The organism is Virgisporangium aliadipatigenens (assembly GCF_016863615.1).
Lineage (GTDB): Bacteria > Actinomycetota > Actinomycetes > Mycobacteriales > Micromonosporaceae > Virgisporangium > Virgisporangium aliadipatigenens.
Genome location: NZ_BOPF01000002.1, coordinates 170,506 through 283,877 on the forward strand (window position 1 = coordinate 170,506; position 113,372 = coordinate 283,877).

A 113,372-nucleotide genomic window follows, 5' to 3' on the forward strand; every position below is an offset into this window, starting at 1 on the left:
ATCCCGTACACCTTCCGGAACGCCTCCGGATTGTCCACAGTGGACAGCATGTGATGCGCGACGTCGGCACGCCCGATGAACAGGCCGCCGCGCACGTTCCACTCCTCGACCACCCGGTACCGGCCGGTGAGCGGGCGGTCGAGCAGGCGCGGCGGCCGGGACACGGTCCAGTCGAGGTCGCTGTCGCGCAGCAGATCCTCCATGAGCGCGAGATCGGCGTAGTACCGCCGGAAGAAGAGCTTCGCGAGCCGCGCGGCGGTGTGCCGCAGGACGAACCCGTCACCGGGGTTGTGCCTGGGTGGATCCGGCCGCCCGGGCGAGGCGACGGTGCCGACGGAGGCCGCGCTCACCACCACGATGCGTCGCACGCCGGCGACCCGCATGGCGTCCACGACGGCGCGCGTGCCCCGCAGTGCGATACCGGTCTCCTCCACCGAACGGGCACCGAGCCCGGAGAGCACCGCGTCGCAACCCGCGAACGCCCCCGCCAGCGTGGCCGGATCGGCGGCGGAAAGGTCCACTGTAGACACCGGACCGTGCGGGCGCGGCAACCGGCGCGGGTCGCGCACGACGGCCGTCACCTCGTGCCCGGCGGCGACGGCCTGCGCGTAGAGGTGCCGACCGATCCCACCGGTCGCACCGATCACGGCGAGACGCACCGCCTCATGATCGCCGGAACGGTCAAGCCGGGGGACGCGGCGCGCACCCGGGGCTCGTAGGGTGGCCGGATGCGGCAGGCGTTCTGGATCGACGAGCACTTCGACCGTGAACACGCGTCCGGCGAACGCGGCCGCTACGCGTCCGAGGTGCGGCTGCGCCTGGACGAGTTCGCGGCAGCGTACGGCGACATCGCGCCGGTGACCTTCGCGGTCGTCGCCTGGCGCCTGGCCGTCGGCCTCCAGCCGGGCTACGTGCGCCAGCACCCGCGCATCCTGTCGGCGATCTGCTCCCGCAACTCCTGGGACGGCGGCCTGACCTGCGACATCACGCTCGTCTCGCCGTGGCCCGCGCAGCTGTCGCGCGGCCGGCACTGGGACCGCGACCGGGGCTGGCAGGACTGGCCGCAGCTGTTCGGGCAGTACGTCGACCCGTCCGCGCGGGACCTGACGAAGCGGCCGCACGTGCGGGCGTCGCTGCTGGTGCAGGCGCCGGTGCGGCTCGACGACCTGCCCGCCGCGCCGGAGGGGCCCTACCCGGAGGCGGTCGAGCAGGCGGCCCGGCGGGCGGTGGGAGTGCTCGTCCGCGAGCTGAACGACCTCATCGACCCGATCGTCGAGCAGCTGGAGACGGACATTCCGGCCGATTCCTGAGCCGGTTCAGTGGGCGGTGCGGGTGCGTCGGGCGGCGACGTAGCGGCGTAGTGCTCGTCGAGCAGTTCGAGGCGGACATTCCGGCCGATTCCTGAGCGGGTTCAGTGGGCGGTGCGGGTGCGTCGGGCGGCGACGTAGCGGCGCATCTTCGCGGCGGCCCCGCAGTCGTCCATGCTGCACCAGCGGCGGCTGCGGTTCTTGCTCTCGTCGAGGAAGAGGAAGCTGCACCCGGCGCAGCCCTTGATCCGCTCCAGCGGCCCGGTGGTGAGCAGGTGGAGCGCCGCGTGCACCACCGGCCGCAGCGGCCGGCCGGTCGTCCGGTCCTCCCGCCAGCTCCAGACGAACGCGTCGCCGCGTGCGAGCGACGCGTGGCGCAGCGCGTCCACCCCGTCGTCCCGCAGGCGGGCCAGCGTGGCGGCGCTCGGCTCCCGTCCCGCGGCCAGCGCCCGGAACGTCCCGTCGAGGTGGTCACGCGTGCGCAGGGCCCGCGCGAAGGCGGCTGCGGTCCCGGCCCCGCGGTGCAGCGGCGCGGCCTCCGCTTCGGTCAGCGCACCGGCGTGAACGGCCCAGGCGAGCAGCTCCGGATAGCCGGTGAGCGCGTCGTCGTCCGGCGGCCCGTCGGGTGGCCCCACGCGGGTGTTGACGAAGTCGAGGGCGAGGTTGCCGCCCACGAGTCGCATCCGCGTCACGTCCCCGGTTGTTTCCATCAAAACGAACTTTACCAGTTGACGGCGCGCCGCTAGTGTTTCCGGCATAAGGCGATTAGGGGGTAACACCGATGGGGCGGATCCGGGCAATGGGAGCGTTGATCGGGCTGTGCGGCGGGACGTTCCTCTACACGACCGCGGAGGCGCTGCCCGTCGGGCTTCTCCTGCCGATGGCCACCGACCTGGCCGTGTCGCCGGCGCGGGTCGGCGCCCTGGTGACCGCGTACGGCGCGGTGGTGACGGTCGCCTCGGTGCCGCTGGCGGCGCTGGTGCGCGGGGTTCCCCGGCGACGGCTGCTGACGGCGATGCTCGCCGGCTTCGTGGCCAGCAGCGCGGTCACGCTCGTCACCGACACGTTCGCGCTGGTGCTGGCGGCCCGGATCGCGACGGCGGCCACGCACGCGCTGTTCTGGGCGGTGGTGGTGCCGGCGGCGGCGGAGCTGTTCCGGCCCGGGGCGCGCGGGCGGGTCGTGGCGCTCGTCTTCGCCGGCGGCAACGTCGCGCTCTTCCTGGGCGTGCCGCTGGGCACCTGGCTCGGCGAACGCGCCGGCTGGCGGGCGGCGTTCCTGGCGATGGCGGCGGCCGGAGCGGTCGTGCTGATCGTCGTGGCCGCGCTGCTGCCCGCCACGCCGCCGGAGGAGGGGCACGCGGCCCGCGGCGAGGCGCCGGACGGCCGCCGCTTCGGGCTCCTCGTGGCGGTGGCCGCCGTGACGACGACCGGTGCCATCGCCGCCTACACGTATGTCGCGCTGTTCGTCACCGAGGTGAGCGGGTTCGCCCCGGCGGCGGTGGCGGCCGTTCTGGTGGCGCGCGGCGTCGCGAGCCTGCTCGGCGTCGGCGTGGTCGCGGCGGTGGTCGACCGCGGCCCGTGGACCACTATGGTGGGGACCGTCGCGGTGCAGGCGGTGGCGCTGGTGGGCCTCTTCGCCGCCGGCCGGCAGCCGTGGGCGGCGGTCGCGCTGATCGCGGTGGCGGGGCTGGGGTTCGCCGGGTTCACCGCGACGCTCGGCGGTCTCGTGCTGCGGGTGGCGCCCGGGCGTTCGGATCTGGCGGGCGCCACGGTGTCCGCCGCGGTCAACGTCGGTATCGCCGGCGGGGCGTTCGCCGGCGGCCTGGTGCTACCCGGACACGGTCCGCGCGGCGCGGTGCTCGTGGGGGCCGTTCTGGTGGGGATCGCGCTGGCGTTGGCGCTGTGCGAACGCCGCCTCGACCGCGCGCCGGCGCCTCAGGCGACCCGGCCGCGTTCGGCCAGCCATACCAGCCCGTCCGCGATCGCCGCCGGGAACGCGTCCGCCAGCACGTCGCGGTCGAGCACCTCGCGCCGCACCCGTTCCCACGCCTCGTCCGGGACGTAGGGATCGCGCAGCCTCCGTCTCACCGCGACGACGTCGTGGCCCCGATGACGACGACCGGCGACCGCTTCATGCACTACCGCACCGAAGCGGGCCCGCCACCGCGCATCGCGCGATGTGCCAGGGCATCGACCTGGAGCAGGAGATCGCTCGGCGGTAGGGAGAGGTCGAGCGGGTAGTGCATCACGTCGATCTCGGTGTTGCGGATGCGCCGGGGAACGGCGGGTGTCGTGCCCTGGGCGTAGACGAGCCAGCCCTCGTTCAGGCGTAGGGCCGTGCAGTAGGCGAGCATCTGGTAGACATCGGTGCCCGGGTAGCCGGACGAGAGGTGCTCCAACTTGTACTTGGCGTCGAAGACGGCAGCCGGTCGGCCGCCCACGACGTGCACGACATCGGGCCGGATGCGCACGGCGCGACCGGTGTCGAGGTGCGCCTCGTACTGACCGTCGGTCCGACCCGGAAACGTCGCCAGGGCCTCGCGCAAGGCTGTGGTGACGAAGTCCTCGAAGGCCTTGGCCATGTTCACGACGAACGACGCCGTGGTGACCTCGCCGGGTCCCGGTTCGGTGGACTGGTTGCGCAGGACCAACTCGGCCAGCCGTAGTGCGGGAAGGTAGCGGGCATTGAGTCTGCTCGGCCGGTACGCGGGCCGGATCGCGCCGTGCGGAAGCACGCTGACGCCGTCGAGTCGACCGTCCAGATGGGACAGCCGGGCCCGCGTGCCGGCCGGCAGCCGGGGCACCGCGAGCATCCGCCGAAGTGCGGTCCGCAGAATCCGGTTCTCGGCGATGTCCGTGGCGTATTCGTCGAACTGAAGCTCAACGGGCAGTGGCAGCACCGCCCGGCGGGCGAACTGGTCGGCGAACCGGATCCGGCCGCGAACCAGGGGCAGCGCCTCGTCGACGACGACATATCCCTGGAGAACGCCCGGTCCTAGCGCACGTTCGGCCTGCCGGATCAGCCCCTCGGCCAGTGCGGCCCACAGTTCGGGCTCCGGCCGCGCGGCGACGTCCTCCGGCCGAAACCCGGGGTCCGCGGCGTATCCGAGCAGGAAGAGCAGTCGGGCGATCCCGACCTTCGGCCGGACCTCGACGTCGAGCCCGCCGATCCGCACGGCACCGACCCTGCCGGCGGGCATCACCCGCCACCGTCCGCCGCCCTCCGGGCGCAACTCGACCAGGCCGGTCGCGGTCAGCGCCGCGACCTGGGCGTCGTCCAGCCGCCGCAGGGCGCCGACTTGGTCGAGTTCGGCGATGCTCACCGGCGGGTCACCGGTCACGGTTCGTCCCGTGGTGCGCCGACGCGGGACCGGATGGCGGCCAGGCCGAACCGGTCGCGGATCTGAGTTCTGCTGAGCCGGCCGTAGTAGTGCTCCTCCAACAGCGGCATCACGTCGTGCCGCCACACCCGCTCGAGCGCAGCGTCGCCGTCGAGGTTCGGCCTCATCAGGTAGGACGGCCCGATCTTGAAATCGTGGTCCTCCTCGCCGATGGACTCGTTGAGGGCGGCCAGCAGTGCGGCGCGTTCGTCGCCGGGCCTGTCGTTGGCGGCGAGCCAGTTGCGGAGGACGTCGCGGACCGGCTCGTCGTCGGGGTGCAGTTCGACGAACGCGAAGCGGCGCCGGACGGCGGCGTCGACGAGCGCGATCGAGCGGTCCGCCGTGTTCATCGTGCCGATGATGAACACGTTGCGGGGCAGGTGGAACGCCTCCGACGGCGAGTACTGCAGCCGGATCGTGGCGTCTCGGTACTCCAGGAGGAAGTACAACTCGCCGAAGACCTTGGCCAGGTTGGCCCGGTTGATCTCGTCCACGATCAGCACGTAGGGACGCCCGGGATCCTCGCGTGCGGCGGCGGCGATCTCCCGCAGCGGACCGGGTTGCTTGGCGAACGCGACGGTCCCGCTCTCGGCACCCTCGACCGGGCGGAATCCCTCGAAGAAGTCCTCGTACGCGTAGGAGGGGTGGAACTGCACCAGCCGTACCGCGTCACGGGCTGCGACGTGTGCGGCGAGTGCCCGTGCCAGGTATGTCTTTCCGGTACCCGGCGGCCCGAACAGGACGATCTGTGAGCGTTCTCCCCACAGGTCGATGAGGTCCTGGAGCCAGGAACGGGCCATGTGCAACCCGTTCGCCAGTTCCTGCGTCGCGGCGGTCAGCACCGGGACGGCGGCGGTGACGGCGTCGCCAGGCTCGACCCGGCCTTCCGACGTCGGTTCGGTATCGACCAGCGCGGACAGCACCTCCAGCGCGCCCGTCAGATCGACGACCGCGCCGGGCTGGTCCAACGCCGCCGGCAGCGGCTCGGGCAGCATGTCGACGGGCAGCGGCGGGGTCGTCAGCCACGTCGTCGGGCGCCGCAGCCGAGCGCCGCCGTCGGCCATCTCGTATTCCGGTTCGCCGTCGAGCACGCCGAGACGGAGGCCATCCTCGACCAGGGTGGCGACGATGTCCTCGCTCTCCATCTGGGACAGGAAAGCGTGGTACTCGTTGGTCAACGCGACCCGTTGGGCATAGTCGTCGTGTTGATAACCGGTGGCCACCGCGGCACGGATCTGCGCCTTCGACGCTCCCGGTGACACGTTGCCCAGGTGGTGCGCGGCCAGCGACACGAACGATCCTGCACTCCATCGGCCGGCCAGGTCGGGCGAGCCCGGACGGGACCGCACAAGCCAGGCACGGCGTTCACCGGGCACCCGATCGGTCTGTGTGCTCCACTGCCCGACGAACGGCGCCTGGTAGTAGTCCACCGGCTGGGACGCTTCTTGTTGCAAGTGGACGGTGATCTCGAACAGGTCCCTGTTGAGGTCGCCGGTCAGCGGCAGCGACGCCTCGCCGAACGCGTTTCGGATGGCCTTCTTGTGCGCCATGTTCAGGATGGGCAGGAAGTGCGTCGGGAAGCCGAGATAAAGCAGTTCCTCCCGGAGCGAGGGCATGACCCGGTATCGGTATATCGTCTCTTGCCAGTCCCACGGGCCGGTGAAGGCCCGTTCGCGCTGTTCGGCGGGCAGTGTCCACCAGTCGCCCAGCAGCTCTACAGCGTCGATGAGCCACTTCCACAGCATGGTGTGGGCGCCTGCGCCGCCGCCCCAGGTGCCCTGGTCGAAGGCGGCCACGACGTGCGCGGGGATCGCGACCGGCCGGCCCATCCAGCCCAGCACCGTCCGGACCCGGTCATGGAACGTCGCGGCTTTCAGGTTGAGCAGCGGCAAGCCCTGCAACGTCAACAACTCGGCCGCCAACTGGACGGCGTCGTCCGACGCGTCGGAGAGCTGGCGCTCGAGCTTGACCATGAACGGGTCCGCGCCGGTGTCGAGTCGGCCGTTGTAGCACCGGTGCAGATCCTGCGTGGTCGCCGCGGTCCACACCGCGCGCTCGGGCGTGAACAGCGACTGCCCGCGCCGCATGCCCTGGTCGATCAGCTCTCGGCCCACTTCGCGGACCAGGTTGTCGTGACGCGACGGGATGATGACGGCACTGTCGCTCATACGCCTGGATGTTAGGGCCTGGCGGTCGCGGCGCACGGCCGTTCGGTGCCGCAGGGGTGAACCGGCGGGAACGCGGCCCCGGCGCCGATCGCCGGCCGATAGCCTCGCGCCACCTGACACCCGCCCGTGGGGAGCGCCGAGATGACGATCGCCCGACGCCTGGCCGCCGTTCTGGTCGCCACGGCGGTGCTCGCCGTGGCCGCCCCGGCACCCGCGCACGCCGCCGACGAACGGGTCCCCTTCGAGGGTTCGTCGCTCGGCCGCTCGTACGCCGCCGGCACCTATGCGCGTGAGGACGCGTTCGAACTCGGCGTCAACACCCTGTTCAAGTACCACCAGACGATCACCCGGTGCGGTGCGAGCGTCGCCATGCTGTTCGCCCCGGCGGGTCCGGTCGGGCTGCTCATCCGGCAGGGGCGGGCCATCCGGGCGGCCGGCTCCGGCGCGCGGGCCGCCGAGGCGGCCAACACCGCGCGGGTGACGAAGCTGGTCGAGATCACCGACACGGTGTACGGCGCGCTGGAGACGTTCGGCAGCGGGACGTCGTGCTCGGCGACGGTCGGCATCGTCCGGGCGCTGGCCAACGTGGCGGTGGCGGTCGGGGTGAGCGAGGTGCGCTCGTCGTCGTTCTACTTCCGGGACGGCAGCTCGGTGCTGGTGCGCTCGTGGGCCCCGAACGAGTGCACGGTGCGGCTGTGGACCGGGCGGACGAAGGCGGCGGCGCGGTCGTTCGGCGACACCTACCGGTGGCTGTGCGACCGGCACGGCTGAACGGGAGTCACGGCGCGGCCAGCTCCGCGCGGATCCCGTCGGCCTCGGCCATCCCGAGCGCCGCGTACCCGGCGAGCGCACTGGCCAGGTGCCGGCGCGCCGATTCGGCGTCCCCGAGCGCCCGACAGGCCCGGGCCAGGCCGGCGTCGGCGCGGGCCTGCTGGTGGCGTTCCCCCGTGTCACGGGAGACGAGCCGGGCGGTGCGGTGCTGCTCGACCGCGGCGGCGGCGTCCCCTGCGGCGGTGAGCGCCTCGCCGAGTCCGTTGAGCGCCCACACCTCGCCGGACCGGTCCCCGGTCTGACGGGCGAGCGTCAACGCCTCGCGCAGCAACGGTATCGCCTCGGCCGGGCGTCCCTCGCGGACGAGCGAGACGCCGAGTCCGTTGAGCGCCCAGGCCTCGCCGGCCGGGTGCCCGATGCGTCGGAACAGCTCCAGCGCCGCGCGCTGATTCGCCGACGCGGCCGACAGCAGCCCGGCCCGCAGCTGCGCCTCGGCCAGATTGGCGAGCGCGGTCGCCTCGCCGACCCGATCGTCGAACTCCCGGAACCGCTCCAGCGCCGCCTCGTGCCGGGCGAACGACGAGGGGAAGTCCCCGAGCCAGCCCTCGACCAGCCCGAGCGAGGTCAGCGCCCGCGCCTCGGCGTGGCGGTCGCCGGCCCGCCGGATGCCCTCCAGCGCCTGGAGCTGGTGCGTGTGCGCCGTCGCGTACCGGCCGAGCAGCGCCTCGACGAGGCCGAGCGTGCCGGCCGCGCGGGCGGCGCCCGGGGCGTCGTCGACCCGACCGAAGAGTTCGACCGCGCGGGCCAGCTTGTCGGCGGCCGGTTCGAGGCGGCCGACCTGCAGGTGGGTGGTGCCGAGGTGGTACGAGGTGACGGCCTCGCCGGCCACGTCGCCGGCGCGGCGGGCCGCCTCGATCGCGTGCGCGTGGATCGTCAGGGCCCGCAGGTAGCGGCCGCGGTCCAGGTAGCGGAAGAGGGTGCCGGAGAGCCGGATCGCGTGGCGCGCGCCGTCCCGGTGGGCGGCCATCGCGGTGAGGTTCGGCAGCTCACCGTCCAACCAGGACAGTGCACCGTCCGGTGTGGACAGATCCGGGACCGCGGTGGCGGGCGCGTCGACCGGCGGGCGGTGGTGGCGTTCGGCGGGGTGCAGCACATCCACCGCGGCGGCGGCCGTCCCGAGGTAGTGGTCGAAGAGCCGCGTCAACGCGGGGCCGCCATCACCGTCCACAGTGGACGCGGCGTAGACGCGCAGCAGGTCGTGCATGCCGTAGCGGCGGGCGCCGACCGCGTGCACCAGGTGGGCGCGCACCAGCAGCGCCAGGTTCTCCCGGGTGGCGCGCAGGTCTTCACCGGCCAGCGCGGCCGCGGCGTACTCGTCCAGATCGAGGCCCGGGTGCAGCCCGAGCAGCGCGAACAGCCGCACCGCCGCCGGCCGCAGGTGCCGCAGCGACCAGGAGAAGACCGCCGTGACCGCGCCGCGCGGGTCGCCGCCGGCGTCCAGGCGGTCGAGCCGTTCGCGCTGGTCGGCCAGCTCGGTCACGAGCTCCGACAGGGTCGCCGGGTGGCGGGCGGCCGCCAGTTCGGCGGCGAGGCGCAACGCCAGGGGGAGGCGGGCGCACTGGTCGGCGAGCACCGCCGCGGCCGCCGGTTCGTCGTCCACGCGGGTGCCGATCAGCCGGCGCAGCAGCGCCACCGACCGGTCGCGGGGGAGCAGGCCGAGGTCGACGCGCCGCGCGCCGTGCAGGGCGACGAGGCCGGCGAGGCTGTCCCGGCTGGTGACCAGGACCGCGCACGTGCCGGTGCCGGGCAGCAGCGGCCGGGTCTGTTCGACGGTGGCGGCGTTGTCCAACAGGATCAGGATCCGGCGTCCGGACGTCTCGGTCCGGTACCGTGCCGCGCGCTCGTCGAGCCGCAGCGGTATCTCCATCGGGGGAACGCCCAGTGCCAGCAGAAAACCCGCCAGCACGTCGGCCGGGTCGGCGGGCCGTTCGGGGTCGTAGCCGCGCAGGTCGGCGTAGAGCTGCCCGTCCGGGAACCGGTCCCGCGCCCGGTGCGCCCAGCACACGGCGAGCGCGGTCTTGCCGACCCCGGCGGTGCCCGACACGACGGCGACCGGCACGGCCGTCGACCCCGGTTCGGCCAGAACGGCGTCCAGCGCCGCCAACTCCTCGTCCCGGCCGGTGAACGCGGCCACCTCGCCCGGCAGCTGCGCCGGCACGGCGGTGGCGGACGGGGAGACGGCGGGGGCCGCCTCGGGACCCAGTTCGCCGCGCAGGATCGCCCGGTGCGCCTCGCGCAGCGCCGGCCCGGGGTCGACGCCCAGCTCCTCGACCAGCCGCTGCCGGGTGACGGTGTACCGGTCGAGTGCTTCCGCCTGGCGCCCGGCCAGTGCCAACGCCCGCATGAGCGTCGCCGCGAGCGTCTCGGCGAGCGGCTCCTCCTCGACCAGTTCGGTCAGCGGCGCGAGAACCGCCGACGGGTTGCCGGCCGACAGTTCGGCCGACGCCCAGGCGGCCACGGTGTCGAGGCGTTCGCGCTGCCAGGTCCGGCGCATCCGGTCGGCCCAGTGCCCGGTGATCCCCGCGAGGGGCTCGCCCCGCCACAACTCCAGCGCGGCGCGCAGCGACTCCCGTTCGCCACGCGCCGCGAGGTCGCGGAAGCGGTGCAGGTCGACCCGCTCGGGCGGCAGGTCCACGGTGTACCCGGCCGAACGGTGCACCAACGGCACGTTCCCCGTCCCGGCCTCGCGGAGCGCGCGCCGCAGCCGCGCCACGTAGGCGTGCAGCGAACGCCGCACCCCGTCCGGCGGCTCACCGCCCCAGACGCGGTCGACGATCAGTTCGGGGGTGACGACCCGGCCGACGTCGACGAGCAGCGCGGCGAGGACCGCCCGCTGGCGCGGTGCGCCGAGGTCGACGCGGTGCGGGGAGCCGATCAGTTCCACCGGACCCAGCAGTTGGAACTCCACGGTTGGTAACCATAGATATCCCCTCAGACGGGTGCGCCGAGGGTGACGAGGGCGGTGAGCCGCGCCTCGGACTCCGGCACCGGCGTCAGGATCACGACCTTCAGCTCCGCGTCGCCGTCGGTCAGCACGTCGCAGTCGACCTCGATCGGGCCGGCGCCCGGATGTTCGATGACCTTGTGGTCGGCGCGGTGGGTGCCGACCGCGCCGGCCGACCACAGCCGCGCGAAGCGGTCGTTGCCGGCGACGAGCGTCGCGATCAGGCCGCTCAGGCGGGGGTCGTGCGGGAAGCGGCCGGTGGCGCGGCGCAGGTCGGACGCGGCGGCCGCCTCGAGCTCCGCGCGGGCGTGGGAGACCACCGGCCAGTGGGACATCCGCGGGCCGTCGCCCGCCAGCGGGAACGTCTCCCGCGCGAAGTTGCGCATCGCGGGCGGCACCGCGGCCGGGTCGCCGACCAGCGCCGCCCAGGCGGGGTTCCACCGCAGCAGGTGCCAGTCGGCCGCGAAGACCGCCACCGCCGTGCTCTCCCCGAGCCGGTCCACCACCCGCCGCAGCCCGGGCGGCACGCGGTCGCCGAGCCGCCCGTCGGCCGGTGGCGCCTGCCCGGCCAGCCGGTAGAGGTGGTCACGTTCGGCGGTGCTCAGCCGCAGGGCGCGGGCCAGCGCGGCGAGCACCTGCGCCGAGGGCGTGCCGAAGCGTCCCTGTTCGAGGCGGACGACGTAGTCGACGGAGATCCGGGCGAGGTCGGCCAGCTCCTCGCGACGCAGCCCCTTGGCCCGCCGCGCGGGCCCCTGGGGAAGGCCGGCGTCCGCGGGGGAGAGGCGGTCGCGCCACGCGCGGAGGGTCGCGCCGAGTTCGGACATGTCGACGATTGTCCCGCGCGTTCCGGCCCGGAGGGTGGTAAGGATCTTCCCTGGCGAACGTCATGGGCCCGGCCCACGCTGGCCCCATGACGATCACCTTCATCACGGGGGCCAACAAGGGCCTCGGCCACGAGACCGCGCGCCGCCTCGTCGCCCTGGGACACACCGTCCTGCTCGGTGCGCGCGACGTGCGGGCCGGCCGGGCCGCCGCGCGGGAACTGGGCGCCCGCCACGTTCCACTCGATGTGACCGACGAGGAATCGGTGGCCGCCGCGGCCGCGGACGTCGAGCGGCACGAGGGCCGGGTCGACGTGTTGGTCAACAACGCCGGGATCCACGGCCCCTTCGGTGACCCGAGCGGGCTGACCGGCGCGGACGTCGGCGCGGTGCTCGACGTGAACGTCGTCGGGGTGGTGCGCGTGACGACGGCCTTCCTGCCGCTGCTGCGCCGCTCCGCCGACCCGGTGATCATCAACGTCAGCAGCGCGATGGGCTCCCTGGCCGCCACGCACGACCCGCGGCGGCCCGAGTCGACGGCGATCGCCCCGGCCTACACGGCGTCCAAGGCGGCGCTGACCATGCTGACCACGCAGTACGCCAAGGCGCTCCCGGGCCTGCGGATCAACGCGGCCGACCCCGGCTACACCGCCACCGACCTGAACGGCCACAGCGGCCACCAGACCGTCACGGAGGGTACCGACGTGATCGTCCGCCTCGCCACCGAGGGGCCGGGGCACGGCACCGGCCGTTTCGTCGACCGGGCGGGTGACATCGCCTGGTGACCCGGTAGGGTTCGGCCTCGTGCCGGAACTGTCGGTGATCAACCCGCCGGCACAGTGACGTATCCTGATCACGATGGTGAACGGGGGAGCAGACGTGCCGAGCCTTGACGAGGTGGAGACCCTCCTCGACGATCTCCGCCCGCACCCGGTGGTCCGCCGGTTCGCGCTGGAGGTGGCCGACAGCGAGACCGTGTGGAGCGAGCGCACCGGCGGGTCGGTGAGCCTGCGGGCGACGGCCGAGGAGAGCCCCGCCGCGATCCTCGTCTACAAGGAACGCGTCGAGGTCTGCCTGGCCCCGGAACGCGCGCGCGAGTACGGCAACGCGATCACCGGCAGCCGCCTCTTCACGCCCAACGCCACCACCAGCCACTGGGTCATCCCGGCGGCGCTGCTGGTCGCCGACGACGCGATGCGCGCCGCGCTGGAGGCCGTCGCGTGGCGGCGCCACGAGGCCCTGGTCCGGCCGGCGCCGGTCACGCCGACGCGCACCCGTGCGAGCCGTTCGACGACGGCGCGCTCCAGCACCCCGCGGGCGCCCCGCACGCCTAAGGCCGTCGTCCCGGAACGTCCTCCGGCGGCCGACCCGCAGTGCCCGATCCACTTCATCCCGCGCCGCATCTGCGAGTGCAACGAGGGCTAGGCAGGTGGGTAAGCGGGAGCCCGGTAGGCAGGTCATTGCGACCAACCGGAAGGCCCGGCACGACTACACCATCCTGAAGACCTACGAGGCCGGCATCGTGCTCGCCGGCACCGAGGTCAAGTCCCTGCGCGACGGCCACGCCTCCCTGGTGGACGCGTTCGCCCAGGAACGCGACGGCGAGATCGTCCTGTACAACCTGCACATCGCCGAGTACGGCTTCGGCAGCTGGACCAACCACCAGCCGCGCCGCACCCGCAAGCTGCTGCTGCACCGCGTGGAGATCGACCGGATCCTGGAGAAGCTGCGCGAGGGCGGCATGACGTTGGTGCCGCTGTCGATGTACTTCGCCGGCGGCTGGGCGAAGGTGGAACTCGGCCTCGCCCGGGGCAATCGCACGTTCGACAAGCGGCAGGTGCTCGCCCGTCGCGACGCCGACCGCGAGATCGCCCGGGAGCTGGGCCGCCGCCTGAAGGGCCGACCGCGCTAGTTCGCGAGCGCGCGGGCGACCTTGACGACGCGTTCGGCCAGATGGTCCAGCGCGGCGTACTCCACCTCGGTCAGCGGGGCGTCGTTGTTGCCGCCGGAGACGTGCGAGACGCCGTACGGGTTGCCGTCGGCGAACTTCAACGGATCCGTGTAGCCCGGCGGCACGATGATCCCGCCGAAGTGGTGGATCGTGTTGTAGAGCGCCAGCAGCGTCGACTCCTGCCCGCCGTGTGCGGTCTGCGACGCCGTGAACCCCGCGTACACCTTGTCGGCCAGCAGCCCCTGGGCCCACTGCGGCCCCAGCGTGTCGAGGAACTGCTTGAGCTGGCTGGCGATGTTGCCGTAGCGGGTGGGCGAACCGAACAGGACCGCGTCGGCCCAGACCATGTCGTCCGCCGAGGCCGTGGGCTCGTCCTTGATCCGCTCGGCGTGCTGGCTCCAGGCCGGGTTCGAGGCGATGGCCTCCTTCGGTGCCAGTTCCTGGACGTGGCGCAGCCGTACCTCCGCGCCCGCCTTCTCACCGGCCTCGGCGAGCCGGCGCGCCATGGCGTCCACGGTGCCGGTCGAGGAGTAGTAGATGACGGCGAGCTTGGTGTCGGGCATGACGAACGGCCTCCCTGTCGGTGTTCACTCTCAGGGGGCTACTGCCCATTTTGAATCGCCTGTACCGGTTCCGGGCCCGGTTTCGCGAGAATGAGCCGGGCCCGGCGCGCGGCTAGCCGTTCTCCACGGCGGCTATCTGTTCCGGTGTCCAGTTGCCCAGGTAGACGTTCCCGCCCTCGGCCGGCTGCTCCTCGCGCAGCACGGCCGCCTCGCGCAGGATCCGTTCCATGAACGCCACGGGCAGCCGCGGATTGCGTGCCGCCTGCCCCGCGACGGCGGGATCCTCGAACAGTTCGCAGACCCGCGCGGCGGGCAGGCGGCGGTCCCCGGCGGCCCAGGCGCGCACCAGGGGGTGCGGGTCCCGGCTGAGCCGTTCGATCAGCTCCGGGCCGGCGCCGGGGTCGAGCGTGGCCAGCGCCCGGATCCGCGGGTCCGGCGAGTCGGCGCGGCGGGCGAGGCCGTCGCGCGGGAAGTTCGGGTGCTGCAAGAGGCGGCCGATCGTGACGACCCGCGCCTCCAGGTAGGTGGCGAGCACCACCTCCCCGGGGGCCTGCGGGTTGCGCTCGCACAGCAGCAGGCGCACCGCGGGGTCCGGGTCGGCGGCGAGCAGCGCGACGAGTTCGGGGGCGATGCGGGTGTTGAGCGCGATGCTGCGCCGCAGACCGATGTGGGCCGAACGGGCACAGCGCCGGTGCACCCGCGGGTCGTCGCTGCGCAACACCCAGAGCAGTGGCTGGAGCCGGTCGTCCGGCCCCACGTGGTAGTCGATCGCGGCGCGCTGTTCCTCGGTCAGTTCCGGCCGCATCGACACGGCGAGCCGGACGTGCGGCGACGGGTCGACGGCGAGCGCGGCGACGACGTCGGCGGGCAGGTCGGGGTGTGCGGCGGTCTCGGTGCGGACCCATTCGCTCTCGTCGCGGGCGCGTTCGCGCAGCTCCTCGGGGCTCGGCGGAACGGGCGGCGCCGGCGGCGGTTCCTCGGGCGGCAGGAGGGCCCGGATACGGGGCGGCAGGACGTCGCGATGGCGTGGCCAGGCCAGGGTCTTGATCGCTTCCGGCCGGCGTTCGAGCAGGCGGTCGTAGCCCGCGTCGGTCAGCAGCGGCACGGGTTCGCTCGACCAGCGGGTGAACAGGTCCGGCCCCTCGGCGAGGAGGTCGAGGACCAGCGGGTCGGGATCCTCGACCAGTGTGGTGCGCTGCTCGGGGGTGAGGCCGGGGGCTTGCGTGAGCGTGATGCGGATCGCGCGGTGCGGATGCTGCGCGAGGGCCGCGACCTGTTCGTCGGTCCACTCCTCGCGGTACTCCACGCTGGTCAGGGTGTCGGTGTCGTACTCGTCGACGAGCCGGCGCAGCAGCGCGCCGGGAACCGCCGGATTGGCGGCCAGGCCGCGCAGGCGGGCCCGTTCGGGGCGGTGGTAGCGGTCGAGATAGGCGTCGTTCGCGTACAGCGGGAACCTCCCGTGCCGTCCTCGCGCCGTCCGGGCGGGCGGCGCGAAGGGCAACTCTAGGAAGGGATTCCGGCGATCGACAGGTCTGAACGCCCGAGTGACCCGGTGCTCCGGCCGGCGTTAGGCTGGAGCCACACACCTCCGCCGGTCCAGGCGCCGTTCCCCCGGAAAGCGGGGAACCAAGGGATTTCCCGGAAGCGGTCCGCGTGGCGCGGGACGAGACTTCCTCGTGAAGTTCATGGGGAGGAAACGTGCTGACCGTGCAGGTGGAGCTGGAGCTGGACGCGCCCGCGAGGGTCCTGCGCCTGGCATTGACGACCGTCACCGAGTCGGTGGCCGAGCAGCACGCACGGGTGGTGGTGCACCGCGTCGCGCAGATCCACCGGCCCGGCCGCGCGACCCCGGTGGTGCGGATCGACGGCGACAACCTGATGGACGAACGCGTGCCGACGGTGCGGATCGGGGGCGCACGCGTGCCGATCGTCGAGGCGACGGAGTCGCTGGTGCTGGCGGGGCCGTTCGCGCGGCAGCTCGGCGGCATCCTCGAGGTCGAGACCGACACGGGCGGGCTGGTGCGGTATCCGCTGTCGCCGGCGTCGTGACGGCCCGCGCCGTCACGACGCCGCGGCGTCCCGTTCGGCCAGCGCGGGGAAGCGGTGCGCCAGTTCCGTCCGGGTCCGCACGCCGAGCTTGCGGTAGACGTTGCTCAGGTGGAACTCGACCGTCTTGACGCTCAGGAACAGCCGGGCGGCCACCTCGCGGTTGGTCGCACCGGCGGCGGCCGCCCGCGCGGCCTGCAACTCCTGCGGCGTCAGCGCCCCGGACGGATCGTCGGCCGGGGATCCGGCGGCGCCGGGGCCGCCGCAGGCGAGCAGTTCCTCGTGCGCGCGGGTCACCCACGCCCGCGCGCCGACGGTCGTGAAGATCTCGTGGGCGGCCAGGAGCGTGGTCCGCGCCCGGATCCGCCGACCGGCCCGGCGCAGCCGCTCGCCGTACGCGAGGAGGGTCCGGCCGAGGTCGAACGGCGAGTCGACCCCGCGGTGCAGCACCAGCGCCGCCTCGAAGTGCCGGGCGAACTCGCCCTCCGGCGCGACGAGTCCGAGCAGGCGCCGCGCGAGGGCGGCCTGGGCCGGCAACGCGCCGCCGTCGAGCGTTCGCGCGGTGACGGCGGCCGGGATCCGGGTGTCCGGGCGGCCGGCCCGGATGCGCGCCTCCAGCAGCTCCGCCGTGCGGGTGAAGCCGGGCAGGGCCGAGCGCCACGCGACCACGGCCTCGTCGTACCGGCCGGCGCCGGCCTCCAGCACCCCGATGGCGTCGTTGGCCGCGTCGCCGGCCGCGCGCACCGCGTGGCGCCGGCACGCGGCCTCGTCGCCGCGCACCGCGTGCACCTGGGCGAGCAGCCCGTGCAGCCGCTGCGACCAGAACCCGTCGGTGACCCGGTCGGCCAGCGCGACGCCCTCGTCGGCGAGGGCGGTGGCCGCACGCAGCCGCCCGGCCCGGAGCGCGGCCCGCGCGCTCGCGAACAGCGCCAGCGGCAGCACGCCGATGATCCCGGCGGCGCGGGCGCCGTCCAGGACCGGGGTGAGCAGGCCGTCGGCGGCCCCCGGCGCGCCCACCTGGGACAGGCCCAGCGCGGCCAGGATCACGTACTCGGGCGCGGTGTGGCCACGGGCCAGGTCGGCGACGCGGCGGCGCAGCAGGGCGGCCCCGTCGGACGGCCGCTCGCCGTGCAGGAGGACGATCGCGCGCACCACGTCGGTCTCGATCGTCTCCACCCGCGCGGCGGCCAGCAGGTCGGCGGCGCGGTCGGGATCCCCGGAAAGAAGAGCGGCCACCGCGGCCAGCGTGACCGGCCCGGCGAGCGCGCAGGCCGTCGCGGGATCGCCCGTGAACAGCTCCGCCCGCGCGAGGTGAAGGGCGAGCCCCGGCCCGAGGTCTGCGGAATGCCGGCCCGCCGGCAACAGCGACCGCGCCCGGTCCCGCTGCCCGGCGAGGCGCGCGTCCGCCGCCGCGTACCGCAGCCGCTCGTCCCGGAGCACGGGATCGTCGGTCAGCGAGGCGGCCAGTTCGACAGCCGCCGCCGCGGTGGCGTGCCGCCCGCGGGCGCGTTCGTTCGCGGCCATCCGGTCGAGCACGTCGGCGAGCGCGGGGTCGCGGTTGTCTCGCACGGTGGTGTCCCTCCTGCCGTACTCCGACTGAAAGACGACAGTGCGCCCCGCGCCTGATCACCACGTAGGGAGAACTCCCGGTATGCCGCGCCGGGCACCCTTACCCCGGACCTCAATCCGGCCTCAAGACATGGTCGTCGGACACAGACGGCATGCATTCATCCTGATTTCATGGGTGCTGCGCGAATCAAGCGGATCAATGCGAAAAGCCGATCGACAGACCGGCTGTTCGGGACCAGGCTGGCGGACAGGTCTACCGGATGGGCGACGGATGACTTCTCGGGCGTATCGCAGCGCGTTCGTCGGTCGGGTCGAGGAGCTGGCGCGACTGGACCGGGCCCTGGCCGAGGCCGCCGGCGGCAGCCCCGCGGTCGTGGTGGTCTGCGGCGAGGCCGGCATCGGCAAGACGCGCCTGCTGACGGAGTTCGCGCGCGGCGCGGCCGACTCCGGCGCCCGGGTGCTCGTCGGCGGCTGCGTGGCGGTCAGCGGCGGCGGCCTGCCCTACGGCCCGGTCGTGGAGGCGCTGCGCGGGCTGAGCGGCGAGTTCTCCGAGCGGGCCGGCGCCGAGCTGGGCTGGCTGCCGCGGGCCGACCGGGCGCCGGGGCAGGCGCACTCCGAGATCTCCGACGGCATCGGTCAGCTGCGGCTGTTCGAGTGGCTGCTGCGCTTCGTGCAGGAGACGTGCGCGGCGGCGCCGCTGGTGCTGGTGATCGAGGACCTGCACTGGGCCAACCAGTCGACCCGCGACCTGTTGACGTTCGTGACGAGAAACCTGCGCGACGAGCGGTTCCTGCTCGTGACGACCTACCGCGACGACGAGTGCGCCGATCCGCAGCAGCGCGCCTTCCTCGCCGAGCTGACCCGCGGCGCCCGGACCGACCGCATCGACCTGGGCCGGTTCCGGCGGGCCGAGATCGCGTCGCTGCTCGCCGGTGTGCTCCCGGAGGCGCCGAGCGACGCGCTCGTCGGCCGGATCCACGCCCAGTCCGGCGGCAACGCCTACTTCGCGGAGGAGCTGGTCGCGGCCGGCCTCGACGACTGCGAGGTGCCGCCGAAGCTGCGCGACATCCTGATGAGCCGGGTCGAGCTCCTCTCCCGGCCGGCGCAGGAGACCCTGGCGGCGATGTCGGTCTGCGGCCGGCGGGTGCGGCACGCGCTGCTCGCGCGGGTCTCCGACCTCGACAGCCGGGAGCTGACCGCCGCCCTGCGCGAGGCGCAGCGCCACCGGATCATCACCATCGAGGCCGCGGACTCGTACGTCTTCCGGCACGCCCTCGCCCAGGAGGCCGTCTACCAGGACCTTCTTCCGGGGGAACGGCTCGCGCTGCACGGCCGGGTCGCCGCCGCCCTCGACGCCGAGCGGCCCGCCGCCGGTGACGCCGCGGCGGTGGCGGCCGAGATCGCGCACCACTGGTTCGAGGCCAACGAGTACCGCATGGCGCTCACCGCCACCATCACGTCGGCGCGCCTCATGGCGGGCATGTACGCGTTCACCGAGGCGGACCGGCTCTACGAACGGGCGCTGGACCTCTGGACGAGAATCCCCGCCGACGCGCGCCCACCCGGGCTGAGCCTGCTGGAGCTGCTGCGGCGTTCGGCCGAGGCGGCGCGCTGGGTCGGCGACATCGGCCGGGCGGTCGCGCTGATCGAGCACGCCGTCGGGATGGTCGACGAGGACGCCGAACCGGCCCGCGCGGCCATGCTGCACGACCGGCTCGGCCTGTACCTGTGGGAGGCCGGCGAGGGGCGGCGTTCGATCGAGGAGTACGGGACGGCCGAGAAGCTGCTCGACGGCACGCCGGCGACCCCCGTTCGGGCCTGGGTGCTGGCCGATCAGGCGCGCATGCTGATGCTCAGCTCCCGCTACCGGGAGGCGCGGCTGCGCTGCGTCGAGGCGCTGGAGATCGCCCGCGGCTCCGCCGCACCGGCCGCCGAGACGCATCTGCTGGACACGCTCGGGTTCTCGATGGTGATGTTGGGCGAACACGACGCCGGCATCGACCGGCTGCAGCACGCGCGCACGGCCGCCGCCGCGCAGGAGGACGTCGAGGGCAGTTGTCGGGCGCTCACCAACCTGGTGACCGTCCTGCTGCTGACCGGGCGCTACCGCGAGGCGCTGAGCGTCGCCGACGACGGCATCGCGATGATGCGCCACCTCGGGGTCGAACTGGCAGCCGGCGGCGTGCTGCTCAGCATCACGGCCGGCGTGCTGTTCCGCCTCGGCGACTGGCGCCGCGCGGAGGAGCTGACGCAGGAGGTGCTGGCCCGTTCGGCGCCGCCCGGTCTGGCGTTCTTCGCCCACGTGACCCGGATCGAACTGGCCACCGCGCGGGGCCGGCTCGACGAGGCCCGGGACAGCCGTCGGCGCGCGGAGGCGTGCGGCGTGGGCACCACCGATCCGATGGCGCTGGCCGGCCTGTTCGCTGCGGTGGCGGAGCTGTCGATCTGGTCCGAGGAGCTGGACGCGGCGCGGGAGGCGGTCGAACGCGGGCTCGACCTCCTGGAGGAGACCGAGGAGGAGCACCTCGTGGTCCGGCTGTGCGCACTGGGCCTGCGGGTGGCCGCCGACACCGCCGAACGCGCCCAGATGCGCGGTGGGCGTTCCGCGCACGACGCGGTGCTGGCGACCGGGGACGCCTTTCTCGCGCGGATGCACGCGGCGGCCGCGCGTCCCGGGGCGGCGTTCGCGGAGGCGGATGCCAACCGGCTGACGGGCGAGGCGGAGCACGGCCGGCTGCGGCAGCGTTCGGAGCCGGCGAAGTGGTCCGCGGCGGCGGCCCGCTGGGAGGAGCTGGGCGTCGCCTACGCCGCCTGTTACGCGCGCACGCGGGAGGCCGAGGCGACGCTCGCCGCACGCCACGCGCCCAGTGCGAGCGGCGCGCTGTCGGCGGCACACCGGCATCTGCAGGCCCTCGGCGAGGAGCCGATCCTGCTCGCCCGCACCGTCACGACCCTCGCCCGGCGCGCCCGCGTCGACCTCGCGGCGCCACCCGTAGACCGGGCGGATCCGCCGGCCGGCAACCCGTTCCACCTGACCCGCCGCGAACGGGAGGTGCTCGGCCTGCTCGTGGAGGGCTGCACCAACCGGCAGATCGCCCGCACGCTGTACGTGACGGAGAAGACGGCGAGCGTGCACGTCTCGAACATCATGGCCAAGCTCCAGGTCGACAGCCGGGGCCGGGCCGCCGCGATGGCGCACCGGCTCGGCCTCCTGGCGAGTTGAGCCGGCGGGTCAGAGCTTTCCCTCGGCGAGGCCGCGCAGCCCCTCGGTGGAGGGCGCGAACAGGTACTCGCCGCCGGTCGGCACCACGAACGCCTCGGCCGTCGAGACGGTCACCTGCCGGCCGTCCGGCCCGTGCAGGTACGCGGCCCGCATCCCGCCCCGGCACTGGCCGATCAGCAGATCCATGCCGCCGCCCCGGGGAGCCGACGGCGAGTTGCTCCAGATCCGGGTGAGGAACTCGAACTGTTCGACGATCGAGGTCTGGAAGCAGAGGAAGTGCAGCCCGCGGTCCTTGCCGTCACCGGCACGGTGCGGCGGCCCGTACGGCATGCCGCGCCGCAGGATCCGGCGGGTCAGCGTGTCCTCCGGGCCGCCCTGGTCTGTGTGGCCGGTGCGCGGGTTGACCTTTCTGATGTGCGCGCCGCCGGGACAGGCCAGTCCCAACGGGTCCGGCGGGTCGGTGAAGTCGAAATCGTTGTCGGGCCGGCCGTTCGCCGTTCCCCGGATGACCGGGGCGCCGCTCTTCCAGCGCCCGACCAGGAAGGCGCCGAGCGACTCGGCCGCGGCGCGCGGCGCCCAGCCCATCGCCTCGGCGACCCGTTCGCCCTCCCGCGCCAGGAACTCCTCGAAGCGGTCCACGTCCTGGCGAAGCCGGCGGAAGACGAGGTACGACCCGTCGTCCGTCCACTGTGGACCGGCCGACGCCGGCGTCCACGGCCGCACCGGATGGCTGGGATGCTGCCGCGGGTAGCCGAAGACGAACGCCCCGGCGTGGATCAGCGGCGCGCCCGGCGACGCGTACTGCGGCCCGTCCGGGGCGACCCTGAACGGCTCGCTCCCGCCGGGCAGGCCGCGCACCGCCGGCTCCGAGACGCCGTCGCGGAACCCGAAGTGCTCGCGGGCCGCACCGCGTTCGCCCAGCCGGGTGCCGGTCTCCGACCAGACCTGCACCAGACCGCTCTCGGCGGCGCGCAGCAGCACCTGCCGGGCCTTGCGGGACACGGCCTGCGGCGAGCCGGCGACGATGACGAGAACGTGCACCGGCCGCGACGGGGAGCCGACCACCCAGTCCTCCGGGTGGCCGTCGTCGCCCAGCAGCGCCGAGCGCGCCGCGAGCCCTTCGGTGAACGCCTCGTCGGTCAGCCCCGGCTCGGTGCCGAGGAGCGCGGTGAGGCCGGCGTGCGACAGGGCGACGTTCAGCCACGGCCCCGCGAACGACTTCTCCGCCCGGCAGGCGTAGACCTGCGCACCGGTGGTGACGTCCGGCACGAGCGCCGCGAGCCAGCTGCGCGCCGCGGCCGGGTCGACGATCCGCAGCGCCAGCAGGGCCTGCGCGTCGGCGACGAACCCGGGCACCACGTTGCCCTGCACACGGTCGAGCCGCAGGGGAGTGTCATTCATGAGTTCGGCTCCGTTCCGTCGGGCCACATGGTGCGCCAGTCCCGCGGGCCGGTGATGCCCGCCCGCGCGCCGAGTTCGAGCAGCCGCTTCGCGCGCCGGTCCTTGGAGCGCGACACCTCCGGGAACGCGTCGTGCTCGCCGTCGTTCGCCGCCGGCGCCACCTCGGGGTAGTTCACGAAGTCGGCCCGCAGGATCTCGCGCCGGTCGTCGGTGAAGTAGCGGCTGCCCGGCTGCGCACCCACGGCCCGCGGCGGTTCCTCGGCCATCGGCCACGCGACGAGGGTCAACGTCATGCGCACCGCGTCGGCGACCTGGCCGGCGTCGGCGAGCGGCCGGCCGCCGATCCGGATGTCGGAGAGCGTCATCGGGCGTTCGCTGCCGTCGTCGGCCCGCACCCGGCACGTCTCGCCGGCCGGCACCTCGTACACCGCGCGGAGGGTGCGCGCCGAACCGGGCATCCCGGGAACGCCCGCGCCGACCCGCAGCACCCGCCAGTACTCCGGCGGGACCGGGCTGCCGTCGGGTTTCGTCCAGCCGCCGTCCTCCACGTGCGAGATGTAGACGCCGACCGGATCCGCCATCGTGACGTGGTAGCCGGCGCGCGCGAGTTCGTTGGCGGCGGCGCCGATCGCGGGATCGCTGCTGCGGTTGACGGTCCCGAACGCCCCGGCCGCCAGCAGGCTCCGCGCACCCTGCAACGGCTTGCCGTCGGCGTCCGCCCGGATCACGCTGCCGTCGCCGACGACCTGCGCCGCCTGGCCGACCGTGTTCGCCGGGTGGGACAGGTGCATGATGCCGTCGGTGATGTTCCACCTGTTCCACGGGTTGTAGTCGCCGGCCCGGAAACGCAGTTCGCCGCCGAGGTGGACGTCGTGCGCGAAGACCAGATCCGCCGCGGTGACGCGCTCGTCGACGAGTTCCTTGTACAGCGCGACGACGCGGTCCAGCGCGCCGGGGTGGGCCTCGCGCGGGCCGCGGGCCGCCGGCAGCGCGAAGTACGGGGCCGGATACCCGTCGGCGTAACAGCTCCACGCGTCCGGCGGTTCGCACACGAAGGTGATCCGGATCAGGCGTCCGTCGGCGTCGGTCTCCGCGCGCCACTCCAGGTACTCGTCCTGTTCCCGGTATTTCAGGGGAACGGGCGAACCGTCGGCCGTCTCGAAGCGCTGCACACCGAGGCGGCGGGCCGACTCGTAGGCGATGCCGTCGGCGCCGGGCCCACCGCCCGTCCGGTCCCGGGCGGCGCTGCGCAGGACCAGCGGGAAGCCGCTCCACGTGGTGCTGTGCGCACGCGCGTGCGCGGGCACACCGTCGGACGGATCGGTGAAGTGCACCGGGAGTCGCGGGTCGTAGGAGTCGAACGGGCGGTACTGCGCGCGCACGTACAGCAGTTCGGCCTGGAACTGGCTGCGCAGGTAGGCCGTCCAGGCCGGCCGCTGCAGCGGAAAGTCGGTCGTCCCGGCCGGCAGGTCGAGCAGGACCGCGGGGGCCGCATCGCCGCGCCGCTCCGGTCGGGTGCGCCGCCGCAGTTCGTACCGGTCCTTCGCGAGGCTGTCGGCGAACGCCGTCTCCCAGGTGCCGTTCGTGGGATCGAGGTAGGTCGCGTAGCCGCCCGGGCGCAGCCCGAACGCCGCCGGCGCGCGCCCCAGGAAGTCGTTGCCGCCGCCCGTTTTCGTGAAGTACGCCGGCGTGAGGAAGTTCGACACCGGGATGCCGTCGATCTCGTACGACTCCGCCTGGACCGCGTCGCAGACCTCGAACCGGTACAGCACGAACGCCTGGGGGTCGTCCGCGTTGCGCGGGTCGGGTCCGGACACGAACCGCTCGACGGCGCGGTTGCTCAGCATTCGCAGGGCCTCGCGCGAGGCGGTGACGCTCCACGGCTCCCCGAGTTCGGCCGCGACGCGGGTGAACACGAAGGCGCACGGCACCCCCGGCGGCTGCGCGGCGTGCAGGCCGAGCACCTCGTCGACCCGGGGCCCCTCGACGTCGTCGAGCAGGTACAGCACGCCGTCGCCGGAACTCCCGCCGAGCCGCAGCCGCCCGCTCAACGACCAGTGGGGCCGGAAGTCCTCCTCGATCTGGCGGTTGACGGCGCGCAGCACGGCCCGGACGAAGCCGTTCTCCTCGGTGGAGTGGTTGGCGACAGCGATCTGCATGAGGACCCCCCTCGCGGTAAACACCTCGCGCAGACATCGCACAGCCCGCGGGGCCCCGACGCATGGGGAAATTTCCTTAGAGAGGCGTCGGCTTTCTGCCCACGTTCCCCCGAAGCAGCCGGCGGGAACGGTAGGCGAGTGCGGCGGTCGCGAGCGCCGCGCCCCACAGCGGCCACAGCACGGCCGGACCCATCGCGGCCCAGTTGGTCGCGGTGGGCTCGGCGGCGAGCACCCGGATGAACATCAGCCCCGCGGACGTCACCGCAAGGGCCACGACCATGGCCGGGACCACCGCGAGCGGGACCGGCACGCGCCGTCCGCGCAGCACCGGCAGCCAGCGGGGGAACGTCTCGCCCCACGGCCGGATCAGCCCGACCGTGAGCACCGAACCGATCAGCGCCATCGAGCCCAGCGCCGCACCGGCCCACCAGATCCCCGGCATCTCCCGGTCGAACGCCCGAAGCTGCGCACCGCTGAACCCGAGCGGGATCCCGAGCGCCCACGCCCACCGGGTAGCCGCGTACACCACCGGAACGCCCACCGCGACCCACGTGGCCGCGACCCCGAGCCGCCTGCCCGGGACGACCCCGCGCCCCGTGCGCAACCGCCGGTGGCGCGCCGCCGCGACGGCGAACAGCACCCCGCCCGCCATGCACAGCAGCTGGTTGACGACCGGCCACGGCACCTGCGACGCGATCGTGGCGCCCGCCGGCCACCCGAACGGCTTCCCCGCGAGCAGCACCGGGATGTGCCCGATCGCCACCAACGGCCGGTAGTCCGGCAGCACCACACCCAGGAACGCCGCGATCACCCACGCCACCCCCTCGACGGCCCGCCCGGCGGCATCCGCCGCGGCCGGGAGCACGGCCAGCAGCGCGCCCACGGCCGCCATCGCGAACGCCACCGCCGCGACGGCCGGCGCCGCCTCCGCCCGCAGCCCACCGAGGATCGACATCCCATCGCGATGGCGGGATCCGGATCGCCCGCACCGTACGGAAACCCGTCCCCGCCACCGGCCCAGTAGAGCGCCAGCACCCCGTACCCGAACGCCCACAGCGCGGCGCCCACCCCGATTCGTCTCATGCCGCCCACGCTTCCGTCCGGGACCGCCCGCCACCATCTGCCGAACGGGGTGCGCGGCACCCCCGCGACGCCCCGGCACCTGCCGTTCGGCGGAGACCGGTGCGGCCGGCGGGCCGCCTAAGGTCCTGTCTCGCGGATCACGCCGGCCAGGCGGCGTCTGAGCCTCGCCTCGGCTCGACGTGATCCACGAGACAGGCCCTAGGCTGGAGCGGTGACGACGGGGACGCAACGCATCGACGGCCGGGCCGAAGCGGCGGTGCACCGGTTTCCGCGCCGCGCTCGTGTCCACAGTGGACAGAGCAGGCACGGGGGCCGGCCCGGGCACGCTCCGCGGCACCGCGCCGGGACGGCCCGCACGCCGTCCCGCGCCCGGCGGATCCCGCGATGACCGGCCTCGGCCCGCTCGCGCTCGGACCGCTGGCCGTGGCCTTCGCCGCCCTGCTCGCGCTGCCGTTCCTCGGGCGGCGCCGCGCGTACTGGCCGGCCGGCCTCGCCGCCGCGGTCTCCCTCCTGGCGACCGCCGCGTCCCTGCGGCTGCGCCCGCACTACGCCGAACTCGCCGGCACGCTCGCCATCGTCGAGTGCGGCGCGCTCACCCTGCTGACCGCCGTCGTCGCCCGCTGGTCCCCGCGCCGCGCGGCCGTGCTCGTCGCCGCGGCCTGCTGGCTCGCCGCCGCCCTGTCCGTGCTGCGCTTCCTGCCCGACGTCTCGGTCATCGAGACCGTCGGCGCGTGCGCCGTGTGGGGCGCGGGACCGGCCGTCGCCGTCGTCGTCGGTGGCTATCCGCGCCGCTCGGAGGAACGCCGGATCGGTGCCGTGGCGGCCGCCCGCCGCGCCGAGCAGGTGGCGCTGGCCCGCGACATCCACGACTTCGTGGCCCACGACGTGAGCGGCATCGTCGTGCAGGCGCAGTCGGCGCGCTTCAGCGGCGATCCGGCCGAGCTGGCGCGCGCACTGGAACGCATCGAGGCCGCCGGGCTGCAGGCCCTCGCGGTGCTCGACCGGACCGTGCACGCGCTGCGCGCCGACGACGCCCCGCTCGGCCTCGCCGACCTGCCGGCCCTGGTCGAACGCTTCGAGGGCACCGCACACCTCGACCTGCCCGAGGTTTCCGACGTGCCGCGCGATGTCGGCGCCACCGCCTATCGGGTGGTGAGCGAGTCGCTGACGAACGTGCGCCGCCACGCGCTGTCGGCCCCGTCCGTGCGCGTGACGGTGCGGCGTTCGGCCGGCCCGGCGCTGAACGTCACGGTCGTCAACGAACGGCCGGGTGCGCGCCGGCCGCTGCTGGCCCGGGCCGGCGGCGGGGGTTCCGGGCTGGCGGCGCTGCGCGAGCGGGTCGGGCTGCTCGGTGGGACGTTCGCGGCCGGGCCGCATCGCGGGGGTTGGCGGGTCGCGGCCGTCCTGCCGTGGGGCCCGGCGTCGTGAGCACCACCCGCATCGTCATCGTCGACGACCAGGAGAACGTCCGCGCCGGGTTCCGGCTGGTGCTCGACAGCCAACCCGACATGAGCGTCGTCGGGGAGGCGGCCGACGGCGCGGCCGCGCTGGAGGTGGTGCGGCGGCTGCGGCCGGACGTCGTTCTGGCCGACGTGCGCATGCCCGGTGTCGACGGGCTCGAACTGACCCGCCGGCTCGCCGGCACCGGGCCGCGCGTGATCGTGGTGACGACGTTCGACCACGACGAGTACGTGACGGGCGCACTGCGCGACGGGGCCTGCGGGTTCCTGCTGAAACGTTCGGGACCGACGCTGCTGATCGAGGCGGTGCGGGCCGCCATGGCGGGGGACACACTGATCAGTCCGCAGGTGACGGTGCGGCTGCTGCGGCGCATGCCGTCGCTGTCGGCCGTTCCGGTCGGGAACGCCCCCTTGACGGCGCGCGAGCTCGAGATCGCCGTGGCGGTCGCCCAGGGCGGCACCAACGCCGGGATAGCCCGGGAACTGGGCCTTTCCGCCGGCACCGTCAAGACCCACGTGGCCCACATCCAGGCCAAGCTCGGCGTGCGTAACCGGGTCGGGATCGCGGCGTGGGCGTGGGCGGCGGGGCGGGTTCCGAAATGACGACGGCCCCGAAGGAGCGATCCCTCCGGGGCCGTCGCGGCAGCGGCCACCTCAGCACTGTTCCCAATCGATGTTGAACAGTGTGTCGACGTCACCCTCGGCGGCGCGCAGCGAGAGGCTGCTGCGGCTCGTCGACGTACCGGCGTCGACACGCAGTTCGGTGTTGACGTTGAGGATGCGCTCGGAACCGCATTCGGAGTAGACGAGCACCGGTGCGACGTCGTGCGACGACCAGAACCCGTTGAACGGGCCGGTGAACTCCTGCTCCGTACTGTCCGACCGGGACGAGCCCTGCCAGTAGTAGGTCGTGCGGTGCAGGCCGGAGGAGCCGGAGTTGAGACGGGCCCGGCCGCGGTAGTTCACGCTCGCGATCGCGAACGTCCAACCGGCGGGCACGGTCACCAGCACGCTCATCTGGCAGTTCTTGCGGCGGTCGGTGACCGCGGCGGAGCCACCGGCCTCGGCGAGGAAGTCGGTGTACCTGATCCGGAAACCGGTCTTGTTCGCGTCGGCGTAAACGCTGGCGGTGCCCGGCGCGCAGCCGGAGCCGTTGTTGGCGACGACCTGGACCGTGATGTTTCCGCTGGGAACGGCGGTAGTCGTGGGGGCCTCCGCGGTCGCTCCCGCAGCGGCGGCGGGTACGGAAAGCGACAGCGCGAGGAATGTGCCCAGCGCGGCGGCGATGGCGCGCCTTTCGCCGGCCTGTCTGACGGTCATGGAATTCCCTCCGGTCGTGCGGACATGAAAAGACGACCACGTATCACGCGCATACGTCGGTCGCCGAATTACCCCTGGGGGAGGCCCCGTCCAAGGTCATTCGTAATTGACCATGGTGCTGGTATTGACCCCCATGACTGACTTAGCAGCGAATGGTACAGACGCCCCCGGGGCCGCACAAGCATCGAATATGATCGACATCCAAGGGTGTGGCGAGGGTGCTCGCGGCGCTGAAAAATAGTTTTCACGGAGCCCGTCTGGAACAGTTCCAAACGCGGACGGAAATCGTTTCATTCGATAAATTCGATCGTTGACACTCATCAATATCCGTGAATAGCCTTGCCCGGCGCGCGCACCCCCCACATCCTCGAAGGGAGTCCCATGCGGAAATTCTTGGCGCGCGGGAGCGTCGTCGTCGCATTCTTGGCGTCGCTCATCGTCGCCGCGCCCGCCAACGCAGGCTCACCCCTGGACAACCCGCCGGATGACGAGATCGTCATCGACCTGGTCGCCATGGCCGGATCGGGTTGTGCACCGGGGACGGCCGATGTCGCCGTCTCGCCGGACAACACCGCGTTCACCGTCATCTACAGCAACTACCTGGCCCAAGCCGGCCCGGGAATCTCTGTCACGGACGGCCGCAAGAACTGTCAACTGAACGTGTTGGTCCACGTGCCGCACGGCTTCACGTTCGCGATCGCGAAGGTGGACTACCGCGGCTACGGATTCCTGCAGCGGGGCGCCACCGCGTCGCAGCGGGCCAACTACTACTTCCAGGGCATGACCCAGGGGACCTATGTGAACCACAACATCGGCGCACCGCTGGATGACAACTGGATCGTCTCCGACGACGTCCCGATCGCCGCACAGGTCTTCCGGCCCTGCGGGGAACTCCGCAACCTCAACATCAACACCGAATTGCGGGTCGCCAAGGGAACGTCCACCGACGTCAGCTACCTGACGATGGACTCGACCGACGGCAGCATCGCCACCATCTACCACTTCGCGTGGAGGCAATGCCCGTAAGACGCTGAACCGAAAATGGCGGAGGGCCGCAAGGAAATCCCCGCGGCCCTCCGTCGGCATGCCTATTCAATTGCGTGGATCCCGATAGGTCACCTCGAACGAGCCCGTGACGGCCTCGGCCTCGACGAGGACGAGTGCGCGACCGCCGGCCGGCACGGAGCAGGTGAGGGTGGCCTCCTTGCCGATATTTCCGTAGCCGCAGTAGCGGGAACCGTCCGCGCCGTAGACCGAGACCGTCATCGTGCTCGCGCCCCGGACCCGCCGCACGGTGATCGTCTGGGCGCCGCTGTGTTGATCCGAGGGAACGACGTAGCAGCCCACGAACCGGTCCGCTCCGGTGGCGAACAGCCCACGCCCGGCCGTGCGGGTGAGCGTCGGGCAGGACGACGGCCCGTCGGTGCGCGCGAACCCGGTGACGAACGAACCGCTCGCGACACCCGCCGGCGGCACGATCACCGCGTAGAACGGCCCGGTGCCGCGCAGTACGCAACCGACCAGGCGCAGTTCCCAGTTGCCGCACAGATAGGTGCCCTGGGCGTCGAAGACCGTCGTGGTGGGGAAGATCGCCGGGTCGAGCGGCACCTGCTGGATGATCGTGGCACCGGCCGGGCTCGGCAGCAGCAGGCACTCCAGCCTGCCGGTGGCGAAGCCGACGGTACGCGTCGCGTCGCGAAGCCCGCTGTCGGAGACCGCCGCGCACCCGGCCGGCCCGTCCCGCACCAGGATCGTGGCGAAGGCGTCGTTCTCGTCCACCACGGAGCGGCCCGTCCCGTCGACGTCGACGAAGAGCAGGTACCGGCCCGGAGCGGGGATCGTGCAGACGACGCCGCAGTCGGACAGGGACGCGCCGTCGAGCCGGTACACGCCCGCCCACCACACGGTGTTGTCCGGCCCGACCGCGTCGATGCGGTACCTGCCCGCCGTCGGGATGTCGAGAAGGCGGCAGCGGGTCGTGCCGAGCGGACCGGCCGGTCCGGCGTTGAACGCGCCGGGCGAAACCACCGGGCAGCCGACCGGACTGTTGAAGCGGCGCAGCTGCGCGGCGTAGTCCGCTGTCGTCGGCGCGCTCGGGGAGTTGCTCACGTACGACACGAACCGGAAGGTGCCCGACGCCGGCACGACACACCTGGTCGCGGTCTCCGGACCGGAGGAGACGCAGAACGGCGTGCCGTCGGCGTTCAGGAACCAGCTCATCACGAAGCCGGACCCGATCGCCTCGGTGTAGCGGCCGACCACGTCGCCGGCGTCGGCGCTGAACGTGTGGCAGGTCGACTGGACGGTGGAGGCCTGGTGGATCCGCAGCGTCGGCGTGTCCCAGGCGGTGCCGGTGGCCGTGCAGCCGGTGCTCCGGTTCAGCGGCACCACGGCGACCCGGTAGTCGATCACCGGATCGACGGGCTCCGCGCCGCCGCCGGTGGTCCACCGCGCCACGACGAGGGAGTAATCGCCGGTGCGCGGCACGGTGCAGACGAAGGACTCCGCCGCCGAGGCCGGGAGGCCGGCGCAGACCTGGAGACCCGCGTCGTCGTACAGGGCATACCTGGCCCGGGAGTTGTGGGAGATGCGGACGCCGACCCGGCCGGCCTCGAGACCGGTGAGCCGGTGGCACCCGAGGTGATCCAGCCGCACGCTTCCCGCTGCCGTCGCGTCGCCGGGATCGCCGAACGGCGCCACCGGCAGCACCGCACACCCGCTCGGCTGCGAGATGCGCGGCAGCCACAGCGCGTACGCATGTTCCCCCGGATTGTACGGACGGAGAAGGATCCGGTACGGGCCCGGCCTGCTGAGCACGCACGGTGCGGAGGACACCACGGCCGACGGCACGTGACAGAGCCTCGTGTCGGTGCCGTCGACGATCTCCCCACGCACCTGACCGCCGGCCGGGTCGGTGACGTGCAGTACCGCGCCGGCCGGCTGGTCGAACGTGTAGCAGACGGCCGCGGTACCGACCGGCATCGTGGCGGGAGAGCCCGGTCCGGGGAACGCGAACGCCTCGGCCGGCAGCGGGGTGCACGCCGACGGGGCGCGCCGCGACTCGACACTCAGCGAGTACGGCCCGGGCTCGCTCGCGGGGTGGAGCGACACCGTCAACGTGTACACGCCCGCCGCGCCGGTCCGGCAGGTGTCGGTGTCCAGGGGGTCGCAGGTGCCGTTGGCGCCGCGAAGCTCGGCCCGCAGCCCGAACTCCCCGATGAACGCGAAGTCCAGCGTGTCGTCGTCCCGGGTGGTGGTGATCGTGTAGAGGTGCTGCTCGGTACCGGAGATGGTCGGGCACAACAGCACCCGGCCGAACGCCACCGGCCCGCCGCACGTGTCGAGCGCCTCGCCCGCCGGACGGACGGCCGGAGCGGCCTCGGGAGCGAGGGGCGCCGTCCGGGCGGGTGCCTCCAGGGAGGCTGGTGCCGTCGAGGAAACCGGCGCGGCCCCGGCGCGTGCGGGTACGCCCACGAGTGAGAGCAGGAGGAGCCCGGCCCCGAACAGCGCCGTGACCCGGCCACGATTGATCATTCCGATGTTCTCCACTGGGTCGTCCCCGTCACGGGTTGCGGGGATCGCGGTAGGTGATCTCGAACGATCCCGTCACGTCGTCGGCCTCCACGATGACCGTGACCGGACCGCTCGGCACCGTGCAGTTGGACGTGTACTCCGCCAGCGCGGGATACGGGAACGTGCAGTACTTCGTCCCGGCCGCGTTGTAGACGGAGACCGTCGCCTTGCTCGCGCCGCGCAGCCGCTTGAACCCGATGGTCTGCATGCCGCTGTGTTGGTCCGCCGGGATCGTGTAGCAGGCGGCGAAGCGATCGGGGCGCGGGCCGAACAGCGCCCGGCCGGCCGCCCGGGTCAGCGTGGGGCAGCCCGAGGCGACGTCGAGGCGGGCGAACCCGATCGAGTACGTGCCGGTGCCGGTACCGGACCGCGGGGCGACCAGGGCGTAGAACGGCGCGGCACCGACCAGTTGGCAGGTGGTCTGGCGCAGTTGGTAGGAGTCGCACACGTAGGAGCCGTTGTTGTCGAACACGGTCACGATCGGCACCTCGCCACCGGTGGCACCGCTCGGCGTCAGCTGCACGAGCTTCGCTCCGGCCGGACCGGGCAGGCGCAGGCAGTCGACCTCACCGGCGACGGTGAAGCCGCCCCGGTGGGTGGTGTCCCGGTGCGCGGTGTCGGTGACCTCCGTGCACCCCGTCGGTGCGGCCTGGGGCAGCAGCACGGTGGCGTACCGGACGTCGTCCGCCACGACCGAGGTGCTCGTGTTGCCCTGGACCACCAGCATGTACCGGCCCGCTGCGGGGAGCGCGCAGGAGATGCTGATCGCGGGATAGCAGTTGAGGGCGCGGCCGGTGCGGTCGTACACCCTGGTCGACGCGAGGCCGTTGTCGTCCGGCCACATCGCGGCGATGTTGTAGCCGCCGGCCGCCGGGACGTCGAGGAAGCGGCAGCGGATGCCGCCGGCCGCACCGGCCGGGGCGGCGCCGTACGCGCCCGGCAGCACGACCGGGCAGCCCGCCGGGTCGGACAGGCGCCGCAACTGCAGGCTGTAATCCTGATCGCCGCTGGACAGCAGCCGATAGGTGCCGGTGGCCGGAACGACACACTCGAGCCCGGTGCCGGCCGCGTCGCAGACCGGTTTGCCGGCGCTGTCGAGTACAGCGGTCGTGGCGTACCCGTCGCCGGCGGAGGAGGAGTAGCGCGCGATGAGGTCGCCGGCGTTCGCCGCGAACGGGTGGCACGTGGTCTGCAGCTCGGAGGCCGGCTGGACGCGCAGGGTCGGGGTGTCCCAGGACGTTCCGGTGGGAGCGGCGCAGCCGGTGTCGCTGTGCGTGGCGACGACCGCCAGCCGGTAGGTGACGGGGGCGTTGCCGACCTCGTGGTTGGACACGATCAGGGTCTGCGCACCGGAACGCGGCACCGTGCAGAACGTGGTGATCGACGCGTAGCCGGTGCAGGTGCTCGTGCCCGCGTCGTCGTACAGCGCCCAGTCGAGATGCTGGCTGTTGGCGAGCCGAACGGCAGCCGCACCCGTCTCGAGTCCGGTGATCCGGTGGCAGGTGACGCGGGGTCGACGCACGGTCGCGGAGGCCGTCGCCGCGCCCGGGTCGCCGAACGGCGCCACGGCCAGGTCGGCGCATCCGGTCGGCTGCGTGATGCGGGGCATCCAGAGCGTGTGGTCGTTGGCGCCGCCGTAGTAGTCGTACAGGAAGAGCCGGTACGGCCCCGGTCGGGACAGGGCGCAGGTGCCGGTGTACCGCACGGTGCACACCGGTTCGTCGTCGGCGCCCCGGATCTGCCCCTGAACGTCGCCCGCGCCGCCCGGGGCGGCCAGGTGCAGCAGCGAGCCGGTCGGCTGGTCGAACCGGTAACAGACGGCCGCGATCCCGGCCGGCAGCGTGGCGGACAGGCCGTTGCCGGAGAAGCTGAACACGTCGGGGGTCAGCTCGGTGCAGGAGGAGGGGGTGCGCAACGACTCGACGCTCAACGAGTAGGCGCCGCCCTGCCAGCCCGGCTGCAGCGACACGACGATCGTGTACGTGCCGGCCGGGCCGAGGCGGCAGGTGGTGGCCCCGCGCAGGTAGCAGAGGTACTGCCCGTCCGGTGCGTACACCCCGGTGCTGATCAGGGTGTCCGTCAGGAACTGGGCGATGAGCGTGTCGCCGTCGAGTGTGGTGGTGAAGGAGTAGGTGTGTTGCTCGGTTGCCGTGGTGGAGCCGCACGTGACGACCGTGCCCAACGTCAGCGGCCCGCCGCACTGCGCCAACTGCACACCGGCGGGCACGAACGCGGCCGCGGGCACGGCGGCGGGAGCCGGCGCGTCGGCGGCGGGCCGGACGGCAGCGGCGGGCGCCGGTGCGGAAACCGTTGCGGCACCCGCGCTTCCGGGCGTGGTGAGCAGCGACAGAAGCAGTATTCCGGCCCCGAACAGGGCCGGGACCCGGAAACGGCGACGAGAGTTCACGCGATGTCCCCCAGATAACCGGCGGAGCACCGCGCGCCGCCCGGGGCACACTATCGCAGGTCGATCGACCGGATCCGATGCAATTTCCCACAACCATGAATGTCCACAGTGGACGGCAGTGTGATGCCGCCCGGATCACCCCGTTTGGCGCCCGCTCCGGCGCCCTGAAGGAAGGCGCCGGAGCGGGACCGGGGGAGGGGAGAGCCTATTTCAGCGGAACGTCCACATAGGACCCACCGGCCACCGTGACGCTGCCGCCCGGGGCGTTCTCGTCGTAGTAGAGCGGGTCGACGGTGTCCACGACGAGCGTGAGCGCGTGCCCGGCCGGAACGTCGTACGCCGTCGCCGAGAGCGCCACGTCCACCGAGGCGGTGGTGCCCAGCCAGGTCACCGGCGCGTGCGTGACGAGCCGGGCCGTCCCGAACAGGTCGAGGTCGTACAGGTACACCACGGCGGTGCCGCGCGCGGCGGCGTCGCGCAGTTCCAGGTGTACCCGTGGCACGCCGCGGATGCGCCGCACGGACAGCGGGCGCTCCCCGGCCCACACGCCGGCCCGCCAACGGTCGACGGTCGGCAGCCAGATCTTCGGCCGTTCACCGGTGAACGCGGCGACGCCGTTGGTCAGCAGCACCACGCCGCCGTTCGCCGTCGTGTCGAGGTCGGTCGGCAGCGCCTTGCTCCACCCGTTCGTGGGCGAACCGCCGAGCGGCCCGGTCCCGTCGAGCGCGCGGATCGCGCCGAGCCCCAGCCGTCGGGGCGTCCCGCCGAACGCGTTCCACGAGGCGTAGGACTCGGCGGCGGCGTTGTGCGGCACGGCCACCACCGGCGGCTCGCCCGCGATCCCCGTGTCCACCCCGGCCAGATACTGGTCGAACCACCGGTACAGCGAGGTCCAGGCGTCGTTCGGCAGCCCGAGGATGCCGGTGAACTCGGCGATCGCGTGGTCGCCCGGGCGCAGTTCCAGCCGCTTGGGCACGGTGAGGCGGTTGTACAGGTCGGCGAGCTGGTTCGGCGGGAAGAACGAGTCACCCCAGGCGTTCGCCACCAGGACGGCCGGCCGGTTGGCGTTCAGGGCGTCCACATAGGACGCTGCCGAACGCACCCGCGCCCACGCCTTGACCTCTTCGATGTTCGTGCCGGCGTTGAAGTCGGCGAGCCTGCCGTTCAGGTCGGGCCCCGGGTTGCCGAGCAGTTGCGCGGCGAGCGAGAGCAGCCCGGCGGACTGGCCGTGCCGGGTGTTGTCGCCGAAGAGCGAGTACACCAGGTCGGTCCAGCCGCTCATCATCGTGACGGCGCGGATGCGCGGGTCGTGCGCCGCGCCGAGCAGGCTGAGTCCGGCGCCGTAGGAGATGCCGGCGGCGCCGATCCGGGCCGGGTCGGTGGCCGTGTTGGCGATCGTCCAGTCGAGCACCTTCGACAGGTCCGCCATGTCCTTCGGGCCGGCCGTGTCGATCTCCCCGCCGCTGAACCACCACCCGCGCGGCGTGTACGACACCACCACGTAGCCGCGCCCGGCGAGCACCCGCGCCTGCGCCAGATACTCGAGGTCGTTGAGGCCCCAGCTCGACGGGAAGACGATCGCGGGGTAGCGACCGGCGGCCGACGGGGCGACGACGTTCGCCTTCAGGGTGACGCCGCTGCCGGCGATGTCGACGAAGCGCGGCCCGGTCGTGGGCAGCGCGGCGGCGGCCGGGGCGGCGGCGACCGGCGTCACGCAGGCCACGAGCACCGCGACGAGCGCTGTCCGAAGCAGTCTGACCATGGCGAACTCCTCGGCCGGGGGTGGCGGCAGCGTAGGAGGCGGTACCGAGAAATTGAAGGCGGTGACATTATCTTTACCGGCAGGTAACGTCGGTCGCTTTCCAGGAGCGTGGCCATGCTGTATGGGGCCCGGCCCGCGCGCCGCCGCGACGCCCAGCGCAACCGCGCCGCGATCGTCGAGGCCGCCGTCAAGGCGATGACCGGCCGCGCGTCCGTCGTGCCGATGCCCGAGATCGCGCGCCGCGCCGGGGTCGGCCAGGCGACGCTCTACCGGCACTTCCCGGACCGTCGCGCCCTCACCGCCGCGGTGGTTCACCATCATATGGAACGGCTCGAGCACCACGCGGCCCTCGTCGCCCCGCCGGCGTTCCGGGACCTGTTGCGGCAGGTGCTGTGCACGCTGGTGGTGATGCGCCCGCTGGTGCTGCTCGCGCAGCGCCTCGACGAGAGCACGCGGGAGCGGTACCAGCAGCGCGTGATCGCCGCGCTCTCCGGGCCGCTGCGCCGCGCCCAGGAGCACGGCCACGCCCGCCCGGGAGCGGTGCCGGCCGACCTGGCGCTGATGTTCCGGATGGTCCTGAGCGTGGCCGACGCGGCGGACGCGGAGCGCGCGATCGACCTCCTGATCGACGGCCTCTTCCCGGGGGGCGACGAGGCGGAGCCCCCATGATCCGATTGGCCGGCACCACGACGCTGACCACCGACGGCCGTACCGCGGTGAGCTACTCCGGCCTGATGAACGGTGAGTCGTTCCAGCAGGACGGCATCACGACCTTCGACGGCCGGCAGTACGCGGCGTTCTGGGACGAGGACGGCTACGTCAACATCTCCCGCCGCCGACTGCCCACCGGCGGGTGGCAGAACGTGCGCCTGACCGACTACCGCACCACGTCGACCGACTCGCACAACGTCGTCTGCTTCGGCATCTCGCCGCTGGACGGCACGATCCACCTGGCGTTCGACATGCACTCGGACATGCTGAAGTACCGGCGCTCCACGACCGGGCTGGCGACGGGCGGCGGGACCTGGGCGGCCGACAGCTTCGGTGCGGTGCGCAACGGCCTCGCCGGCACCGGCATGCCGACGGTGACGTACCCGCGGTTCTTCGCCGCGCCCGACGGCACGCTGCAACTGGCGATCCGCACGGGCGTCAGCGGCAACGGCGACGAGGTGCTCTACGAGTACCGCTCCGGCGCCTGGTCGTTCGTCGGGAGGTTCATCGACGGGACGACGTACGACAACAACGCGTACCTCTTCGGGATCGGGTACGACGCCGAGGGGCTGCTGCACGTCACGTGGACCGTGCGCGAGACGCCGAACGCCAGCACCAACCACGACATGTACTACGCGTACAGCCGCGACAAGGGCCGCACGTGGCGCGACAACGCGGGAACGGTGGTCGCCACGACGGGTTCCGCGCCGCTGGCGTCCGGCTCGACCGGCCTGCGCGTCTGGCCGAACGGCCCCGACCGCGGCCTGACGAACCAGGAGTCCCAGGTGGTCGACTCGTCGGGAGTGGTGCACGTGCTCTCGTCGCACCTGACCCCGGGCACGCCGAGCATCGCCGACTTCGACGTCGCGCGCGACAGCGCCGTTCTCGTGCACTACTGGCGGGACAACGCGTCCACGGTGTGGCACCAGCGCCACCTCGGCTGGACCGAGGGGCTGAGCCGCGGCGACATCGCGGTCGACGCGTTCGACAATCTGTATGTCGTCAGCGGCCACTCCGGCACGAACGTCCTGCAGATCGCGACCGCCTCGAAGGCCTCGGGGTGGAGCGACTGGACGGTCCGCAGCCGCTCGGCGGCGGCCTACATGTCCGACCCGCTCGTCGACCACGCCCGGCTCCGGACCGCGAACGTCCTGAGCATCTTCTGCCCGCGCACCGGCGGCAGCACGATCGAGGTCCAGGACTGGAGCACGACACCATGACGGGTCAGCCCTCCTGGCGGCGCACCATCTCGGTGATCCACGCGGGCGCGTACGGCGACGTGCAGCCCGAGGGAGTCGGGTAGTCCCGGAGCACCTGCAGCCGCTCGCCGATCCGCATCGCCCGGTCGCGATGAACGGCGTGCGCGATGCCGATCTGCGCCAGGCAGTGGTTCATCGCCCACTGGAGGCGTTCCGGCGCGTCCTTCATCTCCGCCTCGATCTGGTCGAGCAGCCCGGCGAGGTCGAGGCCGTCGGGCTTCTTGGCGACCCGTTCGACGGTCAGGGCCCAGCCGGCGCTCGCCACGGCCGGATCGGGATCGTGGAACCACGCCCGCCGCAGCTCCTCGGCGTGCGGGCTCTTCTTCACGACGTAGTTGACGAGCCAGTCCTGCACCTTGGGGGTGCGTGCGCCGCGCAGCATGGCGTCCAGCTCGTCGCGCCCGAACGCCTTCGGCCGGCAGATCAGCAGCGCCAGCAGCCGTGCCGCGCTGTCGTCCGTGCGCCACAGTTCGCGGGCGAGATCGTGCTGGGTCCTCAGCCGCTTGGCGATCGCCCGCAGGCCGCCGAGATTGACGCCGTGATCGTCGCCGTGCTTCGCGTTGACCTCGCGGACCCGCGGGTCCTCGAGCGTGGCGAGTTCGGCCAGCAGCCCGGCCGTCGTCGCTTCGGTCACCTCGGTCTCCTGTTCCTCGTGCCGCCGCCGCCTGCCGCGGGCCAGCTCGGTCGCCAGTGCGTCCAGCCGCTGGCCCCAGAACCGCCGGAGGTGCCGCAGCCCGTGCACCCCTGCACTATGTAAGTGCGAGCTTAATTAAGTCAAGTCTGAGTACTCGGCCGGTGGGCGAGGAAGAACTGGTGACCGCTGTCGTCCTCGGGGATGAACCGTTCGGCGTCGACGCTCAGGCCGGCGCCGGTGATCCAGTCGCGATAGGTGGCCGCGTCGGCGTGGCTCCACCACATGTCGGCGTCGCCGCCGAGCCAGCGTTCCTCGGTGCCGGTCCACGCCCGCGCGCCGGTGGTCGCCAGGAAGAGGCCGCCCGGCCGCAGCCAGCCGGCGACGCGCCGCCGGACGAGTTCGGTGTTGTCCACGGCCTATTGTCGACGCGGTGTCGCTTCCTTTTCCGGCCGACGTGCTGCCCGACGGCTGCGTCGTCACCGAGGTCGTGCCGCGCACCGGCGGTTCGCTGAACACGGTGCACGAGGTGCGCCTCGCCGGCGCCGACCCGCTGATCGTCAAGGTCTACTCCGCGGAGTGGCGCGCGAAGCAGGCCAAGGAGGTGTACGTCTACGGGTTGATGGCCGGCGTCGAGGGCGTGCCGCGGATCGTGCGGGTCGACCGGGAGCGCGCGGCGACGGTGCTCACGCTGCTGCCGGGCCGCCCGATGTGGGAACGCGCGCCGGAGCCCGACGCCGTGCGGGCCGCGTACCGGCGCATCGGGCGGTTCCTGGCGGCCCTGCACCGGATCGGCCTGCCCGCGTACGGCGAACTCACGACCGGGATCCAGGATCCGGTGCCGGACAACCTGACCTACATGCGGCGCCGGTTCGCCGGGCACCTGGACGGGTTCCGCGCGGCGGGGGGCCCGGCCGACCTGCACGACGCCGTCGCGCGGCGGGTGGCCGCCGACGAGCACCACTTCGCCGCCTGCGCCGGTGCGGTGCTGTGCCACAAGGACCTGCACGAGGGCAACGTGCTGGTCGACGACGCCGGCGCCGTCACCGGGTTCATCGACGTGGAGAACGCCGAGGCGGCCGACCCGATGACCGACCTGGCGAAGACGCTCCAGTTCGCCCTCGACGACTCCGGGGAGAAGCGGGCCGCCCTGCTCGACGGCTACGGCCCGCTGCCGCCGCACGGCGCCGAACGGATCGAGCTCTACCGGCTGTTCCACGCGGTCGAGCTGTGGACCTGGTACGCCTCGATCGGCCACACCACCCACCTGGCCGCACAGCTCGACACCCTGCGGGCGCTGACCGCGGGCCGCTGAGCGTGCCGTGCCGCACGTGATCACCGCCGCGGGAACCTAACCGGGGCGCGGCGACGTACCCTCTGTGACAAAGCAGGAGGGTAGGCAATGACGCAGAAAGCGCAGATAGGTGTCACCGGCCTCGCCGTGATGGGCCGCAACCTCGCCCGCAACTTCGCCCGCCACGGCCACACCGTCGCCGTGCACAACCGCAGTTACAGCCGCACCAAGGAACTCGTCGAGGAGTTCGGTCACGAGGGCACGTTCCTTCCCGCCGAGTCCGCCGAGGACTTCGTCGCCAGCCTCGAACGCCCGCGCCGCGTGGTCATCATGGTGAAGGCCGGTGCGCCGACCGACGCCGTCATCGACGAGTTCGCGCCGCTGCTCGAAGAAGGCGACATGCTCATCGACGCCGGCAACGCGCACTACGCCGACACCCGGCGGCGCGAAGCGGCGCTGCGCGAGCGCGGCCTGCACTTCGTCGGCACCGGCGTCTCCGGCGGCGAGGAGGGCGCCCTGCACGGCCCGAGCATCATGCCCGGCGGCTCCAAGGAGTCCTACGAGGCGCTCGGCCCGCTGCTGGAGGACATCTCCGCCAAGGTCGACGGCGTGCCGTGCTGCGTGCACGTCGGGCCGGACGGTGCCGGTCACTTCGTCAAGATGGTGCACAACGGCATCGAGTACGCCGACATGCAGCTCATCGCCGAGGCGTACGACCTGCTGCGCCGGGCCGGCGGGCACGAGCCGGCCGAGATCGCCGAGATCTTCCGCGGCTGGAACGAGGGCCGCCTCGGTTCCTACCTCATCGAGATCACGGCCGAGGTGCTGAGCCACGTCGACGCCGCGACCGGGAAGCCGTTCGTTGACGTCGTCGTGGACGCCGCCGAGCAGAAGGGCACCGGCCGCTGGACCGTGCAGTCGGCGCTCGACCTGGGGGTGCCGGTCAGCGGCATCGCCGAGGCCGTCTTCGCCCGCGCCCTCTCCGGCGGGACGGACGTGCGCAAGGCGGCCGTCGAGGCGGGCCTGCCCGGTCCCAGCCCCACCGGCGGCGAGGCCGACCTCAAGGACGCCGTGGAACAGGCCCTGTTCGCCTCGAAGATCGTCGCGTACGCGCAGGGGTTCCAGCAGATCCAGGCCGCCAGCGCCGAGTACGGGTGGGACATCGACCCGGGCGCCACGGCCCGCATCTGGCGCGCCGGCTGCATCATCCGCGCGAAGTTCCTGAACCACATCACCGAGGCGTACCAGCGCAACCCGCAGCTGCCGACGCTCCTGGTCGACGACTACTTCCTCGCGGCCGTCAGCGGGGCGCAGGACGCCTGGCGGCGGGTCGTGGCGCTGGCCGCGACGCAGGGCATCCCGGCGCCCGGGTTCTCCTCGGCGCTCGCCTACTACGACGGCCTGCGCGCCGAACGCCTCCCCGCCGCCCTGGTGCAGGGCCAGCGGGACTTCTTCGGGGCGCACACGTACGAGCGGGTGGACCGGGACGGCAAGTTCCACACGCTGTGGGCCGCCGAGGGCCGCGCCGAGGTCGCGTCCTGACCGGGGTTTTCTCTGTCGAGCAGGCGCGGGCGGAACTGCTCAGGCTCCGCCCGCTCCTCGACGAGATCGTCGTGGTGCGGGCAGACCTGGCCGAACTGACCGCGGCACTGGCATCCGACAACCCGTTCACGCCGCTCGGCGGCCTGCCCGAACGCAAGGCCGCCGAGGCACGCCTCGGCGAACTGCTGGCCGACGTGCGCGCGGCCGGGGTGCAGTTGAAGGGCGTGGCACCGCTGCTCGTGGACTTCCCGGCCGAGTTCGACGGGGTGCCGGTGCTGCTGTGCTGGCTGGAGGGCGACGCGGAACTGGCCTGGTACCACCGCGCCGACCTGGGCTTCGCCGGCCGCCGCCCGCTGTAGACCCGGCAGCCGGCCGCGCGGGACGGCTGCCGGGCGCGGTCGCTACAGGCAGTTGGTGACGCTGTAGTTGTGCGTGGGCGTGGCCGGGAAGTAGTTCGGCGTGATGGTCCACGTCTTGATCTCGCCGGGCCGGAAGGGGCTGCACGAGCCGACGTAGGTGAACGTGCCGCTGCCGTTGACGGCCTGGGAGTTCGGCGTGATCCAGACGGAGCTGCTCCCGCAGTTGTTGTAGTCGACGTAGATGGTGGTGCCCGCGCCGCCGGGCTGACGGATCGTGGTCCAGCAGTTGGCCCGGTCGGTGCCCGCACGGGACCGGACGGCGGTCGGCGGCGCCTCGCTTTGGTCCGCCGAGCCGGTGTAGGTGCCGGCCCCGGCACGGACGACATCCTGCGCCGGACCGCCGGCGCTGGCGCTGTTCCCGGAGAGCAGAACGGTGGCCGCCAACGCGACGGCGGCGACGGCGCCGAGGAACCGGGTCGGGTGTTTCATGTGCGTCTCCTTCATCGGGCGGCCATCGACGGCTGCGGCGGGTGCCGCACCGGCGTGACCGGCTCCGAGAACTGTGCGAGCGGGCGTTCCCCGGACGTCCTCGGATCTTCATCGGAGATCGACGTATCGAGCGATGTCGCCGTTCCGACACAGGCATTGACGGCTGTCGGTTAACGTCGCGGCAGGATGTCGGCGGTGCGGACGGGGGCGGGATGCACCTCGAATTCGGCGTACTCGGGCCGTTGCGGGTTCGCGCGGGCGGCGATCTGGTGGTCGCCGGTGAACGGCAACGCGTGGTGCTGGCCTTGCTGCTGGTCCGGGCGGACCAGGTGGTGACCTTCGCGGAGTTCGCCGAGGCGATCTGGGATGACGACCCGCCGGAGACGGCACGACGGCAGGTACAGAACGCCGTCTCGCAATTGCGGGCCATGTTGAAGCAACACGGCGTCTCGGCGATGTTGTCCGCAGTGCCGGGCGGCTACCGGCTGTGCCCCGGTTCGGACCGGCTCGACCTGATGCGCTTCGAGTCGCTGGTGTCGGCCGCTCAGGAACGGATGGCGGCGCATCGCCCGGACGAGGCCGCGGCTCTCCTGCGCGATGCCCTGTCGTTGTGGCGGGGACCCGCGTTGACCGGCCTGGACAGTGCGCTGCTGCACCGGCACGCCGTCCGCCTGGAGGAAATGCGACTGGCCGCCGTCGAGGACTGCGTGGAGCAGGAACTGGCCGCCGGTCAGCAGGTCGGACTGTTGCGTCAACTCCCGCTGTTGGTCGCGCAGCACCCGTTCCGGGAACGGTTGGCCGGCGTGCTCATGCTCGCCCTGTGTCGCGACGGTCGGCGGGCGGACGCGTTGGAGCTGTACCGGCAGGTGGCGGCACGGCTCTCCGACGAACTCGGCATCGGCCCCGGGCCGGCCCTGCGTCGCGTCTTGACGCAGGTGCTGCGCGCGGATCCGGTGCTCGACGCCGTTGCGCCGCCGGACCCGCCACCGGCCCGGCCGGTTCCGCCCACCCGTGCCGCCGCCGCGCTCGGCATGCTCGCGCCGCCGTTAAGGCGGCGGCGCGAGTGGGTCGGGGCGGCGATCGTGCGCGCGCAGGTGGTGGCGTTGGTGTTGTTGCTCGGCGGCGATCTGGGCGCGCCGGCGTACGAGCCCATGACCGGGCTGTTCAACATCGTCGTGGCGCCGATAGCGGTCGACGCACCGTCGGCAGCGGTGGCACTCACCGGCCGGCGGCTCGACGCGGCACTCCGGCAGTACCTGCGGGGCCTGGCGGACAGCGGCCCGACGGTCCGGGTGCGCACCGTCCCGGGCACGCGGGCCGTCGTCGACCGGCCGACGTCGCACTCGGTCGCGGTCGCCCGTCGGTACGCCGCCGATGTGGTGATCTCGGGCAGCGTGCAGGTCGACGGCGACGTGGCGGCGGTTCGCCTGCACGTGTACGTCAGCGACCGGACGCTGGCGGAGACCCCCGAACTCGTCGGACTGCACACGACGCGCACCGTCGAGCCGGTCGAGGCAGTGACCGGCAACTGGCAGCTCAACGAGGACCTGGTTGCGGCGCACGTGCACCGGTTGACCGGATTGGTCGCGCTCAGCCGGGGGCTCGGCGCCTACTCGCTGGAGGATTTCCCGGCCGCCGAGGCACAGCTGCGCACCGCCGAGGAGGCGTTCATCGCCGCCGACCGCGCGACCGGCACCCGGACGGCGGGGCGTGAGGCGCTGTATCTCATGCTGGGCAACGTCGTCGGGCGGGCCGACCGGACCAGGCTCGCCACGGCGGAGGAGTACTTCCGTCGTGCACTCGCCGAACGGCCCGACTACGCACGCGGCCGACTCGGCCTGGCCGAGGCGATCCGTGCGGGCGTGCCGTGCCGGCCGGGCGGTGACGGGCAGGAGCGCCTCAGCGAGGCGGCGCGGGCGTACGAGGCGGCGCTCGACGCCGACGGGGGTTCCGACGGCGAGGCACTGACGCGGATGAAACTGCACCTCGGGCTCGGCCTGGCACACCAGTGCGCGAGCATCGTCGGCGGAACGCCGCAATGGGCCTCCGCCCACGAGGAGTTCGCGCGGGCGATCCGGCTGCTCCCGGTGGTGCGGGGCTCCCCGGCGGGTATGCGACACGCGCTTCGACTTGCTGCCGAGGCCTGGGCGGGGCAGGCCCTGATCGCGCTCCAGACCGCGGACCAACCCGGACACACCGGCTTCGGGGGATATCCGGCGGCGGCCACGGGATACCGCGAGGCGATCGCCCTGCTCGACCGCATGCACGTGGACCGCCCCTCCGTTCTTGAACGGAAGCGGATCTTCCTGTGCAATCTGCGCGACGCGTACGCCCGCCTCGGCGACGTGGCGGGGCGCGACACGGTCGACGGCCACCTGACCGCGATGTCCTGCGGCGCCCCGGCCGTAGCGACCACCCCGTCGTGCTGCGGATCGACGCGGTGAACGCCGACGCGCTCCGTGGCCGGTTCCGGCGTGCCTCGGCGATGTTCGCGCTCGCCGTCGTCTCCGGGTGTCTCGCCTTCGCCGCCGGCCGTGCGACGTCGGGACCGGCGGCGACCGCACCCGGCACGCCGATGCCTGCGCCGTTCCCCGCGACGTCCGGTCACCTCCCGACGGCGTCGACACCGGCCGCCGCGTCATCCGAGGGCAGGCCGCCCGTCGGGACGACGGCCACGGGACCGGCGGCCGCCACCGGACCGGCGACGGCCGCGGGACCGACGCCTGGAAGCGGACCGGACCTGTCGAGGACGGCCTCGTCGCCTCCCGACGGCGTTGCCGCCCAGGCCGAGGTCTACCTCGGCGGCGAGGGCTTCTGCCTGGGAAGGATCGAACCGGGCGCGCCGCGCATCGTCGTGATGACGCCGTCCGATCGTTCCGGCGTCGTGGAGATCCCCGGCGTTCTGAACGCCTGCCTGCAGAACTTCGGCGAGGGCGTCGACGTGGAGGTCGAGTTCATTCCGGCCGCCGGTGGCTCCTTCAGCCGACATCTCCCGCCGCCCCGATCCCCGGACAACTACGGCGCATGGGTGCACCTGCCCGTCGGTATGCCCTTGGGCCCGTTGCGGATCGTCGCCCGTCAGGATGCCACCGTGGCCGAACTGTCGGTCACGCTCGCCCTGCCGAGCACACCGAGGTTGCTGCTCGTCAGGCCGCCGTTCCTCCATCTCGGGGCCGACCTCGATCTGTACCTCGGTGGCTTCCCGGCAGGCCGGCCGGCGACCCTGCATCTGTACGGGTCATCAGATCCCGGGCCGCTCCAGCCGTACCGCAGTTCGTTCGCCGTGTCGGTCGACGAACGTGGCCAGGCGCACGTGGTGATCGATACCCGTCCGGACGATCCGCCCGGCTGTTACGGGGTCGTCAGTCCGTCGGTCCGGGAGCCCGTCGGCGGCAATCTTCCGGCCCGTCCGGGATTCTGCCTCCCGGATCAGGCCCCGGCGGCTCCGACCGACCCGCCGAACGGCGGTCACGCCGCCGGCGCGCCCGCGGGAGGAGCGGTGCCCGGCTCGACGGTCAGTGTCCCCGACTCCGCGTCGAGGAACGCCGTCGTGCCCAGCGGCACCGTCAGCTGGCCGCTGCCGTGCCCGATCGGCAGCCCGCCGAGCACCGGCACGCCCAGATCCGCCACCCGGTCCCGGATGGAGGCCGTCGTGTCGGCGATCCAGCTGCGCCGCGCGTCCGGGTTGGCCCACCGGTACGCCCGCCGGGCCCAGTGCCCGCCGCTGAACTCCACCAGATGCCCGATCGCGATCCCGGCCAGCCGGTCCAGGGCACCGATGCGGCGCAGGTGGGTGAGCATGCTGTCGTAGTTGGCGGGCGCCTCGCCGACGTCCTCGAACATGAGGATCGCCCCGTCGAGGTCGGGAAAGTCGGGGGTGCCGATCGCGGCGGTGAGCATGTACAGGTTGCCGCCGACGAGCCGGCCGGTGGCGCGGCCCGGCACCCGGATCTCCGCGCTCGGTTCGGCCGGGTCGCTGTGCAGCACGATCGGCTCGCCGGTCATCAGGCAGCGGCGCAGCGACTCGACGCACTCCGGGCCGAGCCGGCCGTCGCCCCACACCATGACCGGTCCGTAGAACGTCGCCAGCCGGTGCTCCCGCCACAGCCGGTGGTGCAGGGCGGTGATGTCGCTGAATCCCATGAAAACCCTGGGGTCGGCCGCGAGCGCGGACAGGTCCAGCCGGTCCACGATGCGCTGCGTGCCGTAGCCGCCGGCGGCCGCGAAGACGCCGCGGATCCCGGGGTCGCGCAGGGCGGCGTCGAGGTCGGCGAGGCGTTCGTCGTCGGTGCCGGCGAGGTAGCCGTTGTGCTTGTGCACGTGGGCGCCGACCTCGACCTCGAGCCCGAACCCGCGCAGGAGTTCGATGCCGCGGTTGAGGCGTTCGTCCACGGGGCCGGCCGGGGCGACGATGCGCACGCGGTCACCGGGTCGCAACGCCTGGGGACGCAGGACCTGCACGGGTTGCGACGGAGCCAGTCCGGGGCCGTGCACGTGTCGGTCCTCCTACCAGTCGATGACATGCCAAATGCCGAAAAACACTCTCCTATCGCCGGCCGGGCGTCAACTTGTGACGATGCGACAAACGTCATCCTGTTAGACGTTCGACCGAGGGGTCCCGGTGACACGTCCACGGGAGACGACCGCGCGGACGGCGCGCACGGCGGAGATCTCGGTGGTCGGATCGCCCTCGACGATGAGCAGGTCGGCGTCGAGCCCGGCGCGGAGGCGGCCGGTGCGCCCGGCGAGCCCGCAGGCGTCCGCGGCGCGTCCCGTGGCGGAGGCGAGGGCGTCCACTGTGGACACTCCGGCGGCGGCCAGCTCGACGACGGCGCGGGGCAGGTTGCCGTGCGCCTTGACCGGGTTGATGCCGGAGTCCGCGCCGCTGATCAGGGTGACGCCGTGCCGGTGCAGGATGCCGACGTTGGCGATCAGGTTGTCGACGGTGAGGCCGTGGCGGGCGACCGTCTCGGCGACCGCGGGCGGCAGCGGCGGCATGCGGCTCAGGTCGTGCCCGAGCGTGGGACAGACCGCGATGCCGGCGGCGGCGATCGCGTCGGCGACCTCGGGCGGGGCGCCGTGCCCGTGCGCGCCGATGCAGCTGCAGTGCTCGATGCCGTCCACTCCGGCGGCGAGGCACTGCTGCACGGCGGCGAGCGCGTGCGCGTGGGCGGTCACCGGCAGCCCGTGCCGGTGCGCCTCGTCGACCACGGCCCGCACCTCGTCGAGGGTGAACTGGCAGGCCCCCACGTCGGACGACGGCGTCATCATGCCGCCGCTGGTCATGAGCTTGACGAGGTCGGCGCCGCGTTCGGCGCGCTCGCGGACGGCGGCCCGCAGCGCCGCGACGCCGGCGACCGCTCCGCCGAGGTCCGCGCAGTGCCCGCCGAGGCTGGTGATCGGTGGCCCGGACGCGACCACCGTCGGTCCGTCCGGCCGGTCGCGGTGCCGGTCCACGACCGCCCACCGGTAGTCACCGAGGTCGCGGACCGCCGTCACGCCGGCTTCGAGCTGTCGGTCGAACGCCGTGCGCACCGCCGCGTCGATCTCGTCGTCGCCGATGTGCGGCAGCCGGTCGAGCGCGTCCATGGCGTCGTTGCCGCACAGGTGGGTGTGCGCGTCGATGAGCCCCGGCAGGAGGGTGGTGCCCGGGAGGTAGGTCACGGCGCAGTCGTGCGGGGCGGGCGGGTGGCCCTCCTGGACGGCCACGATCCTTCCGTCGTCCACCAGGACCAGGGCGCCCGAGCTCAGCACCCGCTCCCCGTCGAAAGCGCGATCCGCGCGGTATGCGTACACCCCGAAATGCTACTACGCCTGTTGTCTTTCGAACTACGGGTGTAGTCTGCCGGCATGGGACGACGCGAAGACCTGCTCGACGCGGCCATCACCGTGCTCGGCGAGCGGGGCATGCGCGCGCTCACGCACCGGGCCGTCGACGCCGCCGCGGGACTGCCGGCCGGTTCGACATCCAACCTCTTCCGGACCCGGGAGGCGCTGCTCAGCGGCGTCATCGACCGCTTCGCCGCCCGCGAACGCGCCAACTGGGAAGAGACCGCCCTGCGCAGCACGCCCACGACGCCGGCGGAGCTGGCGGCGGCGATGACGGCGTTCGCGCACGAGGCGACCGGGCGGCACCGGACGCTGACCCTGGCGAGGTACGCGATCCTCGTGGAGTCCGGCATCCAGCCGTCCCTGCGGGCACAGCTGCTGGCCACCGGCGCCGGCGTCAACGAGTGGTTCGTCAACTGGCTGCGGGTGGCCGGCTCGACCGATCCGCGGCGGCACGCGCCCCAGCTGATGAACCACTGGACCGGCCTGGTCCTGCACGAACTGGCGATCCCGGACCCGACGTTCGACCCGTCGGCCCAGATCCTGGCGCTCGTCACCAGCGTCCTGAGGGATGGAGTGAGGACATGACCGACCACTGGAGCACCGTCGACCAGCAGCGCACCGCCGTGGCGGACCTGCTCGACGGGCTCTCCGACGCCGAGTGGGCGCACCCGTCGCTCTGTCCGATGTGGACGGTCCGCGACGTGGCCGCCCACCTGACCCTCCAGGAACTGGGCCTGCGTGACCTGCCGGCGCTGCTGCGCTCCGTGCGGGGGAGCCTGGACCGCACCACCGCGCACATGGCCCGCCGCCGCGCCGCGGCCCTGCCGCCCGAACGCCTCGTCGCCGCGATCCGCGCCACCGTCGGCTCGCGCCGGCACAACCTCGGCGTGACCCCGATGGAGACGCTCATCGACATCCTGGTGCACACCCAGGACATCGCGATCCCGTTGGGGCGCCACGTCGACATGCCGCCGGAGGCGTGCGCGGCGGCGGCCGACCGGATGCTGTCGATGCGCTGGCCGCCGCCGCCCCCGTCGGTGCGCCGCATGGCGGGCTTCCGTCTGGTGGCGACGGACTGCTCCTGGACGGCCGGCGTCGGACCGGAGGTGCGCGGGCCGATGGGCGCGCTGCTGCTGGTCTGCGCCGGCCGGTACGCGGCGCTCGACCGGGTCAGCGGCGCCGGTGCGGTCAGCCTCGGCGCAGACCCGGCACCGGCCGCAGATACTCCTCCGCCGGCACCCCCGCAGCACGGAACCACGCCGCGAGGAAGCCGCTGAGGTCGCGGCCCACCACCCGCTGCGCGAACGCCTCGAACATCGGCCAGTCCGCGTAACCGGCGCGGTGTTCGCGGGGCCACTGTGCGAGCAGCCGGCCGAACGCCGCCTCGCCGACGTAGCGGCGCAACGCGTGCAGGGCGAGCGGGCCCTTGCCGTACATGCCGATCCCGGGTGCCGTCCCGGGGCGGTACAGCTCCTGCCAGAAGCCGGCGTCGTCCTTCTTCTCCTCGACCTGCGAACGGTAGCGGGCGTCGAGATCCGCGCCGTCCTTCGCCTCGTTCCACAGCCAGGTGGCGTAGACGGCGAAGCACTCGGCGAGGCACGCGTCCGCCGGCCCGTTCGCCGCGGCCGAGACGCCGTACCACTGGTGTGCCTGTTCGTGGACGACGGCGTCGAGCGTCATGAAGCGCGCGTTGCCGGCGCCGAGGTACACCGGGCGGGTCTGCGGCGCCGTCGCCGGCCCGTCGTCGTTGACGTGCGTGAAGACGTTCCCGGCGGCGCGGAACGGATACCGGCCGAAGCGGCCGGCGAGGAAGTCCAGGATCTCCGGCAGCCGGTGCGCCAGCGGCGCCGTCGCCTCCCGCAGCCCGGGCGCGTAGGCGTCGACCACCGGCGTGCCGTCGGCCAGGGTCGAACGCTCGAACGCGAACCGGTCGACGGAGACGGCGAGGTGCGCCGGGTCGACGTTCGGCTCCGACCAGCGGAAGACGGCCGCCGTCGCCCCCTGCGGGACCGGCTCCTCGCGACCCACCGACACGACGCCCCAGCCGGGCGGGACGGTGGCCGTCAGCCGGAAGTCGGCCCGGTCGTGGGCGTCCTCGTGCGCCGGGAACCACGCACCGGAACTGCCCTGGAACGCGGTCGCCCCGCCGGAGACGGTGGGCAGCCAGCCGGCGCCGGGCGTGCCCTCGTACTCGACCCGCACGCGCAGCGGCGCACCGGGCGCGAGCGGACGGGCCGGCACGATCACGAGTTCCTCCGCACCCTCCCGCGCGAACGTCGCCGGCTTCGCGTTCACCGTGACCGCACGGACCGCCGGCCCGCTCAGATGCAGCGCGAAGCGGTCGAGCCGGGCGATCGCCGTGGCGTCGACGACCGCGACGGCGCGCAGCGTGCCGCTCTCCGGCCGGTACGTCATCGCGATGTCGTACGCGCCCACGTCGAACGCGCCACCGCCGGCCGGCTCGTCGGCGCCGAAACTCGTTCCCACGCCGAACGCCGCAGCGCTCAGCACGGTCGCCGCGACGAACAGCACGCGGCGCCTTCTCCGATGAGATCCCATGACCGGCAAGGCTGCGCCGGCACCGTCCCGGGCGCGCACGCCTGATGTCCCGATCCTGTCGCAGCCCGCCCACGCCCACGGCACACCCCCCGAACATCCGCATACTGGGCGGATGGTGTCGATCCTGCTGATCGAAGACGATCCGCTGCTGCGGCGCGGACTCCACCTCGCCCTGGGCAGGCACGGTCACCAGGTGCGCACCGCCGACACCGGCGAGGAGGGCCTCCGCGAACTCCGCACCGCGGCGCCCGATCTCGTGGTGGTCGACGTGATGCTGCCCGGTATCGACGGGATCGAGGTGTGCCGGCGCGTCCGTTCGGCCGGCGAGGTTCCGGTGATCATGCTGACCGCGCGCGGCGACGACCTCGACATCGTGGCGGGGCTGGAGGCGGGGGCGGACGACTACGTCGTCAAACCGGCCCGGCCGACCGTGCTCGACGCGCGCATCCGCGCCGTGCTGCGCCGCGGCTCCGGCCCACCGGACGGCGTACGGGTGCACGGCGACCTGCGGGTCGACACGGCGGCGCTGACCGTGACGCGGTGCGGCGTGCCGGTGCCGCTGACCGCGACCGAGCTGCGGCTGCTGCTCACCATCTCCCGCGCCCCGGGCCGGGTGTGGAGCCGGCAGCAGCTGCTGGAGGACGTGTGGGAACACGACTATCTCGGCGACTCGCGGCTGGTGGACAACTGCGTGCAGCGGCTGCGGGCCAAGGTGGAGGCCGATCCGGCCGCGCCGCGGTACGTGCAGACGGTGCGCGGGTTCGGCTACCGGTTCGGCCCGCTGTGACGCGAGGGCGGGTATGAGGTGGGGGCTGCGGTTCCGGCTGCTGCTGGCGTTCGTGTCGGTGACGCTGCTGGCCGTCGCCGTCACCGCCTGGTCCAGCGCCCGGTCGGCGAGCGCGGCCCTGGTCGAGGCGACCGAGCGGCAGCTCACCGGCGTCGTGGCCGAACGGATCGGCGCCGTCGCCCCGCAGCTGTCCTACCCGCCGGACCAGGAGAGCCTGGACCGGCTGCGATCGGCGGTCGGACCGGAGACGGTGGTGACCTACGGGCAGCTGTCGTCCGTGGGCGGCGACCGCACCGGCCTCGTCACCGGGGCGCTGCGCGACGCCGTGCGCACCCGCGGGCGGCTGGTCGCGCAGCGGATCGTCGCCGCCGGCCGGCCGTGGCTGCTGGTCGGGACGCCGGTCGTGGTCACCGCGCCGGACGGCGGGCGCAGCCCGTCGGGCATCGAGGTCTACTCGGTGTTCCCGCTGGCCGAGGTCGAACGGCAGGTCGACGGGCTGGGCCGGGTGGCGGTCGGCACCGCCGCGCCGGCCGTGCCGCTGGCCGTTCTTCTTGCGGTGCTGGCGGCGAACAGCGTGCTACGTCCGGTGCGCCGGCTGCGCGACACCGCCCGGCGGCTGGCCGCGGGAGACCTCGACGCCAGGTCCACCCCGCGGGGCGCCGACGAACTGACGGAGCTGACCGTCACGCTCAACCGGATGGCCGGTTCCCTGCAGGCCTCGATGGAGGAACTGCGGCGGATGCAGGCCGACGCGCGCCGGTTCACCGCCGACGTGTCGCACGAACTGCGCACGCCGTTGAGCACGCTGACGGCGGTCGTGGAGGTGCTCGCGTCCGCGGCCGACGGGATGGCACCCGACGCCCGCGAGTCCGCCGAACTGGCGATCACCGAGGTGCACCGGCTCGTGCGGCTCGTGGAGGACCTGATGGAGGTGTCCCGGTTCGACGCCGGGACCGCCCGGCCACGGGTCGAGGAGGTCGACGTCGCCGACGCCGTGCGCGAGTGCCTGCGCGCGCGGGGCTGGTCGGACCGGGTCGAACTCGTCGCGGCGCAGGGCGTTCGGGTGCCGGTGGACCGCCGGCGGCTGGACGTCGTCGTGGCGAACCTGGTCGGCAACGCCCTGCGCCACGGGGCGCCTCCCGTGCGCGTCACCGTGTCGGCGGCGGCACGGCAGGTGCGGGTCGAGGTGACCGACGGCGGGCCGGGTCTGCCCGATGCGGTGCTGCCGCACGTGTTCGACCGCTTCTACAAGCACGACGCCGCCCGGACCCGCACCCCGGGCAGCGGGCTCGGCCTCGCGATCGCCCGGGAGAACGCCCGCCTGCACGGCGGCGACATCACCGCCGCGAACGCCGCCGGTGGCGGTGCCCGGTTCACGCTGCGACTGCCCCGCGACCCGGAGGACGGATGAGACGGATCTGTTGCGCGGTGCTGATGTTCCTGCTCGCCGGCTGCGGCGTGCGGCCCTCCGGCGTCCACGAACGCGGCGAGGCGCCGACCGGCGTGGCACCGGCCGTGACCCTGTACTTCGTCGACGCGCAGAACCGCCTCGCCGCGCAGTCCCGGCGGACCGGCCGACTGGGCACCATCGCCGAGGCGCTCTCCCTGCTGCTGGAGGGGCCCGGCGGCCGCGACGGCCTGTCCACGCGTATCCCGCCCGGGCAGCCGACCCGGGTCGTGGTCGACACCCGGCCCGGCCTGATCGTGCTGCGCGTGCCGCTGGCCGCTTACGAGGTCGCGCCGCTGGGCGTCGACCAGATCGTGTGCACCGCGCTCGGCGTGTGGATCCAGAGCGGCGGCGCGCCGGACGCGCGCGTGCGGGTGTCGTTCACGCTGCCGACGCCGGAGTCGGACGCGTGGCGCACCTGCCCGGTGCTCCCGTGAGGCCCTCCACAGTGGACGGTCAGGCCGGCAGGGCGGACTCCACGGCAGCGCGCAGCCCCTCGTCCTCCGGCTGCACCCGGTGCCCGAACCGCGCCGTGATCTCCCCACCGGGCGCCACGACGAACTTCTCGAAGTTCCACCGGATGTCACCGCTGTGGCCGGTGGCGTCCGCGACCCCGACCAGCCGGTCGTAGAGCGGGTGCCGTCCCTCGCCGTTGACGTCCACCTTCTCCGTCATGGGGAACGTCACCCCGTACGTCGTCGAACAGAACTCGGCGATCTCCTCGCTGCTCCCCGGCTCCTGCCCGCCGAACTGGTTGCACGGCACGCCGAGCACGGTCAGCCCCCGCTCGCCGAACTCCTTCTGCAGCGCCTCCAGGCCGAAGTACTGCGGCGTCTGCCCGCAGCGGGAGGCGACGTTGACGATCAGCAGCGCGCGGTCGCGGAACCCGTCCAGCGCCAGCGGCTTGCCCTGCAGGTCGTGGATCGCCACGTCGTAAATGGTCACCGGATCAATCTAACTCGGCCAGCACCGCTCTCGCGATCTCATCGACGGCCTTCACCTGACGCGGGTCGAGCCGGTCGAAGAAGAGCCGCCGCACGGTTTCCACGTGGCCCGGCGCGGCGTCGGTGATGGCCGCCCGGCCGGCCTCCGTCAACACGACGAACGCCCCCCGGCCGTCGTCGTCGCACGGCTCCCGCCCGATGAGTCCGCGGCGTTCCATCCGGTTGAGATGATGCGACAGCCGGCTCTGCTCCCACATGAGCGCCCGCTGCAACTCGAACGGCCGCAGCCGCCCCGTCGACGCGTCCGTCAGCGCCACGAGGACGTCGTAGTCCGGCAGCGAGAGGCCGGAGTCCTGCTGCAACTGGCGGTGCAGTGCGGCGGTGATGCGGCCCTGCATGCGCAGGTAGGCGCGCCAGGCGCGCTGTTCGTCGTCGGTGAGCCAGTCGGTGCCCATGTGCTCAACCATGACACATCATGCACCTCGCATATTCGCTGGCCGCCCGGCACCCGCGGCCGTTGAATGGGGGCGTGGACTACGCCCACCTGTTGGACGGCTACGCGCACGGCCCCACCGCCGGGCCGGAGGCCACCGCGCGGGCGCTCGAGAAAGCCGCCGGCGCCGCGAGCATCGTGCTCGTCGAGGGGGTCAGCGACCAGATCGCGCTCGAGACCCTCGCCCGGCGCCGCGGGTACGACCTCGCCGCGCGGCAGGTCGTGATCGTCCCGACCGGCGGGGCGCACGGGACGCGGCGGTATCTGGAGCGGTTCGTGCCGAGCGGGGTGCGGCTCAGCGGCCTCTGCGACGTCGGCGAGGAGCCCGTGATCCGGCGCGCGCTCGCCTCGTCGGGCCTCGGTGCGCCCACGTCCCGCGCCGAGCTGGAACGCCTCGGCTTCCACGTGTGCGACGTCGACCTCGAGGACGAGCTGATCCGTGCGGTCGGCGTGCCGGGCGTCGAGGCGCTGCTGGCCGAGCACGGGGAACTGCAGGCGTTCCGGACGATGCGCGGCCAGGCGGCGTGGCGCGGCCGGAGCCTCGACGCCCAGATCCGGCGGTTCCTCGTCATCCGCGCCCGCCGCAAGCTCGCCTACGCGCGGCTCCTCGTCGAGGCCGTCGACCCGTCCCGGGTCCCACGACCGCTCGACGGGGTCCTGGCCGCCGCGTTCAGGTGATGTCCCGGCGCGGGGTGATCAGCAGCGCGGCCGTCACGAGCAGCGCCGTGTAGCCGGCCAGCACGAGCCCGCCCGCGGTCTGCGACAGCCCGCCGCCCGCGGGCAGGTCGCCGAGCGCGGCACCCGCCGAGAACGGCAGCCAGCGCGCCAGGTCCGTGCCGAGCACCTGCCCCACGACACCCTCCACGAGGGCCAGCCAGGCGAGCGCGCCGGTGACCGCCGCCGTCAGGTTGCCCACGAGGGCGCCCACAGCGACGCCGACGGCGGCGAACATGACGTTCCACAGGATCCCGCCGACGAGGGTCTGCCAGAGCGCACGGTCGGACCAGTCCGCGGACGAACCCGAGATCGACACCGCGACAGCGCTGGTGGCGAGCGCCGTGACGGCCCCGATCAGCCCGAACGCGGCACCGGCCCCGACGTGCACCCCGAGCTTCGCGGCGAGGACCCGGCCCCGGCGCGGCTGCCCCAGATACGTGTCGCCGACCGTGCGGTGCCGGTGCTCACCGGCGACCGCCATGATGCCCAGCACCAGCGCGAACAGCGCCGTCAACCCCAGGTGCGCCGCCCCGGAACGCACCGCCTCCGGCCCCCGCGCGTCGCGCAGGAACGGCCCCGTCGCGCCGAGCACGATGACGACCTGGGCGGCGGCCAGCAGGGCCCACGGCGTGCGGACCGTCGACAGCTTGAGAACTTCCGTGCGCACTCTCGTCTCCTCAGATGCTCGTCAACCGCAGGAACGCCGCCTCCAACGACCCGTCCAGCCCACTCAGCGGCCCCTCGTACGCGAGCCGCCCCTCGTGCAGGACCACGAGGTGCTCGACGGTCTGCGCCACCTCCGCCAGAACGTGGCTGGAGTACACGACCGTGCGCCCCTCCGCCGCGAGGCCCCGCAGCAGGCCGCGCAGCCAGGCCGTGCCGGCCGGGTCGAGGCCGTTGGCCGGCTCGTCGAGCACCAGCACCTCCGGGTCGCCGAGCAGCGCCGCCGCCAGGCCCAGCCGCTGCCGCATCCCCAGGGAGTAGCCGCGCACCCGGCGGTCCGCGGCGGCGGTGAGGCCGACCCGTTCGAGCACGTCGTCGACGCGGTGCTCGGCAAACGCCGCCGAACGCGCCACGATCCGCAGGTGGTTGCGCGCGGTGCGGCCCGGGTGGAAGCCGGTCGTCTCCAGCACGGCGCCGACGGTCGTTCGCGGTCGGGGGAGGTCCCGGTACCGGCTGCCGTTGACCAGCGCCTCGCCGGCGCTCGGCCGCACCAGGCCGAGCACCATGCGCAGGGTGGTGGACTTGCCGGCGCCGTTCGGGCCGAGAAACCCGGTGACCCGGCCCGCCGGCACGTCGAACGTCAGCCCGTCGACCGCTGTCACGGCACCGAACCGTTTCGTGAGGCCGCGTACGGCTATCCCGGTTGCACTCATGCCCGCAACGATCTCGGTGGCAGCGGTGCGGTGTCGTCGCGCGGCCGCGTCATCTTTGGCGTACCGCGGCCGCGGTATGTGCCGTACCGCCGCGGCGTGACGTGCCAGGGCGGGACGCGGTCGTACGGTGTGCGCATGCGCCTTCTTCCGCGACCCGTCGTCTGGGTGGACGCCGCCGTCGCGCTCACCGCGGTCGCCGTGACGCTGGTGACGACCGGTGCCGCTCCCGCCGGCGGGCGCCTCGACGCGTACGCCTGGCTCGTCGCCGGCGTCGCGGGCGGGGTGCTGGTGCTGCGCCGGCGGTGCCCGTTCGCGACGCTGCTCATCGCCACCCTCGCCGCCGAGGCCTATCTCCTGCACCAGTGGCAGTGGGGCCAGCGCGGCTCGATGGTGCTGAGCGCGCCGCTGGTCGCGCTGTACACCTACGCCGAGGCGTCCACGCGGCGGTTCGCGCTGCTGGTCGGCGGCGCCGTCGTCCTGGGCATCGGCGTGATGCACGTCTTCGTCAAGCCCGGCATGTGGATCGGCACCGACAACCTGGCCCTCGCCGCGCTCGGCGCACTCGCGGTCGCCGCCGGAACGGCCGCCCGGCACCGCCGCGCCTACCTCGCCGAGGCCCAGGCGCGGGCGATCCAGGCCGAGAACGACCGGGAGGCGGAGGCGCTGCGCCGGGTCACCGACGAACGGCTGCGCATCGCCCGCGACCTGCACGACGCGCTGGGGCACCACCTGGCGCTGATCCACGTGCAGGCCCGGGTGGCCACGCACACGCTCGACAGCGCCGAGAGCCCGGCCGCGCAGGCCCTCGGGCACATCTCCGCGGCGAGCAAGGCCGCGCTGATCGAACTCGGCGACACGATCGGCCTGCTGCGCCAGCCCGGCGACCCGGCCGCCCCGACGGATCCGGTCGGCGGCCTCGACCGCCTCGGCGACCTGACGGACGCGTTCCGTCGCTCCGGTCTGGACGTCTCGGTGGAGGTCGCCGGTGAGGCCCGCCCGGTCTCCGGCCCGACCGACCTCACGGCCTACCGGGTGGTCCAGGAGTCGCTGACGAACGTCTGCAAGCACGCCGGCCCCACCACGGTCACGATCGGCCTGACGTACCGGCCGGAGGCGCTGGAGATCACGGTCGACAACCGCGCCACGGGGCATCCCGGGGTGGCCGGTGCCGGACACGGGCTGACCGGCATGCGCGAACGCGTCACCGCCCTCGGCGGCGCCTTCCAGGCCGGGCCGGCGCCCGGCGGCCGCTACCGCGTGCGGGCCCGTTTGCCGCTGGGAACGGCCGGGGCCGCCGCGTGATCCGGGTCGTGCTCGCCGACGATCAGCCGCTGGTGCGCAGCGGCTTCGCCCTGTTCGTCAACGCCGCCGCGGACATGACGGTCGTCGGCGAGGCGTCGACCGGCCACCAGGCGGTCGAACTGGCCCGCACCGCCCGCGCCGACGTGGTCGTGATGGACATCCGCATGCCCTCGCTGGACGGCATCGCCGCCACCCGGATGCTCGTCGCCGAGTCGCCCTCGGCGCGGGTGCTCGTGCTGACCACGTTCGAGATCGACGAGTACGTCTTCCAGGCGCTGCGGGCCGGGGCGAGCGGGTTCCTCGGCAAGAGCGCCGAGCCGGGCGAACTCCTCGACGCCATCCGGCTGGTGCACCGCGGCGAACAGCTGCTGTCGCCGGCCGCGACCCGGGCGCTGATCGCGCGGTTCCTCCGGACACCCGACGGCGTGCCGACCGGGAGCCTGGACGCGCTCACCGAACGGGAACGCGAGGTCGTCGCGCTGGTCGCCGCGGGACTGTCCAATGAGGACATCGCCCGGCAGCTCGTGGTCAGCCCGCACACCGCGAAGACGCACGTCAACCGCGCGATGGCGAAGACCGGTGCCCGGGACCGGGCGCAGTTGGTGATCGCGGCCTACCGCGCGGGACTGGTTCACCCGCACCCGGGAGCGATCCGGGAGGTCGACAGCGGCGAATACCCTCCATGAGGTTCGACCGGTCTCACGGGGGAGAGATTGCGATGCGGAAGTTCGTTCTGCTGGCGTTCCTGGCCGCCACGCTCGTCACGGCAGCCGGCTGCAACGATGACGACGACTGCAAGTCGGAGTCGGCGCCCGCGTTCGTGATGGCGAAGCCCGGCGGGGGGAGCGGCGGCGGTGGCAGCGGCAGCCGCGGCGGCGGCAAGTCGGGCAAGCGCGGCGGCAGCGGCGGCAGCGGCGTGACCAACCGGACGCAGTGCGACGACGACGACTGAGCCCGGTCAGGACTCCGCCGTGCAGGGCGCGCCGTAGATGGGTGAACGCCGCCGGCACCGGGTCCGCGCCGGTGAAACCGAACGTGGTGAAGATCGGCGCGGCGAAGCCCGAGGCCCGCGTTGCGGCCGGGGGAGCGGTCAGGGCGCCGTCGCGGAGCCGCGCACGTGCGGGGCGGCCGGCCCGGGCGGCCCCGCCGGCGGGAAGCGGAAGCGCTCCACCTCGTCCACCACGAAGCCGGCCGGCACGCTGCACAGCACCAGCGCGCAGACCGCGGCGTCGAACGACGCGTCCGGGAACGGCAGCGCCTCGGCCGTCCCGGCGAGCACCCGAACCGGCACCGGCGCCGCACGGGCGGCAACGACGCCGGCGGCCCGCAGGCGCGGCTCCGGTTCGACGGCGAGCACCTCGGTCACCGACCCCGGATAGTGCGCCGCGGCGGCACCCGCGCGGTCCATCGACACGCTGACGCGCTGGTACACGCGGGCGAACACCGGATGCGACACCGGGGCCATGAGCGCCATCCTCACCGAGCGCCGCCGGCCGCACAACGCACCGCCGCGGCCGATCTTGCAGTTGTGGCGAGGACACCGCGGGGCGAAGTGGGGCACGCCGGGCGCCATAACTGCAAGATCGCCGCAGCGCCGCCGCGCTACAGGGCGGCCAGGACGCGGGCCAGTTCCGCCGGCTTCGAGTACATCGGCCAGTGTCCCGAGTCGATGTCGACGTAGTCGACGTGCTTGGCGCGGGCCAGTTCGGGGACGTCGCCGGCCTCGATCCAGCCGCGCGCGTCCGCCGGCGAGAACTCCGGGCAGACCAGCGTGACGGGCACGTCGAAGCGCCGTTCGTCGGTCAGCCGCACGATCCCGCCGGTGACGCCCGCCGGCACGGGCAGCGCGGCGGCCTCGATGCGGGCCCGCGCCGACGCGTCGAGGTCGGCGGAGTCCGGCCCCTCGAACGGTTCCCAGCCGGGGAAGCGCACCGCCCCGTCGACCGGCTCGAAGTAGTCGAAGTAGGCCTTGCCGTCGCCGTTCGGGAAGCCGCCGATCAGGGCCACCCGGGCGACGCCGTCCGGACGGGCGTCGGCGGCCAGCCACGCGAGCGTGCAGGCGGCGGAGTGGCCCACGACCAGCGGGCGTTCGGGCGACGCGTCGACGGCCGCCACGATCGCGGCCACCTGGTCGTCGAGGGTCGCCGTCGCGGCGCCGTCGCCCTGGCCGGGCAGGGTGAGCGGGACGGGACGGTGGCCGAGCGCCGCCAGTTCGGGCACGACGGCGTCCCACGCCGCGCCGTCGAGCCACATGCCGGCGATCAACAGAATGTCGGTCATGGGCCTCAGGCTATGCGTAGACCCGGACGTTCTGCTTCCGGTTCGTACCGATGATCGCCTAACCTGCCGGTGTGCCCGCCGACCTCAGCCCGACCGCCCGCGCGCTGCGCGCCATGGAGTTCCTCCGGAACCGTCCGGGCGCGACGGCGGGCGAGCTGGCCGCGAGCCTCGGGGTGACCGAACGCGCGGCCCGTCGTTACGTGGGAATCCTGCGCGAGGCGGGGATCCCGGTCGAGTCGGTCCGCGGGCCGTACGGCGGTTACCGGCTCGGGCGGGGCGCCCGGCTGCCCCCGGTCGTCTTCACCGAACCGGAGGCGTTGGGCCTGGTCATGGCCGTCCTCGACGCCGGTGGCCGGGACGAGCTGATCGGCACCGCGCTCGACAAGGTGATCCAGGCCCTGCCGGAACGCATCGCCCGGCAGGCCGCCGCCCTGCGCGCGCACGCGGCCGCGGCACCCGACCGGCGCGCGGCCCGGGTCGAGCCGGAGACGGTCAGCGCCCTGGTGGCGGCGGTCGCCGGCCGGCGCTGCGTCGCGCTGACCTACCGCAGCGAGGCCGGCCGGGAGTGGGAGGCCGAGGTGGAGCCGTGGGCGGTCGTCGTCCGCTTCGGCCGGTGGTACCTGCTGTGCCGATCGCTCCGGGCGCAGGCGGTGCGCACGTACCGCATCGACCGGATCCGCGACGTGCGGCGGGTGGAGCGGGCGTTCGCGCCGCCGGACGGGCTCGAGCCGGTGGCCGCGCTCGAGGAGAACCTCGCCCTGGGCTGGGAGTATCCGACGCGGGTCGTCTTCGACGCGCCGATCGAGCGGGTCGCGCCCTGGGTCTCCGCGCCGATGGGGCGCCTCGAGGCGCTGGACGGGGGCTGCGTGCTCGTCGGCAGCACGAGCAACCCGTCGATGTACGCGCAGGAGTGGCTTCCCGCGGTGCCGTACCCGTTCCGGATCGAGGGCGGCCCCGAGCTACGCGCGGCGATGGCGGATCTGGTCGAACGTCTTACCGCCTCGATCGCGTAGCACTTCGGTGCGCAGCAGCGGCGGGCTCACGAGGATGAGCAGCCCCGCCGCGGCGATGGCCGTTCGCGCGCCGACGGCCTCGGCGAGCAGGCCGCCGAGCGCGCTGAGCAGGGCGACGGCCGCGCCGCTGCCGATCGACCAGGCGGTCAGCGTGCGGGCGACGCGATCCTCGGGGATGTGTTCGAGCCGGTAGGTCGCGAGGACCGGGTTGAACAGGCTCATGCTGACGACGACGGCGAGTTCGACCGCGATCACCGTCGCGAGGCCGAGCGGACCGGGGCGGACCAGCGCGAGGCCGATCAGCCAGACCGCCCGCAGGGTGCCGGCGGCGCGCAGGACCCGGTGGCGGCCGTAGCGGCGCACGGCGCGCGGGGCCAGCCGGGAGCCGAACAGCCCGCCGACGCACGGAACGGCGAACGCGAGGCCGTACTGCCAGGGCGCGAAGCCGAGTTCGCCCAGCAGCAGCACGGCCAGCAGCGGCTCGGTGGCCATGATGAGCCCGGCGACGAGCAGCTGGTTGAGGTAGAGCGCGCGCAGGCCGGGGTGGCCCAGGATGTGCCGCCAGCCGTCGAGGAGTTCGCCGGCCCGCGGCCGGTTCGCGGGCCCGCGCGGCGCCTCCTCCCGCCCGCCGATCGCCGTGATGCCCAGGGCGGAGAGCAGGTAGCTGCACGCGTCGAGCAGCACCGTGGCCACCGGCCCGAACATGCCGACCGCCGCGCCGCCCAGCGGTGGCCCGACCGCGATCGCGCTCCAGTTCGTCGACTCGAACCGGGCGTTGGCCGCCAGCAGGTCGTCCCGGCGCACGATCGAACGGAGGTAGGCGCCGCCGGCCGCGCCGAACGTGATCTTCGCGCCGGCGACCACGGCCGACACGACCAGCAGCTGGGCGAACCCGAGCCGCCCGAGCGCGTACGCGGCGGGGATCGTCAGCAGGACCGCGGCCCTGATCAGGTCCGTCGCGATCAGCACGGGCCGCTTGCGGCGCCGGTCGACCCACGGCCCGAGCGGCAGGGCGATCAACGCGCCGACCGCCGGCCCGACAGCGGCCAGCGCGGACACCTGAACCGGACCGGCGTGCAGCGCCACGACGGCGATCAGCGGCAGCGCGCCGAACCCCAGCCCGGAGCCGTACGCGCTGACCGCGTAAGCCGCCCACAGCCACCTGAACCGACGCCCCACCGGCACACCCCGTTCCGTTGTCGAACGGGATCGAAACAGGCTGTGCCGCAAGGGTTCAAACAACCGGAGCACGGGCGAGTCACAACCGTCGGTTGTCGCGTAGGGTGCGCCGGTGGATCTCGACGCGGTTCGCACCTTCGTCGCCGTCGCGGCGGCCGGGCAGTTCCAGGACGCCGCCGCCGCGCTGTCGATCACGCAGCAGGCGGTGTCCAAGCGCATCGCCGCGCTGGAGCGGGATCTGGAGGTGCGGCTGTTCCACCGCACGGCGCGCGGGGCCCGGCTCACGGTCGACGGGCAGGCGTTCCTGCCGCACGCCCGCGAACTGCTGCGCGTGGCGGCCCGCGCCGACGCCTCGGTGCGCCCCGGCCGGCGCGCGCTGCGGGTCGACGTGCACAGCCGACGCACGGCAGCGGGGGTGCTGCTGCAGGAGTTCCACCGCACGCACCCGCGCATCGAACTGGACGTGGTGACGCTGCTCGACGCCGACGTGCACGCGGCGACGGCCGCCGTCGAGGCGGGCACGATCGACGCCACGTTCCACGCCGTCCCGCTGCCCGAGCGCCGGCTGCCGGCCGGGATCAGAGCCGCCCGGGTGATCGACGAACGCCACGAGATCCTCGTCGGGCCACGCCATCCGCTCGCCGAACGGCGCGCCGTGACGCCGGCGCAGCTGGCCGAGCACCGCATCTGGATGCCCGGCATGGCGGCCGGGACGGAGTGGGCCGACTACTACGACGAACTCGCCGACGCGTTCGGCCTCACCATCGACCTCGTCGGCCCGGTCTTCGGCAACGAGGCGCTGCTGGCCGAGATCGCCGAGTCCGCCGAGCTGGCCACCCTGGTCGGCGAACGCTCCCGGTACCTCTGGCCGGACAGCTACGACCTGCGGCGCATACCGGTGCGCGACCCGGCGCCGGTCTACCCGATGTCACTGATCTGGCGCGCCGACAACCGGCACCCCGGGCTCGGTGCCCTGCGCACCCATCTCAAGGCCGCCCGGGAGGTCACGCCCGCGGCGAAGGTATGGCTGCCGAGGTGGACACACCGGTCGGCGTGAGCCGGCGCAGTTCGTCCCGCCAGCGGCGCAACTCCTCGGCCCCGGCGGCGTCGGGCGCCCCGTCGGCGGCCAGCCGCAGCAGGGCGCGCGTCATCCGGGCGCGGCGCGCGTCGTCCGGCGCGGTGTCCCGCCACCCCCGCGGAAGGGCACCGGCCTCGGCGCGGGTCATCGGCAGCGCGGCCAGGCAGGCGGCGGAGATCTCGCCCGGTGGCACCGTGTCGTCCTGGGCCCGGTGGTAGGTCCACTCCTCGGGCCGGAACACGCCGGCCTCGCGGGCGCGTTCCAGGAACCACGTGTGCAGCGCCGACCACTCGTCCCGGCGGGCCGGCTGGTCCTGCTTGAGCACCCGCAGCGCGTGGAACACCCCGGCGTACCCGTGCGCCGTGAGCCGCCGCTCGGCCAGCCAGTCCGCCCGGGCGTCGGGGCCGGCCCGGCCGAGGGCGCGCATCGCGTTGCGGACGACGCCCCGCCGGTCGGCGTCCGGGCGCGGCACCACCACCGGATGGACGTGAACGGTGTGCAGCCGGCCGGGCGGGACGCGCGGGTGGTCGCCGGTGGTCACCGACGCCGACACGTTCGACGCGGTGACCGTGTACTCGCGCAGGCCCCCGATCTCGTCCGGACCGGGGACGCACCCGTAGCCGTGCCGCTCCAACTCGGCCGCGACGTCCGCCCACACGGGCGGCTCGTCCAGGAGGTGGGCACGGATCACGATGCCGTCGCACGCCCACGGCGCCCGCAGGTGTTCCCGCGACAGCCAGGCGGTGACCAGGTCCCAGTCCCGCGTCATCTGTCGCCCGTGGGCGAAGTAGCGCTGCTCGAAGGGGCGGCCCCCGGAGTCCACCTCGCCGGCCCCGGGGAGGAGGCGGTCCGGGTAGGCGAGGCGGGTCGCCAGATCCTCCGGGTCGGCCTCCATCGGGACGCCGTCGACGCGGCCGGTGGCGAGCGCCTCCAGGCACGCCTCGGTCACCTCGTCGACCGTCCAGGAAACGAACTCCGCCACCCCGTGGACCCTAGAGATTGCCCTGCCGCGAGTCCTCCCAGATATCGATGTCCGGCGTCCCGCCCTCGAGGATCCGGTCGATGGCGGCCAACTCGTCGTCGCCGAACCGGAGGTTGTCGAGCGTGGCGACGTTCTCCTCGAGCTGCTTGACGCTGCTCGCGCCGATCACCAGCGACGTCACCCGCTCGTCGCGCAGCCCCCAGGCGAGGGCCAGTTGCGCGAGGGACTGCCCGCGCCGGCGGGCCACCTCGTTGAGGCCGCGCACCTTCGCCAGCAGCGCGTCGTCGATGGAGTTCGGGTCGAGGGACTTGCCCTGGGTGGCGCGGGAGCCCTCCGGGATGCCGTCCACGTAACGGCTGGTGAGGACTCCCTGGGCCAGCGCACTGAACCCGATGACGCCGGCCCCGACCTCGGCCGTGGCGTCGAGCAGCCCTTCGGTCTCGATCCAGCGGTTGAGCATCGAGTACGAGGGCTGGTGGATCAGCAGCGGGGTGCCGAGCTCCTTCAGCAGCCCGGCCATCGTGCGGGTGCGCGCGGCGTCGTAGGAGGAGATGCCGACGTACAGCGCCCGGCCGGAGCGCACGGCGGTGTCGAGCGCCGACGCCGTCTCCTCCAGCGGGGTGCTCGGGTCGAACCGGTGCGAGTAGAAGATGTCGACGTAGTCGAGACTCATCCGCTTCAGGGACTGGTCGAGGCTGGCGAGCACGTACTTGCGGCTGCCGCCGCCCTGCCCGTAGGGCCCCGGCCACATGTCGTAACCGGCCTTGGTCGAGATGATCAGCTCGTCCCGGTACGGCCGGAGGTCCTCGCGCATCAGCCGCCCGAAGTTGATCTCGGCGGAGCCGTACGGCGGCCCGTAGTTGTTGGCCAGGTCGAGGTGCGTGATCCCGAGGTCGAACGCCCGCCGCGTGATCGCCCGCTGGATGTCGAACGGCCGGTCGTCGCCGAAGTTGTGCCAGTAGCCGAGCGACAGCAGCGGCAGGTCCAGTCCGGAACGGCCGGTCCGGCGGTAGCGCATCCCGCCGTCGTAACGATTCTCCGCGGCAACGTAGGTCATGCCACCACGCTATTACAGGATCTTGCCCCGGGGTCCACGCGAGGAGGGACGCCGGCCCGTACCGCACCGCCGCGACGGTATCCGCTTCACCCCTGGCGCACTGCCACCAGCTCCGCCGACGCCGCCATGAACGCCGCCACCCGCTCGGCGGTCAGGCCCGGCGACGCCAGGATCGCGCGCCCCCGGTTGTCGAACATCGCACCGCTGCGCCCGGTGAGGTCGGGGGAGACCAGCAGCGGCGCCACGCGTCGCGCGTAGGTGCCGGCGCTGATGCTCAGCGGGGAGATCGCCGCCTCCAGCAGCCGGTGCTTGAGACTGCCGTCGCCGAGCAGGTTGCCGCGGATGCCGGTCTTCACCCAGCCCGGGTTGAGCCCGAACGCGTCGACGTGTGGGTAGCGGCGCACCGCGTCCAGCACCAGCGCCTCGTTGGCGGCCACGGTGTTGAGGTGCACGGCCATCGCCTTGTACGAACGCTCGGCGTTGAGGTCGGCGGGGTCGCCGGCCTGGCCGCCGCCCGGGAAGCCCATCACGAAGGCGCGCGGCCGGGGGCTGCCGGCAGGGCGCCCGGTGCCGAGCCGGTCGGCGACGCCGCGCAGGATGACGAAGCGACTCAGGTAGCTGACCGCCAGGTCGCGTTCGAGTCCCTCGGCGGTCTCCTCGCGAACCGGTGCGGCCATGATCCCGCTGGTGAAGATCACCTGGTCGAGCGTCTCGGCGGGCAGTGCGGTGCCGACGCGGGCCGCCTCGCGCAGGAGTTCGAGGTCGGCGCGCAGGAACTCGATACCGGGCACGCCGGCGTCCCGAAACGTCCGCCCGACCACCAGGACGCGCGCGCCCCGGCCGGCGAGGGAGCGGCTGAGCGCCCGGCCGATGCCGCCCGTGCCGCCGACGACCGCCACGTTCAGCCCGGTCAGGTCGGCACGGGAGGCGGGCTGCCAGGTCAGAGTCCTGTCGCGCTTCATAGTTGAGTCACCCCATAGTTGAGTCAGTCACGTATCTGGTGGAGCGTAGGCGGAGATGCGTGAGTGAGTCAACTATTGAGTCGGTGTAGTAATGTGTGATCATGTCGAGCCGGAGCCCGAATCAGGAGGCGCGGTTCGCCGAGGCGAGCCGGCTGTCGCAGCTGCTGGTCGCCGTCGCGGAGGAGGCCCGGGCCGAGTTCACGTCGATCGTCTCCGGATACGGCCTGCCGGCCCATCTGGCCCGCGTGCTCGTCCTGCTCGCCGAGCCGGCACCCATGCGCGACCTCGCCGTTCAGCTGGCGTGCGACCGTTCCTACATCACCAGCCTCGCCGACCAGTTGGAGCGGCGCGGCCTGCTGACCCGGGTGCCCGGGGCGGACCGCCGGGTCAAGCTCCTGGCGCTGACCGACGAGGGCGTCGCGCTGCGCGACAAGATCTCCGGCGCCGTCGCCGAACGCAACCTCGTCATGCGCCGCCTCACCGACGAGGAACGCCGCACCCTCGGCCCGCTGCTCGAACGGCTGCGCGGCGACGGTTCCGCCGCCTGTGACTGCTGATGGACGACCTCGAGGTGCGGGTGACCAACGTCCCGCCCGACCGCACCGTGTGGAATCCGACCACCGAGCGGCTGACCGTGACCCGCACCGGGACCGACGAGTACCGCGTGGAGTGGTACATCGTCTGGAACGACGGCAGCACGATGGCCCACCGCGAGGTCGGGACGATGGACGCCGGGGCGGCGCGGGAGCGGATCGCGCGAGCCCTGCGCGACCCCTACGGCCGTGTGCTGGCACCGGGCGAGGACTGGCCCGGTTAGGGTTCGGCGGTGGGTGTCGATCGCGACCTGGAACGGGTGAGCCGCGCCGCCGCCCGGGACGCGGGCGGAATCGATCACCTGCTGCTGGGCGGGTTTCTTCCGGCGGTGATCGCGGCGACCGCCACCGGCCGGCGACTGCGCCGCACGGAGCTGGACGAGTGCGTGGCCACCGGGCGCCGGGCCGCCGGCCAGGGCATCGCGCTGCGCGCGCTCGTGGATCTGTACCTGTCGGCCGCCTGGCGACTGTGGCGCGACGTGCCGGACGTCGGCAGCGGCGACGCCGACCAGCTGCGGGCCGCCGCGCTGAGCGTGCTGCGGGCCGCCGACGACGGGGTGGCGGCGCTGGTCGAGGGCTACCAGCTGGCGATCGCCGATCTCAACCGACTGCACGAGTCGGCCAAGCGGGAGGTGCTCGACAGCCTGCTCACCGGCGGGCAGCAGGCGGTCGAGGCGGCCGGCCCCGCGGCTGACCTGGGCCTGGTGCTGTCCGGGCCGGTGTCGGTGCTCGTCGCCCGGATGGCGGAGGGTTTCGTGCACGCCAGCCGTGACGCATTGCCGGCGCGGGTCGAGCGAGCCCTCCAGGGCCGTTACGGCGACGCCCAGCCGCTCGTCCAGCTCCGCGGCGACGAGAGCGGCACCGAACTCGTCTGCGTCTTCGCCGCCCCCGACCCCGAGGCGGTCGAGCACGTGCGCACGGCGGTGGCGGCGGAGGTCGACGCCTACGTGGCCGGCAATCCGACCCGCCCGGCCGGCAAGGGCTGGCAGGGCGCCGTCAGCAGCCCGCGCACCGGTGCGGCGGCGGTGCGGGCCAGCTACGAGGAGGCGGACTACGCGCTCGACATCGCCGACCGGCTGCGCCTCGACGACCCCGTGGTCGACGCCGCCGACCTGGCGGTCTACCGCGTGCTGCTGCGGGACCGGCCGGCCGTGCACGACCTGATCAACAGCACCCTGACCCCGTTGCTGAACGCCCGCGGCGGCGCCGTCCAGCTGCTGGACACCCTGCACGCCTACTACGCGTCCGGCTGCGTCGCGACCGAGACCGCGGCCCGCCTGCACCTGTCCGTGCGCGCCGTCACCTACCGGCTCGCCCGCGTCGAGCAGCTCATCGGCCGGGACCCGGCCGATCCCGCGCACCGGTTCGCGCTGCAGGCCGCGGTGACCGCCGCGAAGCTCCTCGACTGGCCGGGGACCCCGCTCGAGGGCTGATGATCTTTGCCGGCCGTCGGCAAGGTTGCCCGGGTGTGCTCGTCCGGCGGCGCACCCGGCCTGACCAGCACTTTCACGGCGACCATGGGTGAGTCCCCTTTGACCCCTTCGTGGAGGTACCCATGCCCGACGTGCCCGCCTGGCTGTGGATCACGTTCGTGGCGAGCGTCGTCGTGATGCTCGCCGTCGACCTGCTCGCCCATCGCAAGGAGCACGTCATCGGCTTCCGCGAGGCGGCCCGATGGAGTGCCGTCTGGGTGGTGCTGTCGCTCATCTTCGCCGGCGTGGTCTGGTACGGCCTCGGCGCGAACGCCGCCGTCGAGTTCACCACGGCGTGGCTGCTGGAGAAGAGCCTGTCGGTCGACAACCTCTTCGTATTCGCGCTGATCTTCGGATACTTCGCCGTCCCGCGGGAGTACCAGCACCGCGCGCTCTTCTACGGCGTCATCGGCGCGCTGGTGTTCCGGGCGATCTTCATCGCGGCCGGCGTGGCGATCGTCAGCACGTTCACGGCGGTGCTGTTCGGCTTCGCGGCGGTGCTGCTGTGGAGCGCGTACAAGCTCATGAAGGACGACGACGACGAGTACGACCCGAGCACCAACGTCGCCGTGCGGCTGGTTCGCAAGATCGTGCCGGTGCAGGACGAGTACGTCGGCGCGAAGTTCCTGGTGAAGCAGGCGGGCAAGTGGGTCGCCACGCCGATGCTCGTGGTCGTGGTCGCCATCGAGGCCGCCGACCTGATCTTCGCGGTCGACAGTGTGCCGGCCGTGCTGGCCGTCAGCGACGACCCGTTCATCGTCTACTCCTCGAACGCCTTCGCCATCCTCGGCCTGCGGGCGCTGTACTTCCTGCTCGCCGGCATGCTGGAGAAGTTCCACTACCTGTCGAAGGGCCTGGCGATCATCCTGGGGTTCATCGGCGTGAAGCTGATCCTGCAGGCGTCGCACAAGGTGATCAGCGAGTCGGTGCCGGAGATCCCGTCGCTGGTCAGCCTCGCGGTGATCGTGGTGGTGCTGGCCGGCTCCGTGATCATGAGCCTGCGCAGGCCGCCCGCCGACAAGGAAGAAGAGCAACCAGCGGTCACCCACTCCTGAAGTTCACTCCACGCCGATCCGGTCACTTGTGGACCGGATCGGCGTGCTTAGTCCCGGTCGTAGGCTTCGAAGAAGTAGATCGTGCCGCTGCGCCCGTCGAGGACCATCGTGCGCGGGCCGAGGTGCTGGATGTCGATTTGCCAACCGTCGCTGCTCAGCCACTGCGGGTCAGGCGGCGCGTGCGCTCCCACGGCGGCGTTCATCAGGATGACCTCGGCGGGTTCCCAGGTGTAGTGGCGTCGGAGGCCCTCGGCGTCGGCCGGGTCGAGGAGGACGAAGCCCTCGGTGCCGAACTCGGTGCACCGTTCGTAGCGGACGTAGTGCAGCTCGCGCACGGTCAGGTCGTCCAGAGCCTCGCGCAGCGAATTCTGCAGCCCCTCGGGGTCGGTGCGGATCGCCGACGCCGAGTACGGCCGGCAGTCGGTCCCGAACCCGCCCGACAGCAGCAGCGGCAGCACGCTCATCAGGCAGACGATGCCGACCAGTCCGACCAGGATCAGCGCCAGGCCGAGGAGCGGCGGGGTGGGTTCGGGCTCGGTCGGGGGCATCGGGCCAGGCTAGATCAGGTGCGGCGGGCCGAGCCGTGCGCCGAACGGACTGTCTACGCTGGCCGGGTGCGGGTGATCGGGACGGCCGTTCGGGCGGGCATCGGGCTCGGGCTGGGCGCGCTCACGGCCGCCGTGACGGTGGTCTGCCTCACGCTCGCCGGCGTCGTGCTCGCGCCCGCGCTGGCGTTCCCCCGGCTGCGGGCGGCGGTGCTGCGGATGTTCGCGCGGGGGGCGACGAACCTGGCCGGGCTGGACCAGGCGCGACTCGGCCGTTTCCTGGACGACCCCGAGGCCGCGGGCTTCCGGGGCTACGGGGCCGAACGCGCCATGGCCTACCTGGGCGTCCGGTGGCCGGTGGGCCTGCTCGGCGGGCTGATCCTGGTGCTGTCCGCGTACGGGGCCGGCAACGTGGCCTACGTCTGCTGGGTCTGGCTCGCCGGCGGCCGGCCGGACGGGATCGAGTTCGGCTGGCTGGTCGCCGCCTACATCGGGACGTTCACCGTGGTGCTGGCGTTCCTGGCGGTGCAGGGCCTGATCGGGACCGTGCGCATCGAGCGGAAGGTGGCGCGGCGGTTCCTCGGGCCGACCGCGGAGGAGGCGCTGCGGCGGCGGATCGAGGAGCTGTCCGTCAGCCGCGCGGAGGTGGTCGCCGCGGTCGACGCGGAGCGCCGCCGCATCGAGCGGGACCTGCACGACGGCGTGCAGCAGCGGCTGGTCGCCCTGGGGATGCTGCTCGGGCAGGCCCGGCGCAGCCCGGCCCGTTCGACCGAGCTCGTCACGAAGGCGCACGACGAGACCCGGCGGATCATCGACGAGTTGCGGGAGGTGGCGTGGCGGGTCTATCCCACGGCGCTGGACAACCTCGGGCTCGCCGACGCGCTCGCCCGGGTCGCGGAAAACTCCGGCGTCCCGGTCGAGGTCAGCTACGCGCTGCCCGACCGGCCGCCGCCGCGCGTCGAGGCCGCGGCCTGGTTCGTCGCGTCCGAGGCGGTCACCAACGCGACCAAACACGCGGCCGCCTCCCGCATCTCCATTTCCGTGGGAACGGAGGACAGCGGCGCGATCCGGGTCAGCGTGACCGATGACGGGCGCGGCGGGGCCGATCCGGACGGCAGCGGCCTGACCGGTCTCGCGCGCCGGGTCGCCGCGCTGGACGGCCGCTTCGACGTGCACAGCCCGGCCGGTGGGCCGACGACGGTGACGGCGGTGCTCCCGTGCGGGTGACGCCGAGTAACGGGGTGATGTCGTGTTCCGCGTGATCCTGGCCGAGGACTCGGCGTTGCTGCGCGACGGGCTGCGGCGGATGCTCACCGACGAGGGCTACGCGGTGGTGGCCGCCGTCGGGGACGGCGACGCGCTGCTGGACGCGGTGGCCGCGCACCCCGTCGACATCGTGATCGTGGACGTGCGGATGCCGCCGACGCACACCGACGAGGGCATCCGCGCCGCGCTGGAGATCCGCCGCCGGTGGCCGGAGACGGGCGTTCTGGTGCTCTCCCAGTACGTCGAACAGCGCTACGCCGTCGACCTGCTCACCGGCGCGAGCGCGCGGGTCGGCTACCTGCTCAAGGACCGGGTCGCCGACGTGGGGGAGTTCCTCGACGCGCTGGAACGGGTCGGTGCCGGCGGGACGGCGTTCGACCCGGAGGTGGTGCGCCAACTGTTGCGCCGCACCACCCACACGGATCCGCTCCGCAGTCTCACCCCGCGCGAACGGGACGTCCTCGCCGAGATGGCCCAGGGGCACAACAACGCGGCGATCGCCGGCCGGCTGCACGTGTCGCAGAGCGCGGTGGAAAAGCACGTCAAGGCGATCTTCGACAAGCTGGAACTGGGCCAGCTCGACGGGATCAGCCGTCGCGTGCTGGCTGTTTTGCGCTACCTCGGATCCTGAAGAGCACGAACGCCGCCACACCCATGCCGACGACCGCCAGCACCACCTTGGAGTAGAGCCCGACGGAGGACTCGACGAGGTGCCAGTTCTCGCCGAGCAGGTAACCCGCCAGGACGAACGTCGTGTTCCAGATCAGGCTGCCGAGCGTGGTGTACAGCAGGAACACGCCGAAGCGCATGCGTTCCACGCCCGCCGGCACGCTGATCAGGCTGCGGAAGATGGGGACCATCCGGCCCAGGAAGACCGCCTTGCCGCCGTGCCGCGCGAACCACGCCTCCGCCCTGTCCACATCGGACAGTTTGAGCAGCGGCATGCGGTCGACGACGGCACGCAGTCGTTCGCGGCCGATCAGCGCGCCGATCCAGTACAGGAGGACCGCGCCGGCGACCGACCCCGCCGTGGTCCAGACGAGCGCACCGGCGAGGCTCAGGTCACCCCGGCTCGCGCTGAACCCGGCCAGCGGCAGGATCACCTCGCTCGGCAGCGGCGGGAAGAGGTTCTCCAGGGCGATGAGCAGTCCCGCACCCGGTGCGCCGAGCGCCTCCATCACCGACACGGCCCACTCCGCCACACCGTTGCTCATGCGTTCAACGCTAGGAACGGATCTTGTGAGCCGGTATGCGGCCGACCGTAGAGAAACCTGTGGTTCACCACAGGGTCGCGGTCGACCGACCGGGATCAGCGGCTGGTGATCTACACCGCTGATCCCGACCGGTCCCTCCGCGGAGGCGCTGCGGCTACCGGCGATGCTCGGGCCGGCGCCCGGTCACGAGGCCGTGCAGGTGGCCGTCACCCCTGTCGCGGTGCCGGTGCCCTGGAAGCCGAACTCGGTGGACTGACCGGCGTTCAGCCGGCCGTTGTAGTTCACGTTGGCGAAGCGGACGGCGCCGGTGGTGCCGGTGTTGGCGGCGTTCCACGTGTTGGACACCGCGGCGCCGGACGGGAGCGTCATGCCGACGGACCAACCCGTTATGGCGCCCGAACCGGCGGTGACGCGGACCGTGGCGACGAAGCCGCCGTTCCACTGGTTGAGACTCACGGTCGCCGTGCAGCCCTGCGGCGCGGGGCTCGACGGGGGCGGCGGGCTCGACGGGGGCGGGCTGGACGGCGGGGCGCTCGACGGCGGTGCGCTGGACACCGGCGGGCTCGACGGCGGGCCGCTGGTCTGGCCCGGCTGGCGGCCGCGGTTCAGCTCCTCCAGCACGGCCGTGTAGGCCGCCTTCTTCTGGTAGTTGCCGTTGCCGCCGGTGAAGAGCAGGCCGCGTTCGGAGGAGCGCCACGACTCGCTGTCGGCGATGCCCCACACCGTGATGCCGGTGCAGCGGGCGACGTTCAGGCAGGCGCGCACCACCTTGCGGTAGTTCTCCGCCTGGCCCTGGCCGATGTCGTTGTTGCTCAGGTCGTCGTCGATGTCCAACTCCGACAGGTGCACCTCGACGCCCAGGTCCGCGAAGCGCTGGATGTTCGCCTGGAGGTCGTCGGTGATGATGCTGTTGGGGTTGTCGTTGAAGTGGCTCTGGAAGCCGACGCAGTCGATCAGCTTCTCGGAGCCCTGCGTGTAGGTGCGCACGATGTCGTAGAGCGCCTGCGCCTTGTTGTTGCGGGCGCCGCCGCGCACGGTCAGCCCCTCGACGTCGTAGTCGTTGATGCACAGCTTGGTGCTCAACCCGGCCGCCGCCACCGCCTGCTTCGCGGCCCGGAACGAGTCACGGATGTAGTCGGTGTCCGTGGCGTCGAAGTAGTCGCCGTCGCCGTTGGCGTCCCGGTCGAGCGTGTGCGGCCACTGGCCGCGCCGGGTGCCGGCGTTGTTGTCGGCGAGTGCCTCGTTGACGACGTCCCAGTACGCGACCCGGTTGCCCCAGCGGCGCAGGGCGTTGCCGATGAAGGTGTTCAGCGTCGCCTGGTTCGCGCCGTTGAGCTGACCGGCCTGCGAGTACCAGACCATCGTGTGGCCGCGCACCAGCATGCTGTTGTTCTGGGCGTAGTTGACCAGGGTGTCGGCGTTGCCGGTGTTCTGCACCGTGCCGTTCGGGCCGGCGATCGTCTCCGGCTTCATGTCGTTCTCCGGCGTCAGTTGACCGAACTCGCGCGCGACGGTGGCGTTCAGCCGGCCCGGCGACGCGGCGACGCCGAAGAAGAGGCCGGCCTGTGCGGCGGCGGCGCGCAACGTGTCGGCCGCCGCGGCCGGGCTCGGCGGCCCCGCGGCGACGGCGATCACGCCGCCCGCCAGAACGGTGGCGGCGGCGAGGGCGGCGCTGCGCCACCGGTGCCTGGTGTGACCCGGGATGACGGTCACGGGTGTGCTCCTTCTCGCTGGGTGGTGGTCCCGGGGGTACGCCCACCCTGGACAGCCGCGGCGCGCGCCGTCAACACATCGACCGCCGGCGACGCGCTGAGCTGCGATCACGGCTCCCCACCGCTGAACGTTTCTGCCACGATGGCCCCCATGCGCGTGGCGGAGCTGTGGCGGTACCCGGTGAAATCCGTCGGCGGCGAGCGGCTGACCGAGGCCGACGTCGGCCCCGACGGCATCACCGGCGACCGGACGACCGCGGTGCTCGACGCGCGGAACGAGGTCACCTGGGCCGGCGCGATCCCCGGACTGATGCGGGTCAGCGCGGCCGCCCTGCTCGCGCAGCCGGCGGAGACCCGCGCGCGGTGGCTCAGCGACGCCGTCGGCGAACCGGTCACCCTCGCCCCGCACGCGCCGCCCCCGATCGTGCACGTGCTGACCACGGCCTCCCTGCGCACCCTCGGGGCGGCGCTGCCGGACAGCGCGCTGGACCCGACGCGGTTCCGGCCCAACGTGGTGCTCGACGTCGACGGCCCGGGCTGCCCCGAACAGTCCTGGATCGGGCGGCGGCTGGAGATCGGTGCCGTGCGGCTGCGGTTCACCGAGGCGTGCGACCGCTGCGTGGTGATCACGAAGGAGACCCTGACCGTGCCGCCCGACCGCGGCGTGCTGCGCTGGGTGGCCCGCGAGTTCGGGAACGCGTTCGGGGTGTACGCGGCCGTGGAGACGCCCGGCCGGATCCGGGTGGGCGACGGGGTGCGCGTCGCCTGACAGCCGGTCCGGCTCGTGCGCCGTTCTTGCAGTTGTGGCGCCCGGGACGCCCGGTTTTGCCCCGTGGTGTCGCCACCACAACTGCAAGATCGTTGACTACCGGGGGTTTCCGGCGCGCAGCCACGCGACGTAGTCGGCCGCGGCGCGGGTGACGTCCCACTCCGGCCGGTAGCCGGTGTCCGCCTGTGCCCGGGTGATGTCCAGCGGGCTCCAGCTCGTCCCCGGGCCCTCGGGCAGGTCGATCCGGGCATCCGGCACGACCTCGCGGATGGCGGCGATCAGCTCGGCGTTGGTGGTGACCCGGCCGGTCGCGACGTTGTACGTGCGGTGGTTGAGGTGCCCGGCGAGCTGCAGCAGCGCGATCGCCCGGCCGCAGTCGCGCACGTAGCAGAGGTCGATCGCGTCGCCGGTGTGCGCCGGGGCCAGCAGCGTCGACAGGTCCGGGGCGGTGCCGCGTGCGGCGGCGTGCACGAGCTGCGGCGCGGGGAAGAACGGGTCGGCAAGGCGTCCGTTCGGGCCCCAGATCGCGGAGATCCGGTAGTTGACGATCTCCAGGCCGGTCACCCCCGCCAGGTGGTCGCCGAGCAGCTCGCCGATCTTCTTGAACGCCGGGATCACGTGCCCCGACGTCATCGGCAGCGGCAGGTCCTCGGTGAACCTCCCGGCGGTGACGCCGCCGTAGACCCCGATGGTGCTCGCGATGCCGAGCCGCCGGACGTCCCACTCCTGCGCGACCTGCACCAGGTTGAACAGTCCGCCCAGCGCCTTGCGGGCGGCCTCCACGGGCGCGTCGTCGGCGGGCGGCCAGGGCATCGAACCGGCGAGGTGCACGATGCCGGTGATCTTGTGGCGGGCGCCGACGGTGCGCAGGGCGTCCAGGTCGGTGATGTCGGCCCGCTCGGCGGTCGCGCCGTGCGGCAGGTCGGCGTCGGCGGCACGGCGCTGGACGAGTACGCACTCCTCGCCGAGGTCGAGCAGGGCCCGCACGGTGTGCGAGCCGATGAAGCCGAGCCCTCCGGTAACCAGGATCATCGGGGCGTCCTTTCTGTTTGCTGTGCTGATCGTCAGTACAGCTGACGGTCAGGCTAGCTATATGATCCGGTGGTGTCCAGTGGTCATGCGGCGAGCGGCCGGCTCGGTTATCTGCTCAAGCACGCCCAGTACCGGATGGCCGAGCTGAACGAGAAGGCGCTGACGCCGTTCGGGGTGGACGGGCGTGAGCTGGGCGTCCTGCTGGTCATCGCCGGACACGAGCCGCAGTCCCAGCAGCAGGTGGCGCAGCGGCTGGGCGTCGACCGCACGACGATGGTGGCCCTGCTCGACACCCTCGAACGCAAGGGACTGGTGGCGCGCCGGCCGCACCCGGAGGACCGGCGGCGCAACGTCGTCGAGCTGACCGGGGCCGGCACGGAGACGCTCGAGCGGGCCACCGAGGCGAGCGACCGGGCGGAGCGGGAGTTCCTCGCCCCGCTGGGCGAACGCGGCGCGCGGCAGCTGCGCGACGCCCTGCGCGCGGTGGTCCTCCCCGAGGGTCAGAGCTCGATCGGGCGGTAGCGGAGGGCCTCGTCGACGACGCGTTCGGGCGAGTCGTCGTCATCCGCGGGGTAGAAGATCAGGTCGGCGACCCGCGGGTGGACCACGTTCGCCTCCAGCAGCCGCAGGTAGAACTCCGCGTCGCCGCCGCCGTCCTGGACGCGGCGGACGATCTCGACCAGTTCGTCGCGGGTGATGTCGGGTACCCGGAGCCACGCCGGCCGGGCCACCTCGCGGGCGAACTCCGCCACCTCCCGCGCGTGCGCCGACGCCAGGAACTCCTCGGCCGTGTACACGTGGCCGGTGTCGGCGCGGAACGCCGCGAGTTCCGCGTCGGCGGGCAGGCCGTCGGCCAGCAGCGCGGCGATGCGCGTGATGGTCTCCGCGAGCGCGGCGACGCGGGCGGGTGTCACGGCCGGCGGGGTGAGCGCGGGACGCAGTTCCATCGGAGCATTGTGCCGTGATCTACGGTCGGGCGATGGGTTCCCTGACCGTCGGCGACGTCGCCGGCCGGCTCGTCGCCTGGTGCGACCGCCTCATGCCGCCCGACGAGCGCCGCGACGCCCTGATCGCCACCCTGCGCGCCGGCTTCGGCGGCGACGACCGCCCGGCGACCGCCGAACGCCTCGCCGAGGTCGAACGCCTCGCCTGGACCGTCTCCCGCCACGTGGCCCTCTTCCCCGACCCGCCCGCCACCGAGCCCCACCCGCCCGGCGATGAGCCCGACCCGGCCCGCACGGAAGCGGATCCGGCCGGCGAAGAGGCGCCCACCGCCGACGAACCCGCGTGGCCCCCGCCCGACCCGGACGACGTGCGGCGCCGCGCGGCGAACGTGACGCGGGTGGAACGCCTCCCCGACGGCACCGGCCTCCTGCGGATCGACGGCCTCGACGCGGTGGGCCTCGCGCAGCCCTACGTGGACGCCGCGTTCGGCCTGCTGCGCGGGGCCGGGCGCATCGTGCTGGACCTGCGCCGCAACGGCGGTGGCGACCCCGGCACCGTCGCGCTGATCGCCGGGTGGCTGCTCGGCGACGCCTCCGTCAAGCTCTCCGACGTGGTGTACCGCGACCGCGTGCGCCAGTGGTGGACCCCGGAGCGCCCGCCCGGAACGGCCCTGCGCCAGGACGTCGACGTGCTGGTCGGCCCGGGAACGTTCTCCTCGGGGGAGGCGCTCGCCTACCACCTGCGCAGCCGCGGGCGGGTCCGGGTGATCGGCGAGGCGACGCCCGGGGCCGCCGACCACGTGCTGCCGGTCCGGCTCGCGCCCACGGTGCTGGCCCACGTGCCGAACGCCCGCGTCGTCGACGCGGTCTCGGGCGGCAACTGGGAGGGCACGGGTGTGCCGCCCGACCTGCCGTGCCCGGCCGACGAGGCGCTGGACCGGGCGCTGGGCTGACACGGCCGGGTCCGCTGTCACCGTGACGGCGGGCGTGCCGCGGCTCGCTCCCGGCCGGCGACGCCGACCTGGGGCGACGGCCGCGTGGTTGAGTACGGTGCTCGCGTGACGGACTACGGCGCCCTGTTCCACGCGTACGGCCCCGCCACGGACACGCCCGGACACCTGGCCGCCCTCGCCGGCGACGACCCGGCCGCGCACAGCGCGGCGTTGCGGCACCTGCGTTCGGCCGTGATCCACCAGGGCACGCCCTGGACCGCCACCCCGCCGGCCGCGCTCGAGATCGCCGCGCTGGTCGGCGATTCCCGGCTCGCCGGCCCGGACCGGGCGGACCTCCGCGCGACCCTGCTCGACTTCCTCGCCGCCGTCGCCGAGGCGGGCGAGGGCGGCGGCGACCTGGAGGCGATGGCCGCGCCGCCCGGGGTCGACATCGACGCGCTGCTGGCCGAGGCGGTGGAGTCCGACGACGAGGAGGCGATCTGGGGCGACGAGGTGCTGGGCGGCGCGCTGTACGCCCGCGCCAAGCTCGGCTGTCGCGCGATCGTGCCGACCCTGCTGGCGACCGCCGTCTCCGCCCTCGCCGACCCCGAACCGGCCGTGCGGGCGGCCGCCGCGCACGCCGTGGGCGCCTGCGGCACGGCCGCGCCCGGCGACGTGCCCGTGCCGGCGGACGGTCCCGAGCGGAACGCCTGGCTGGGGGAGCGGCTCGACGCTCTCGCCGCGGCGGCGCGGGAGCCGCACGAGCGGGCCGCGCTCGTGCTCGCCGTCGGGGACCTCGGCCTGCGGCCGGCGCGGCATCTCGCCGACCCGCATCCCGGCGTGCGGGCCTGCGCGGCGCTCGCACCCGCGCTGGCCGGCGACCCGGCCGCCACCGCCGAGATCCTGGCCGCGCTCGCCGATCCGGCGGCCACCGACCGTTGGTTCGACCGCCGGCTCCCGCAGGTGCGCACGCGGCTGCGTTTCTCGCTGGTCAATGCGGCGATCGCCCGGGTCGAGGAGACCGACCGGCTGCTCCCGGCGGCGGTGGCCGTCGCGCGGATCGCCACGCTGTTCACCGTGGACGCCGAGTGGGGGCCGCTGCTGCGGGCGTTCTTCGCGGACGGGCCGGCCGAGCCGTTCACGGCGGCGCAGCGGCGGTATCTGGGCGCGCTCGTGGACAACGCGGACCTGTGGAACCCGGGGTTCGGCAACGCCGGGCTGGTGTTCCGGCGCGCCGGGCTGCCGTACGACCGGGAGGCGTGCCGGGCACTGGTGCACGGGGCCGGCCGGTAGGATCCCGCGGGTGGTTCTGGCGGGGCTCGACGATGTCGACTGGGCGGCGTTCGACGGGGCCTACGGTCCCTGCACGGAGGCGCCCGACATCCTGCGGGCCGTCGCGTCACCGGATCCGGAGACCGCGGACGAGGGGCGCTTCGAGATCGGTTCCAGCTTCTGGCACCAGGGCACCGTCTACCCGGTGACGCCGGAGGTGGTGCCGTTCCTGGTGGAGCTGGCCGCGACGCCGGGTGTGCACCAGCGGGACCATCTGTTGTGCACCCTGGGCGGGCTGTGCGACCCGGATCAGGTCGACGGCGCGCAGCGGGACGCGGTGCGGGCGGCCGTGGCCGTCCACAGTGGACCGTTCGTCGAGCTGCTCGCCGACCCGGACCCGCGGGTGCGTGCCGCCGCGGCCTACGCGCTGGCGTGGGCCGGGCCGCACGGGGCGGACGCGCTCGAGGCGCGGTGGGCGGTCGAGGAGGATCCGGCGGTGCGGGCCGCGCTGCTGCCGGGCCTGGCGATGCACGACCGGCGCGGCGCCGCGGACCGGCTGCGGGCCGTCGTCATGTCCGGTTCCGCGGTCGAACGGCTTTGTGCGGCTCACACCTACACCCGACTGGGCCTGACCGTGCCGGCCGAGGCGATGGGCCCGCTCGCGGAGGCGTTCGGCTCGGGCGTTCCCGCGTCCGGCCCCTGGTTCACCGCGCGGCAGCCGCTGGAGCAGTTGCTGCGCCACCTCGGGCCCGGGGCGGCGGACGCGCTCGTCGCGGCGGTGCTCGCCAGGACACCCGACGCGTCGCAGGTGCTCGGGGTGCTGGAGTCGTTCGCCCGGGACAACCGCGCGGCGGCGGCGAACGCGGCACGGCACGTGCGCACCTGTCTCGGCGCGGCCGATCCGCACGTGCGGGCGGCTGCCGCGCGGGCCGCGTACGGACTCGGCGAGGCGGCGGCCGGGGTCGCCGACGCGTTGGCCGCGTTCGCCGAGCGGCCCGACGCGGGGCAGGAACGCGGCACGGCCGTGGACACGCTGGTGCGGCTCGGGCATCCGGCGGCGCCCGCGCTGCTGGCGGCGGTGCTCGACGCCGGCGCGCAGCCCCGCCTCGCCGCCGGTGCGCTCGGCGCGATCGTGCCGGTCCCGTTCGACGGGGCACTGCTCGCGGCGGTGCGGCGCCGGCTGGCCGACCCGGCGGCGACCCGCCCGATGGGCATCATGGAAAGGTTGCAGGGCGGCAAGAACCTCCGCGACCTCGTGGAGCTGGTCGCCTCCTGGGGGCCGGCCGCGGCCGCCGCCGTCCCGGAGCTGCGCCTCGCCTGGAACGTCGAGCCGACCGCCGTGCCGGCCGCGCTGGCCGCCGTCGGGGCCGTCGACGCGCTGCCGGCGCTGCGCGAGCGGGCGCGCGGCGGCGACGTTTCCTGCGGGCACGCGGTGCTGCGGCTGACCGGCGACCCGGCGGACCTCCTGGCGGCCGCGCGGGCCGCGCTGGACCGGCCGCCCCGCCCGGACATCGGGTACCGGCTGCGCCTGCTCGCCGACGCCGGGCCGGCCGCCGCACCCCTGCTGCCCACCGTGCGATCGTTGGTGGCCGCGTCCGGGGACGACCACGACAGCCGCCGGCTTCGGGTGCACGCGGCACGGCTGGAGTGGTCGTTGACGGGTGACGCGCAGCCGCTGGTGCCGGTGCTCCGCACCGTGCTGCGCGGGCTCGACCACGTCGCGTCGGCGGCGGCCGAGCTGCTGGCGGAGTTCCCCCCGGAGTCCACTGTGGACGCCGCACCGCTGTTGCGCACGATGCTCGCGATCCGGCGGCCGCACCAGACGGTCGCCGCGGCACACGCGCTGCGCCGGCTCGGTGCCGGTCCGGACGAACTCGCCGGGCCGCTGCTGGACGCGGCCGGTCAGGGCAGCACTCCGGCGGTGCGCCTGCTCGTGGCGCTGGACGCCCGGGACGCCGCGCCCGCCCTGGCCGCACTCGCCGCGCAGGAACGCCGGGTCGTGCGCGACGGCGGCTATCACGACCTGCCGTGGGAGGACGACCGGTTCCGGCGGGTGGTGCGCGAGGCGGTGGCGGCGCTCGGCGGCTAGCTCTTGCTCCCGGCGGCGAAGTAGGGCTCGGCGGCGGCCAGTCGCGGCACCTCCACGCCCAACCGGCGCGCCTCGGCCAGGGTGTCGCGGCAGACGGCGCGCAGTTCCTCGGGGTTGGCGTGTGCCTCCATCACCATCCGCACCGGCTTGAACCGCCCGAACAGGAGGGCGAGCGCCGGCGCCGTCACGCACACCGGCGCGCGGAAGAGCAGCAGGTCGCCGCGGTGCCGCCGCAGGTCGACACCGCGCGCCTCGACCAGCGGCAGCAGTTCGCGGGTGGCGAGCACCATCTCGCGAACGCTGTGTCGCGCACCGGCCATCTTGCCGAGCGAGCCCAGTCGGAGGCTCTGCGTGTGCATGCCCGCGTTCTGCACGAAGTGGAGGGCGAGCCAGCCGCGGAAGTCCTCCCGCTCCTGGATCCGGAACCGGGCCGCGCGGAACGCGTCGCGCACCGCCCGTTCGCGGGCGGTCGGCGGCCGGTCGAGGGTGCCGAAGAAGACCACGGGCAGCAGGGAGCCGTGCAGCACGCCGTCGTCGTCGAAGCCGCCGCCGGCACCGGGGAAGCCCCACGCCACCCGGTCGGCGGGGAGGGCGTCGATCGCCGTCAGCGGCTCGGTCCAGAGGTTGTTGAAGACGAGCACCGTGGCGTTGCCCACCCGCGGCCCGAGGAACCGCGCCGCCGCCGGGAAGCCGTAGTGCTGGACGCTCAGCACGATGAGGTCGAAGTCGTGGTCCGGCTCCAGCGTCTCGCGGTAGCGCACGGGCCACCGTTGGGTCACCGGCTCGCCGCGCCACCTGCGCCGGGTGTCGAGCAGGTCGAGATCGATCGCGTCGCCGTACTGCGCCGCGCGCCCCGGCCGCACGTAGAACTCCACCTCGTGACCGGCCCGCTCCAGGGCCCACCCGTAGATCGCGGCGATGACGCCCCGGCCGAACATCAGGATCTTCACGCCGCACCTCGTGCCTATAATTGGAGATCGTCTCCACTTCGACGATATGGAGACTGTCTCCACTTGTCAACGGGAGGTGTCGCATGACCGCCGACAAGCCGCTGCGCGCCGACGCCCGGCGCAACCGCGACGCCCTGGTCGCCAAGGCCCGGGAGGTCTTCGCCGCCGGCGGCTACGACCTGCGCTTCGACGACTTCGCGCAACTGGCCGGCGTCGGCACCGGCACGCTCTACCGTCACTTCCCCACCCGGGAGGCCCTCGCCGAGGCGGTCTACCAGGAGGAGATCACCGCGATCTGCGCCCGCGCCGACGAGCTGCGGGCCACCCTTCCCGGGGCGGACGCGCTCGCGGCCTTCCTGCGCGGCCTCGTCGACTACCTGTTCTCCAACGAGGGCCTCGCGCGGACGCTCGCCGCGGTCATGGCGACCCGGGACGAGGCCATGGCCGAAGGCGGCCGGGCGATGCACCGCGCGGTCGCCGACCTGCTGGCCGCGGCCGTCGCCGACGGCGGCATCCGCGACGACATCGGCGCCGCGGCCGTGCTGATGGCCATGCATGGCATCTTCGTCGCGCACGGCGAGCCGGCCGGCCGGGACCAGGCGGGCGAGGTGCTCACCCTGGTGCTCGACGGGTTGCGCGCGCGGTAGGGGGCGCCGCTGCGGCGGGATCCAGCAGGGCCAGGCCGCGTTCGGTGGTCAGGTACAGGACGGCGCGGCCGGTGCGCTCGCCCGCCACGAGGCCGCTGTCCCGCAGCACCGCCAGATGCTGGGACACCGCGCTCGGGGTGACGTTCAGGGCGCGGGCCAGATCCGTTGTGGTGGCGGGCGAGCGGAGCGCCTCCAACAGGCCGGCGCGCGGGCGTCCCAACAGGCGGACAGCGCTGCCGGGCACGGTACGGGTGCCGGCGCTCCAGAGGGCGCCGGCGCCGCGGGCGGGGTAGCGCACGGTGGTCCGGGTGGTCGTTCTGCCTTTGACGAGAACGCCCGCAGGGCCGAGCACCACCGGCAGCAGCACCAGGCCGCCCGCCGCCGTCACGACGCGGTCGGGGCCGGGGTGCGCCACCGTCAGCACGCCGTCCCGCCAGGAGACGTCGGGATGCAGGTCGGCGAAGAGGCGTTCGGCTCCGCCCCGGGCCAATTGTCTTGCACGGTAAGCGATGTCGGCGTCGAGAACGGCGCGCAGGCGCTGCCAGTGCGGCGCGATGAGGCGTTCCCACGAGGAACGCAGCTCCGCCGCGACGGCGCGCAGGCCGGCGGCGGGACGCGAACTCAACGCGGACGCCGCCTCCGGCAGATCGTCGCCGAAGACGCGGCGGAGGCTGGCGCGCACCTGCCGCGCGGTGGTGCGGCGCATGGCGGCCAGCTCCCCGTCGATCGTCGTGCCCGGCCCCTCCGGCGCGGGGAGCAGGAACTGCGGCCAGCTCGGCCGGTCGTTGACGATCAGCGGCCAGGTGCCCGGGAGCGCGAGCGGCCGGCCGGCGATCTCCTCGGTGGCCCAACGGATCCAGCGCAGGCTGGTCGCCTGCCGGCCGCGCCCGCCCAGCAGTTGCAGGCCGCTGATCGTCTCGGACAGCGGCGAGACGGCGAACCGCGTGCGGGCGAGGTCCGCCACCTCCAACCGGACGGATGTAGCCATGGGCTCAATCATGTCGCCCCGGCGCACCGCGGCCCAGGATTCCCGGCATGCGTCGACTGTGGTGGGCCACCGGTGTCAACAGCGTGGGGGACGGGGCGAGCGCGGCGGCGGTTGCGTTGCTGGCGGTCGGGGCCACCGGGGATCCGCGGCTGGTGTCACTGGTGGCGGCGGCCGGGTACCTGCCCTGGCTGCTGCTGTCGCTGCCCGCCGGTGCGCTGGTCGACCGCCACGAACGGGTCGGGCTGATGTGGCGGGCGCAGGCCGTTCAGGCGGCCGTCGCCGGTGTGCTGGCCGGGCTGGCGCTCACCGGGCACGCGAGCGTGGCGGTGCTCGCCGTGGGGGCGTTCGCGCTCGGGGCGTGTGCGGTGGTGGCCGAGAACGCGGCGCAGGCCCTCCTGCCGGCCCTGGTGCCGAAACCGTTGCTGCACAGGGCGAACGGGCGACAGGCCGTCGCGCTCACCGTCGGGCGGCAGTTCCTCGGGCCGCCGCTCGGCGGGCTGCTCGGCGCCGGTGCGCTGGTGGTGGACGCGGTGTCGTTCGCGGCGTCGGCGGCCATCGTCAGCGGCCTGCCCCGCCCCGAACGTCCACAACGGACGCGTGTGCGGCTGCGGCACGTGCACCCGCTGGTGCGCACCCTCGCCGTGCTGCTGGGCGTCAACACGTTCTGCTTCCAGCTCGGCAACGTCACCCTCGTCCTGCTCGCCACGCGGGAACTGCACCTCGGCCCGCGCGGCTACGGGTGGCTGCTCGCCGGGGCCGCGTGCGGGGCGCTGCTCGGCGGACCGGCCGGCGCATGGCTCGTCGCCCGCCTCGGCTCGCTGCCGGCGCTGCTCGGCTCCCTCGCGACCGCCTCCGTCGGCTACGTCGCCGTCGGGTTCAGTCCACACGCGACAGTCCTCTGTGGACTGCTGGCGCTCACCGGGTTCGCCGCCACCGTCTGGAACGTCGTCACCGTCAGCCTGCGCCAGGAACTCGTGCCGCCGGAGCTGCTCGGCCGGGTCAACGCCGCGTACCGGACGATCGGCTGGGGGCTGATCCCGCTGGGGGCGCTGGCGGGCGGGTTCGTGGCGCACGAGTGGGGCGTGCGAACGGCCTACCCGGTGGCCGGCGCGCTGCGCGCACTGGCGCTGCTCGCCGCTATCCCGGCCCTTCGGGCCCGCGTTCGCGCAGATACGTGAGCACGGCGAGGACCCGCCGGTTGGTGTCGTCGGTCTGCGGCAGGTCGAGCTTGGCGAGGATGTTCCCGACGTGCTTGCCGATCGCCGCCTCGGACAGGCTCAGCGTGCGGGCGATGGCGGCGTTCGAGTGGCCCTCGGCGACCAGTGCGAGCACCTCGCGTTCCCGCGCGGTCAGCCGGGTCACCGGGTCGATCCGCCGCCCGAGCAGGCGCCGCACCACCTGCGGGTCGATGACGGTGGCGCCGCCGACGACCCGCCGCAGCACGCCGGCGAACTCCGCCACGTCCACCACGCGGTCCTTCAACAGGTAGCCGACGCCGCGCCCGTCGGCGGAGTCGAGGAGTTCGGCCGCGAAGCCGTGCTGCACGTACTGGCTCAGCGCCACGACGGCCAGCCCCGGATCCTCGCGCCGCAGCCGCACCGCCGCCCGCAGCCCCTCGTCGGTGAAGGTGGGCGGCATCCGGATGTCCGTCACCACCAGGTCCGGCCGGTGCGCGGAGACCGCCTCCAGCAACGCCTCCGCGTCACCGACGGCGGCCACCACGCGGAACCCGAAGCGTTCCAGCAGTCCGGCGAGGCCCTCGCGGAGCAGCACGCCGTCCTCGGCGAGCACCACCTCGACCGGCGTCATGACGGCAGTTCCACGCGCAGCAGCGTCGGGCCGCCGGCCGGGCTGGACAGCAGCATCCGCCCGTCGGCGACGGCCACCCGGTCGGCCAGGCCGGTCAGTCCCGTGCCGCGCGCCGGATCGGCGCCGCCGCGGCCGTCGTCGCGGATCTCGACCACGAGGCGGTCGACCTCCCCGGTCGCCGTCACGGACGCCGACGACGCTCCACTGTGGCGGGTCACATTGGTGAGCGCCTCCGCGACCACGAAGTACGCCGTCGCCTCGACGTGGTCGGGCAGCCGTGCGGGGAGCGCGGCGTGCACCGTGACGGGCAGGCCGGCGCGGTCGGCGAGTTCGCGCAGCGCGGCCGGCAGGCCGAGCTCCGTCAGGGTCTGCGGGCGGATGCCGTGGATCAGCTGACGCAGTTCTTCCATCAGTTCCTTGGCCTGCCTGTGCGCCGAGTCGACCGCGCCGGCCGCGGGCGTTCCCTCCGGCAGGTCCAGCTTCGCCATGCCCAGCTGCAGGGTCAGGCCGACCAGCCGCTGCTGCGCGCCGTCGTGCAGGTCGCGTTCGATGCGCCGGCGTTCGGACTCGAAGGCGCCCGCGAGTCGTGCCCGGGAGCGGGACACCTCCACGAGTTCGGCGCGCAGCGCCGCCCCCGGGCCGGCACCGAGCAGGGCCCGCGCCGCCGCCCCGTGCGCTCCGGCGGTGATCGCCAGCAGATAGGGAACGGCGGGCAGCGCCGCGACGCCCGCGATCGAGTACGGCACCGCCTGCGCCGGGGTGACGATCGTCGCGACGCCGAACGTCACCGGGCCGTCGCCCACCAGCACCGGCGCCGCGATGCAGACGACGATCAGCATCAGCGCCACGAACACCAGCCCGTACAGCAGCGGCACCAGGGTGACGAGAACGGCCGCGTACGCCAGTTCCCACGAAGGCCTCGCACCGCCGTAGACGGACCGCAGCCACGGTCGCAGGCCGGCCTCGACGGGCCCGGGCATCGCCGGCAGCGGCCGGTCGTCGACGAGCCGCAGCCGGAACCGCTCCACAATGGACAGTGGCCGCGCCACCAGCGGGCCGCCGCCGGCGACCAGCAGGAAGCCCAGCACCAGCAGCACCGACGCCTCCACCGGCGAGGTGTCCCCTGTGGACAGTCGCCGGAACAGCACCGCCCACGGCAGCATGAACAGCGCGATCGGAACGCCCGCGGCGAACGCCACCGGCACGGTGGTCAGCAGGTAGGCGACGGAACGCCACGGCCACGGCGTCAGGACGAACCCCTTGCGCCGTACGGAGAGCAACGCGGTGAGAGCCACGCCGACGACGCTAATCGCCGGCCTCCGCGCCGACCAGCACCCCACGCATAGCGTCAGGGTAGGGCTGGCTATACCCGGATTCGACCACTGAGCGTAGTGAACATCCGGCGCCGCTCCGCTGTGCTGTGCGGCGTGAGAAGACATCCGCTGCTGGCGTACTTCGCCCTCTCCTACACCGTCACCTGGCTCGCCTGGCTCCCGTACATCCTGTCCCGCAACGGCATCGGCGCGCTTCCGTTCCGGGTGCCCGACGTGCTCGGCAGCTCCCAGACGCTCGGCATCCTGCCCGGTGCCTACCTCGGGCCGGTACTGGCGGCGTTCGTCGTGACGGCCGTCGCCGACGGGCGGGCCGGGTTGCGCCGGTGGGCCGCCCGGCTGGTGCGCTGGCGGGTGAGCGTCCGCTGGTACCTGGCCGTGCTGTTCGCGGTGCCGGCGGTGTGCGTGCTCGCCACGCTGCCGCTGGGCGTCCTGCCGCGCGTGCCGTCCCTCGGTGTGCTCGCGGCGTACCTGCCGCTGCTGGTGCTGCAGTTCCTCACGACCGGCGTCGCCGAGGAACCGGGCTGGCGCGACTTCGCCCAACCCCGGCTGCAGGCGCGCTACGGGCCGCTCGCCGGCTCGCTGATCCTCGGGCCGCTGTGGGGCGCCTGGCACCTGCCGCTCTTCCTCACCGAGTGGGCCGGCTGGCCGGACGTCGACTGGGCGATGGCGGCGGAGTTCATCGGCGGCGCGGTACTGCTGAGCGTCGTCATGACGTGGGTGTTCAACCGCACCGGCGAGAGCCTGCCGCTGATCATGCTGTTCCACGCGAACGTCAACACGGTCTTCTCGCTGCTGTGGGCGGAGATGTTCCCGTCGCTCGATGCGTTCGCGGACTCGCTGCACGCGCTGGCGATCGGGGCGGGTGCGGCGGCCGTGATCCTCGTCGTGACGACGCGAGGGCGGCTCGGCGCACCCGCCCGGCCCGCTACTTGAGGTACTTCTCGGCCTCGACACACTCCTTGGGGCCGGTCACCTTGACGAAGCCGCGCGTCTCCACCTGGGCGCCCTCGGGCAGTACCGCGCCGTCGGGCAGGTCGTTGAGGACGGCCTCCAGTTGGCGTTCCATCTCGGCGTACATGCGCACGCACTTCTGGATCTGTTCGTAGCCCTTGGGGTCGAGCGCCTTCGCCTCCAGGTCGGCGACGCGGCGTTCGAGGTCGGTGCGCTTGGCGCGGGCGTCGTCGAGCTGGCCGCGCAGGTCGGCCGCCTGGGTGGAACGCGCGGCCAGGTCCCGCTTCGCGTCGGCGACGGCGCCGCGTTCGCGTACGTACAGGACGGTGGTGACGACGGCCAGCACGGCGAGGAGGGCGCAGGCGACGCGCAGGGCGAGCAGCCGGCCGCCCCGTTGCCGCGCGCCGGCGGCCACCGGCGCCGCAACGGGCGACTGCGGCCCGTCCGCGGCGCCCGGCTCCGCGGCTCCGTCCGGCTCCGGCTTGTCGGCCCGCGGCTCCTGCTGCTGCACGCCGTCGTCCTGCGGCTCACTCATCGGTCGATCCCTCCCGTAACTGCGGCGGATTGTGTCACGGTGGCGTTCGGGGCGGTGCCCGTCGTGCGGCCGGGCTAGCGTGGCCGCGTGGACGCACACGTGAACGCCCGTCGATACGGCCTTCCGGTGTGGATGTACGAGCGCGCCACCGAACGCCGTCTCGCCGGCGACCGGCGCGGCGCGTGCGAGGCGGCCCGCGTGGACGTCGCGATCGACCTCGCCGGCGTGCACCGGGCGCACGGCGCGGCGGTGGCGCAACGGCTCGAGGACGACCTGCGGCACCTCGTCCCCGATCTGCTGCGCTGGCACTTCCCCCGGGACGACGCGGGGCTGCTCGGCGGCGCGACGGTGCGCCTGGCCTGCTACGGCCGGCACCTCGACCTGACGGCGTGCCGGTCCCGCACCCGCCCGCACCGCATCTCGGTGTACCTCGGGATATCGCTGATGTTCCGCCCGGACGACCAGGACTGGCTGGATCTGCGGCCGCTGTGGGACTCCCGGCACACCGACCGGCTCCGGCACCGGATCGGCGGCGGGGACCGGACGCCGTTCTTCCACCGCGACGGCACGCCGCTCCCGCCGGACGCCCTCCCGCCGGCCGATCCGGGGCGGTCCGCGGATCCGGCGGCCCGGGCCGAGTGGACGGCGCTGCTGCACGAGTCCGGCGAGACGTCGCGGGCCTGGCAGGACGCCGGTTTCCGGGTATCGCTGGCGGTGCCGCGCAGGTCGACGGCCCGGTTCCACGCGGCGAACGCGCGGACCCCGGCGCAAAAGTGGGCGCTGGTGGGCGATCCGCGGGTGGCGTTCACCGCGGTGGCCGCACGCGTCGCCGAGCTGCCCGAGGGCGAACGGCTCACCATCGTGGCGCCCGGCAACACCTACGTCTTCGGGCTGGAGCTGGGTCGCGAGGGGCGGCAGCCGTTCGTGCGCCTGGACGCGTCGCCGCCGACCGGCACCGGCCGGATCCCCCGTGCGCTGTGGGAACGGCCGCCGTATCTGGACCTGCTGCGCGCCGGGCAGCTGACGCCGGAGGGGCTGCACCCGTTGGTGCGCACCGCCCTGTTCCCGGAGCATCCGGCGCCGCCGGAGGTGTACCGGCCGCCGCCGGCCGACGTTGCGGCGCTGCCGCTGACCGTGCGGGTGCCGTGCTCGGGGACGGAGCACGAGGTGACGTTCGCCGGTGGTGGCGTGCGGCCGGCCGCGCACAGCGCCGACGAGATCGCGCGGGAACGCACGGTGGTGGCCCTCGGCGGCGCGGCGAACGGCTGCGTGACGGCGATCGACCGGTGGCGCGGCATCCCGCCGGAACGCCCGCCGGGCCCGGTGCGCACCCGGCGTCGGGCCGCTCCCGAGCCACCGCCGGCGCGGGAGGAAATTTCCGCGGTGCGGTCACTACGCGATCACGCGCTGTTGCTTGCATTGCACGGTGACGGCCCGGAGTTCGCGCGGCTGCTCGACGCCGGGCTGGATCCGACCGTCGTGCGCACTCCGGAGGGGCACGGCGTGCTGCACCTGGTCGCCGCCTTCGACGTGCCGGACGGGCCGGTGCTGGTGCGGCGTCTCGTCGGCGGAGGCATGGACGTCGACGCGCGCGCCGGGGACGGTTCCGTGGCGCTGCTGTCCGTCATCCGGGCGGGCGGCGCGTTCGACACCGTGCGGGCGTTGCTCGACGCCGGTGCCGACCCGACCGCGTGCGACCGGTCCGGGGCGACGGCGCTGCACGCGATGTGCGAGGCGCTCGGACCGGACAGTGCCGCACTCGCCCGGCTGCTGATCGACGCGGGTGCGCCGGTGGCGACGCGCGGTGGCCGGTGGGGCTACCCGCCGCTGGCCGAGGCCGAGCAGCGCAGGGCGCCGGCGGAGGTTCTGGAGATACTGCGCGCGGCGGCGGTCGCTGAGGCCACCGGCCGCGGGCGGGTCTGACGTGGACGGCCACCTGCTCGCCCGCCGCTACGGACTGCCGGCGTGGATGTACGAACGCGCCACGCAACGCCGCCTCGCCGGCGACTGGCGCGGCGCGTGCGACGCGGCCCGCGTGGACATCGCGTTCGACCTGTCCACAGTGGACGGAGCGGTTGCCGGGCCGCTGGCGGAGGATCTGCGGCACCTCGTTCCGGACCTGCTGCGCTGGCATTTCCCCCGGGGCCGGCACGGGATGCCGAGGACCGGCGCCGTCCGGCTCGCCACCTACGGCCGGCGGGTCGACCTGGTGGCGTCGCGCGACTTCGAACGCCCCCACCGGCTCGTGCTGCGCCTGCAACCCCACCCGGGGGCGTCGTGGCAGTTCGCGGACTGGGTGGAACTGCGGCACACCTGGGACCTGCGGCACACCGACGCCTATCGCCGGCACGTCGGCGGCGGCGACCGGGTGCCGTTCTTCCGCCGGGACGGCACCCCGCTCACCGCGGCGCGGCTGCCCGGCTCCTGCCCGGACGGCTCGGACCCGGTGCGGCTGGCGGAGTGGACGGCGCTGCGGCAGGAGGCGGGCGAGACGATCGAGGCGTGGCGGGACGCCGGGTTCGACGTGTCGGTGGCGCGGCCGCCCGGCACGCCGGATTGGCACGACTTCGACGCCTGGTCGCCGACCGAGCGGTGGGCGCTGGTCGACGACCCACGGGCGATGGTCACGATGCTGGCCGAACGGGTCGCGCGGCTGCCCGACGGCGCGGAACTGTGCGTCCTGGCCGAGTCGCGGACCGTGCCGTACTGGCTGGCACTGGGGCGACGCGACGGCCGGGCGTCGGCGACCCTGCGGCAAGGGGTGCCGCCGGAGGCGGGGCGGCTCGCCGTCGCCGCCTGGGTCCGCCCGCTCGACCTGGAACTGTTGCGGGACGGGCGATTGGCGCCGGAGAACCTGCACCCGCTGGTGCGCGCGGCGTGGTTCCCGGAGCATCGGGCGGCGCCGGACGTGTACCGCCCGCCGGTGGCACCGGTGCCGGCGCTGCCGCTGACGGTGCGGGTGCCGTGTGGCGGCACCGAACACGACGTGATCCTCGCCGACGGCGCCGTCGTACCGGTCGCCCACACCGCGACGGAGATCGAGCGCGAAGCCGCGTTCGCCGCGCTCGGCGGCCCCGTGGCCGGCTGCGTGGCGGCGACGACCGCCTGGCGCCGGCCGCACCCGGAGTCTCCGGACGAGCCGCCGACGGGCCCGCCGGACCCGGAGCCGGTGCGCGAGCTTCGCCGGCATGCCCTGTGCGCCGCGTTGCACGGCGACGCGCGCGAACTGCACCGGCTGCTCGACGCCGGGCTGGACCTGTCGATCGCGCGCACCCGGACCGGAGTGACGCCGCTGCACCTCATCGGCGGGGTCGAACCGGTCGACGTGGATGCCCTGGTCCGTCGCCTCGTCGCTGCCGGGGCGGACGTGAACGCCGCCGCGTGGGGCGGGGCGACGCCGCTGCTGACCGTGGTGCGCGAGGGCGGCAGGCGCGACCTGGTACGGCTGCTGCTCGACCTGGGTGCGGACCCGACCGCGACGGAGCGCGGCGAGAACGCGCTGCACCTGGTGTTGCGCGTCGGCGGCCCGGACGACGCGGTACTGACCCGAATGCTGATCGACGGCGGTGTGCCCCTGGACGCGCGGGAGCCGTTGGGCCGCACGCCGGCGGATTACGCCCGCAGGCCCAGGCCGCCGGCGGAATCGGCACGGGTCGTGCTGGAGGCTACGGAGTCGTTCCGGCGAGAAGGGAGATGAGGGCGCGGGCGGCGGCGCCGGGCGGACGGTCCGTGGGCACGGCCAGCGAAACCGGCCAGGTGAGGTCCGCCCCGGTGACGGTCAGGACGTGGACGCCGGTCGGGTCGTCGAGGACGAAGCGGGGCAGCAGCGCGATGCCGAGCCCGTGCCGCACGTGGTCGACGCCCGTGGCGATGTCGGTGATCTCGATGGTCACCCGCCGCCGCACCCCGGCGGCCGCGAAGGCCCGGTCCGCGACCGACCGGTTGCCGTAGCCGACCGGCGAGTCGATGAAGTCGAGGCCCGCCAGCTCCGCGATGCCCACCGACGTCCGTCCACAGAGGACATGATCCGGGGGAACGGCCAGAGCCAGCTCGGAGGTGGCGAGTTCGCTGAGCGTCACGCCGGACGGTGCGGCGCCGGGCAGCGACACCAACGCCACGTCGAGCCGCCGTTCGGCGAGCGCCTCGACGAGTCCCCGCGAGCCGGACGGGGCGGCCGTGGTGCGCAGCAGCACGTCCGGGTGCCGCCGGTGGAACTCGCCGAGCAGCGCCGGCAGGTCGATCAGCCGCACCGACTGCATGACGCCGATGCGCACCGTGCCGCGCAGCCCGCCGCGCACCTCGGCGACGGCGTCCCGGGCGTCGCGGGCGGCGTCGAGGGCGGCCCGCGCGCGGGGCAGCAGGGCGGCACCGGCGTCGGTCAGCAGCACGCGCTTGGCGTTGCGGTCGAGCAGGCGCGCGCCGAGTTCCCGTTCGAGCGCCTTGACGGCGGCCGACACGGCGGACTGAACGACGTGCAGCCGGGCGGCGGCGCGGGTGAAGTGCTGCTCCTCGGCGACGGCGACGAAGTACTCGAGCTGGCGCAGTTCCACCCGGCAAGTATCACTTCTCTTGATGCTTGTGAGCTGTGATTTTCGTTGGCGGTGATGATCGCCGCTGCGGAGGCTGGACGCATGACGCTCCTGGCCCTCCCGGCCCCTGTCCGCACCGCCGCACCCGGCTTCTGGGCCGTCGCGTTCGCGTTCCTGACCACGATGGCGTTCTCGACGGTGCCGACGCCGCTGTATCCGCTGTACGTGGCGCGGGAGGGGTTCTCCACGTTCACGGTCACCGTCGTGTTCGCCGCCTACGCGCTCGGCGTCGTCGCCAGCCTGCTGGTCGCCGGGCCGCTGTCCGACCGGGTCGGGAGGCGGGCCGTTCTGGTGCCCGCGCTCGGGCTTGAACTGCTGGCCGCACTTCTCTTCCTGACGTCCACGTCGCTGCCGGCGCTGCTGCTCGCCCGCCTCCTGAACGGCCTCGGCGTCGGCGTGATCAGTTCCACCGCCACGGCCTACCTCCAGGAGCTGAACGGCCGCCGCTTCGAGACCGTCTCGACGGCCGCCAATCTGGGCGGGCTCGGCCTCGGCACGCTCGTCGCCGGGTTCCTGGCGCAGTTCGTCGACGCGCCGCTGCGCACGCCGTACGTGCTCTTCGCCGTCCTGCTCGTGCTGAGCACGGTCGCGGTCGCGCTGACCCCCGAGACGGTGTCGGTGCGGCAGGCGAGGCCCGCACGGCGGGTGGCCCTCGGCAGTCCGGCCGCCGGTGCGGCGGGGTTCGCCGCGTTCGCCGTGTTCGGCCTCTTCACCTCGCTCGCGCCGGCGTTCGTCGCCGGAACCCTGCACCACCCGTCCCGCGCGCTCGCCGGCGCGGTCGTCTTCGCGGTGTTCGCCTCCGCCACGGCCGCCCAACTCCTCACCCGCCACCTCCCCGAACGCCCGAAGGCCCGCCTCGGACTGCTCGCCCAGGCGGTGGGCGTGCTCACGCTCACGGCCGGCGTGCACCTGGCCGGCGCCGCGTGGTTCCTGGTCGGGGGAGTGGTCGCCGGGGCCGGGGCGGGGCTGTCGTTCAAGGCCGCCGTCGGTGCCGTCGCCCGGACGGCCGCCCCCGCCGCGCGTGCCGCCGCACTGGCCGGTCTCTTCCTCGTCTCCTACCTCGGCATGGTGGTGCCGGCGCTCGGCATCGGCGTCGCGGCCCGCACGGTTCCGCTCGCGACGGCGCTGACCGGCTTCGCCGTGCTCCACCTGTTCGTGCTGGCGACCGCCGCCGCACTGAACGGGCGACGGGGCTTAATTAAAGCCCTGATGCATGGGCCTACGGCGCTGCGCTAATCTGCGCACGTGGACGCGAGGCGCACGACGGTCCGGGACATGCGACGGGCGAACCGTTCGGTGCTGCTGACCCGGCTCTACCGCGACGGACCGCTCAGCCGCTACGACCTCGTGCAGAGCACCGCGCTGAGCCAGGCGAGCGTCAGCAACCTCGTCGGCGAACTGGTCGACGAGGGCCTCGTCGAGGAGGCCGGCCAGGTCGAGTCCGACGGCGGCCGGCCGCGGGTGCTGCTGCGCGTGGCGCCCGAGTTCGGCTACGTGGTGGGCGTCGATGTCGGCGAGACCCGCGTCCAGGTCGAACTCTTCGACATGTCCATGACCGCCCGCGCCAAGGCCGACAACGCCCTGGAGTCCACCGGACGGCAGCCCGACGAGGTCGTCGCCCGCGTGCTCGACGGGCTGCACACGGTGATCCGCCAGGCCGGGGTCGACCCCGCGCGCGTGCTCGGCGTCGGCGTGGCCGTCTCCGGCGTCGTCGAACGCCCCGACGACGCCGTCGTGCACGCCCAGACCCTGGGCTGGGACGCGGTGCCGCTCGGCGCCATGCTGCGCCGCGGGACGGACCTGCCCGTTCTCGTGGACAACGGCGCGAAGACGCTCGGCCAGGCCGAGATGTGGTTCGGCGCCGGGCGGGGTGCGCGGCACGCCGTCATCGCGCTCGTCGGCTCCGGTGTCGGCGCGGCCGTCGTCGCCGACGGGGTCAGCTATCGCGGGTTTCACAGCAGCGCCGGCGAATGGGGCCACACCACGATCGTGTACGGCGGGCGGGAGTGCCGGTGCGGCTCGCGCGGCTGCCTCGAGGCGTACGTCGGCGCGGAGGCGATCCTCGACCGCTACGGCCACGCCGTCGACGCACCCGACGAGGAATCGGCGATCAGCGCCCTCGTGCAGTCCCCGTCGGAGGCCGCCGCCTCGGTCCTCAACGAGACCGTGGGCTATCTCGGTGCCGGGTTCGCCACGCTGATCAACCTGTTCAACCCCGAGCGGATCGTCCTCGGCGGGTGGACCGGACTGGCGCTCGGGCAACGGTTCCTGTCGGAGATCCGCGACGCCACCGGGCGGCACGCGCTGCGGCAGCCGTTCGCGCAGACGGAGATCGTCCTCTGCGAACTCGGCCAGGACGCGGTGGCCCTGGGCGCCGCCACGCTCCCCGTCGCCCGCCTGCTCTCCAGCGGCGGTTCCCGCTGAAGGTCTGACCCCGGAGGCAGGTTATCGGCCGCCGGTGACCTGTTCCCGGGGTCACTACTTGAGCGCCGCCCGGATCTGCGCCAGCATCCGCGCCTGAGCGTGCGTCAGGTCGTCGGCGGTGAAGCGCAGCACGGTCCACCCGGCCAGGCGGAGGCGGTTGAGGCGCACCGCGTCCCGGCGGAACGTGTCGCGCCCGCGGTGGTGGTCGCCGTCGTACTCCAGACCCACGCGGCGCTCCGGATAGGCGAGGTCGAGGCGGCCCACGAAACGGCCGGCGGCGTCGAAGACGTCGTGCTGCACCACCGGTTCGGGCAGGCCGGCCGTCACCACGGTCAGGCGAAGGCGGGTCTCCATCGGGGACTCCACGCCTTCACGAGCAAGGGCGAGCGCCTGGCGGGCGTGGCGGACGTGGCGCCAGTTGGGGTGGGCCGCAAGGTAGGCCGCGATCGCCTCGGGCTTTACCGCACGCCGGCCGAGCAGCGCGTCGACGCGGATCACGGCGGCCGTCAGATCAGGGTCGCGGGCCAGGTCGAACGCGGTGCGGACGGGCGAGGTGACCCGCAGCCCGCCGCGCCGCCACACGTCGGTGCGCTCCAGCGCGGATCGGACGACCGTCAGCCCCGGACGGGTACGCAGCCGGCACGCACCGGTCACCTCGACGGGATCCTCCGGCCCGAGCACGTCCGCGCCGTAGGCGAACGCCGCCGCCCGGTGGGACAACGCCGCGCCGGGTGGCAGCAGCAGTCCGACGGCCCGGCAGCGGACATAAGCGTCCACGCGGGCGTCCCGGTGGATGTAGACGTCATCGAAGAGCCGGCGCCAGCTCGGACCGGCGAGCCGGCCACGGGTGAGGAGACCGTGGGCGATCGCGGCGGAACCGCGAAACGGCGCGAACCGCAGCTCGGCCGGGACGTCGGCGCTTCGGGACATGCACCGCAGAATGCACCGGGGGTCCGACAGAATGCCCGCGCTCAGGTGGAGCGGGGCCGGCCGACCCCACGACGACCGACCCCGGGCATCTTTCAGGCCGGGTGCTTGAACGACTCGATGAGGTCCGCGTAGCGGCGGCCGCTCTCCTTGAGCGTGCGCTTCTGCGTCTTGTAGTCGACGTGCACCAGCCCGAACCGCTTGTCGTACCCGTACGCCCACTCGAAGTTGTCCAGCAGCGACCAGACGAAGTAGCCGTCGACCGGCACACCCCGTGCGGCGGCCCGCGCGACGGCCTGGATGTGGTCGTCGTTGTACTTCGTGCGGTCCTTGTCGTCGACGACCTCGGTGAGCGTGACCTCGTCGTACCAGGCCGAACCGCTCTCGGTCACCATGATCCGCGCGGGTGCGTACTCCTCGTGCACGCGCACCAGGGTCTGTTCGAGGCCGTCGGCGTAGACCTCCCAGTCCATGGCCGTCGTCGAAGAGCCAGGGACCTCTACCTGGCGGGCGTAAGGCGCAGCGGCGTCAGGGGCGTCAACCACGACCTGGCGGAAGTAGTAGTTGATTCCCAGCAGATCCGTGGGGGTGGCGATCACGTCGAGGTCGCCGGAGTGGACCGGGGGTTCCATGCCGTAGACGTCGAGCATGTCGGCCGGGTAGCCGCGCCCGAACACCGGATCCAGCCACCAGCGGTTGGTGTGCCCGTCCGCGCGCACGGCGGCGGCGACGTCCTCCGGCCGGTCGGTGCCCGGTTCGATGGGGCTCAGGTTGAACACGATGCCGACCTGCGCCGGTCGACTCGCCGCCGCGCGGATGGCCTGCGTGGCGAGGCCGTGGCCCAGGAGAAGGTGGTGCGAGGTGTCGATCGCGCGGCGCAGGTCCCGTTCACCCGGCGCCATCTTGCCCTCGAGGTGGCCGATCCACGCGGAGCACAGCGGCTCGTTGACCGTGTTCCACGTTTTCACCCTGTCGCCGTATGCGCCGGCCACGATCTCGGCGTACGAAGCGAAGGCCGCGGCGGTGTCCCGGGACGGCCAGCCGCCCTTTTCCTGCAGCGCCTGCGGCAGGTCCCAGTGGTAGAGCGTGACCAACGGTTCGATGCCGGCCGCCAGGAGGTTGTCGATGAGCCTGTCGTAAAAGGCAAGGCCTGGCGGGTTCGGCGTGCCGGTGCCGTCGGGCAGGATGCGGGGCCAGGCGATCGAGAAGCGGTACGCGTCGACTCCCAGGCGGCGCAACAGATCCACGTCCTGCGGCCAGCGGTGGTAGTGGTCGCAGGCGACGTCGCCGGTGTCGCCGTTGTCGATCGCCCCGGGCACCCGGCAGAACGTGTCCCAGATGGACGGCTTGCGCCCGTCGACGTCGACGGCGCCCTCGATCTGGTAGGCCGAGGTGGCCACACCCCAGGTGAACCCGGGCGGCAGCGCGGACAGGTCCGGCACGGATCGAATCCCTTCCATGATGGTCACTTCACGGCACCCGCGGTCAGGCCCGCGACGAAATAGCGTTGCAGCGCAAGGAATCCGGCCACCACCGGCACACTGACCACCAGCGAGGCGGCCATCACCTGGTTCCAGTAGACCTGGGACTGGGTCGAGTAGCCCTTGAGGCCGACGGCGATGGTGCGGCTGTTCTCGTCGGTCATCACGGAGGCGAAGAGCACCTCGCCCCACGCCGTCATGAACGCGTACACGGTCACCGCGACGATGCCGGGTACCGCCGTCGGCAGGATCACCCGGAACAGCGTGCGCATCGGCCCGGCTCCGTCGACCGCGGCGGCCTCGTCCAGTTCCCTCGGAATGGAATCGAAATAGCCGACGAGCATCCAGATCGAGAAGGGTAGTGAGAACGTCAGGTACGTGATGATCAAGCCGGTGCGACTGGCGTACAGCGACGTGCCGAGGGTGTTGTCGAGGTTGACAAATAGCAGGAACAGCGGGAGCAGGAAGAGGATCCCGGGGAACATCTGCGTCGACAGCACGGTGACCGAGAAGAGCTGCCGCCCCCGGAACCGGTACCGGCTCACCGCGAACGCCGCCAGAATCGCGATCGCCACCGAGATGACGGCCGCCACGCTCGACACGAGAAGGCTGTTCACCAGATAGCGGCCCAGCGGCACGGTGCTCCACATGTCGACGAACGCCTGCGCCGTCGGATGCGTCGGGATCCAGGTGAAGACGCCCTGCACGTCCTGCAGCGGCTTGGCCGCCGAGGAGACCATCGCGTACAGCGGCACCAGGACGAACAGCGCCAGCACCGTCAGCACGACGCGTCGGGCCCAGCGTTCGCCGGCGGACTCACGCATCGAACCGCCTCCGGTTGGTGATCAGCAGATAGACGGCCGTCACGACGAGCAGGAACGCCAACAGCGCCACCGACATCGCCGAACCCGTCCCGAAGTTCCAGGTGACGAAGGAACTCTTGTAGATGTGCACCGACACCAGATCGGCCTCCCGCGGAGCCGAACCGCCGAACAGCACGTACGGCGTGGTGAAGTCGTTGAACGTCCACAGGAACAGCACCAGCAGCACCACCCGGTTGACCGGCCGCAGCATCGGCAGCGTGACCGAACGCAGCCGCCGCCAGAACCCGGCGCCGTCGATGGCCGCCGCCTCGTACAGCTCGGTCGGCACGTTCTGCAGGCCGGCCATGAGGCACAGGAACGCGAACGGCCACAGCTTCCAGACCGTCACGACGATGACGGCGACGATGCTGTTCGGCCCGATCAGCCAGAACGGCGGCTCGTCCACCAGGTGCAGCTGTTCGACGAGCACGTGGTTGATCAGCCCGTTGTCGCGCTGGAACATGAACGTCCAGATGATCACGGCGGCGAACGCCGGCAGCGCGTACGGCGTGAGGAACAGCGCCCGCAGGAACGCCCGCCCGCGGAACGGCCGCTGCGTGAAGACCGCGGCTGTCACGCCGATGACCCAGGACAGCGCCACCGAGATGACCGTGTACACGATGGTGACCCAGAACGAGTGCAGCAGTTCCTTGCCGGCGGCGGAGTCGACGTCGAGCGTGACCCGGTAGTTCTCCCACCCGACGAACGGAGCGGTCGACCAGTCCCGGATGTGGAACTGGGTCAGCTCCAGCAGGCTCATCCAGATACCGACGAGCATCGGCACGATGTGCACACCGAGCTCGAGGACCAGGGCGGGAATCAGCAGCAGATACGGCAGGGAAGGCCGGCGGCGGCGACGCGGGGGAGGCCCGCCGGGCAGCGTGCGTCGCTGCCCGGCGGAGCGCTCGACAACGGAACTACTCACTTCACCTGCTGCTGCGCGTTGCTGAGCTTCGTCTTGATCGCCTCGTCGGTGATCGGCTTGCCGCTGGCCGCGTCGGCGAACAGTTCCTTGATGATGCCGCCGACCAGCGTCTCGAACTGGCTCTCCTGCGCCACCTGCGGCAGCGGTGCGGCGCTGGTGTTGAGCACCTCGGCGAGCACCTTCTGCTCCGGCGCCGCGAACGCCGGGTCGGCCGCCGCGGGCTTGACCGAGGGCAGCGAGCCATAGGTCTTGTTCAGCTGCACCTGCTCCTCGTCGCTCGTCATGAACTTGACGAACTTGAGCGCGCCGTCCTTGTTCTTGGTGAAGTTGAAGACCGCCATGTTGATGCCGGCGACCATGCTGTTCACCTTCTTGCCGCCCGCGGGGGCGTTCTCCAGGAACGGCACCGGCGCCACGCCGTACGCGTCGGCCGGCATGTTCTGCGCCTTGAGCGAGGAGCCCGCCGCCTGCCACAGCAGCATCGCGGCCTTGCCGTTGGCGAAGTCCGACACGGCCTGGTTCTGCGCGTACTCGGCGTTGCCCGGGTTGACGATCTTGTCGCCGGCCATGAAGTTGACGTACCGCTTGACGGCGGCGACGTTCTGCGGCGTGTCGAAGGTGGCCTTGCCCGACTTGTCGAACCAGGCGCCGCCGTACTGCTGGCTGAACGTGAACGCGTGGTGCGCGTTCTCCGACGGGTTGGAGCCCTCGACGGCCAGGCCCCACTGGTTGGGCTTGGTGAGCTTCTTGCCGGCCTCGGCGAGTTCGGCCCAGGTGGTGGGCGGCGAGGCGATGCCGGCCTCGGCGAACATCTTCTTGTTGTAGTACAGGGCGTAGGAGAGGCTGTAGATCGGCACGGCCGTCGGCGGCTTGCCCTCGGCGCCGGCGGCGGCCAGCGCGGCGGGCACGAAGCGGTCCTTGCCGCCGACCTGACCCAGCGTGGCGTCGTCGAACTGCAGGAACGCGCCGGTGGCCTGCAGCGAGGCCGACCAGGTGTTGCCGATGTTCACCACGTCCGGGCCCTTGCCGGAGGTGGCGGCGGCGAGCAGCCGGTTGAGCAGGTCGGACCAGGGCACGACCTCGACCTTGACCTCGATACCGGTCTGCTGCTTGAACTTGTCCAGTTCCGGCTGGAGGATCGTCTTGTCCGCCTCCAGGCTGGGCCCCTGGTTGCTGGCCCAGTAGGTGAGCGTCTTGCCGTCCGAGCCGGAGTCTGCGCCGTCGCCGCACGCGGTGAGCGATGCGGCCGCGAGCACGGCCGCGACAGCCATTGCTAAGTGCCGTTTCGACACGGTAGGCCCTTCTGAATGGGGGGTGTACCTGACACGCGTGGGTGGCGCGTGGAGGGTTTCATCAGGTCTTGAACAATGCTGTCATCTAAAGGTCTGAGGACCCGTCCGTCAAGAGCCCAAGGACTCATCCCGGTCGAACCTTCGACGGGGGCGGGGGCACGCATCGATACTTATATTGACAGTTAATTCAAGTTGGGGAACGCTGTCGAGCGAGGCCGCCTCCCCGGCAATTACCCCCAGCACCCCGCCCAGGGAGCATTCATGCCCGCTGTCTCACGTCCTGCCCGCCGCCGGATCCTGGCATCCGTCCTCACCGTCTTCGCGTTACTGCTCGGATCCGCGTTCGTCGTGCTCGCCAACCAGGCGAACGCGGCGAGCGCGCTGCTGTCGCAGGGCAAGCCCGCCACCGCTTCCACCACCGAGAACGCCGGCGTCCCGGCCTCCGCGGCCGTCGACGGCAACACCGGCACGCGCTGGTCGAGCACGTTCGCCGACCCGCAGTGGCTGCAGGTCGACCTCGGCGCCACGGCCACCATCGACCAGGTGGTGCTCAACTGGGAGGCGGCCTACGCGACCGCGTTCCAGATCCAGGTCTCCAATGACGGATCGACCTGGACCACCGTCCACTCCACGACCACGGGCACCGGCGGCAACCAGACCCTCGCCGTCACCGGCTCGGGTCGCTACGTCCGCATCTCCCTCACCGCCCGCGGGACCGCTTACGGTTATTCGCTCTGGGAGTTCCAGGTCTACGGGAACGTCTCCACGGGCGGCGGCTGCGGCACCGACAACGCGGCCCTGGGCCGCCCCGCGACGGCCAGCTCGACCGAGAACGCCGGCGTCCCGGCCAGTGCCGCCGTCGACGGCAGCACCACCACGCGCTGGTCGTCCACCTTCGCCGACCCGGCGTGGCTGCAGGTCGACCTCGGCGCCACGGTGAACGTCTGCAAGGTCGGGCTCAACTGGGAGGCGGCCTACGCGTCGGCGTTCCAGATCCAGGTCTCCGGCGACGGCAACGCCTGGACCACGATCTACACCACGACCACCGGCCTCGGCGGCGTGCAGAACCTCGACGTCACCGGCAGCGGCCGCTACCTGCGGGTCTACGGCACCACGCGGGGCACGCCGTACGGCTACTCACTGTGGGAGCTGACGGTGAACACCTCCGGCGGCCCGACCTCGCCCAGCCCGAGCGCCAGCCCGTCCGGCCCGCTGATCCCCGGCGGCGGCGACCTCGGGTCGAACGTCATCGTCTTCGACCCGTCGATGAGCGGCGCCACGATCCAGACCCGCGTGGACCAGGTCTTCGCGCAGCAGGAGAGCGATCAGTTCGGCACCCGCCGGTACGCGCTGGCGTTCAAGCCCGGCACCTACAGCGGGTTCAACGCGCAGATCGGCTTCTACACGTCCATCATGGGCCTCGGCCAGAACCCGCAGGACGTGCGCATCAACGGCGACGTCACGGTCGACGCGGGCTGGTTCCAGGGCAACGCCACGCAGAACTTCTGGCGTTCGGCCGAGAACCTCAGCATCTACCCGTCGGCGGGCTTCACCCGCTGGGCGGTGTCGCAGGCGGCGCCGTTCCGGCGGATGGACATCCACGGCGACCTCAACCTCGCCCCGAACGGCTACGGCTGGGCCAGCGGCGGCTACATCGCCGACTCCCGGGTCAGCGGCACCGTGCAGCCGTACTCCCAGCAGCAGTGGTTCACCCGGGACAGCCAGATCGGCGGCTGGCTCAACGGCGTGTGGAACATGACGTTCTCCGGCGTGCAGGGCGCACCGGCGAACTCCTACCCGAACCCGGTCTACACGACCATCGCGCAGACGCCGGTCAACCGCGAGAAGCCGTACCTGTACGTCGACAACACCGGTGCGTACCGGGTGTTCGTGCCGTCGTTCCGCACCAACACCTCCGGCACCTCGTGGGCCGGCGGTCAGACCCCGGGCACCTCGCTGCCGCTCAGCCAGTTCTACGTGGCGAAGCCGGGGGACACGGCGGCGAAGATCAACGCGGCGCTGGCGCAGGGACTCCACCTGCTCTTCACACCCGGGATCTACCACGTCGACCAGACCATCAACGTCACCCGCGCGAACACCGTCGTGCTCGGCATCGGCTACCCGACCATCATCCCGGACAACGGCGTCAACGCGATGCAGGTGTCCGATGTGGACGGTGTGAAGGTCGCCGGGATCCTCTTCGACGCCGGACTGGTCAACTCGCCGATCCTCATGCAGATCGGCGCGCCCGGCTCGACCGCCTCGCACGCCTCGAACCCGACCTCGATCCACGACGTGTTCTTCCGGATCGGCGGCGCGTTCGCCGGCAAGTCGACGACCAGCCTCGTGGTCAACAGCAACGACACGCTGATCGACCACATCTGGGCGTGGCGCGGTGACCACGGCGCCGGCATCGGCTGGGACGTCAACACCGCCGACACCGGGCTCATCGTCAACGGCAACAACGTCACCGGGCTCGGGCTGTTCGTCGAGCACTACCAGAAGTACAACGTCATCTGGAACGGCAACGGCGGCCGGACGATCTTCTTCCAGAACGAGATGCCGTACGACCCGCCGTCCAACGCCGCGTGGCGCACCGGTGCCAACGGGTACGCCGCGTACAAGGTGGCCGACAGCGTCACCACGCACGAGGCGTGGGGCCTGGGCAGCTACTGCTACTTCAACGTCAACCCGAACGTCGTCGCCGACCGCGGCTTCGAGGCGCCCAACCGCAGCACGGTGCGGTTCCACTCGCTGCTGACCGTGTCGCTCGGCGGCAACGGCGTCATCAACCGCGTCATCAACGACACGGGTGTGCCCACCGTCCGGCCCGACACGGTCCCGAGCACGGTGGTGAACTACCCGTGAAATCCCGCCGCCTCAGTCTCCTGACTGCGGTGGCGGTGCTGGCAGGAGTTGCCTTGGTGGCCGCCGCCCCGGTCGCCGAGGCCGCTCCGACCCTCCTTTCCCAAGGAAAGCCCGCCACCGCTTCCTCCACCGAGAACGCGGGAACCCCGGCCGCCGCCGCATTCGACGGCGTCGCGGGCTCCCGCTGGTCGAGCGCCGCGTCCGACCCGCAATGGCTGCAGGTCGACCTCGGCGCCTCGGCGAGCATCACCCAGGTCGTGCTCCAGTGGGAGGCGGCCTACGCGACGGCGTTCCAGATCCAGGTGTCGGAGAACGGCACCACCTGGAGCCCGGTCTACTCCACCACCACGGGCACCGGCGGCAGCCAGACGCTCAACGTCACCGGGACCGGGCGGTACGTGCGCATGCACGGCACCGCCCGGGCCACCGGCTACGGCTACTCGCTCTACGAGTTCCAGGTCTTCGGGAACACGCCGACCGGGACGGCCTGCGGGACGACCGACGCCGCCCAGGGGAGGACCGCCACGGCGTCCTCCGCCGAGGGGCCTGACGTCGCCGCTGCGGCCGCCGTGGACGGCAACCCTGGTACCCGGTGGTCCTCGGTCTTCGCCGACCCACAGTGGCTCCAGGTCGACCTCGGCACCTCGGCGACGATCTGCCGGGTCACCCTCGCCTGGGAGGCGGCGTACGCGTCGGCCTTCCAGCTCCAGGTCTCCGACAACGGCACCTCGTGGAGCAACGTCTACACGACCACCACCGGCCCCGGGGGCACCCAGACCCTGGACGTCACCGGGACCGGCCGCTACGTCCGGATGAACGGCACCGCGCGCGGCACGCCCTACGGCTACTCGCTCTGGTCGTTCCAGGTGTTCACCACCGGCGGCGGCACCGGGCCCACCGGCTCGGTGATCTCCGGGTTCCAGCCGGTGAGGGCGTCGTCCCACGAGGGGGGCAACGCCCCGGGAGCCGCGCTGGACGGCCGCACCACGACGCGGTGGGCCAGCCTGAACAGCGACCCGCAGTGGATCTCCGTCGACCTGGGCGGCCCGGCACAGATCACCGGCGTCACCCTGAACTGGGAGACGGCGTACGCCACGGCCTACCGGCTCGAGGTGTCGAACGACGGCACCAACTGGTCGAGCGTCTACAGCACCACCACGGGCCGCGGCGGGGTGGAGAACCTCGCCGTCACCGGTTCGGGGCGGTACCTGCGGATGTACGGGACGGCGCGGGCCACCGGATACGGCTACTCCCTCTGGGAACTGGAGGTGCGCGGCACGGTCGACACGTCGGCGAACACGCCGCCGCTCCTGTCGGCTCCCACCCGGCCGCCGGGCACCACGGGGCAGTTCGCCGTCACGGCACCGGCCGACAACGCCATGCTCACCGCCAACCGCCGGCCGGCGTTCGGCTGGAACGCCGTCGCCGGAGCCGTCCGCTACCAGCTCTGGATCAACGTCAGCCGCATCGACTACGACTTCACCGCCCCGGGCAACCTCCTCGACCTGTACACGAAGGTCGCGGAGCCGACCGGCACCACGTACACGCCGACGTGGGACCTGCCCGACCGGTGGACCTACCGGTGGTACGTCGTGGCGGTCCAGGGCTCCGGCGCCACCACCACGTCGAACATCCGGACGTTCAGCGTGTACGTGCCGACGCTCGCCACCGACGTGCCGACCGTGAACGGCGCGCGGGACGCCAATCGCAACGGCGCGATCGAGCCCTACGAGGACTGGCGGCAGCCGGTCGAGACCCGCGTCAACGACCTTCTCGGGCGGATGACCGCCGAGGAGAAGGCCTACCAGATGTTCTACAACGCCCAGGCGTTCCCGCAGGCGGGCTGGCACTTCGGGCCGGCCGAGGCACCCGACCTCGACCGCTTCCTGCGCGCGTCGGCGGCCACGCGGCTGGGCATCCCGTTCGTCTCCGCCGGGGACACCATCCACGGCTACAAGACGACGTATCCGACCCAGAGCGCGCTGGCCGCCGGCCGGGACTACGCGCTGGACTACCGGCTCGCCGACATGCAGCGGCGGGAGCAGTTGGAGGTGGGCACCCGCGGCGTGCTGGGCCCGCTCGCCGAGGTCGGCACGAAGGTGATCTACCCCCGGATCCAGGAGGGGAACGGGGAGAACGCCGACGTGGCCGCCGCCCAGGTCCGGGCGATGGTCGCCGGGATGCAGGGCGGGCCGGAGCTGAATCCCCGTTCGGTGCTGGCGACCGTGAAGCACTGGCCGGGTGAGGGGGCCGGCGGGGAGGCACTGATCGTGTACGACGCCGTCACGATCAAGTACCACATGATCCCGTTCCGGGCGGCGATGGAAGCGGGCGCGGTGAACATCATGCCGGGCTACGCCGGGAGTTCGTTCCTCGACCCGGGTGGGCCGGGGGCCGGCGACAGTGCGCCGATCCTCAACTACCTGCGCCAGAACCTCGGCTTCACCGGCCTCATCACGACCGACTGGCTGCCCTCGGGCTCCTGGGTGGGGGCCGCCAAGGCGGGTTCCGACGTGATGGGCGGTGCCGATCCGGGTGCGGCGGGCTTCTCGATGGCCACGTTCATCGCGAACGTCCCCGCCGCCCGCATCGACGACGCGGTGCGGCGGGTGCTGCGCCTCAAGTTCCGGATGGGGCTCTTCGAGAACCCCTACGGCGACCCGGTCAACGGCCCGTACCGGCAGCACACGCCGGCGATGGCCGCCCTGGCCGACCAGGCGGCGCGATCGTCGATGACCGTGCTGAAGAACAACGGCGTGCTGCCGATGCGGCTCGCCGCGGGCGACAACATCGTCGTCGCCGGCCCGCGCGCGGACGACGGTCTCGCGTGCTGCGTCTGGACCAGCTACTTCCACCAGGAGTACGGGTCGCAGACGTTCCTCGGGGCGATCAGGTCCCGGGCGGCCACCGCCGGGGTGAACGTCCACCAGGACACCGGCCCCAATCCGAAGCTCGCCGTCGTCGCGGTCGGCGAGCCCTCCTACACGCACGCGACGGCGTGGACCAAGGAGCAGCCCTACCTGCCCGCCGACCAGCTGGCCGTGATCCGCAACTTCAAGAACCAGGGGATCCCGGTCGTGGTGCTGCTGGTGATGCCCCGGCCCTACGTGATCAGCGAGTGGAACGACCTCGCCGACGCCATCGTCGTGACCTACCGGGGCGGCGAGGAGATGGGACCGGCGGCGGCGAGCCTGCTCTTCGGCGACTACGCGCCGCGGGGGAAGCTGCCGTGGCAGTTGCCGCGCAGCCTCGACCAGGTGCTCAGGCCCGGCGGCACCGATGTGCCCGCCGACGCCAACGAGCAGTGGGACCTGCCGTACGACCTCGGCGCGACCGCTGCCCAGCGCGCCGAGATCCGGGCGCGCATCGACGCCGGCCAGGCGGTACCCACCACGTACGGAAATCCGCTGTATCCGTACGGAGCGGGACTGCAGGGCTGGTAACGCCCAGGTGAGAAGAGCGGCCGCCGTGGGGGTCTCCCGCGGCGGCCGCTCCTATTTCCCTACAAGACTGTGATCCGAAAAGAGCACTGCGTCCTAAAGGGCCCGGACGTTGGCCGCCTGAGGGCCCTTCTGGCCCTGAGTGACCTCGAACTCCACCTTCTGGCCCTCGGCCAGTTCGCGGTAGCCGTTGCCGGTGATCGCCGAATAGTGCACAAAAACGTCGGCTCCGCCGCCGTCCTGCTGAATGAAGCCGTAACCCTTTTCGGAGTTGAACCACTTCACGGTGCCGCTTGCCACCCGTTCCTCCTTGCCTTCTGCGAAGTGCCCGACCGCAACCTCCGCGATCGCGTCCACTCCACAGGACAGACAGTAGCGGCCGTGTCGACCGCACGCCTCGCGGCCCGGCAATCCGACATCCACCCGGGGGGTGCGAACGCCGTCGACACCCCCTCCGAGCAGGCGTTCCGGGGCTGATCGCCGCTTTGAATCGGACGGCCGTGTCGATGCCGGGAACTTTCGGGCGTCGGGCTTGACGGCGTTCATTGGTAAGTCGTAGCTTACCGTTCGTGGGTACTTACCAAACGGGCGAGGGCTGGGACGCGCTGGGCGACCCGACCCGACGCGCCATCGTCGAGTGCCTCGCCGAGCGGCCCCGGGCCGTGGGGGAGCTGGCCGAGCTGCTGCCGATCAGCCGTCCGGCGGTCTCCCAGCACCTGAAGGTGCTCAAGGACGCCGGCCTCGTCGAGGACCGCGCGGCCGGCACCCGCCGGGTCTACCGGCTCAACCCCGCGGGCGTCGCCGCGCTGCGGGACCAACTGGACACGTTCTGGCGCCGCGCGCTGGACGGTTTTCAGGACGTCGTAGAGGAACCGAACGAGGAGAAGTCATGACAGCTTCGGCAACCGTGGTGCGCCGCGAACTCGTCGTCGCCGCGCCGATCGAGCGGGCGTTCGCGGTGTTCACCGAGCGCTTCGGCGAGATCAAGCCGGTCGAGCACAACCTGCTGGGCGCCGAGAAGGTCGAGACCGTGTTCGAGCCGAGGGTCGGCGGGCACATCTACGACCGGGCACCGGACGGGACCGAGTGCCGGTGGGCCCGGGTGCTCGCGTTCGAGCCGCCGAGCCGGCTGGTGTTCAGCTGGGACATCGGCCCGACCTGGCAACTGGAGACCGACGAGGCGAACGCCAGCGAGGTCGAGGTGACGTTCGTGGCCGAGGAACCCGGGCGCACCAGGGTGGTGCTCGAACACCGGCACATCGACCGGCACGGTCCCGGCTGGGAGGGCCTGCGCGACGGCGTCGACGCCCCCGACGGCTGGCCGCTGTACCTGGACCGCTACGCCGCCCTCCTGGGCTGAGCGGGCCCGCCCGCCGGTGGGAGCGACCCCGCCGGCGGGCGGAACCACCCGCGCGCCGCCGGCACGAACATCAGCACGCACGCCGCGAGCACGGCCGCCACGTGCACCACCCGACTGCCGGCGAAGACCAGGTCGAGCGCCGGTGCCGCGGCGGCCCACGCCACGGGCGAGTTCCCGGAGAGCATCCACGACAGCGGCCCGACGACCAGGGAGAGCGTCCCGAACACGCCGAGCAGCCCGGTCAGGGCCCAGCGGGCCCACGGGCGCCCGGCACGCATCCGCACCGCCAGGACGGTCGCGACCACGAACACCGTGCCGCGCACCGCGACACCCGCGACGGCGCCGCCACCCGCCTCGCCGGACGCCACCACGAGAACCGTCTCGAACGCGCCCGCGCCGATCGCGGCGAGCCAGAGGAGAAAAGCGGCGCGCACCGCGCCGGGAGGCCTGGTATCCATGCCCATGACGCTCCCGCGCGCGCCGGCACGGGACACGCCTGCCCGCCTCCGGATCATCGGTGCGGTCAGCCCTACCGGAGGCCCGCCTCGACGGTTCGGCGCGCTCGTAGAATGCCGCTGATGAGCCGCGGCTATCTGCTCGGGATCGACTACGGCACCTCCAACACCGTCGCGGTCCTGGCCCGTCCGGACGGGCCGGCTCGGCCGTTGCTGTTCGACGGCTCGCCGCTGCTGCCCTCGGCCGTGTACCTCGACACCGACGGCGGCCTCCTCGTGGGCCGGGCCGCCGTGCACAGCGCCCGCCGCGACCCGGCCCGCTACGAGCCGAACCCGAAGCGCGGCATCGACGAGGGCACCGTGCTGCTCGGCACGGACGAGGTGCCCGTGACGGCGTTGATCGCGGCGGTCGTGCGCACGGTCGCCGCCGAGGCGCACCGCACCGTCGGCGGGGCGCCGCTCGACGAGGTGGTGCTGACCTGCCCGGCCGGCTGGGGGAACACCCGACGGCAGGTGCTGCGCGACGCGGCCGCCGCGGCCGGGTTCGGGGCGGTGCGGCTCGTCGAGGAACCGATCGCGGCCGCCGCGCACTTCCTGCACCAGCCGGACGTCGCCGTGGCGCCCGGCCAGGCCGTCGTCGTGTACGACCTGGGCGCGGGAACGTTCGACGTCAGCGTCGTGCGCCGGGAACCGGAGGGCTTCACCGTCCTGGTCTCCGACGGGCTGCCCGACGTCGGCGGGCTCGACGTCGACGCCGCCCTGGTGGACTACTTCGGCGCGGTGCTGGGCGTGCGGCAGCCGGAGGTCTGGGCCCGGCTGGAGGAGCCGCGCACGCCGGCCGAGCGCCGCGACCGCCGCCAGCTGTGGGACGACGTGCGAACGGCCAAGGAACTGCTGTCCCGCACCGGTTCGACCGTGGTCTTCCTGAGCGGGCTCGACGAGGAGGCCACCCTCGGCCGGGAACAGGTCGAGCAACTGGCCGGGCGGCTGCTGCGCCGCACGGTGGACGTCACCCGTGCGACGCTGCGCCGGGCCGGCACAACCGCCGCCGACGTCGCCGGGGTGTTCCTCGTCGGCGGAGCCAGCCGGATGCCGGCCGTCGCCACGCTGCTGCACCGGTCGCTCGGGATCGCGCCGTACGCGCTCGAGCAGCCCGAACTGGTCGTCGCGGAGGGCAGCCTCGCCGCCGCCCGCCACGGCGCCCCACAGGCCGCTGAGGACCGCCAGGCGGCGCCGGCGGTGTGGCGGCCGGATGCGCCCGGCGCCTGGGGTCCGGAGGGATCGGGCCCGGCGCGCCGCCCGGAGGCGCCCGCGGCACCCGGCCTCCCACGCACCCGCGCCCCGGCGGCGCCATCCGCCGCCGGGCGCCGGGGCAGCGCGGCCGCCGTGTCGCGCCGGGAGGGCGCGCCGGCCGGGGGAGCGCCGGTGCCGGCGGGGCAGGTTCCCGTGACGACCCTGCCGATGCACGCGATGCGGCTCTCCCTGCCCTCCGGCATCGACGGCAGCACGATGCGGTTCGAGGACGAGGACGACCCCGACTACGTCGCCTTTCTGGAACGCGACGGCGGCCTCCTGCTGTTCCGCTCGCCGATGGAGATGCTGCGCCACGTCGTGCGCTCGAACGGGCACCCGCTCGCCGACCATCCACAGTGGAGCGACCTCCGCGCGCAGCTGACCGACGCGGCCGTCGCGCCGGACCCCGAGGACGTCGTGGACTTCGACGTGTTGCTGTACTCGTTCGAGTACCCGCCGGAGCGCTGGCTCCCGAACCTTTTCATCGCCGGCTATTCCGTCGCGCTGGACATCGCCACGGCGTTCGCGCTCACCGACGTCCTGCGCGAACTCGCACCGGAGCGGCTGCTCGGCCGGGTCGACGACCTGATGCGCCAGGCCGACCAGCCGCTGGCCGGACGGAAGGCGCGTCGGCAGATCCGCGACCTCGACGCGATGCGGGTCGAACGCCGCTGGCGCCAGGTCGTCGACGCCCTGGACGCCGTCGCCGTCTGGGCCTGAACGGCCACGAAGTAGATCATCGTCGGTGCGCTGAGGACCGGGATTGGCCTAGGCTGTCGAGATGGGCGTGGGCGCGAGGGCGGCCGGGGGCTTCACCGCGATAGCGGGCTGGGTCCACGACTCCGCCGTGCCCGCGTTCGTGGCGTCGCTGGCGGCGCTGGCCGGCCGGACGTTCGACGACGCGGACCACGCCGCTCTGGACAAGGAGCTGGCCGCCACCGACGCCGACGACCCCGACACCTGGGCGAGTGTGGCGCTCGCCGGCGACGTTCAGCTGACCGTGGAGCTCGCCGTCGTGCGGGGCACCGGCACGACGCTCGCGCAGGTGTGGTTCCCGGACGACGGCGAGCTGCGCGAACGCGTCGATGCGCTGCTCTCGCACGGCCACCCGTGACCGACGCGTGCGCGACCTGCGGCGCGCCGGTGCGGCCCGTCGTCTCCGAGCGTGCCGAGCCTCGCCTCAACCGCACCGCGTGGGCCGTGGAGACCCGGTGCGGCGCGTGCGGTGCGGCCGAGGTGGTCGACGGGTGGGGCGAACCGCCCGAGGACGTGCGCGCCGCGCTGGTCGCCCGCGACGGGCTGACCCGCCTGACCGTCGACCCGGCGACCGCCACGAAGCTGCGGACCGTCCAGGCGCTGCGGCACGTTGCGGCCACGTCGATCCCGGAAGCGCTCGCCCGCCACGAGGAGCTGATCACCACCGGGCTGACCGGCCGGCCGGCGCCGATGGAGCTGCTCGCCGACCTGCTGCGGGACGCGGGCGTGGCGGTCGTGGTCAGGCCGTGAAGCCGCCGTCGACGTTCACCGTGGCGCCGGTGATGTAGCGGGCGTCCGGGCCGGCGAGGAACGCCACCGTCGCCGCGATGTCGTCCGGCGCCGCGTAGTGGCCGAGCGCCGTGAACCCGTTGATGACGGCCGCGTTCGGGCCGTCGGCCGGGTTCAGGTCGGTGTCGGTGGGGCCCGGGTTGACGAGGTTGACCGTGATGGCGCGCGGGCCCAGTTCGCGACCGAGTGCCTTGGTGAGCCCGATGAGCGCGGTCTTGCTCATCGCGTACAGCGCGAAGCCGGGGAAGACCGTGCGTTCGGCCATGTTGCTGCCGATCGTCACGATGCGGCCGCCCGCCGACATGTGCCGCGCGGCCGCCTGCGAGGCGAGGAACGGCGCGCGGACGTTGACGGCGACCGTCTGTTCGAACTCCGCCAGGCTCAGCTCCGCCAGGGGGCCGAGCAGGAATGCCCCGGCGTTGTTGACCAGGATGTCGATGCGACCGTGGGCGGCGACGACCCGTTCGACCGCATCGACCGGCGCGCCGGGATCCGCACTGTCCGCGCGGACCGCCGTGGCGCGGCCGCCGGCTGTGGTCACCTCGTCCACGACGGCGTCGGCGCGCCGCTCGTCGTCCTGGAAGGTGAACGCGACCTCGGCCCCGTCGCGGGCCAGCCGCCGTACCACCGCCGCGCCGATGCCCCGGCCGCCGCCGGTCACGAGCGCTACTTTTCCGTCGAGAGTGTGCATGCCGACGATCGTCGTGCGCCGGGTGCGTCGGTGTCTGGCGGCGATCGGACCCGGCGTTCAGAGGCTCCGGGTGAACATGCGGATGAGGCGCTCGTAGGTCTCGTCGAGCTCCTGCGGCAGGCCGAACCCGCCGGCGGTCTCGATGGTGGCGAAGCCGTGCGCGATGGAGCGCGCCGCCCGGACGGCGTGCACGGCGGCCGCTCCTTCGAGGCCGTAGCCGCGCAGCACCGCGAGGAAGACGTTCAGCAGGCGGGTGCCGGCCTCGACGAGGGCCGGGTCGTGCAGCGGGTCGGCCGGCACGGCGGCGTACCGCGCGGGGAACGCCACCGCGTAGGCCCGGTAGGCGTGCATGAGGCGGGTGACGGCGTCGTCCCCGCTGCGGCCCACGACGGCGGCGGTGAAGCGCGCGGTCATGTCGTCCATGACCCGCCGGGCGACCAGTGTGCGCAGCTCGGCGACGCTCGCGACGTGCTTGTACAGCGACGGCGCCGCCACCTGGGTCCGGGCGGCCACGGCCGCGAACGTCAACGCGTCGAGCCGGCCCTGCTCGTCGACGATCGCGAGCGCGGCGTCGACGACGGCGTCGGTCGACAGCCCGGCCCGCCGCTGGCTACGAACCATAGCTGCAAAGCTATGAGACCTAGCCGCACGCGTCAAGTCGCCGGTTCGGCCGCCGGCGCGGTGGTGGCGACCAGTTCCACCAGGTGGGTGACGAGCTCCTCGGCGGTGACGCGCCACTTGTCGGTGGAGAGGTGGCCGCTGACCTCCATCGCCGTGACGCCGTGCGCGCCGGCCAGCAGCAGTGCGCCGTAGCGGCGGGCGTCCCGTTCGCCGACGACGGCGGCCACC

At 73.3% G+C, this 113,372-nt stretch carries 106 protein-coding genes (2 of these 106 only partly in view); 53 read left to right on the top strand and 53 right to left on the bottom strand.

Translation table 11 applies throughout. From position 1 onward, the window contains the following. Positions 1-659 carry the 5' portion of an NAD(P)-dependent oxidoreductase gene (locus Val02_RS01375; protein WP_203896980.1) on the bottom strand. It extends 61 nt beyond the left edge of the window, so 659 of the gene's 720 nt are visible here — the first part of the coding sequence; the start codon lies at positions 657-659; its stop codon lies beyond the left edge, outside the window. A gap of 69 nt (positions 660-728) precedes the next feature. Here Val02_RS01375 and Val02_RS01380 point away from each other — a divergent pair, with 69 nt between their 5' ends. Next, positions 729-1,310 carry a hypothetical protein gene (locus Val02_RS01380; protein ID WP_203896981.1) on the top strand — a complete coding sequence of 194 codons (582 nt, stop codon included), beginning with the start codon at positions 729-731 and terminating at the stop codon, positions 1,308-1,310. 101 nt (positions 1,311-1,411) lie between these two features. On the opposite strand, the gene Val02_RS01385 is transcribed toward Val02_RS01380, so the two are convergent. Beyond that, positions 1,412-2,017: a CGNR zinc finger domain-containing protein gene (locus Val02_RS01385; RefSeq protein WP_203896982.1), complete on the bottom strand. Its 606-nt coding sequence runs from the start codon at positions 2,015-2,017 to the stop codon at positions 1,412-1,414. 89 nt (positions 2,018-2,106) lie between these two features. On the opposite strand from Val02_RS01385, the gene Val02_RS01390 reads away from it, so the two are divergent. Continuing rightward, on the top strand, positions 2,107-3,372 hold the full coding sequence (locus tag Val02_RS01390; protein ID WP_203896983.1) for an MFS transporter: 1,266 nt from the start codon (positions 2,107-2,109) through the stop codon (positions 3,370-3,372). Positions 3,373-3,445: 73 nt separating this feature from the next. On the opposite strand, the gene Val02_RS01395 is transcribed toward Val02_RS01390, so the two are convergent. Beyond that, positions 3,446-4,648: an McrC family protein gene (locus Val02_RS01395; protein ID WP_203896984.1), complete on the bottom strand. Its 1,203-nt coding sequence runs from the start codon at positions 4,646-4,648 to the stop codon at positions 3,446-3,448. Further along, a complete protein-coding gene (locus Val02_RS01400) occupies positions 4,645-6,891 on the bottom strand; it encodes an McrB family protein (protein WP_239151363.1) in 2,247 nt (748 codons plus the stop codon). The genes Val02_RS01395 and Val02_RS01400 overlap by 4 nt, the downstream gene beginning before the upstream one ends. Positions 6,892-6,996: 105 nt before the next feature. Here Val02_RS01400 and Val02_RS01405 point away from each other — a divergent pair, with 105 nt between their 5' ends. Beyond that, complete coding sequence (locus Val02_RS01405) at positions 6,997-7,626, top strand: hypothetical protein (RefSeq protein WP_203896985.1); 630 nt, start codon at positions 6,997-6,999, stop codon at positions 7,624-7,626. Between the two features lie 7 nt (positions 7,627-7,633). Here the strand turns inward: Val02_RS01405 and Val02_RS01410 are convergent, their stop codons facing one another. Continuing rightward, positions 7,634-10,594 (bottom strand): AfsR/SARP family transcriptional regulator, encoded by a 2,961-nt coding sequence (locus Val02_RS01410; protein WP_203896986.1) that lies wholly within the window; start codon positions 10,592-10,594, stop codon positions 7,634-7,636. A 23-nt stretch (positions 10,595-10,617) separates the two neighbouring features. Beyond that, positions 10,618-11,454, bottom strand: a complete 837-nt coding sequence (locus Val02_RS01415; RefSeq protein ID WP_203896987.1) for an MmyB family transcriptional regulator — start codon at positions 11,452-11,454, stop codon at positions 10,618-10,620. Between the two features lie 86 nt (positions 11,455-11,540). Here Val02_RS01415 and Val02_RS01420 point away from each other — a divergent pair, with 86 nt between their 5' ends. From Val02_RS01420 to smpB, 3 genes are all read left to right on the top strand, one after another. Next, the gene (locus Val02_RS01420) at positions 11,541-12,236 is read left to right on the top strand and encodes an SDR family NAD(P)-dependent oxidoreductase (protein ID WP_203896988.1); all 696 of its coding nucleotides are present in this window, start codon (positions 11,541-11,543) and stop codon (positions 12,234-12,236) included. Between the two features lie 94 nt (positions 12,237-12,330). After that, the gene (locus tag Val02_RS01425) at positions 12,331-12,876 is read left to right on the top strand and encodes a hypothetical protein (protein WP_203896989.1); all 546 of its coding nucleotides are present in this window, start codon (positions 12,331-12,333) and stop codon (positions 12,874-12,876) included. Between the two features lie 4 nt (positions 12,877-12,880). After that, positions 12,881-13,363, top strand: a complete 483-nt coding sequence (gene smpB, locus Val02_RS01430; protein WP_203896990.1) for an SsrA-binding protein SmpB — start codon at positions 12,881-12,883, stop codon at positions 13,361-13,363. Here smpB and wrbA read toward each other — a convergent pair. Both wrbA and Val02_RS01440 read right to left on the bottom strand, forming a co-directional pair. Then, entirely contained in the window at positions 13,360-13,965 is a 606-nt protein-coding gene (gene wrbA, locus Val02_RS01435; protein ID WP_203896991.1) for an NAD(P)H:quinone oxidoreductase, read from the bottom strand. The two genes, smpB and wrbA, sit on opposite strands and share 4 nt — an antisense overlap. Positions 13,966-14,077: 112 nt before the next feature. After that, entirely contained in the window at positions 14,078-15,466 is a 1,389-nt protein-coding gene (locus Val02_RS01440) for a hypothetical protein (RefSeq protein ID WP_203896992.1), read from the bottom strand. Between the two features lie 197 nt (positions 15,467-15,663). Here Val02_RS01440 and Val02_RS01445 point away from each other — a divergent pair, with 197 nt between their 5' ends. After that, complete coding sequence (locus tag Val02_RS01445; protein ID WP_203896993.1) at positions 15,664-16,014, top strand: hypothetical protein; 351 nt, start codon at positions 15,664-15,666, stop codon at positions 16,012-16,014. A gap of 12 nt (positions 16,015-16,026) precedes the next feature. Here Val02_RS01445 and Val02_RS01450 read toward each other — a convergent pair whose 3' ends face one another. Next, positions 16,027-17,580: a helix-turn-helix domain-containing protein gene (locus Val02_RS01450; RefSeq protein WP_203896994.1), complete on the bottom strand. Its 1,554-nt coding sequence runs from the start codon at positions 17,578-17,580 to the stop codon at positions 16,027-16,029. 271 nt (positions 17,581-17,851) lie between these two features. Between Val02_RS01450 and Val02_RS01455 the strand changes: the two genes are divergently transcribed. Continuing rightward, positions 17,852-20,803, top strand: a complete 2,952-nt coding sequence (locus tag Val02_RS01455; RefSeq protein WP_203896995.1) for a helix-turn-helix transcriptional regulator — start codon at positions 17,852-17,854, stop codon at positions 20,801-20,803. 9 nt (positions 20,804-20,812) lie between these two features. On the opposite strand, the gene Val02_RS01460 is transcribed toward Val02_RS01455, so the two are convergent. The 3 genes from Val02_RS01460 to Val02_RS01470 form a co-directional block, all read right to left on the bottom strand. Then, a complete protein-coding gene (locus Val02_RS01460) occupies positions 20,813-22,204 on the bottom strand; it encodes a Dyp-type peroxidase (RefSeq protein WP_203896996.1) in 1,392 nt (463 codons plus the stop codon). Then, on the bottom strand, positions 22,201-24,363 hold the full coding sequence (locus Val02_RS01465) for a DUF8225 domain-containing protein (protein WP_203896997.1): 2,163 nt from the start codon (positions 24,361-24,363) through the stop codon (positions 22,201-22,203). The genes Val02_RS01460 and Val02_RS01465 overlap by 4 nt, the downstream gene beginning before the upstream one ends. A gap of 76 nt (positions 24,364-24,439) precedes the next feature. After that, positions 24,440-25,318, bottom strand: a complete 879-nt coding sequence (locus Val02_RS01470; RefSeq protein WP_203896998.1) for a hypothetical protein — start codon at positions 25,316-25,318, stop codon at positions 24,440-24,442. A 512-nt stretch (positions 25,319-25,830) separates the two neighbouring features. On the opposite strand from Val02_RS01470, the gene Val02_RS01475 reads away from it, so the two are divergent. After that, positions 25,831-26,874 carry a sensor histidine kinase gene (locus Val02_RS01475; RefSeq protein ID WP_203896999.1) on the top strand — a complete coding sequence of 348 codons (1,044 nt, stop codon included), beginning with the start codon at positions 25,831-25,833 and terminating at the stop codon, positions 26,872-26,874. After that, entirely contained in the window at positions 26,871-27,509 is a 639-nt protein-coding gene (locus tag Val02_RS01480; RefSeq protein WP_239151375.1) for a response regulator, read from the top strand. The genes Val02_RS01475 and Val02_RS01480 overlap by 4 nt, the downstream gene beginning before the upstream one ends. A gap of 51 nt (positions 27,510-27,560) precedes the next feature. Here Val02_RS01480 and Val02_RS01485 read toward each other — a convergent pair whose 3' ends face one another. Then, entirely contained in the window at positions 27,561-28,226 is a 666-nt protein-coding gene (locus tag Val02_RS01485; RefSeq protein WP_239151385.1) for a DUF4360 domain-containing protein, read from the bottom strand. A gap of 381 nt (positions 28,227-28,607) precedes the next feature. On the opposite strand from Val02_RS01485, the gene Val02_RS01490 reads away from it, so the two are divergent. Continuing rightward, positions 28,608-29,252: a DUF4360 domain-containing protein gene (locus tag Val02_RS01490; RefSeq protein ID WP_203897000.1), complete on the top strand. Its 645-nt coding sequence runs from the start codon at positions 28,608-28,610 to the stop codon at positions 29,250-29,252. Positions 29,253-29,318: 66 nt separating this feature from the next. On the opposite strand, the gene Val02_RS01495 is transcribed toward Val02_RS01490, so the two are convergent. The 3 genes from Val02_RS01495 to Val02_RS01505 form a co-directional block, all read right to left on the bottom strand. Then, entirely contained in the window at positions 29,319-31,775 is a 2,457-nt protein-coding gene (locus tag Val02_RS01495) for a hypothetical protein (protein ID WP_203897001.1), read from the bottom strand. Positions 31,776-31,788: 13 nt separating this feature from the next. Continuing rightward, the gene (locus Val02_RS01500) at positions 31,789-34,206 is read right to left on the bottom strand and encodes a hypothetical protein (RefSeq protein ID WP_203897002.1); all 2,418 of its coding nucleotides are present in this window, start codon (positions 34,204-34,206) and stop codon (positions 31,789-31,791) included. Between the two features lie 205 nt (positions 34,207-34,411). Further along, positions 34,412-35,968 (bottom strand): CocE/NonD family hydrolase, encoded by a 1,557-nt coding sequence (locus tag Val02_RS01505; protein WP_203897003.1) that lies wholly within the window; start codon positions 35,966-35,968, stop codon positions 34,412-34,414. A 114-nt stretch (positions 35,969-36,082) separates the two neighbouring features. On the opposite strand from Val02_RS01505, the gene Val02_RS01510 reads away from it, so the two are divergent. Further along, positions 36,083-36,637, top strand: a complete 555-nt coding sequence (locus tag Val02_RS01510) for a TetR/AcrR family transcriptional regulator (RefSeq protein ID WP_203897004.1) — start codon at positions 36,083-36,085, stop codon at positions 36,635-36,637. After that, complete coding sequence (locus tag Val02_RS01515) at positions 36,634-37,899, top strand: BNR repeat-containing protein (protein WP_203897005.1); 1,266 nt, start codon at positions 36,634-36,636, stop codon at positions 37,897-37,899. Before Val02_RS01510 ends, Val02_RS01515 begins: the two co-directional genes overlap by 4 nt. Positions 37,900-37,903: 4 nt before the next feature. On the opposite strand, the gene Val02_RS01520 is transcribed toward Val02_RS01515, so the two are convergent. After that, a complete protein-coding gene (locus Val02_RS01520) occupies positions 37,904-38,572 on the bottom strand; it encodes a DNA alkylation repair protein (protein ID WP_203897506.1) in 669 nt (222 codons plus the stop codon). A gap of 140 nt (positions 38,573-38,712) precedes the next feature. Next, positions 38,713-38,985, bottom strand: coding sequence for a hypothetical protein (locus tag Val02_RS01525; RefSeq protein ID WP_203897006.1), 273 nt, complete (start codon positions 38,983-38,985; stop codon positions 38,713-38,715). Between the two features lie 17 nt (positions 38,986-39,002). On the opposite strand from Val02_RS01525, the gene Val02_RS01530 reads away from it, so the two are divergent. From Val02_RS01530 to Val02_RS01540, 3 genes are all read left to right on the top strand, one after another. Then, positions 39,003-39,884: a phosphotransferase family protein gene (locus Val02_RS01530; RefSeq protein ID WP_203897007.1), complete on the top strand. Its 882-nt coding sequence runs from the start codon at positions 39,003-39,005 to the stop codon at positions 39,882-39,884. Positions 39,885-39,971: 87 nt separating this feature from the next. After that, entirely contained in the window at positions 39,972-41,405 is a 1,434-nt protein-coding gene (gnd, locus tag Val02_RS01535; RefSeq protein WP_203897008.1) for an NADP-dependent phosphogluconate dehydrogenase, read from the top strand. After that, a complete protein-coding gene (locus Val02_RS01540; RefSeq protein ID WP_308439977.1) occupies positions 41,369-41,764 on the top strand; it encodes a DUF2203 domain-containing protein in 396 nt (131 codons plus the stop codon). The genes gnd and Val02_RS01540 overlap by 37 nt, the downstream gene beginning before the upstream one ends. Before the next feature lie 42 nt (positions 41,765-41,806). Here Val02_RS01540 and Val02_RS01545 read toward each other — a convergent pair whose 3' ends face one another. Next, positions 41,807-42,253 carry a hypothetical protein gene (locus Val02_RS01545; RefSeq protein WP_203897009.1) on the bottom strand — a complete coding sequence of 149 codons (447 nt, stop codon included), beginning with the start codon at positions 42,251-42,253 and terminating at the stop codon, positions 41,807-41,809. Positions 42,254-42,465: 212 nt separating this feature from the next. Here Val02_RS01545 and Val02_RS01550 point away from each other — a divergent pair, with 212 nt between their 5' ends. Next, complete coding sequence (locus Val02_RS01550; protein WP_203897010.1) at positions 42,466-44,697, top strand: AfsR/SARP family transcriptional regulator; 2,232 nt, start codon at positions 42,466-42,468, stop codon at positions 44,695-44,697. A gap of 1,024 nt (positions 44,698-45,721) precedes the next feature. On the opposite strand, the gene Val02_RS01555 is transcribed toward Val02_RS01550, so the two are convergent. Together Val02_RS01555 and Val02_RS01560 are read right to left on the bottom strand one after the other, a co-directional pair. After that, on the bottom strand, positions 45,722-46,747 hold the full coding sequence (locus Val02_RS01555) for a S66 peptidase family protein (RefSeq protein ID WP_239151407.1): 1,026 nt from the start codon (positions 46,745-46,747) through the stop codon (positions 45,722-45,724). Positions 46,748-46,849: 102 nt separating this feature from the next. Beyond that, positions 46,850-48,049 (bottom strand): amidohydrolase family protein, encoded by a 1,200-nt coding sequence (locus Val02_RS01560; protein ID WP_203897011.1) that lies wholly within the window; start codon positions 48,047-48,049, stop codon positions 46,850-46,852. A 54-nt stretch (positions 48,050-48,103) separates the two neighbouring features. Here Val02_RS01560 and Val02_RS01565 point away from each other — a divergent pair, with 54 nt between their 5' ends. Together Val02_RS01565 and Val02_RS01570 are read left to right on the top strand one after the other, a co-directional pair. Next, complete coding sequence (locus tag Val02_RS01565) at positions 48,104-48,670, top strand: TetR/AcrR family transcriptional regulator (RefSeq protein WP_203897012.1); 567 nt, start codon at positions 48,104-48,106, stop codon at positions 48,668-48,670. Further along, positions 48,667-49,362 (top strand): maleylpyruvate isomerase family mycothiol-dependent enzyme, encoded by a 696-nt coding sequence (locus Val02_RS01570; RefSeq protein WP_203897013.1) that lies wholly within the window; start codon positions 48,667-48,669, stop codon positions 49,360-49,362. Before Val02_RS01565 ends, Val02_RS01570 begins: the two co-directional genes overlap by 4 nt. Here Val02_RS01570 and Val02_RS01575 read toward each other — a convergent pair. Further along, complete coding sequence (locus tag Val02_RS01575) at positions 49,274-50,617, bottom strand: gluzincin family metallopeptidase (RefSeq protein WP_203897014.1); 1,344 nt, start codon at positions 50,615-50,617, stop codon at positions 49,274-49,276. The two genes, Val02_RS01570 and Val02_RS01575, sit on opposite strands and share 89 nt — an antisense overlap. Before the next feature lie 139 nt (positions 50,618-50,756). Here Val02_RS01575 and Val02_RS01580 point away from each other — a divergent pair, with 139 nt between their 5' ends. Genes Val02_RS01580 through Val02_RS01590 form a run of 3 tightly spaced genes read left to right on the top strand, consistent with a single transcriptional unit; the run spans position 50,757 to position 53,315 of the window. Further along, entirely contained in the window at positions 50,757-51,431 is a 675-nt protein-coding gene (locus tag Val02_RS01580; protein ID WP_203897509.1) for a response regulator, read from the top strand. Between the two features lie 13 nt (positions 51,432-51,444). Continuing rightward, positions 51,445-52,842 (top strand): ATP-binding protein, encoded by a 1,398-nt coding sequence (locus Val02_RS01585; protein ID WP_203897015.1) that lies wholly within the window; start codon positions 51,445-51,447, stop codon positions 52,840-52,842. Beyond that, positions 52,839-53,315 (top strand): GerMN domain-containing protein, encoded by a 477-nt coding sequence (locus Val02_RS01590; RefSeq protein WP_203897016.1) that lies wholly within the window; start codon positions 52,839-52,841, stop codon positions 53,313-53,315. Before Val02_RS01585 ends, Val02_RS01590 begins: the two co-directional genes overlap by 4 nt. Before the next feature lie 19 nt (positions 53,316-53,334). On the opposite strand, the gene Val02_RS01595 is transcribed toward Val02_RS01590, so the two are convergent. Further along, positions 53,335-53,823 (bottom strand): glutathione peroxidase, encoded by a 489-nt coding sequence (locus Val02_RS01595; RefSeq protein WP_203897017.1) that lies wholly within the window; start codon positions 53,821-53,823, stop codon positions 53,335-53,337. A 4-nt stretch (positions 53,824-53,827) separates the two neighbouring features. After that, complete coding sequence (locus Val02_RS01600; RefSeq protein WP_239151417.1) at positions 53,828-54,289, bottom strand: MarR family winged helix-turn-helix transcriptional regulator; 462 nt, start codon at positions 54,287-54,289, stop codon at positions 53,828-53,830. Between the two features lie 8 nt (positions 54,290-54,297). Between Val02_RS01600 and Val02_RS01605 the strand changes: the two genes are divergently transcribed. Then, positions 54,298-54,993 carry a TOPRIM nucleotidyl transferase/hydrolase domain-containing protein gene (locus Val02_RS01605; protein ID WP_239151419.1) on the top strand — a complete coding sequence of 232 codons (696 nt, stop codon included), beginning with the start codon at positions 54,298-54,300 and terminating at the stop codon, positions 54,991-54,993. Here the strand turns inward: Val02_RS01605 and Val02_RS01610 are convergent. Both Val02_RS01610 and Val02_RS01615 read right to left on the bottom strand, forming a co-directional pair. Then, complete coding sequence (locus Val02_RS01610; RefSeq protein ID WP_203897018.1) at positions 54,986-55,699, bottom strand: ABC transporter permease; 714 nt, start codon at positions 55,697-55,699, stop codon at positions 54,986-54,988. The two genes, Val02_RS01605 and Val02_RS01610, sit on opposite strands and share 8 nt — an antisense overlap. Before the next feature lie 10 nt (positions 55,700-55,709). After that, a complete protein-coding gene (locus Val02_RS01615; protein WP_239151435.1) occupies positions 55,710-56,357 on the bottom strand; it encodes an ABC transporter ATP-binding protein in 648 nt (215 codons plus the stop codon). Positions 56,358-56,543: 186 nt separating this feature from the next. Between Val02_RS01615 and Val02_RS01620 the strand changes: the two genes are divergently transcribed. From Val02_RS01620 to Val02_RS01630, 3 genes are read left to right on the top strand one after another with little or no spacing between them, the layout of a single operon-like run. Continuing rightward, positions 56,544-57,710, top strand: coding sequence for a sensor histidine kinase (locus tag Val02_RS01620; protein ID WP_203897020.1), 1,167 nt, complete (start codon positions 56,544-56,546; stop codon positions 57,708-57,710). After that, positions 57,707-58,396 (top strand): response regulator, encoded by a 690-nt coding sequence (locus tag Val02_RS01625; RefSeq protein WP_203897021.1) that lies wholly within the window; start codon positions 57,707-57,709, stop codon positions 58,394-58,396. Before Val02_RS01620 ends, Val02_RS01625 begins: the two co-directional genes overlap by 4 nt. A gap of 32 nt (positions 58,397-58,428) precedes the next feature. Next, entirely contained in the window at positions 58,429-58,662 is a 234-nt protein-coding gene (locus Val02_RS01630) for a hypothetical protein (protein WP_203897022.1), read from the top strand. A 138-nt stretch (positions 58,663-58,800) separates the two neighbouring features. Here the strand turns inward: Val02_RS01630 and Val02_RS01635 are convergent, their stop codons facing one another. Beyond that, the gene (locus Val02_RS01635) at positions 58,801-59,175 is read right to left on the bottom strand and encodes a methyltransferase domain-containing protein (protein ID WP_203897023.1); all 375 of its coding nucleotides are present in this window, start codon (positions 59,173-59,175) and stop codon (positions 58,801-58,803) included. 137 nt (positions 59,176-59,312) lie between these two features. Then, on the bottom strand, positions 59,313-59,990 hold the full coding sequence (locus Val02_RS01640) for an alpha/beta fold hydrolase (RefSeq protein WP_203897024.1): 678 nt from the start codon (positions 59,988-59,990) through the stop codon (positions 59,313-59,315). A 71-nt stretch (positions 59,991-60,061) separates the two neighbouring features. On the opposite strand from Val02_RS01640, the gene Val02_RS01645 reads away from it, so the two are divergent. Continuing rightward, positions 60,062-61,003: a helix-turn-helix transcriptional regulator gene (locus Val02_RS01645; RefSeq protein WP_275415529.1), complete on the top strand. Its 942-nt coding sequence runs from the start codon at positions 60,062-60,064 to the stop codon at positions 61,001-61,003. Here the strand turns inward: Val02_RS01645 and Val02_RS01650 are convergent. Beyond that, a complete protein-coding gene (locus tag Val02_RS01650; RefSeq protein ID WP_239151442.1) occupies positions 60,950-62,182 on the bottom strand; it encodes an MFS transporter in 1,233 nt (410 codons plus the stop codon). The genes Val02_RS01645 and Val02_RS01650 overlap by 54 nt on opposite strands. Before the next feature lie 112 nt (positions 62,183-62,294). Here Val02_RS01650 and Val02_RS01655 point away from each other — a divergent pair, with 112 nt between their 5' ends. Further along, positions 62,295-63,239 carry a LysR family transcriptional regulator gene (locus tag Val02_RS01655; protein WP_203897025.1) on the top strand — a complete coding sequence of 315 codons (945 nt, stop codon included), beginning with the start codon at positions 62,295-62,297 and terminating at the stop codon, positions 63,237-63,239. Here Val02_RS01655 and Val02_RS01660 read toward each other — a convergent pair. The 3 genes from Val02_RS01660 to Val02_RS01670 all read right to left on the bottom strand — a co-directional run bounded on the left by Val02_RS01660 (position 63,187) and on the right by Val02_RS01670 (position 66,261). Next, positions 63,187-64,242 carry a hypothetical protein gene (locus tag Val02_RS01660; RefSeq protein WP_203897026.1) on the bottom strand — a complete coding sequence of 352 codons (1,056 nt, stop codon included), beginning with the start codon at positions 64,240-64,242 and terminating at the stop codon, positions 63,187-63,189. The genes Val02_RS01655 and Val02_RS01660 overlap by 53 nt on opposite strands. A gap of 10 nt (positions 64,243-64,252) precedes the next feature. Next, positions 64,253-65,299 carry an L-glyceraldehyde 3-phosphate reductase gene (mgrA, locus tag Val02_RS01665; RefSeq protein ID WP_203897027.1) on the bottom strand — a complete coding sequence of 349 codons (1,047 nt, stop codon included), beginning with the start codon at positions 65,297-65,299 and terminating at the stop codon, positions 64,253-64,255. A gap of 86 nt (positions 65,300-65,385) precedes the next feature. Then, on the bottom strand, positions 65,386-66,261 hold the full coding sequence (locus Val02_RS01670; RefSeq protein WP_203897028.1) for a Rossmann-fold NAD(P)-binding domain-containing protein: 876 nt from the start codon (positions 66,259-66,261) through the stop codon (positions 65,386-65,388). A 101-nt stretch (positions 66,262-66,362) separates the two neighbouring features. Here Val02_RS01670 and Val02_RS01675 point away from each other — a divergent pair, with 101 nt between their 5' ends. The 4 genes from Val02_RS01675 (at position 66,363) to Val02_RS01690 (ending at position 69,381) form a co-directional block, all read left to right on the top strand. Then, positions 66,363-66,818: a MarR family winged helix-turn-helix transcriptional regulator gene (locus Val02_RS01675; RefSeq protein WP_203897029.1), complete on the top strand. Its 456-nt coding sequence runs from the start codon at positions 66,363-66,365 to the stop codon at positions 66,816-66,818. Next, positions 66,818-67,078 (top strand): hypothetical protein, encoded by a 261-nt coding sequence (locus Val02_RS01680; protein ID WP_203897030.1) that lies wholly within the window; start codon positions 66,818-66,820, stop codon positions 67,076-67,078. Before Val02_RS01675 ends, Val02_RS01680 begins: the two co-directional genes overlap by 1 nt. Before the next feature lie 9 nt (positions 67,079-67,087). Next, the gene (locus Val02_RS01685; protein WP_203897031.1) at positions 67,088-68,287 is read left to right on the top strand and encodes a PucR family transcriptional regulator; all 1,200 of its coding nucleotides are present in this window, start codon (positions 67,088-67,090) and stop codon (positions 68,285-68,287) included. Positions 68,288-68,409: 122 nt separating this feature from the next. Next, on the top strand, positions 68,410-69,381 hold the full coding sequence (locus Val02_RS01690; protein ID WP_203897032.1) for a TerC family protein: 972 nt from the start codon (positions 68,410-68,412) through the stop codon (positions 69,379-69,381). A gap of 47 nt (positions 69,382-69,428) precedes the next feature. Here the strand turns inward: Val02_RS01690 and Val02_RS01695 are convergent, their stop codons facing one another. Further along, entirely contained in the window at positions 69,429-69,929 is a 501-nt protein-coding gene (locus Val02_RS01695) for a hypothetical protein (protein ID WP_203897033.1), read from the bottom strand. Positions 69,930-69,995: 66 nt separating this feature from the next. Between Val02_RS01695 and Val02_RS01700 the strand changes: the two genes are divergently transcribed. Next, positions 69,996-71,153 carry a sensor histidine kinase gene (locus Val02_RS01700; protein WP_239151444.1) on the top strand — a complete coding sequence of 386 codons (1,158 nt, stop codon included), beginning with the start codon at positions 69,996-69,998 and terminating at the stop codon, positions 71,151-71,153. A 22-nt stretch (positions 71,154-71,175) separates the two neighbouring features. Further along, on the top strand, positions 71,176-71,823 hold the full coding sequence (locus tag Val02_RS01705; protein WP_275415531.1) for a response regulator: 648 nt from the start codon (positions 71,176-71,178) through the stop codon (positions 71,821-71,823). On the opposite strand, the gene Val02_RS01710 is transcribed toward Val02_RS01705, so the two are convergent. After that, positions 71,780-72,406: a DedA family protein gene (locus tag Val02_RS01710; RefSeq protein ID WP_203897034.1), complete on the bottom strand. Its 627-nt coding sequence runs from the start codon at positions 72,404-72,406 to the stop codon at positions 71,780-71,782. The genes Val02_RS01705 and Val02_RS01710 overlap by 44 nt on opposite strands. Before the next feature lie 183 nt (positions 72,407-72,589). Further along, positions 72,590-74,119 (bottom strand): endo-1,4-beta-xylanase, encoded by a 1,530-nt coding sequence (locus Val02_RS01715; RefSeq protein ID WP_239151454.1) that lies wholly within the window; start codon positions 74,117-74,119, stop codon positions 72,590-72,592. 150 nt (positions 74,120-74,269) lie between these two features. Here Val02_RS01715 and Val02_RS01720 point away from each other — a divergent pair, with 150 nt between their 5' ends. After that, complete coding sequence (locus Val02_RS01720; protein ID WP_203897035.1) at positions 74,270-74,887, top strand: MOSC domain-containing protein; 618 nt, start codon at positions 74,270-74,272, stop codon at positions 74,885-74,887. Positions 74,888-74,983: 96 nt separating this feature from the next. Here Val02_RS01720 and Val02_RS01725 read toward each other — a convergent pair whose 3' ends face one another. Beyond that, positions 74,984-75,919, bottom strand: coding sequence for an NAD-dependent epimerase/dehydratase family protein (locus Val02_RS01725; RefSeq protein ID WP_203897036.1), 936 nt, complete (start codon positions 75,917-75,919; stop codon positions 74,984-74,986). Positions 75,920-75,991: 72 nt separating this feature from the next. Here Val02_RS01725 and Val02_RS01730 point away from each other — a divergent pair, with 72 nt between their 5' ends. Beyond that, the gene (locus tag Val02_RS01730; protein ID WP_239151473.1) at positions 75,992-76,441 is read left to right on the top strand and encodes a MarR family winged helix-turn-helix transcriptional regulator; all 450 of its coding nucleotides are present in this window, start codon (positions 75,992-75,994) and stop codon (positions 76,439-76,441) included. On the opposite strand, the gene Val02_RS01735 is transcribed toward Val02_RS01730, so the two are convergent. Next, a complete protein-coding gene (locus Val02_RS01735; RefSeq protein ID WP_203897037.1) occupies positions 76,420-76,866 on the bottom strand; it encodes a bacteriocin immunity protein in 447 nt (148 codons plus the stop codon). The genes Val02_RS01730 and Val02_RS01735 overlap by 22 nt on opposite strands. Positions 76,867-76,898: 32 nt before the next feature. Here Val02_RS01735 and Val02_RS01740 point away from each other — a divergent pair, with 32 nt between their 5' ends. From Val02_RS01740 to Val02_RS01750, 3 genes are all read left to right on the top strand, one after another. Then, on the top strand, positions 76,899-77,816 hold the full coding sequence (locus tag Val02_RS01740) for a S41 family peptidase (protein WP_203897038.1): 918 nt from the start codon (positions 76,899-76,901) through the stop codon (positions 77,814-77,816). Positions 77,817-77,921: 105 nt separating this feature from the next. Further along, entirely contained in the window at positions 77,922-79,088 is a 1,167-nt protein-coding gene (locus tag Val02_RS01745; protein ID WP_203897039.1) for a hypothetical protein, read from the top strand. A 10-nt stretch (positions 79,089-79,098) separates the two neighbouring features. After that, complete coding sequence (locus tag Val02_RS01750; protein WP_203897040.1) at positions 79,099-81,156, top strand: HEAT repeat domain-containing protein; 2,058 nt, start codon at positions 79,099-79,101, stop codon at positions 81,154-81,156. Here Val02_RS01750 and Val02_RS01755 read toward each other — a convergent pair. Continuing rightward, the gene (locus tag Val02_RS01755) at positions 81,153-82,106 is read right to left on the bottom strand and encodes a ketopantoate reductase family protein (RefSeq protein ID WP_203897041.1); all 954 of its coding nucleotides are present in this window, start codon (positions 82,104-82,106) and stop codon (positions 81,153-81,155) included. The two genes, Val02_RS01750 and Val02_RS01755, sit on opposite strands and share 4 nt — an antisense overlap. Positions 82,107-82,189: 83 nt before the next feature. Here Val02_RS01755 and Val02_RS01760 point away from each other — a divergent pair, with 83 nt between their 5' ends. Further along, positions 82,190-82,753 (top strand): TetR/AcrR family transcriptional regulator, encoded by a 564-nt coding sequence (locus tag Val02_RS01760; protein WP_203897042.1) that lies wholly within the window; start codon positions 82,190-82,192, stop codon positions 82,751-82,753. Here Val02_RS01760 and Val02_RS01765 read toward each other — a convergent pair. Next, positions 82,719-83,741 (bottom strand): DUF5937 family protein, encoded by a 1,023-nt coding sequence (locus Val02_RS01765; protein WP_203897043.1) that lies wholly within the window; start codon positions 83,739-83,741, stop codon positions 82,719-82,721. The two genes, Val02_RS01760 and Val02_RS01765, sit on opposite strands and share 35 nt — an antisense overlap. A gap of 47 nt (positions 83,742-83,788) precedes the next feature. Between Val02_RS01765 and Val02_RS01770 the strand changes: the two genes are divergently transcribed. Then, the gene (locus Val02_RS01770) at positions 83,789-84,919 is read left to right on the top strand and encodes an MFS transporter (protein ID WP_203897044.1); all 1,131 of its coding nucleotides are present in this window, start codon (positions 83,789-83,791) and stop codon (positions 84,917-84,919) included. On the opposite strand, the gene Val02_RS01775 is transcribed toward Val02_RS01770, so the two are convergent. Next, positions 84,879-85,550, bottom strand: coding sequence for a response regulator (locus tag Val02_RS01775; protein ID WP_203897045.1), 672 nt, complete (start codon positions 85,548-85,550; stop codon positions 84,879-84,881). The genes Val02_RS01770 and Val02_RS01775 overlap by 41 nt on opposite strands. Beyond that, positions 85,547-86,845, bottom strand: a complete 1,299-nt coding sequence (locus Val02_RS01780) for a sensor histidine kinase (RefSeq protein ID WP_239151485.1) — start codon at positions 86,843-86,845, stop codon at positions 85,547-85,549. Before Val02_RS01780 ends, Val02_RS01775 begins: the two co-directional genes overlap by 4 nt. A gap of 132 nt (positions 86,846-86,977) precedes the next feature. Here Val02_RS01780 and Val02_RS01785 point away from each other — a divergent pair, with 132 nt between their 5' ends. Continuing rightward, on the top strand, positions 86,978-87,817 hold the full coding sequence (locus Val02_RS01785; protein ID WP_203897047.1) for a CPBP family intramembrane glutamic endopeptidase: 840 nt from the start codon (positions 86,978-86,980) through the stop codon (positions 87,815-87,817). On the opposite strand, the gene Val02_RS01790 is transcribed toward Val02_RS01785, so the two are convergent. Further along, entirely contained in the window at positions 87,810-88,370 is a 561-nt protein-coding gene (locus tag Val02_RS01790; protein WP_203897048.1) for a hypothetical protein, read from the bottom strand. The genes Val02_RS01785 and Val02_RS01790 overlap by 8 nt on opposite strands. 87 nt (positions 88,371-88,457) lie before the next feature. On the opposite strand from Val02_RS01790, the gene Val02_RS01795 reads away from it, so the two are divergent. Together Val02_RS01795 and Val02_RS01800 are read left to right on the top strand one after the other, a co-directional pair. Next, the gene (locus tag Val02_RS01795; RefSeq protein ID WP_203897049.1) at positions 88,458-90,293 is read left to right on the top strand and encodes an ankyrin repeat domain-containing protein; all 1,836 of its coding nucleotides are present in this window, start codon (positions 88,458-88,460) and stop codon (positions 90,291-90,293) included. 1 nt (position 90,294) lies between these two features. Next, positions 90,295-92,067 (top strand): hypothetical protein, encoded by a 1,773-nt coding sequence (locus Val02_RS01800; protein ID WP_203897050.1) that lies wholly within the window; start codon positions 90,295-90,297, stop codon positions 92,065-92,067. Here the strand turns inward: Val02_RS01800 and Val02_RS01805 are convergent. Then, positions 92,036-92,920 carry a LysR family transcriptional regulator gene (locus Val02_RS01805; RefSeq protein ID WP_203897051.1) on the bottom strand — a complete coding sequence of 295 codons (885 nt, stop codon included), beginning with the start codon at positions 92,918-92,920 and terminating at the stop codon, positions 92,036-92,038. The two genes, Val02_RS01800 and Val02_RS01805, sit on opposite strands and share 32 nt — an antisense overlap. An 81-nt stretch (positions 92,921-93,001) precedes the next feature. Between Val02_RS01805 and Val02_RS01810 the strand changes: the two genes are divergently transcribed. Both Val02_RS01810 and Val02_RS01815 read left to right on the top strand, forming a co-directional pair. After that, the gene (locus Val02_RS01810) at positions 93,002-94,195 is read left to right on the top strand and encodes an MFS transporter (RefSeq protein ID WP_239151503.1); all 1,194 of its coding nucleotides are present in this window, start codon (positions 93,002-93,004) and stop codon (positions 94,193-94,195) included. A gap of 9 nt (positions 94,196-94,204) precedes the next feature. Next, positions 94,205-95,383, top strand: a complete 1,179-nt coding sequence (locus tag Val02_RS01815; protein WP_203897053.1) for an ROK family transcriptional regulator — start codon at positions 94,205-94,207, stop codon at positions 95,381-95,383. 54 nt (positions 95,384-95,437) lie between these two features. On the opposite strand, the gene Val02_RS01820 is transcribed toward Val02_RS01815, so the two are convergent. From Val02_RS01820 to Val02_RS01840, 5 genes are all read right to left on the bottom strand, one after another. Continuing rightward, a complete protein-coding gene (locus tag Val02_RS01820) occupies positions 95,438-96,313 on the bottom strand; it encodes a DUF559 domain-containing protein (RefSeq protein ID WP_203897054.1) in 876 nt (291 codons plus the stop codon). A gap of 92 nt (positions 96,314-96,405) precedes the next feature. Next, a complete protein-coding gene (locus tag Val02_RS01825; protein ID WP_203897055.1) occupies positions 96,406-97,770 on the bottom strand; it encodes a GH1 family beta-glucosidase in 1,365 nt (454 codons plus the stop codon). Positions 97,771-97,775: 5 nt separating this feature from the next. Next, positions 97,776-98,615 (bottom strand): carbohydrate ABC transporter permease, encoded by an 840-nt coding sequence (locus tag Val02_RS01830; protein WP_203897056.1) that lies wholly within the window; start codon positions 98,613-98,615, stop codon positions 97,776-97,778. Continuing rightward, complete coding sequence (locus Val02_RS01835) at positions 98,608-99,579, bottom strand: carbohydrate ABC transporter permease (protein WP_239151522.1); 972 nt, start codon at positions 99,577-99,579, stop codon at positions 98,608-98,610. Before Val02_RS01835 ends, Val02_RS01830 begins: the two co-directional genes overlap by 8 nt. After that, complete coding sequence (locus tag Val02_RS01840) at positions 99,576-100,850, bottom strand: ABC transporter substrate-binding protein (RefSeq protein WP_239151533.1); 1,275 nt, start codon at positions 100,848-100,850, stop codon at positions 99,576-99,578. The genes Val02_RS01835 and Val02_RS01840 overlap by 4 nt, the downstream gene beginning before the upstream one ends. Before the next feature lie 282 nt (positions 100,851-101,132). On the opposite strand from Val02_RS01840, the gene Val02_RS01845 reads away from it, so the two are divergent. Together Val02_RS01845 and Val02_RS01850 are read left to right on the top strand one after the other, a co-directional pair. Then, positions 101,133-103,739: a discoidin domain-containing protein gene (locus Val02_RS01845; RefSeq protein WP_203897058.1), complete on the top strand. Its 2,607-nt coding sequence runs from the start codon at positions 101,133-101,135 to the stop codon at positions 103,737-103,739. Positions 103,740-103,795: 56 nt separating this feature from the next. Next, complete coding sequence (locus tag Val02_RS01850) at positions 103,796-107,182, top strand: discoidin domain-containing protein (RefSeq protein WP_239151542.1); 3,387 nt, start codon at positions 103,796-103,798, stop codon at positions 107,180-107,182. Positions 107,183-107,275: 93 nt separating this feature from the next. Here Val02_RS01850 and Val02_RS01855 read toward each other — a convergent pair whose 3' ends face one another. Beyond that, positions 107,276-107,479, bottom strand: coding sequence for a cold-shock protein (locus tag Val02_RS01855; RefSeq protein WP_203897519.1), 204 nt, complete (start codon positions 107,477-107,479; stop codon positions 107,276-107,278). A gap of 245 nt (positions 107,480-107,724) precedes the next feature. On the opposite strand from Val02_RS01855, the gene Val02_RS01860 reads away from it, so the two are divergent. Together Val02_RS01860 and Val02_RS01865 are read left to right on the top strand one after the other, a co-directional pair. Continuing rightward, positions 107,725-108,072 (top strand): ArsR/SmtB family transcription factor, encoded by a 348-nt coding sequence (locus Val02_RS01860; RefSeq protein WP_373317851.1) that lies wholly within the window; start codon positions 107,725-107,727, stop codon positions 108,070-108,072. Further along, positions 108,069-108,539 carry an SRPBCC family protein gene (locus Val02_RS01865; protein WP_203897060.1) on the top strand — a complete coding sequence of 157 codons (471 nt, stop codon included), beginning with the start codon at positions 108,069-108,071 and terminating at the stop codon, positions 108,537-108,539. Before Val02_RS01860 ends, Val02_RS01865 begins: the two co-directional genes overlap by 4 nt. Here the strand turns inward: Val02_RS01865 and Val02_RS01870 are convergent. Further along, on the bottom strand, positions 108,518-108,997 hold the full coding sequence (locus Val02_RS01870; RefSeq protein ID WP_203897061.1) for a hypothetical protein: 480 nt from the start codon (positions 108,995-108,997) through the stop codon (positions 108,518-108,520). The genes Val02_RS01865 and Val02_RS01870 overlap by 22 nt on opposite strands. 120 nt (positions 108,998-109,117) lie before the next feature. Here Val02_RS01870 and Val02_RS48100 point away from each other — a divergent pair, with 120 nt between their 5' ends. The 3 genes from Val02_RS48100 (at position 109,118) to Val02_RS01885 (ending at position 111,793) form a co-directional block, all read left to right on the top strand. Further along, complete coding sequence (locus Val02_RS48100) at positions 109,118-111,007, top strand: Hsp70 family protein (protein WP_275415532.1); 1,890 nt, start codon at positions 109,118-109,120, stop codon at positions 111,005-111,007. A 61-nt stretch (positions 111,008-111,068) separates the two neighbouring features. Then, positions 111,069-111,401 (top strand): hypothetical protein, encoded by a 333-nt coding sequence (locus Val02_RS01880; protein WP_203897063.1) that lies wholly within the window; start codon positions 111,069-111,071, stop codon positions 111,399-111,401. Beyond that, complete coding sequence (locus Val02_RS01885) at positions 111,398-111,793, top strand: hypothetical protein (protein WP_203897064.1); 396 nt, start codon at positions 111,398-111,400, stop codon at positions 111,791-111,793. Before Val02_RS01880 ends, Val02_RS01885 begins: the two co-directional genes overlap by 4 nt. On the opposite strand, the gene Val02_RS01890 is transcribed toward Val02_RS01885, so the two are convergent. The 3 genes in view from Val02_RS01890 to Val02_RS01900 are tightly spaced (at most 57 nt apart) and all read right to left on the bottom strand, a layout consistent with a single transcriptional unit that may run on beyond the window. After that, entirely contained in the window at positions 111,783-112,523 is a 741-nt protein-coding gene (locus tag Val02_RS01890) for an SDR family NAD(P)-dependent oxidoreductase (protein WP_203897065.1), read from the bottom strand. The two genes, Val02_RS01885 and Val02_RS01890, sit on opposite strands and share 11 nt — an antisense overlap. A gap of 57 nt (positions 112,524-112,580) precedes the next feature. Further along, positions 112,581-113,144, bottom strand: a complete 564-nt coding sequence (locus Val02_RS01895) for a TetR/AcrR family transcriptional regulator (RefSeq protein ID WP_203897066.1) — start codon at positions 113,142-113,144, stop codon at positions 112,581-112,583. A 32-nt stretch (positions 113,145-113,176) separates the two neighbouring features. Beyond that, a protein-coding gene (locus tag Val02_RS01900; RefSeq protein ID WP_239151556.1) for a TetR/AcrR family transcriptional regulator crosses the window boundary here: on the bottom strand, positions 113,177-113,372 show its 3' end. The gene runs 401 nt beyond the window's last position; the window shows 196 of its 597 coding nt (coding positions 402-597); its start codon lies beyond the right edge, outside the window; it ends in the stop codon at positions 113,177-113,179.

Excerpts from the sequence above, each read along its gene's own strand:
- Val02_RS01680 (WP_203897030.1), top strand. The coding sequence starts at position 66,818 with ATGGACGACCTCGAGGTGCGGGTGACCAACGTCCCGCCCGACCGCACC.
- Val02_RS01735 (WP_203897037.1), bottom strand. The coding sequence starts at position 76,866 with ATGGAACTGCGTCCCGCGCTCACCCCGCCGGCCGTGACACCCGCCCGC.
- Val02_RS01580 (WP_203897509.1), top strand. The coding sequence starts at position 50,757 with ATGGTGTCGATCCTGCTGATCGAAGACGATCCGCTGCTGCGGCGCGGA.
- Val02_RS01510 (WP_203897004.1), top strand. The coding sequence starts at position 36,083 with ATGCTGTATGGGGCCCGGCCCGCGCGCCGCCGCGACGCCCAGCGCAAC.
- Val02_RS01620 (WP_203897020.1), top strand. The coding sequence starts at position 56,544 with ATGCGCCTTCTTCCGCGACCCGTCGTCTGGGTGGACGCCGCCGTCGCG.
- Val02_RS01670 (WP_203897028.1), bottom strand. The coding sequence starts at position 66,261 with ATGAAGCGCGACAGGACTCTGACCTGGCAGCCCGCCTCCCGTGCCGAC.
- Val02_RS01830 (WP_203897056.1), bottom strand. The coding sequence starts at position 98,615 with ATGCGTGAGTCCGCCGGCGAACGCTGGGCCCGACGCGTCGTGCTGACG.
- Val02_RS01820 (WP_203897054.1), bottom strand. The coding sequence starts at position 96,313 with ATGTCCCGAAGCGCCGACGTCCCGGCCGAGCTGCGGTTCGCGCCGTTT.
- Val02_RS01570 (WP_203897013.1), top strand. The coding sequence starts at position 48,667 with ATGACCGACCACTGGAGCACCGTCGACCAGCAGCGCACCGCCGTGGCG.
- Val02_RS01725 (WP_203897036.1), bottom strand. The coding sequence starts at position 75,919 with ATGATCCTGGTTACCGGAGGGCTCGGCTTCATCGGCTCGCACACCGTG.
- wrbA (WP_203896991.1), bottom strand. The coding sequence starts at position 13,965 with ATGCCCGACACCAAGCTCGCCGTCATCTACTACTCCTCGACCGGCACC.
- mgrA (WP_203897027.1), bottom strand. The coding sequence starts at position 65,299 with ATGACCTACGTTGCCGCGGAGAATCGTTACGACGGCGGGATGCGCTAC.
- Val02_RS01710 (WP_203897034.1), bottom strand. The coding sequence starts at position 72,406 with ATGAGCAACGGTGTGGCGGAGTGGGCCGTGTCGGTGATGGAGGCGCTC.
- Val02_RS01460 (WP_203896996.1), bottom strand. The coding sequence starts at position 22,204 with ATGAATGACACTCCCCTGCGGCTCGACCGTGTGCAGGGCAACGTGGTG.
- Val02_RS01505 (WP_203897003.1), bottom strand. The coding sequence starts at position 35,968 with ATGGTCAGACTGCTTCGGACAGCGCTCGTCGCGGTGCTCGTGGCCTGC.
- Val02_RS01675 (WP_203897029.1), top strand. The coding sequence starts at position 66,363 with ATGTCGAGCCGGAGCCCGAATCAGGAGGCGCGGTTCGCCGAGGCGAGC.
- Val02_RS01485 (WP_239151385.1), bottom strand. The coding sequence starts at position 28,226 with ATGACCGTCAGACAGGCCGGCGAAAGGCGCGCCATCGCCGCCGCGCTG.
- Val02_RS01385 (WP_203896982.1), bottom strand. The coding sequence starts at position 2,017 with ATGGAAACAACCGGGGACGTGACGCGGATGCGACTCGTGGGCGGCAAC.
- Val02_RS01605 (WP_239151419.1), top strand. The coding sequence starts at position 54,298 with ATGCACCTCGCATATTCGCTGGCCGCCCGGCACCCGCGGCCGTTGAAT.
- Val02_RS01765 (WP_203897043.1), bottom strand. The coding sequence starts at position 83,741 with ATGGCTACATCCGTCCGGTTGGAGGTGGCGGACCTCGCCCGCACGCGG.
- Val02_RS01695 (WP_203897033.1), bottom strand. The coding sequence starts at position 69,929 with ATGCCCCCGACCGAGCCCGAACCCACCCCGCCGCTCCTCGGCCTGGCG.
- Val02_RS01810 (WP_239151503.1), top strand. The coding sequence starts at position 93,002 with ATGACGCTCCTGGCCCTCCCGGCCCCTGTCCGCACCGCCGCACCCGGC.
- Val02_RS01775 (WP_203897045.1), bottom strand. The coding sequence starts at position 85,550 with ATGACGCCGGTCGAGGTGGTGCTCGCCGAGGACGGCGTGCTGCTCCGC.
- Val02_RS01840 (WP_239151533.1), bottom strand. The coding sequence starts at position 100,850 with ATGGCTGTCGCGGCCGTGCTCGCGGCCGCATCGCTCACCGCGTGCGGC.
- Val02_RS01640 (WP_203897024.1), bottom strand. The coding sequence starts at position 59,990 with ATGACCGACATTCTGTTGATCGCCGGCATGTGGCTCGACGGCGCGGCG.
- Val02_RS01380 (WP_203896981.1), top strand. The coding sequence starts at position 729 with ATGCGGCAGGCGTTCTGGATCGACGAGCACTTCGACCGTGAACACGCG.
- Val02_RS01465 (WP_203896997.1), bottom strand. The coding sequence starts at position 24,363 with ATGCAGATCGCTGTCGCCAACCACTCCACCGAGGAGAACGGCTTCGTC.
- Val02_RS01600 (WP_239151417.1), bottom strand. The coding sequence starts at position 54,289 with ATGGTTGAGCACATGGGCACCGACTGGCTCACCGACGACGAACAGCGC.
- Val02_RS01720 (WP_203897035.1), top strand. The coding sequence starts at position 74,270 with ATGCGCGTGGCGGAGCTGTGGCGGTACCCGGTGAAATCCGTCGGCGGC.
- Val02_RS01515 (WP_203897005.1), top strand. The coding sequence starts at position 36,634 with ATGATCCGATTGGCCGGCACCACGACGCTGACCACCGACGGCCGTACC.
- Val02_RS01490 (WP_203897000.1), top strand. The coding sequence starts at position 28,608 with ATGCGGAAATTCTTGGCGCGCGGGAGCGTCGTCGTCGCATTCTTGGCG.
- Val02_RS01630 (WP_203897022.1), top strand. The coding sequence starts at position 58,429 with ATGCGGAAGTTCGTTCTGCTGGCGTTCCTGGCCGCCACGCTCGTCACG.
- Val02_RS01740 (WP_203897038.1), top strand. The coding sequence starts at position 76,899 with ATGGGTTCCCTGACCGTCGGCGACGTCGCCGGCCGGCTCGTCGCCTGG.
- Val02_RS01890 (WP_203897065.1), bottom strand. The coding sequence starts at position 112,523 with ATGCACACTCTCGACGGAAAAGTAGCGCTCGTGACCGGCGGCGGCCGG.
- Val02_RS01420 (WP_203896988.1), top strand. The coding sequence starts at position 11,541 with ATGACGATCACCTTCATCACGGGGGCCAACAAGGGCCTCGGCCACGAG.
- Val02_RS01870 (WP_203897061.1), bottom strand. The coding sequence starts at position 108,997 with ATGGATACCAGGCCTCCCGGCGCGGTGCGCGCCGCTTTTCTCCTCTGG.
- Val02_RS01635 (WP_203897023.1), bottom strand. The coding sequence starts at position 59,175 with ATGGCCCCGGTGTCGCATCCGGTGTTCGCCCGCGTGTACCAGCGCGTC.
- Val02_RS01405 (WP_203896985.1), top strand. The coding sequence starts at position 6,997 with ATGACGATCGCCCGACGCCTGGCCGCCGTTCTGGTCGCCACGGCGGTG.
- Val02_RS01790 (WP_203897048.1), bottom strand. The coding sequence starts at position 88,370 with ATGAGTGAGCCGCAGGACGACGGCGTGCAGCAGCAGGAGCCGCGGGCC.
- Val02_RS01415 (WP_203896987.1), bottom strand. The coding sequence starts at position 11,454 with ATGTCCGAACTCGGCGCGACCCTCCGCGCGTGGCGCGACCGCCTCTCC.
- Val02_RS01475 (WP_203896999.1), top strand. The coding sequence starts at position 25,831 with ATGACCGGCCTCGGCCCGCTCGCGCTCGGACCGCTGGCCGTGGCCTTC.
- Val02_RS01880 (WP_203897063.1), top strand. The coding sequence starts at position 111,069 with ATGGGCGTGGGCGCGAGGGCGGCCGGGGGCTTCACCGCGATAGCGGGC.
- Val02_RS01585 (WP_203897015.1), top strand. The coding sequence starts at position 51,445 with ATGAGGTGGGGGCTGCGGTTCCGGCTGCTGCTGGCGTTCGTGTCGGTG.
- Val02_RS01590 (WP_203897016.1), top strand. The coding sequence starts at position 52,839 with ATGAGACGGATCTGTTGCGCGGTGCTGATGTTCCTGCTCGCCGGCTGC.
- Val02_RS48100 (WP_275415532.1), top strand. The coding sequence starts at position 109,118 with ATGAGCCGCGGCTATCTGCTCGGGATCGACTACGGCACCTCCAACACC.
- Val02_RS01690 (WP_203897032.1), top strand. The coding sequence starts at position 68,410 with ATGCCCGACGTGCCCGCCTGGCTGTGGATCACGTTCGTGGCGAGCGTC.
- Val02_RS01760 (WP_203897042.1), top strand. The coding sequence starts at position 82,190 with ATGACCGCCGACAAGCCGCTGCGCGCCGACGCCCGGCGCAACCGCGAC.
- Val02_RS01565 (WP_203897012.1), top strand. The coding sequence starts at position 48,104 with ATGGGACGACGCGAAGACCTGCTCGACGCGGCCATCACCGTGCTCGGC.
- Val02_RS01845 (WP_203897058.1), top strand. The coding sequence starts at position 101,133 with ATGCCCGCTGTCTCACGTCCTGCCCGCCGCCGGATCCTGGCATCCGTC.
- Val02_RS01770 (WP_203897044.1), top strand. The coding sequence starts at position 83,789 with ATGCGTCGACTGTGGTGGGCCACCGGTGTCAACAGCGTGGGGGACGGG.
- Val02_RS01825 (WP_203897055.1), bottom strand. The coding sequence starts at position 97,770 with ATGGAAGGGATTCGATCCGTGCCGGACCTGTCCGCGCTGCCGCCCGGG.
- Val02_RS01545 (WP_203897009.1), bottom strand. The coding sequence starts at position 42,253 with ATGAAACACCCGACCCGGTTCCTCGGCGCCGTCGCCGCCGTCGCGTTG.
- Val02_RS01455 (WP_203896995.1), top strand. The coding sequence starts at position 17,852 with ATGACTTCTCGGGCGTATCGCAGCGCGTTCGTCGGTCGGGTCGAGGAG.
- Val02_RS01470 (WP_203896998.1), bottom strand. The coding sequence starts at position 25,318 with ATGTCGATCCTCGGTGGGCTGCGGGCGGAGGCGGCGCCGGCCGTCGCG.
- gnd (WP_203897008.1), top strand. The coding sequence starts at position 39,972 with ATGACGCAGAAAGCGCAGATAGGTGTCACCGGCCTCGCCGTGATGGGC.
- Val02_RS01390 (WP_203896983.1), top strand. The coding sequence starts at position 2,107 with ATGGGAGCGTTGATCGGGCTGTGCGGCGGGACGTTCCTCTACACGACC.
- Val02_RS01895 (WP_203897066.1), bottom strand. The coding sequence starts at position 113,144 with ATGGTTCGTAGCCAGCGGCGGGCCGGGCTGTCGACCGACGCCGTCGTC.
- Val02_RS01550 (WP_203897010.1), top strand. The coding sequence starts at position 42,466 with ATGCACCTCGAATTCGGCGTACTCGGGCCGTTGCGGGTTCGCGCGGGC.
- Val02_RS01865 (WP_203897060.1), top strand. The coding sequence starts at position 108,069 with ATGACAGCTTCGGCAACCGTGGTGCGCCGCGAACTCGTCGTCGCCGCG.